We start from the raw sequence: 115,343 nt of genomic DNA on the forward strand, positions 1-115,343 counted from the left end.
AAGCAAGCTTCTTATACCAGTAGCACACGTGGAAGCAGGACTTAGAAGCTTTAATATGGCTATGCCAGAAGAACAAAATAGAATACTTACAGATCATATTTCAAAATATTTGTTTACTCCAACAGAGACTGCCGTTAAAAATTTAAATAATGAGGGTGTAGGTAAAAATGTTTTTAATGTTGGAGATGTAATGTTTGATGCTATTTTACATTTTACCAAGGTAGCTGAGCAAAAAAGCAGCATATTGGAAAAATTGGGGTTAGAGAAAAAAGGATATATTTTGGCTACTATACATAGAGCAGAAAATACTAATGACATAAATAGATTGAAAAATATTGTTGAAGCATTAAATGAAAGTGGAGAGAATATAGTATTGCCGCTTCATCCAAGAACAAAGAAATACATAGAAGAATATAATTTATCTTTCTCAAATAATATTAGGATAATTGAGCCAGTAGGATATTTGGACATGGTAATGTTAGAAGCTAATAGTAAAAAAATAGTATCTGACAGTGGCGGTGTTCAAAAAGAAGCATTTTTCTTAGATGTTCCATGTGTTACTTTAAGAGACGAAACTGAATGGATAGAAACAGTAGAAAATGGTTGGAACATTATTGTAGGTGCGGATAAAGGAAAAATAAAGAAAGCTGTTTTAGAGTTTGAACCTAATAAAACAAAAATAAACAGCTTTGGCGATGGAAAAGCTGCAGAAAAAATAATAGAAATAATTGAGAAATATGCTTAAGCATAAGATAAAGGAGGTATAAAAAGTGGCAAAAGTATGTGTTTTAGCTGATGCAGAGAGTATCCATACAAAAAAATGGGTTGAGTATTTTGTACAGTTAGGTCATGATGTCCATTTAATATCTATGCGAGATACACAGTATATGTATCCCAGTAGTGTACACTTATATATAATAAAACCTCCTTTAAGGTCTAAGTTAAGCTATTTTTTATTAATACCTAAAGTAAGAAATATAATCAAGAAAATACAGCCAGATATATTACACAGCTATTACGCATCCAGTTATGGTATGCTAGGAATGCTATGTAATTTTCATCCATATATTGTTTCAGCATGGGGAAGTGACATATATGAGTTTCCCAAAAGTAGTTTTCTAAATAGAAGTCTGTTAAGCAAGATATTAAATAGTGCTGAAGTGGTATGTTCTACTAGTAAAGACATGGCTTCAGAGATAAAAAAGTATTATGATGGTGAAATCGTATTAACTCCCTTTGGTGTAGATACTAATAAATTCAAATGTATAACTCCTATTTTTAGCAAGGAGTATGTAACTATTGGAATTAATAAAGGACTAGAAAAAATATATGGGATAAATTATCTTATAGAAGCTTTTGCTCAGTTGTACAATGATTGGAAGCAAGACAAACTTAGATTGATGATTGTTGGAGATGGCAGTGAAAGAAAAAACTTGGAATTTCTCTGTAAGGATAAAGGAATAGAATCAAAGGTTACATTTGTTGGTAGAGTTGAAAATGATGAAATACCAAGATATTTAAATAATATGGATATAGTATGTTTTCCATCTTTAAGTGAAAGTTTTGGAGTAGCTGCTGTTGAAGCTGGAGCATGCTGCAGGCCAGTCATAGCATCAAAGGTTGGTGGATTGAAAGAAGTAATAGTTGATGAACATAGTGGTTACTTGGTTGATAAAGAAAACAGTGAAGTTATAAAAGAAAAAATAGAGTTCATACTTGCCAATAAGAATAAAGCTGTTGAAATTGGTGAAAATGCAAGGAATTATATTAATAAAAATTATAGTTGGCAAAGTAATACTGAAATAATGAGAAAACTTTACAGCAGATATATAAAGAGTGATATTTAAACAAAGTTAGGAGTGAAAAAATGAAAATTCTGTTTCTGACGCAGTATTGTCCACCAGAAGTAGGTGCACCACAAAATAGAATTTTTGAATTTGCTAAGCAACTGAAAAAATTTGGGCATGATATAACTATTTTAACTGCAATGCCTAATTACCCTAAAGGGGAAATATTTGATGAATATAAAGGTAAAAAAGTGGTTCAGGAAGAGCTGGATGGAATAAAAATAGTTAGAACAAGTATCTATGCAACAAAGGAAAAAGATTTTGTAAAAAGACTTAGAAACTATTTATCTTTTACTTTTTCTTCTGTGTTTACAGGAGCAAAGTACATAGATAAGCAGGATGTAATAATAACTGAATCACCGCCGTTATTCTTAGGATGGTCTGGTTATGTACTTTCAAAGAAAAAAGGTGCAAAATTTGTATTTAATGTATCAGATCTTTGGCCTGAATCAGCTGTAAAATTAGGGGTTTTGCATAATAAAGCTCTTATTAAGATGTCTACATGGCTTGAAGAATTTTGCTATAGAAAAGCAGCGGCAGTTACTGGACAGACAAAAGGGATAGTAGATGATATTGTAAATAGAGGATTTGACAAATCTAAAGTTCATTTAATAACAAATGGAGTGGATACTGAATTCTTTAAGAGAGAAAACAGAGATGAAGAGTTTAGAAAAGAAATAGGCGTAGAAAATAAATTTGCTATATGCTATGCAGGAATTCATGGCCTTGCTCAGGGATTAGAAACTGTAATAGAAGCTGCTGAAATTTTAAAAGATAATAAGGATATTCAAATTATTTTTATAGGGGATGGCCCTGAAAAATCAAAGCTTATTCAAATGACGGAAGATAAAGGATTAGACAATGTTACATTTTTACCGGTTCAGCAGAAGCCTAAGATGCCTAGAATTATAGCGTCTATGGATGCTACAGTAATTCCGCTTAAGAAATTGGATTTATTTAAGGGAGCACTACCTTCAAAAATGTTTGAGGCATTATCCTCAGAGCTTCCAATAGTGTTAGCTGTTGAAGGTGAAGCTGAAAAACTAATAAATGATGCAAAGGCAGGAATAACTGTAGAGCCGGAAAATCCACAAGATATTGCACAAGCAATTTTAAAGGTGTATAATGATGTGGAATTAAGAAGAACTTTAGGTCAAAACGGAAGAAAATATGTAATAGAAAATTACTCAAGAGAAAGCATTACTAGAAAGTTAGAAAAAATATTATTAGACTTAAAATAATAGAGGTGTTAACTATGTCAAAAACAGAACCAAGAAAAGAGTATTTACCATATGCACTACCGTTGATTGAAGAAGATGAAATAAATGAGATGATAGATACTTTAAAATCAGGTTGGATATCTAAAGGACCTAAAACTGTAGAATTTGAAAAGAAATTTGCTGAATTTGTAGGGGCAAAGCATGCCATAGCAACAAATTCTGCTACAAGTGCTCTTCACCTGGCATTGATTGCTGCTGGAATTGGAGAAGGTGATGAAGTAATTACTACACCTATGACATTTGCTGCAAGTGCAAATACTATAGTTCATGCAGGAGCAACTCCTGTATTTGTAGATATAGATCCAGATACATATTGTATTGATGTTAATAAAATAGAAGAAAAAATTACTTCTAAGACTAAAGCCATTGTACCTGTACATTATAGTGGACAGGCGTGCGATATGGATAAGATAATGGAAATTGCTAAAAAATATAATTTGTTTGTATCAGAAGATGGAGCTCATGCAGTTTATACTGAATATAAAGGGAAAATGATAGGAAGCATAGGTGATACAACTTCATTCAGTTTTTATGCAACAAAGAATTTAGCTACTGGAGAAGGCGGCATGCTTACTACAAATAGTGATGAAATAGCAGAAAAAGTAAGAGTTATGAGTTTACATGGCATGAGCAAAGCTGCATGGAATAGATATGGAAAAGGTGGTTCATGGAGATACGATATCGAGTATCCAGGATATAAATACAATATGACAGATATGCAGGCGGCACTTGGATTACACCAATTAAAAAAATTAGACAGAATGCAGCAAATAAGAAGTGATATAGCAAAAATGTATAATGAAGCGTTTGGTGATATGCCAGAAATAATTATACCTAAAACAGTAGACTATTCAACACATGCATGGCACTTGTATGTGATTCAGGTAAATGATGAACTATTGAATATTGATAGAGATAGATTTATTGAAGAATTAAGTGAAGAGAACATTGGAACAAGTGTACATTTTATACCAGTGCATTTACATCCATATTACAAGAGAACATTTGGATATGAAGAAGGAGATTTTCCTGTATGTGAGAAGATGTTCAGCAGAATACTCTCTTTACCATTATATCCTGTAATGACAAAGGAAGATGCGGAAGATGTAATTTATGCAGTAAAGAGAATAGTTGATAAATATAGAAAATAATAAGTAACATAAAATTAGCACGCTGTAAAATGCGTGCTAATTTTATGAATATAGATTAAAATATAAAGTGAAATTTAATTCAGATAGAACATTAGAATTGTTAGTCATTGGATAAACAAACTAGATGAGAAGGTGATGAAATGAACAAGCAAAATAATTTATTAAGTTATCTAATCTATTTTTATATTATTTTTACTGCAATACTTCCAAGTAAATTTAAAGGAATACCTTTAGGTGATGTTATATTATTTTTAATCGTATTAGTGTATTTGTTTACTATATCAATATATAGGGAGAGCAGAGAAAGATTTATAAAAGGCATACAAGATTTCTTTACAGATTACTTGAGCATATTCATGTTTGTGTTATTTATTGTAATGTGTATATCTGTTAGTTATGCATCTTATAAAACTATGGCATTAAAAGAAAGTTTAAGATTTGTAACGTATCTTATAATTTATTTTATAATTAAGTATGAAATAACTGAAAAATATATTTGGGATAATATAATAAAGGCTTATATCTTTGTTGTAACAGCTATAAGTAGTTTTGGGATAATACAATATTTCACAAAGATAGGCGTGAGTAAAGACTTTTTATATGACAAGAGATATGCTTTTAAGGTTAGAATACCATCTACACTAGAAAATCCAAATAGTTTAGGGGCATTTTTAATTTTAGCAATATTTCCATTAATAATGATAACCTTATATGAGAAAAATAAAAATAAGAAGATATTATATGGGATAATATGCATGGTAGTATTTATCAACATAGTATTAAGTGGGTCACGAAATACTTGGGGTGGATTTTTAATAGGAGCGGTTATTTTTATTATTATATATAATTGGAAAGCTATATTTTTATTTCTACTTGGGGGAGCATCAGCCTTAATGCTGCCAGCAGTAAGAAATAGAATTGGAGATTTTAAGCTGGTATCTACGGATGGTAGAGTTAATTTATGGAAAATAGCTTTAAAAATGATAAAAGACCATCCTATAGTAGGTGTTGGAAATGGAAATTATTACAGTTTGTATGGAGCATATGTAAAAAAATATCCTGAACTTTATTATAATCATCATGCAAATTTTCCAGTACATAATTCATATCTTAAAATTCAAAGTGAGCTTGGAATTGCAGGAAGTGTTTCATTTGTAGGGATTTTGGTAGCTGTATTGGTAAAGATAAAGACTTTTATAAATACTACAAAGAATGAATTTTACAAGGCGTTTTATAAAGGTTTTTTCATTTCAGTGATAGTTTTTTATTTTATGAACGTCAGTGACAACTTACTTTTTGTACCTAAAATAAGTGTATATTTTTGGATTTTAGTAGCTATATCTCAGTCTATGATTTATAATAATAGCAGGGATTTTTCAAAATATGATATAAAATAACTAATAAAATCTAGGAGGAGTTATGGATATAAATAGTATACAAATAAATAAGGAAAGTGACATAAATGGCAAAAAAATTCAATTTGTAATTAAAAGAATACTAGATATATTATTATCTTTAATAGGAATAATTATTCTAATTCCTATATACTTGGTAATAGTAATTTTAATAAAAGCTGATTCAAAAGGAGATGCTATCTTTAAGCAGATAAGAGTAGGTAAAAATGGCGAAGAATTCACAATATATAAATTTAGAACTATGGTAGTTGATGCAGAAAGTAAAAGGGAATTAGCTATTGATACTCAAGATATTGAAAATTTTGTTTTTCAGAGTAAAAGTGATAATAGAATAACTAAAATTGGAGCTTTTTTAAGAAAAACTAGTTTAGATGAACTGCCACAATTGTTTAATGTTTTTATGGGAAATATGAGTTTAGTAGGACCAAGACCGGAAATACCAGCTATAGTAGATGTATATCCAGATAAATATAGAGAAAGATTATTGGTTTTACCAGGAATTACTGGACTTGCTCAGATAAGTGGAAGAGGAGAAATAGAACTTGGAAAAACAGTATATTATGATTTGAAGTATATTAAAAACTTTTCAGTATTATATGATATAGAAATACTGGCAAAGACAGTATTTAGTGTATTCAAAAAAGAAGGGGCTTTTTAATAAAAGTTATTAACCCAAGTTTAAGTTGATTTATGAAATATAAAGAGAAAAGGAGAGATTCCGGGTGTTTAAAAAAGCAAAAATATTTTTTTTAGTATTTAGCTTAGCAGTAATAATATCAGCTTTCATGAGTATTAAAGAAATATATGCTTTGGATAGTAACTCAAGTGTAAAGAGGGTTGAACCTGACAAAGTATGGAGAATAAGATTTAATAGTTTTGTAAAATTTGATGATAATGCTAAAAACAATATTAAGGTTCTAGATGAAACTGGTAAGAGTGCTCCTGTTTTTGTTGAAAAAGAAAATGACAATAGTATTAATTCAAAACCAGGAAAAGTTGTGCTGTTTGACAATTTGAAAATGAGTGTTAACAGTGAAGGAAAAACTGCTAAAGACTTAAAATATGGAGTTAAAAAGTATATAGATGAAAAAGGACAAAAAGGAGAAATACTGTGTGATACAAGATATACTTACGGACAAGTATTGAATATACCCGCTAAGCTCAATGGATGGTTTAAAGTAAGTGCAGGATATGTGGAAGGCAATAATAGCTTTGGAGTAAAAGACTCTGCATCAGGAGAAGGAGATTTAATCTCAGATTATGCAGGAAGTTATAGTGATAAACAGAGAGTAATAAAAGAGAAAATTGTTTTTATATCTAATTTTAATAATTCAACAATTCAAATAGAACCTAATAATGGAATGAAGCTGGCCTACATAAAATTAACAGGGCTTACGGAAAAAGAAATAGCTTTGGCTTCTTCAAAAGATGAACGTAAACCAGTTATCTTAGATATAGATGGGTATTCTAAATTTTTTGAAGGCAGATTAGGATCAGAAGAAAATCTTCTTAATGAGACTGTAAGAGCAGTTAATAGAAACAATATTTCTACATTGAATTGGTGTCTTGGAACTACAGGACTTTTAAATTATAATAGTAAATTTGCAGGAAATCCTACAGATGCTTTTAATAAGCATAAAAATACTATGAGAACTGGAGATTTTAAAGCAAAAGAGCAAATAGAATATTTTATAAAGAAAGGTAAAACTCCATTAAGCATTATTGCAAAAGAAGGTGATGCTATTGGAACAGAGACGTATGCTTCATTAAGAATGGATATTTTTTATGATCCTACCAAATATGGATTTTTAAATGGTACTATTTATGATAAATTGATAAAATATAAGCAACCTACTAATTGGAACTTAGATTATCAATATCCACAGGTAAGAGATTATATTAAAAATATTATAAAAGAGGCTGCTTCTACTGAAGGAGTTGACGGAATAACACTAGATTTTTGCAGGTATCCTGTGATTATTGGAATATATGTACCTCAAAATAAAAAGGTTCAAATAATGAACAGTTTTATGAGAGAAATAAGAAAGTCTATTCCCAAAAATAAAAAAATAAATGTAAGAATTCCATATAATGAATATTTAAAAGATGGATATGATTTGAAAACTTGGATTAAAGAAGGACTTGTTGATGTAATTATTCCTTCAGGGCTAAGATATGAGGAAGAATTTGATATTAAGCCATTTGTGAATATGGTTAAGGGTTCCAATGTTAAAGTATACCAATGTGTTATTGCTAATGTTTCAGGTTCAGACTATACAAAGAAGGATGAATTAACAGGAAATATAGAGCAAAAGACATATTTGGAAATGGAGGATTACCTAAAAATAATTAATAAAGCATATGGCAACGGAGTAGACGGTATTTTCCTTTTTAATACATCGACATATTCGGAAATATTTTCAAGTCCTAAACAGTTAAGGATATATAACGAAATTTATAATCAACACAAGATAATAAGTAAGAAAATAAAATTTCAATAGAACATAATATTTAGTTTAAGTATTAAAAATAAGTAGATGAAAAAACGATAAAAGAATATAATTGAACCTAATAGGGGGATATATGTTTACAAAAATTTTAGATTACAAAGTATTTAGTGGAACTAAAAAGGAGTTGTTGGATTATATACAAGGATTTCAAAAGGTAAATATTATTTCGGGTAATCCAGAAATTCTGTTTGCTGGTATGGAAAATAATTTTCTAAACCAAGTATATAATGATAAGAATTCTGTAATAATTCCTGATGGTATAGGAACAGTAATTGCATCAAAAATTATAAAAAATCCTGTTAAAGAGAAAATTGCTGGTATAGAGGTTATGGAAGGAATTATAAAATCCTGTGAAAAAGAAAATAAAAAAATATATTTAATAGGTGCTAAAGAGGAAGTATTGAATGAATGTATTATTAATTTGTTAGCGGAATTCCCAAAGCTTAAGATTATTGGAGCTCATAATGGGTATTTTGATTTGAAAAATTGTCAGGACATTGTAGATGATATTAAAAACAAAGAACCATATGCCTTGTTTGTGGCAATGGGATGTCCTAGACAAGAAACATTTATTGCCAGATATATGGAGCTGCTTCCGTGCAAAATCTTCATGGGAGTAGGAGGAAGCTTTGACGTTTTTGCAGGAAAAGTAAGTAGAGCTCCACAGTGGATGATAAAGCTAGGAATTGAATGGTTGTATAGAGTAGTAAAAGAACCATGGAGAATTAAGCGATTAATTTCTATACCTAAATTTTTATTAAGAGTAATATTTAATGGAAATAAATATGTAAATAAAAAGATGAGCGGTTAAAGCTCTTCTTTTTTATATTTATCTTAAGCAAGAAAGGATGAGGAGTAGATGAATGTTCTACATATCATAACAGGAAATGATAATGGTGGTGGTGGAGCACATGTATTGAATATTTGCAAGTATTCAAAGGATTTTAATAATATTCTTGGATGTGTGGGAGAGGGATATTTATATAATAAAGCCATAAAAGAAAAAGTTAATGCTGTACTTTTTGAAAATAAAGTTAATAATAAAAAGGTTATTGAATATATAAACAAAAATGACATAGATATTGTCAATTTCCATGGAGCAAAAGCTTTTCTTATGCATAGAGTTATAAAAGGAAAAATCAAAGCTTTCACTTTGGCTAGTGTACATAGCGATTACAGATATGACTTTTTGAACAATAAAATTAAACATATTTTATATACTCCACTTAGTAAATATGGACTTAAATCCTTTGATTATTATATGTGTATATCAAATTATATTAAAGAGGTACTAGAAGAAAATAATCTATCAGGTGAAAAGTGTGTTGTAAACAATGGAATTAATAAAGAGAGTATTAAAATTATCAAAACAAAAGAAGAAATAAGAAGTGAGTATAATATACCTAAGAACAGTTTTGTTTTTACAAGTGTGGCCAGATTGCATCCCGTAAAAAATCATAATGGATTAATTAGTGCATTTAGCAAATTAAGAAATGAATTTAATGATATAAAGCTCATTCTAGTAGGAGATGGAGAGCTTAAAGAAGAGCTTAAGAAAAAAGTGTCAGATTTAAAATTAGAGAAGGATGTAATCTTTACAGGATTTGTTGAAAATCCTATAGATATTGTTAATGCCAGTGATATGAGTATCCTTACTTCTTTCAATGAAGGAGGTTCTCCACCTATGGTTATACTGGAAAGTGGTTTAGTTAGAGTACCTGCAATTTCTTCAAAGGTAGGAGATATTGAAAAAAATTTTACAGATAAAATGGTGTTTATAATCGATAATAATTATGAACAAGAAATTTATGAAAAAATGAAAGAAGCTTATTTAAAAAAAGATATCCTTAAAATAATGGGAAGTGAGCTTTATAAAGAAGTAACAAAAAAATACGTGATGGAAAAATTTTGCAATACGTATTATTCATTTTATAAGAAAATAATTGAAAACAATAGTTTAAATAGTGGAGAGTAAAATATGCAAAATAAAAAGATAATAAAAAGTTCATTTATAATAATTATTTTAATTATTTTAGGTAAAGTTATGGCTTTTATCAGAGAGGCACTGATTGCTTCAAACTTTGGAGCTACTTATATCACCGATATATATATGTTTTCTTTGGGAATTGTGATGCTGCTTACAACTGTAGGATATGGACTTACTACAACCCTTATACCAATTCATACAGAAAATATTGAAAATAAAACTCAACAGGAGAAAAATATTTTTGTAAGTAATCTCTTAAATACTGCAGGCATAATTACCATACTGTTTGTGACAGCAGGAATAATAATTGCTCCATATATTATTTACATATTTGCTCCAGGATTTAGAGAAAATCCAGAGATATTTAATAGTTTAGTATATATTCTAAGGATAATGTTTATATCATTATTTTTCGTGTGTATACAAAGCATAGTTACAGGTGTTCTACAAGCGCATAAGGAGTTTTATGCTCCAGCAGCTATGGCTTTTGTTTCAAATATAATATTTGTCATATATCTAGTTTTCTTAAGTAACAAATTTGGAATGAATGGTTTTGCCATAGCCACTGTTATGGGCTTTGCAGCTCAATTTTTAATAAATGTGCCTAAATTTAAAGCTTTAGGATATAAATATGTTTTTATTGTAAATTTTAAAGATAAAAACATTATTAGATTGGTAAGATTAATGATTCCAGTTATAATAAGCACATCCATAATTCAAATAAATCTATTTATAAGCAGATATTTTGCTACAAATGTTTATGAAGGTGCCGTTTCAGCTTTGGATTTTTCAAATAAGCTGAATATGTTAATATATGAAGTATTTGCAGTTGCAATATCTATGGTGGTTTATCCAACTCTTTCTACCTATGCTGCAAAGAAAAATAGTAAAGAATATAAGAATGCACTGTTAAAAGCAATAAATGTTATACTTTTGATAATGGTGCCAGCAAGTATTGGGGTTTTAGCGTTAAGAGAGCCTATTGTAAGCGTAATTTTTGGAAGAGGAGCTTTTGATGAAAAGGCAGTAAGATTAACAGCAGATGCATTGATGTTTTATACTCCAGCTATGATAGCATATGGAGTTAGAGATATACTTTTTAAAGCTTTTTATTCGCTGCAGGATACAAAGATTCCTATGTTAAGCAGTTTTTTAGGAATATTCATAAATATAATTTTAAGCTTAATACTTGTAAGTAGCATGAAAGTAGCAGGATTAACTTTAGCTTCAGCTGCTTCAGCGTTAGTTACTACTTTAATATTAATTCTTATATTAAATAACAAGCTCAATGGGATAGATTTAAAGTGTCTTACTAAAGTATTTGCAAAAATTACAGTTTCATCTTTAATAATGGGAGGTATTATAATTAAAATTAGAAATATTTGTTTTTCAAAAATAGGTGCCAGTTTTGAAGGAAATATTATAACAATTATATCATCCTTTATTGTTGGAGTATTTATCTATTTTGTGTGCATTCATATTTTAAAAGTGGAAGAATATATGTACATTGTAGAGCTAGTTAAGAAAAGCGTAAGAAAGAATAAAAGTTAATTTATATGAGCATACTATTACGGAAGGAGTGTGATAGTATGCAATTTTACGATGTAATTGAAAATAGAAAAAGCATAAAAAAATTTAAAACTGATGCTTTAGATAAAGATAAGATAAATAGAATGATAAATGCAGCCATGATGTCTCCATCATGGAAAAACCAAACTTCTTACAAATTTATACTTGTAGATGATGATAACATAAAACAAAAAATTTCAGATTCTATAATAAATAAAACAAATGAAGCAGCCCAATCAGTCATGGATGCTCCTATGACAGCTGTTATAGTTGCTGAGCCAAATATGTCAGGTGATGTAGAAGGTAAAGAATATTATCTTGTAGATGGTGCAATTGCAATGGAACACTTTGTCCTAGCTGCTACCGAAGAAGGCTATGGAACTTGCTGGATAGCTTCTTTTAATGAAAGAAAAATAAAAGAGGCACTTTCTATACCTGATCAATTTAGAATAGTAGCATTAACACCAATTGGAATAAGTGCAGCAGAAAAACCGCATAATCCTCCAAAAGACAGTAAAGATTATGTTTTCTTAAACAAATGGGACAGAGCGTTTAGTGAGATGGATACTCAAATTTTAATACGCCACTAAAGAATGTTGTTAGGCAACATTCTTTAGTCCCCAGTCGCCAATCACCAATCCCCAGAGTAAAGAAAAAAGATAAAAGCAATTAAGAACAATTAGATAAAATAATTTAAAATAGACTTAAAGATAGATTATATCTACTTCAAGTCTATTTTGCTTTATTTTAATTTTAGTTTTGCATTAGCAAAACGTCATTGTCTGGGGACTGGAGATTGGCGACTGGTTACTAGAATAAAATTGATTCACAATTTTATTCTAGTGTTCATCAGTAGTAAAATAGAAATTTTTAGTTTAATATATATGTACCTTTGTTTTTGAAAATATGGTAATATAAATTTAAAGTTTACATAAAGAAAGGGGAAAAAACATTGCAAAAGAACTTAATGATAAAAGACTATATAGAAAAACTATCTTCAAAAGAGCCAATACCAGGAGGCGGAAGCGCAGCTGCTTTAGCAGGAGCTGTATCTTCAGCATTAACTGCTATGGTTTTTAATTTAACAATCGGTAAAAAAGTCTATGAAGAATATAATGAGGAAGAAAAGGTATTAATTAATACATCTTTAAAAAAGATTGAAGAGTGTAATATTGAGCTTATGAATTTTATGGATAAGGATGGAGAGGCTTTTTTAAGTCTTATGACAGCTTTTAGATTACCTAAGGAGTCACAGGAAGAAAAAATAAAGAGAAATGAGAAGATACAATTAGGATATGAAAATGCTTTGAACATTCCTTTAAATTTAGCTAAGAAGTGTATTGAAATTTACGAATATGTTTTAGTTGCTGCCGAATATGGAAATAAAAATGTTATTTCAGATGCTGGTGTAGCTGCAATTCTGCTACAAGGAGCAGTAGAAAGTGCTGTATTAAATGTTAAAATAAATTTGAATGGAATTAAAGATGAGGATTATAAGAAAAATATAGAGGTTCAGTGTAACAAAATTACAGAAGAAGCATTGTTGAAGAAAGAAGAAATTATGAAAATGGTAAATTCTAAAATTAGTTAAGGGCTATTGTTGTTTGTTATAGTGAACTATGATATACTTTACTTTATGCCATTATACTAACTTTGGAGAGATAAAAATGCTTAACAATTTTTTAGAAAAGATTGATGAATTATATAATATAATAAATGCACCAATAGATGACATATTTAAAATAATGGCTTTGAAAAAATATAAGAAAATATTTAGTATGGATAAGGAAAAGTTTTCCGATTTATATATAAAGTATTTGGAAAAGGATAAGGGAAAAGTGTCAGGAATAGTATATACCCCTTATGAGATGGCTGATTACATAGCTAAAAATACAATAAAGTCTGAAGACATAATAGAAAATCCTTATATAAAGATTTTAGATCCTTCCTGTGGATGCGGAAATATTTTACTTGCTTGTTTCATGTACTTAAAACAGGTGTATGAGATTAACTTAGAAGATATAAATACTAAAAATAACTTAAAGCTTTCAAAGTCAGAAATAATCAAACATATTATTGATAATAATATATTTGGATTTGATCTAGATAGCAATGCATTGAGAATATTAGCAATAGATTTATATGATAGTGCACATTATTTTAATAGGGATAATTTAATAAATAAAGATTTTCTTATGGACGAAAATGTAATAAAATATGACGTTATTATTGGAAATCCTCCGTACATTGGACATAAAGCTATTAATAAGGAATACAGCAAAGAATTAAAGAAAAAATATAAGAGTATCTATAAAGACAAAGGAGATATTTTTTATTGCTTTTTTCAGAGTGCCTTAAATATCCTAAATAAAAAAGGTAAACTTGCATTTATAACTTCCAGATATTTTATTGAAGCTCCAAGTGGAGAAGAACTTAGAAAAATATTAAAGGAAGTATGTTCATTATATAAGATTGTAGATTTTTATGGAATTAGACCTTTTAAAAAGGTAGGAATAGATCCTGTAATAATATTTTTGATTAATGAACAAGAAGTAAATGATAGTATTGAAATAATAAAGCCTATTCAAAATTTACCAAGAAATAAAGAAAAATTTTATAATTCTCTTTTTCTTTCAAGAGGAAATGATTATAAACAATTTTTTATAAATAAAAATCTGTTAAATAATAAGGGCTGGATATTAAGAGATGAGAAAGAAAGAAATATAATATCTAAAATTGAAAAAAAAAGTTTTACTCATTTATCAAATATTTGTGAAAGCTATCAAGGTATAATTACAGGATGTGATAGAGCTTTTATAGTTGATGATAAGACTATGGAAGAGTATAATTTAGAAAAGGACATAATTAAACCTTGGATAAAAAGCAGTTATATAGATAAAAACTGTATTAAAAAACACAACAAATATTTAATATATTCTGATTGCATAGAAATGGAAGAAGAGTATCCTAATGCAATAAAGCATATTGAAAAACAAAAGGCTAAGCTTTTACAAAGAAGAGAGTGTAAGCGAGGCGTAAGAAAATGGTATGAACTTCAATGGGGACGAAGAAGAGAAATATTCGAAATGGAAAAAATAATTTTTCCATATAAATCAAGCAATAATAGATTTATTTTAGATAAAGGTAAATACTTTAGTGCGGATGTATACTGCCTTGTCTTGAAAGAAAATGTGCCCTTTACTTATACATATTTAATTTCATTATTAAATAGTAAGGTATACCAATATTATTTTCAAACTTTTGCCAAAAAGCTAGGAGACAATATTTATGAGTATTACCCTAATAATTTAATGAGACTTTGTATACCTACAATGGGTAATCAAGAAGAATTTGATGATGACAATCTCAATAGTTTTTTTCAGTTTAATCAAGAAGAAATAGGTATTATAGAAGAATACATTAAGTAAAAATAATATAAGAGTGAGAAAGAAGTTAAAAAAATTGAATAAAAAAGAAGATGAAAGTAAGTCTAAAACATTAGGAATGGGTTAGACTTACTTAATTTTTTATATGTATAAAAAGAATAATTTTGGGGTAAAATAAAATTGTTATAAATAAAACAATTAACAAAAGAAGGAAATTAATCAATATTATAGAATAAATATATTGTTACATACTTTTTAATACATATATGGGAGGGATAAAATGAATATTAGTTTTGAAAATAAAGGTGATAAATTAATAGTTTATATGTTAGGAGAATTAGATCATCATAGTGCAGAAGAAGTGAGAAACAAGGTTGATGATAGATTGGAGAGAGAAAATTACAGTAAACTTATTATGGATTTTTCAGGAGTTACATTTATGGACAGCTCAGGGATAGGAGTAGTAATTGGAAGATATAAAAAAATAGCAGCAAAAAAAGGTAAGATATATGTTACTAAAGTAAATGGAAGTGTTAAACGAGTATTTGAATTATCAGGGATGTTTAAAATTATTCCTTTATACGATAGTATTGAACAAGCACTAGAGAATATGTAATAGGGGGAACATAAAATGTATGATAACAAAATGAAAATAGAGTTTTTGAGTAAATCAGAAAATGAAAGTTTTGCTAGAGTAGCAGTAGCGTCATTTATTTCACAATTAGACCCTACAATTGAGGAAATTGCTGATGTAAAAACTGCTATATCAGAAGCTGTTACTAATTCTATAATTCATGGCTATGAAAATAAAGAGGGAATAGTAACCATAGAGGCTGCAATATGTGAAAATGAAGTTACATTAATAGTAAAAGATGAAGGAATTGGTATTGATAATATAGAGAAGGCTATGCAGCCTTTATATACGTCAAGACCAGATTTGGAAAGATCAGGTATGGGCTTTACGGTTATGGAAACTTTTATGGATATGTTAGAAGTCACATCAGAAGAAAAATATGGAACTAAGGTGGTAATGAAGAAAAAATTTAAATCATTAGGTTAAGATAAACAGGTTTTTTGGAAAGGAGGAAAAACCTTGCAGATGGTTTGTGAATATTATGAATGAAGATAGGGCTAAAAAAAATAATGACAAGTTTCAAAAAAATTCATATTTGATAGAAAAGGCAAAAGAAGGAGATAAATTTGCTTTAGACAAACTTGTTGAACTAAATTTGCCTCTTGTTTCGTCTATAAGTAAAAAATTTATGAATAGAGGTTATGAATACGATGATATTTTCCAAATAGGATGTATAGGTCTAGTGAAGGCTATAAATAATTTCGAAGCAAAATATAATGTGCAATTTTCTACTTATGCAGTTCCTATGATTATGGGAGAAATAAAAAGATTTTTAAGAGATGATGGAATAATAAAAGTAAGTAGAAGTATAAAGTATAATGCTAGAAAATTACATTATGATAAAGAAAAACTTACAAATAAGTTAAATAGAGAACCATCTATTCAAGAATTGGCAGAGTTCTCAGGAATGACTACTGAAGAAATTTTATTGTCTACTGAGGCTGTAAATGATCCTAAATATTTATATGATACAATTCATCAGGATGATGGTTCTCCAATTTATTTAATTGATAAGGTAAGTGGAAATAAAGATGAAAATAAGGATATGATTGATAAATTAGCTTTAAAAGAAGCTTTAAGTAAATTGGATACTAGATCAAGGCAGATAATCGTTCTTAGATATTTTAAAGATGTAACACAGGTGGAGGTTGCAAAAATGCTTGGGATAAGCCAAGTACAGGTATCTAGAATAGAAAAAAAAGTTTTGAAAACCATGAGAGAAAAGTTGAGTGTATAGGATTTAGTCAGATTTATATAAGATTATTGACATATGTGTTTTGTCAATAGTCTTTTTTTGAATAAAAAATACTAAGAATTGCAAATAATAAATATATGACAATTTCATAATAAAATATTTATGATAGAAGGTAGGAAGATGAATAAAAAGGAAAAACAAATTAAACAAAAATTTGAAAATTTGTCTCAACAAGAAGCACCTAAATCAAAGTTAGTTAGAGACTGTATAAGAGCTTTTATAGTTGGAGGCATTATTTGCGATATTGGGCAGGCGTTTAATAATTTTTATATTAATTTAGGCTTTTCTAAACAAGAGGCAGGTACTTATGTAGCTATAACAATGATATTCATAGGAGCACTGTTAACGGGAATAGGAATTTATGATAAAATTGGTGACTTTGCGGGAGCTGGCTCTGTAGTTCCAATAACAGGTTTTGCAAATTCAATAGTATCTCCTGCAATAGAATTTAAAAAAGAAGGATTTGTATTTGGAGTAGGAGTAAAGATGTTTACCATAGCTGGTCCTGTATTGGTGTATGGAATTGGTTCTTCAATCATTGTAGGAATTATATATTATTTTATTACTTTATAGTAAGGGTGATGTTATTATGTCAAAAAGAATAGGTAAGCAAACAATTAAGCTTGATAGTAAGCCGAAAATAATTGCAACTACAAGTATTGTGGGACCAAAGGAAGGAGATGGTCCATTAAAAGAGTATTTTGATATTGTTTTACAGGATGATTTAGATGGAAAAGATAGTTTTGAAAAAGCAGAAAGCAGTATTATGTATAAGGCCATAGAAGAAACTATAAAAAAAGCTAAATTAACAGAACAGGACATAAATTACCTGGTAGCAGGAGATTTATTAAATCAACTTTCAGCATCAAATTTTGCTGCTAGAGATATGGATATACCTTTTTTAGGGCTTTATGGAGCATGCTCTACTATGGCAGAATCGCTAAGTATTGCATCTATCCTTATTGATGGGGGATATGCAAACTATGCAATAGCAGCTACATCATCTCATTTTTCATCAGCAGAAAGGCAATTTAGAGTTCCACTGGAAATGGGCAGCCAAAGAACACCAACATCACAATGGACAGTTACGGGGTCTGGGGCTATGCTTTTAGCTAAAGAAGGAAACTTTCCATATACTACATATGTAACAATAGGAAAAATAAAGGATTATGGAAAGACTGATACAAATGATATGGGATCTGCTATGGCTCCAGCAGCAGTTGATACAATAAAACAGCATCTTAAGGATACAGGAAGAACTCCAAATGACTATGATTTAATTGCAACTGGGGATTTAGGAAGCTTTGGAAAAAAAATAACTGAAGAATTATTAAAAGAGTATGGTTATGACATAGCTAACAAGTATATTGATTGCGGTGATGAAATATTTGATCACAAGAGACAAAAAACCAATTGTGGTGGAAGTGGCTGCGGTTGCTCAGCCGTAGTTGGCTGTGGATATATATATAAAAATATACTGTGTGGAAAGCTAAAAAAAATCTTACTTGTTTCTACAGGAGCATTAATGAGTCCTACCACATCCCTTCAGGGCGAAAGCATACCAGGAATTGCTCATGCTGTATCTATAGAGTTTGGAGGGAATAAGAATGAATGATTATATTATGAGTTTTTTAGTCGGTGGAACCATATGTCTTATTGCTCAAATACTTATGGACAGGACAAAACTTACACCAGGAAGAATTTTAGTACTTTTTGTTACTATTGGAGTAATTCTTGGAGCTTTGAGTATTTATGATCCAATTGTTGAATATGGGAAAGCTGGTGCCACGGTACCTTTAACAGGCTTTGGATTTAATCTAGCCAAAGCGGTTATGAAAGAAGTAGATGAGACCGGATTTTTAGGGGCTTTCACAGGAGGAATAAAAGGTGCTGCAGGAGGAATAAGTGGAGCTATATTTTTTGGATATATTATGGCATTAATATTCAATTCCAAGACAAAATAAAAGGATTAAAGGAATTTGTATTGAATTCCTTTAATCCTTTTCGTATACATTTTCTAATTAGTGGTTTTCTTTTTGGGTGAAGATTGATTTTGATTGTTAGGTGTAATAGTAGTAGTATTGTCAGTATTACTATTATTGGTATCTTCATTTTCATTTTCATTAGGTTCAGAAGTACCTGAATTGTCACTACCATCAGGTGGTACCGGAGTTGTATCACCATCTTCTATATTTTCATTATCCTCTGTAGGATTTTCATCAGGTACAGATGGTACAGGAATAGTAGTATCATCAAGGGCTTTTGGTAATACATATTCTTGATCTTCCAAATCAACATCAGGAGTATAATCTCTTCTCAGAAATACTCTAGATTGAATTAAGTTTGCTGGAGTAGATGCTGTGGCTAATTTCCCATTGTTTATATTAATATTAGTTTGAACATGTATATTATCATAGGTTGTAGGTACAGTACCATCTATAAATAATTCTGTATATACCATACTTCCTCTAGGATCCTTATAAGATAATTCGGTAGGAAGAAGACCAGATACCCTATCTACTGCAGCACTTGTAATTCCAGAAGGTGCAGCAATATCCTTAGAAGGTAAGTTTTTAACAGCTTCATTCATTATTTTCCCAAATATATAAGCTGCATCACTACTGTATATTTTTTGATCGTTTTTATTACCAATCCAAACCGCCCCTGAATAATATGAAGTAAGTCCACAGAACCAAAGGTTTTTAAAATTTGTTGTTGAACCTGTTTTACCAGCTAAGGTAATATCACTCTTATAACTTGAATTTGCTCTATAGGCAGTACCACCTCTCACTGGTTCTTTTAACAAATCATACATAATATATGCTGCTTGTGGAGATAAAACCTTGTTAGTATGAATCTTAGTTTCAAGTATAACTTTTCCAGTTTTATCTTCTACTTTAGTATAGAGTCTAGGGTTAGTATACAGACCATTATTGCCGAATACCCCATAAGCATTTGCCATAGTGTAAGTATTTGTACCATGATTTAATTCACCTAATGCTAAGGCTGCAATACTATTCTTATCTACGTCATTTAAAGTTAAACCAAATTTTTCACCATAAGCTGCACCATTTTCAAGACCAATTTTATCTTCCATTTTTATTGCATAAATATTTACAGAATTTTTTATACCATTTCTCATATTCAAATAACCAGAATATTTATTTGGAGCATTTTTAGGATTCCATGGCCTACCACCGTTATATTTTTTACCCATTTCATATGGTAAAGGAGAATCTTCCAATACTGTAGCAGCTGTAGCAATTTTGGTGTCAATTGCAGGTCCATAGACTGTTAAAGGCTTTATACTGGAACCAGCAGGAACACGTGCATCATATGCTTTATTATAAGACATAGCAGGTTGCTTACCACGGCCACCAACCAAAACTTTTACCTCACCAGTATGATAGTCAACTAATACAGCAGAAGCTTGAGGCTGTATTATGCCTTTTTTATCTTTATTTGAAGATACTCTTAAATTGTTGTCATCATCAATTATGTCTTGAGTAGCTATCTGTAAAGCTTTATCCATGGTGCTGTGGATTTTTAAATGTCCATTAGCTAACAAGTTGTCAATCTCATCATCGCTATAGTGATATTTTTCTTTTAAATCTTTTTTCACTTCACTGACAACTGGTCTGGAAAACCATTCAAAATTGTATCTATCGTTATTTGAGGTAGCTTTACCAAGAACACTTTTACCTAATGTAGCTACTTTCTCATCTTTAGTTATGCTTTCTTTTGGTATACCTATCTCTGATATTGCTGCTTTATATTGAATGGTTGTTATGTACCCATTATCCTTCATTTTGGTAAGTACAGCTTTTGTTCTATTCTTATATTTAGATGGGTCCTTCATTGAAGTTCGTGAATATGGATAATATACTGAAGGACTTTGTGGTAATCCAGCTATAAAAGCACATTGAATCAAGGTTAAATCTTTTGCATTAATATGAAAATATTGCTGTGCGGCAGCTTCAACCCCAATAGCTCTTCCACCTAAATATATGGTGTTTAAATAAGCTTCTAGTACAGCCGGTTTACCTATCAAATTTTCAAGTTTAGGAGCTAGATATATTTCTTGAACTTTTCTTCTGATTTTTCGTTGAAGTATTGATTTTGAATCAAGATTTTTAGTATCTGTATCAAAAATAGTATTTTTAAGTAATTGTTGAGTGATTGTTGACGCACCTTGTAGTTGTTTCTTACCTGTTAAAACATTTTTAACATCAATAAGAAAAACACCTATAATTCTTTTAGGATCTATTCCTTTATGTTCAAAAAATCTTTCATCTTCAATACTGACAAAAGCATTAATTAAGTCTTTTGGCATATCTTTATATTTTATTACAGTTTTTTTCTTATCAGTGAGTATAGTATCTATAGAAGCACCTTTATCATCATATATTACTGAGGCTTGATTTAAAGACTTAATTTGATTTATATCTAATTCTGGAGCAGTCTTAATCATTGCAAGAGCTAAGCCAGCCGCAGCAACTGTAAAGAACAGAAATAGTGTTAATATAGTTATTAATATAATTTTAAGAGCTTTGAACTTTTTTTTCTTCTTTTTATTCTTAGTTCGGTTCTCTTTATTGTCAATCATTTATAATCCTCCTTATCAGTAGTCTTATGCAATTCTAATATTATAGCATATAATGAAATTATACACTATTTTTTTAGTTTTGATAACTATTTAATAGAAAGGGCTAATTTTCTATCATTCCTTAGCTTGATAGTATTGCAATAAAAATACTAAATAGTTAAAAAGATAAAAAAAATTACTATGCCATAGGCATAGTAATTTTCAGAAGTATTATAATGTAAGGCTATTTTTCTTGCCAATTAAATACATAAGGTATATTTCGGTAGAAATCTCCATAATTCAGACCATACCCAACTACAAATACATCAGGAATTTCAAAGCAGCAGTAATCAGGAACTACATCTACTTTTCGTCTTTCAGGCTTATCTAATAGTACGCAGCATTTAACATCTTTTGCACCAAGAGATTTTACATGTTCCATTACAAATTTCATTGTTATACCTGTATCAACTATATCATCTACTACAAGTACATCCAAACCTTCGATATCATCAGGAATATCATTTACTATTTTTACATTACCAGATGAACTTTCATTATGACCGTAACTTGAAGTAGTCATAAATCCGATTTGAGTTGGAACAGTAATATGCCTAACTAAATCAGCGGTATATATAAAGCTTCCTCTAAGCAATGAAAGAACATACAGATTTTTACCTTCATAATCAGATGATAATCTTTCACCTAATTCAGATATTCTTTTTTGTATTTGTTCTTCGGTTATAAGAATATTTCTTTTTTTGTTTTCCATTGTAATCCTCCAAACTATAGATATTTACAATATCGTTTTTATAGTATAAAATTATATGAAAGTTGTCAAGCAAAAGCGTATATAAACTTTGAAATTTGTAAAATTTATAAAGGAAACATAGAAATGAGGTGCCTATATGATATTAGGAAATACTGATGGAATAAGAAAAACAGTTATTAAGAGATTGGAAGAAATTTATAATTGTAAAATAGATAAAGATAACGTTTTTGATGAGGGATTATTAGAAATAATATGTGAAATTACACAGGATATAAATAAGGAAATAAGTGTTGCTATTGATAGAAAAGGCAATATACAAAATATTTCAATAGGTGATAGTACCACAGTTGAAATGCCTGCTATTGATGTAAAGGAAAAGAAATTATCTGGAATTAGAATAGTACATACTCATCCAAATGGAAACTCTATGCTCTCAAACATGGATGTATCGGCCTTAATTAAGATGAAGCTTGATGCTATGATGGCTGTAGGGGTAAAAGATGGAAAATGTACAGATATAACTATTGGATTTTGTGGTATACAGGATGATAAATTAGTTGCTGAAGTATTTGGTCCTTTAAGTGTTGAAGAAACTTCAAAAATAAATATTTTAGAAGTTATTAACAGAGCTGAGGAGAATATAAAACTTAATAATATTGAGGAAGATAATAGAGAAAAAGCAATTTTAGTTGGAATTGAAAATGAGGAGAGTTTAGAAGAATTAGAAGAATTAGCAAGAGCTTGCGAAGTAATTACAGTGGATAAGGTACTTCAAAAAAGAAATAAAATAGATACAGCATTTTTTATAGGTGAAGGAAAAGCTAATGAAATCGGAATGCTAAGGCAGACTTGTAATGCAAACGTAATTATTTTTGATGATGAATTGTCAGCATCACAAATTAGAAATTTAGAAAACTTTATAGGAGCAAAAGTAATAGATAGAACTACCTTAATACTTGAGATATTTGCAAGAAGAGCCAGAAGTAGGGAGGCAAAGATACAGGTAGAGCTTGCACAACTAAAATACAGGCTTCCAAGACTTTCTGGTATGGGTGCAGTGCTATCAAGAACTGGTGGTGGAATAGGAACAAGAGGACCTGGAGAAAAGAAGCTTGAAATGGACAAAAGACATATTAGAGAGAATATATATGATTTAGTTCAGGAATTAAAAAAAATAAAAAAGACAAGAGAGATTCAAAGAGAAAAAAGAAGTAGAGAAAATATACCCAAAGTTTCATTAGTAGGTTATACAAATGCAGGAAAATCAACCTTAAGAAATAAATTGTGTGAAATGGCATCGCCTAAAGAGGTAGGATGTAAGGAAAATGTTTTTGAAGCTGATATGCTTTTTGCAACTCTGGATGTAACTACAAGAGCACTAGTTTTACCAGATAACAGATTAATTACCCTAACAGATACTGTAGGATTTGTTAGAAAACTTCCTCATGATTTGGTGGAAGCTTTCAAATCAACATTAGAGGAAGTTATAAACTCTGAACTGCTATTGCACGTAGTAGATGCTTCTTCTGATACGGCTGATAAGCAAATAGAAGCAGTAAATAATGTTTTAGATGAGTTGGGAGCAGGGGATAAACCGCTGATTTTAGTACTAAATAAAGTAGATAAGGCAGATGAGCTTGGAATAAAGCAATTAAAGGAAAAATATAATAATATGGACAGTATTGAGATTTCTGCAAAAGAAGAAATTAATTTAGACTTGTTCATGGATAAAATATCTAAAAGTCTTCCTAATCAATTAAAAAAAGTAGAATACTTAATACCATATACTGACCAAAGTTCAGTAGCATTGCTTCATAGAGGTGGAAAGGTATTGGAAGAAGAGTATAAGGAAGATGGAACATATGTTGTAGCTATGGTTGATGAGGAAATTTATAACAGGTGCAGACAATATATGTGTAAATAATCAACAATAACGACAGGATATTAGAGATAAGGTTAAAATAAAAAATTTAAAGAGGTAAATGAAATTGTAATTTATATAAACAAAAGTGTATATAAATTACAATTTTTATTATTAAGATTTTTATAACAGATTATGTGTGTATTTTTATTAAGTAAGGATAATAATAATTTTAGAATTTTATTCATTTGAGGTGGTTATTATGAAAATATGTCCTATTTGTAATGAAATACATGATATAAAGTTAAATTGTAGAAGCTGCAGTGGCAGTATGGTGGATAAAGGCAGAGAACAAGAATATTTGGATGATTACAGTGCAGATGACCCTATAAAAGATTATGATGATTATTGTATTCATATATTTAAATGCCAAAGTTGTGGTTCTGTGGAAAAAAGACTTGTAAAAAAGATAATAGTTTGATTAATAAATATTATAAAAGTTGTATTAATATAAGAAAATGCTTATAATAAAATAATAATAAGGGGGAGTTATCGTGGTTAATACTATTCAAAAATATCAAGGGGCATTTAATTCTGTAATAGAAAGATTAAAGCAAAATGATTCAGTTCTTGCTGTGATGGTATTCGGAAGTATCATTACAGGAGATTTATGGGAAGAATCAGATATAGATTTATTTGTGATTACAAGTGATAATATTAATGGTATGAGAAATATCTATACTGAAGAAAAAGAGGTTCCTGTACATATTAAGCTTATGAGTAAAGAACGATTACTGGATCTTCACAAAGAAGACTTAATTGGAGGATTTATCCATAGAGTATTTGTGTCTTCAAGATTAGTTTTTTCTAAAGATGAAGAGGTTACGGCAAAGTATGATATGGGTAGGTATTATCCAGATATTGATAGAGAGAAATGGAATATGGTTTATATTTCTAATCTTTTAAAAAATATAAGTATATGTAAAAAATATTTAAATGGTAGTAATATTCTTATTGCTTATAGCGAGGCTATAAAATGTATTGAGGATTTTTCAAAGTTATATATTAATTCCTCAGGGTACATGATAAGTAAAGATGTAATAACTATGGCAATGAATTTAAATGATAATCTAAAAGAACTTGTGGAACAACTATTTTATGATAAGGATAATATGGAACAAACTATAGAAAATATAATAAATTTTTTACAAGAGAATATTGACCAAAATTTAAAGAAATATACTAATTTATTAATAGATTATATGGAAAAAAAAGATTGTTTTTTAAGTTCACAAGATATTAAGAAAGATGAAGTTTTTAAAAATTTCAAAATTGATTTTGAAATTTTATTAAATAAATTATGGGAAAAGAAAATATTAAAAAGGGAAACTAGAGATTATAAAGATTATTCTAAAAAAACTTTATTCAAAGAAAAGGTATATTTTATTTAAATACATGGCGTACTATTTTACAATATTGGAAATAGTATGCCAAATTTATTGCTAAAAATTTATAGGGTGATGATATGGAGAAATATTATTTAGTTTTTAAAGATGAACTTCCAAAGTACTTGCAGATAGTAAAGCATATTGAAAAGCTTATAAATTCAAAAAAAGTAAAAGAAGGAGAAAGATTGCCTTCTATAAGAGCTCTGTCAAAATTACTGGGAGTAAATACTGTAACGATAGTTACTGCCTATAAGATGCTTCAACAAAAGGGATATGCTGTTCAAAAAATGGGAAGTGGAACTTTTGCAAAAGGAAAAGAAGAAAATAGAAATTTTTTAAAGGAATACTCAAGTATTTATAAAAAAGTAAGTGGAGGATTTTTAAAAGATTATATTGATTTCACTGGTGAAACAACCTGTAGTGAGTTCTTTCCTATTGATACATTTAAGAGTGTATTAAATAAAGTTTTAGATAGAGATGGTGCTGATGCATTTAAGTATCAAAGTGCATTAGGGTACGAAGGATTGCGTGACAGTATAAATACATATTTTTGGGATAAAAGTATAGATAGCGAAAATATAATAATAGTTTCAGGCGCTCAGCAGGGTATAGACATTGTATCAAAAGCACTTATAAATGTTAATGATAACATTGTTGTTGAAAAGCCTACTTATAGTGGAGCATTAAATGTTTTTAAGTGGAGAAGAGCTAACATTTTTGAAGTAGATATGCTTAAGGATGGAGTAGATATTTCTGCGTTCAGAAAAATACTAAAAAAGAATAAAATAAATTGTTTTTATGTTATGAGTTATTTCCAAAATCCAACAGGCAGTACATATAGTATAGAGAAAAAAAGAGAAATTTTGAATTTAGCGGAAGAATATGATTTTTATATTCTTGAAGATGATTATTTATCAGAGTTGATTTTTGATGAAAATATGAAGTATGAAAGCTTTAAAAGTTTGGATATAAACGATAGAGTAATATATGTAAAAAGTTTTTCAAAGATATTTTTACCAGGTATTCGAATGGGATATTTAATTCCACCTCACAAATTTAGTGAGCGGATACAAAATTCAAAAATAAATACTGATAGAACTACTTCAAGTCTTATGCAAAGAGCGTTGGATTTATATATTAAAGAGGGTTATTGGAAAAGTCATATAAAAAATTTAAATGAAGCTTATAGAAATAAATATATTCATATGGAAAAAACTATTAGAGATATCATAGGGGATAAAGTTCAATTTAATAGTCCAAGAGGAGGACTGCATTTTTATATAAAAATAAGTGATGAAATAGATATGAATTGTATAGAACTTTTCAACAAATGCAAAAGAGAGCAAGTTATTATTACCCCTGGGGTACTTTTTTACAAGAATCATGTTGATGGAGAAAGATACTTTAGATTAGGATTTTCTCAAACAAGTATTGAGGAGATACAAAAAGGAATAGAAACTATAGGTAAATTACTAAAATAAAAGGGGAAAGAATATGAAAAAGGGACTTGTTTGCTTTGATTGGAATGACATAGAAAAGTATACTGAAGAAGAAATTACATACTTTTTATTTGTGGAAGGTAAGAGTATAGACAGTATATGCAGAATAAGAAACATTGATAGAATAACAGCTCAAAATCATATTATTGAAGGTAAGATAAAATATAGATTTTTAGCTAAGAGTGAAAATTCTAAAGAGTTTTTTATGTCTATATCGAAAGCAGGAAAGCAGGATAAAATGCTGGTATTAAGTTCTCTTGATGAAGAAAATAAAAGTAAACTGATAAAATTCATAAGAAAAAATTATGCAGATATGTACCCTAAGGATAAAGAAACAGCTGTCTGGATTTTAGGAGAATTGAAGGAAACAGAAGGGATAGATATTTTAATGAAAGCTTCTGTTCATAAATTTGTAAATATAAGAAGAATGGCTGTATCAGCAATGGGAAAAATTGAAGATTCCAAGTGTGAGATTGCTTTAATACGTGCCTTGGATGATGAAAATCCACAAGTAATTATGTATGCAATAAAAGCTTTAGATAAAATTAAAAGTGCTAATGCAAAGAACAAGATAGAGCATATAAAAAATAATGCTGATAAGAAATATTTAAGAGAAGCAGCAGAAAAATTTTTAAATGGAGTGATGTGATGTGAGTTATTTTACTGTAAGAAATGAAGCTAGGGACCAATTTGAAGAGAAAAAATCTTTGTTTATTGGACATGCAAAAAGAGTATATAGTGAAGAAGAAGCTAGAGAATTTATTGATAAGATAAAAAATGAGTATAAAGAAGCAAGACATAATGTGTATGCTTATGCTATTGGAAAAAATATGGGCATTCAGCGTTACAGTGATGACGGAGAACCACAAGGAACTGGGGGAGTTCCAGCTTTAGAAGTGATAAAGAGAAAAGGTATTACGGATGTAGTTGTTGTTATAACAAGATACTTTGGAGGAATACTTCTTGGAACAGGCGGTTTAGCAAGAGCTTATTCAAAAGGGGCATCTATTGCCATAGAAAAAGCTGAAATAGTAGAAAAGGTTGAAGGTGTAGAAATACATATTACTATAGATTATGATTTGTTAGGAAAAGTTCAATATTTGTGTGGGCAAAACCAATGGCATATAGAAGATACGGAGTACACAGATAAAGTTTGCTTAAAGATACTTACACCTGTAGAAAATGCTGAAAAAGTAAAAGCAGAGATAGTAGGAGCAACTTCAGGGAAAAGTGAGTTTAAATTATATGATAAAAAATATTATTTTAAATTGGGAAATAGACTGTTTGAAGAAGAAATATAAGAACGTTGCTGCGCAACATTCTTATAGTCACCAGTTGCCAGTAACCAATCCCCAGTATAAAGAAAAAAGATAAAAGAAATTAAGAAAAGTTAAATAAAATAGATTTAAAAATAGATTATATCTACTTTTAAATCTATTTTTCTTTATTTTAGTTTTGCATTAGCAAAACATCCTTCTCTGGTGACTGGGGATTGGCCACTGGTTACTAGAATAAAATTTGAAATAAAATCGAAATTTATGATATAATATTAAATGATTCATGAAATGAATTATACAATTATGGCAAAGTATTGCATGTATGTAAATAATATATATAACTAGTTAGGGGGAAATTTTTTATGTCAGGACATTCAAAATGGCATAATATACAAGCTAAAAAAGGAAAAAATGATGCTAAAAAAGGAAAAATATTCACCAAAATAGGTAGAGAGATTATGTTAGCCGCTAGAGATGGTGGGTCTAATCCAGATACCAATGCTAAGCTAAGAGATGTTATAGCAAAGGCAAAAGCAGCAAATATGCCTAATGATACCTTAGAAAGAGCAATAAAAAAAGGTGCAGGTGAATTAGAAGGAATAAACTATGAAGAAATAGTTTATGAAGGATACGCACCAGGTGGAGTTGCAGTAATGGTAAAAATCCTTACAGATAATAGAAATAGAAGTGCTGCAAGTACTAGACATATATTTGATAAGTATGGTGGGAATTTAGGAGCAAATGGATGCGTTTCTTATATGTTCCAAAGGAAAGGTCAAATAGTAATAGAAAGAATTGAAGAAATTGATGAAGATGAATTAATGATGATAGCATTAGAAGCTGGAGCAGAAGACTTTAATGCAGAAGAAGAAGTATTTGAAATTATAACTGACCAAGCAGATTTCTCAGCTGTTCGTGAAGAACTTGAAAAGGCTGGGTATGAGTTTGTAGAAGCTGATATTACTATGATACCAGATATGATGACATCAGTAGATATGGAAACTGCACCAAAAACTCAAAAGCTGTTGGATATGCTTGAAGATGATGACGATGTTCAAAATGTTTATCACAATGCTGAGTTCCCTGAGGAATTTGAAGGATAAAAGGCTTAGGTGCTTTTGAAAATAAAAAAGTTCTTGGATGATGACATTTGTTAAATTTCTAAAGTGCAAGATTTAAGATATACGTAATTCAAAAGATATCTCATGTGAATAGATATTATATTCACATGAGATATCTTTTTGTATTGTTTAAAATATTTATTAGAAGAACAATAAGGATATTAGTTTAAATAAAAGAAAAAAGAGTAGATAGTAAAATAAATAAAAGTAACTGTATATGCTTAAAAAATTAACAAAATTTACATCCATTGAACCTTGGTTTTTATTATAAAGATGTATAAGTGAATTACGAAAATAGAATAAGGCTAAAAATTGAAGTAACTGTGGGAGGAAAAATAATGTTTTATTTTGTGCATGATATAGAAGAAAATTTAATAAATGTTAATCGTTTTTATGAAGTTTCATTTTTAGAAGAGGCAATATATAATATGTCTTTAGAAAATTTAAAAAAAGAGTACGAAAATATCAAAAAGTGGTTTATGTTTGGAAAGATGGCTAAGAATTTTCAAAATAAAGGCATTGCAGGAGAAGAATTTGATTTTTTGCTTATGGATGATGATGATGTTCCATATGATGATTTGGATTATACACATGATGTTCTGCAAAGAAGAATTAAGCAAAAAATGGACAAAGAATTTGATGATTTTGAATATAATTTAAAATTGAGATTAAGTAGAGTATGCTCTAAATTGCTCTTTGAAGTTAAGATGAAAAATATTATGCAAGAATTAAATAATTAAATGTAATTCATGTATGTAATAAAATTTGCAATGACATTATATAATTTATTATAGGAAAATATACTCTTATACATTTAGGGTATAAATATAAAAGTAAATGGATGATTGGGAATGGGGAAAAAAAAACATAATAAGAATAATGAGAATGGCACTAGTAGCAAAAATAATGATAAGAATAATGAAAAAAGTAATGACAATAATTATTACGCCAGAGAGACTTTTAATATCGAAAAACTGGCAAAACAGATTTTAGATACTGTTCCTCAAAAATTAAAACCTACGTCTTCTGATGAAAAAATTACTGAACCTGAGGAAATTAAAGAGGATAAGGTTACAGAGGGGCTTAATGAGATAAGAGCAGGGCTTCAAAATGTTAATCTTATCAGAGAGGAATTAGCAAAACTTCAATTTAATCTAGAAGAAAGAGTGTATTATGAACAAGAGGTATTTCCTCTTTTAAATGTACTTAGTATATTAAGTTTTGCTACTGAAAGATATTCTCTTGGTTCTCAAGCTTTATCAACAATACCATTAACTAAATCTAGTGACATATGTGATATTATACAGTTAGCATACCAGTCAGCAGATTTGTCAGAAGAAGTACTAAAGATATTAAGAGTAAAAATAAAAAGGTTGATAGAGATATCTAAAAATTGTAAATGATAATATTAATCATTAGATTACTAAGTGAGTTTTGTAAATAATGATTAATATTATTTTTTGTATAATTTAATGAATAGTATATGAAGACAAGAAACATTTTCTACTTGTTTTTGGAAAATTTATATAGGTTTTATAACATATTTTTAAAAGGCATTAAATTAAATATTGGTGTTAGGAGGGCTTTAGGTGGATATTGATAAATTAAAACAAAAAGAAGATAAAAAGGAAATAGATAATTTGTTAAGAATGAAGCTCAAAACTATAGCCAAAAGTAGATTTTATAACTTTAATGTTATTTGTAATAAAGTTACAAATAACATTAAAATCAAAATTAAAAATAAAAAACAAGATTTTATAAATCAGTTTATTGAATATTTCCGTAATAAAGGTTTTCAGATGGAAATAGATAACAATATTTATATTGCAAAATATAAAGAATTAAGTATAGTATTGATTAATAAAGAAGACGCTGCATTTTATTTTGAAATTCCAAGTGAAAAAATTTCTTGCAAAATAGAAATTAAAGAACAGAGTGCATTCGGCAATATAATATATGGAAAAGACATATTAAGATATAACTCTGAGAAATTGAATGTTACTAACTATGAAAAAATAATTGATAGTATTGATAAAATAGAAGAGTTACAAGGACTAATTAATAAAATAGAAGAAAATATAAATTATCACCAAAAGATATTGGACTATTTTGGTATCATTAATTATAATTATTCAATTGATAAATTACCAGGTATTAAATGTACTACATTTAAAGAATTATTTGAAATTCATATAAATGAAAATAAATAGAATCATATGATAAACAAGAAAGGAATAAATAAATATATTAATTCCATAATAAATAACAATATGCACATATTAAATGGCAAAAGGATGAGTATATTATGCACAGGGTATTCTATACTATATCAAGAACGATTATGGTGTACATATTAATGTTAATATTAACATTAACTGTGGGGAGAATGGTGATTTCTTAGAGTACATTTTTAATTTCACATTAAAAATAATATAAATTAAGGATTTAAATGAATAAACAAGGAAAAATTTGACCATAATATCAACAAAAGGGAGTGATATTATGGAAAAAAAGAAATTAATTACAGTTTTATTCATCTGTTTGTTATCTTTGGCCTTTATTGTAGGGTATAATATAGGAGTGAGTAAGGAAGCAAAAATGAAAAAAGATACTGAAAATAAAAATCAGCAATTAAGTTTAGATGTAAGTGGAGAAAAAATAAGAGATGCTAAAGTGTTACAAAAGGTAGTTTCTCAAAATGCTGAAATAATTTTTGAAATAGAATGTAGTAATGAAAATAAATATATAATAGAGAGAAGAAAAAGTGCAAAAGAAGAGGGCATAGCTGGGAAAAAAGGTGTAGATATAGAAGAAAAATATAAGACAGAAGGATATTTAGTAAAAGAAATAAATGATAAAAAAGTTGAGATGATTAGAGAACCTTTAAAATATGAACCGAATTTTTATGTGCTAATGGCTGAAAATAATGAAATTATAATCGCACATGCGGATAATGAGGGGAGTGTTTTTGACAATAAAGGCAGCATAATAGATAGACAGGGCACAGGGACTAAATTAGAAAGTTTGAGAAATGAAGACATAGCAAACATTATAAAAGGAGATAAATCTATACAATATAAGACCAATATTGAATTAAATGACAGCATCAAGGACTTTGATATAAAATATGAAATGCCGGAATAAGCATTTCATATTTTTTTTCTCTAAAATTCAATTCGATAGCTTTAAATTCTGGGATTTCTTGAAAATTTAAAATTTAAGTGGTAAAGTATTATATGATTATATAATTATGGAGTTTTGGAGGGTATGGATTTGTACGAATACATCAAAGGGACTTATATTGGCATCAGTAAAGATTATATTATAGTTGAGAGTAATAATATAGGGTATAAAATATATACTGCAGGAAGCACCATGGCAAAAATGCCAAATATAAATGAGAAAGTTAAGATTTTTGTTCAACAATTAGTAAGAGAAGATTTTATTGGTTTATATGGTTTTTTAACAGAAGAGGAGAGAGAAATGTTCAATTTACTTTTAACAATTAATGGGGTTGGAAGTAAGGCTGCACTATCATTACTTTCCATAAGTAGTGTAAATAACTTGAAATTTGCCATTTTATCCAGTGATTATGGAACATTAACAAAAGCACCTGGTATTGGAAAAAAGATTGCTCAAAGAATTATTTTAGAGCTTAAAGATAAGCTGGGAAGCATAATAGAACAGAATGAAAATAATGAAAATGACTTGATTAAGATTTCAGAGTCAGTTGAAAAAAATTATGGTGAAGCACTCCAAGCTCTTGTTTCTTTGGGATTTTCAGAAAAAGAAGCACAAGGTGCGCTAAAGTGTGTTGACATAAATAAAAGCTTGGAAGATATAATTAAAAATAGTTTAAAACATCTTATGAATTGAGGGGTATAGTATATGGAGGATAGACTAGTTTCTGCTTCATATAAAAATGAAGATACTGATATTGAATATTCATTGAGGCCTCAAAGTCTAGATGAATACATAGGGCAGGAAAAGGTAAAAGAAAAACTAAGTATATTCATAAAAGCTGCAAAATTAAGAGGAGAAGCATTAGATCATGTGCTTTTATATGGGCCACCGGGTCTTGGAAAAACTACTTTGGCAAATATAATAGCTAAGGAAATGGGCGGTAATTTAAAAATAACTTCAGGACCAGCCATAGAAAGAGCTGGAGATTTGGCAGCTATAATGACAGGACTTAGTGATTTTGATGTATTGTTTATAGATGAGATTCACAGACTAAACAGGGTAGTGGAAGAAATATTATATCCTGCTATGGAAGATAATGCCTTAGATATAGTTATAGGAAAAGGTGCAGCAGCCAAATCCATAAGATTGGATTTACCCAAGTTTACATTAATAGGTGCAACAACACGAGTAGGACTTCTTACATCACCTCTTCGTGACAGGTTTGGGGTATTGAGCTCTATGGAATTTTATAAAGAAGAAGAACTGAAGGAGATAGTTTCAAGATCTTCACAAATTTTAGGGGTAGAGATAAAACAAAATGCTGCATATGAAATTGCTAAAAGATCAAGAGGTACGCCAAGGATTGCAAATAGGATTTTAAAAAGAGTTAGAGATTATTGTGAAGTAAAAGGTAATGGAATAATTGATCTAGTAACTGCAAAAAACGCTCTAGAGCTTTTAGAAATAGATAATGAAGGGTTCGATAGAATAGATAATAAGATATTAGAAGCCATAATTGACAATTTTAAAGGAGGACCTGTAGGTCTGGAAACTTTATCTTATTTTATTGGAGAAGAATTGGATACTATACAAGATGTATATGAACCTTATCTTCTTCAAAAAGGATTTATAGTAAGAATGCCAAGAGGAAGAAAGGCCACCGAGAAAGCTTATAAGCATTTAAATAGACAAATAATAAAATAATAAAGGTTAACTTAAGAGGAGTGGACGCATTGAAAGTAAGTGAATTTGATTTTTATTTGCCAGAAGAATTGATTGCACAACACCCAAAGGAAAAAAGAGATGAATCAAAACTTATGGTAGTAGATAAAAAAACTGGTGAAATAGAGCATAAGATATTTAAGGATATAATCGAGTATATTAATCAAGGAGATTGCTTGGTATTAAATAATACAAGAGTTTTACCAGCTAGATTAATTGGTGAAAAAGAAAATACTGGTGGGAAAATGGAGTTTTTATTATTAAAAAGATTAGAGGATGATTCATGGGAAACTCTAGTTAAACCAGGAAAAAGAGCTAAAGTTGGATCAAGATTTGTATTTGGTGGAGGAGAGCTTAAGGCAGAAGTTAAAGAGATTGGTGAAGATGGAAGTAGAATTGTTAAGTTTGAATACGAAGGTATCTTTGAAGAGGTTTTGGATAGGCTTGGACAAATGCCTCTCCCTCCATATATAACGGAACAACTGGATGACAGGGAAAGATATCAGACGGTATATTCCAAAGAGGTGGGTTCGGCTGCTGCACCAACTGCTGGACTTCATTTTACAGAAGAACTTATGAATAAATTAAAAGAAAAAGGCGTTAATATCTGTTTTGTTACACTGCATGTAGGACTTGGAACCTTCAGACCTGTAAAGGTTGAAGAGATTGAGGAGCATCATATGCATTCAGAATACTACACAATGCCAAAAGAAACTGCTGACATTATAAATAAGACAAAGGAAAGTGGTGGCAGAATAATTGCTGTAGGTACTACATCTTGCAGGACTTTAGAAACTATTGCAGATAATAGTGGAAAAGTAAGTGAAGAATCAGGTTGGACAGACATATTTATGTATCCAGGATATAAGTTCAAAGTAGTAGATACCATAATTACAAATTTTCACCTTCCACAGTCAACATTATTGATGCTGGTAAGTGCTTTTTCAAGCAAAGATATCATTATGAAGGCTTATGATACTGCTGTAAAGGGAAAGTATAGATTTTTTAGTTTTGGAGATGCAATGATTATAAAATGAGCTGAAAGGAGAAAAAATAGTGTTTAAATTACATAAAAAGAACGGTAATGCAAGACGGGGAGAGTTTGCAACTCCTCATGGAGTCATTCAGACTCCAGTATTTATGAATGTAGGAACTTTAGCAGCAATTAAAGGTGCTGTATCAACAATGGATTTAAAAGAAATAGAATGTCAGGTGGAATTGTCCAATACTTATCATTTGCACTTGAGACCTGGAGATAAGGTTATAAGAAAATTAGGAGGATTACATAAGTTTATGAATTGGGATAGACCAATACTTACTGATTCTGGTGGATTCCAAGTTTTTTCATTGTCAGCAATGAGAAAAATAACAGAAGAAGGAGTATATTTCAATTCTCACATTGATGGAAGAAAAATATTTATGGGTCCAGAAGAGAGTATGCAAATTCAAAGCAATTTAGCATCTACTATAGCTATGGCATTTGATGAATGTATACCTAATCCTTCTCCAAGAGAGTATGTAATAAATTCTGTTGACAGAACTACAAGATGGCTTGAAAGATGTAAAACAGAAATGGATAGATTAAATGCTCTTCCAGATACTATAAATAAAAAACAAATGCTATTTGGAATAAACCAAGGAGGCGTTTACGAAGATATTAGAATACAGCATGCTAAAGAAATTTCAAAAATGGATTTGGATGGATATGCAATAGGTGGTCTTGCAGTAGGAGAAACTCATGAAGAAATGTACAGAATGATTGAGGCAGTAGAACCACATCTTCCAACTGATAAGCCTAGATATTTAATGGGTGTAGGAATTCCAAGCAATATCCTGGAAGCAGTAGACCGAGGAGTGGATTTTTTTGACTGTGTATTACCTGCCAGAAATGGAAGACATGGACACGTATTCACTAAATATGGTAAAATAAACTTGATGAATGCAAAATTTGAATTGGATGATAGACCTATAGACGAAGGGTGTAGTTGCCCAGCTTGTCAACATTATACAAGAGCTTATATCAGACATCTTTTTAAAGCAAAAGAAATGCTTGCTATGAGGCTATGTGTACTGCACAATTTATATTTCTATAATAAAATGATGGAAGATATAAGAAATGCAATAGATGGAGATTATTTTAAAGATTTCAAAGCACAGAAACTTGAAGAATGGGGTGGAAGAGCTTAAATCTTACAACAAAAATATATAGTGAATTGAAAGGAGGTATGGTTATGCAGCAGCAGGGAGGTATTATTGCCATGGTATTGCCATTTGTTTTTGTTATGGCGCTATTTTACCTATTTATTATGGTTCCTGAAAAAAAGAGAAAAAAACAATATAACACTATGATAGAGGGATTAAGAATAAATGATGAAGTTATGACAAGAGGTGGAATAATATGCAAGATTGCTAAAATTAAAGAGGAATTTGTTATAGTTGAGTCTGGTCCCGATAAAGTAAAGTTTAAACTTAGTAAAAATGGAATAGCTTCTGTTACAAGTGTTGTGGAAGAGAAAAAATAATGTTTTAGGTAATAAAAGACCTCCAATCTACATAGGTATTATTAGATAGGAGGTGTTTTTATGGAAAATAATAGTGATTTATTACGAATTGGAGAAGGGGTTATTAGGAGCTTTTTTTTTACTTTAGCCTTATTGCTTATATATGCTGTAATAACATCCTTTATAGATACTAATGCTAAATTTGATTCTATATATAAAGTTGTAATAACTGCACTAGGTGTGATGTACGGAGCCATATATGCAGCTAAAAAAATTAACAGAAGAGGATGGTTAATTGGATTAATTATAGGTATATTATATATGATAGTTATTTATCTAGTGTCTGTACTTAATGGAAGAGGACTAGCATTATCTCATTTTTCAATACTTAGAATAATTTTAGCTCTTGTTGTAGGGACCTTATCTGGAATGCTGGGTATAAATATTTAAAATTACTTTATTTAAAGTTGAAGATATGGTATAATTTATGGGACGATTTTATATTGAAAATGGAGGAATTCAAATGAAACATATTAAAACAATAAACAAACCAAATATAAAAAATAGTTTAAATAAACCAGGATGTAAAGAATGTGCTAACTCTTGTCAATCTGCATGTAAAACATCTTGTACAGTTGCAAACTTAGCTTGTGAAAACTAATATTTAAGTATAAGCAGTAACGTTTTGTTACTGCTTTATGTTTGTATAAGGAGGAAATTAAATTGGCATTAATTCATAAATTTATTCAAGATAATGAATATTTTGTATTAGATGTAAACACGGGATCAATTCATATTATTGATGAGTTGGTGTATGACTTGTTAGATGAAGATAAATTAAAAACACAAGAAGAGCTTCTTGAAAAATATAAGGACAAGTATTCAAAAGAAGAAATTGAAGAAGTGTATAGTGAGATAATAGAGCTTGTAAAAGAAGGATACTTGTATTCAAAAGATTTGTATGAGGACATTGCAGTTAAGAGTCAAGAATCTGCTGATTATATAAAAGCTTTATGTTTAAATATAACGCATGACTGTAACTTAAGATGTAAATATTGCTTTGCTGATGAAGGAAAATACCATGGTGCAAGAAAGGTTATGTCACCAGGAGTTGCTAAAAAAGCAATAGATTATGTTATAGAGCATAGTGGTCCAAGAAAAAATATTGAGGTGGATTTATTTGGTGGAGAACCACTTTTAGCTATGAAAGAAATAAAAGAAATAATAGCTTATGCTAGGGAACAAGAAAAGATACATAATAAAGTTATTAGATTTACTATGACTACCAATGCTACATTATTAACGGATGAAATTATGGAATATATGGATAAAGAAATGGGAAATATAGTATTGAGTATAGATGGAAGAAAAGAAGTAAATGATAATGTAAGGATTAGAGTAGATAATAGTGGAACTTATGATTCAATACTACCTAAAATATACAAAATGGTAGAAAAAAGAGATAAGTCCAAGCTATATTATGTTAGAGGAACTTTTACTAGAGAAAATTTAGATTTTTATAAGGATATTAAGCATCTAGCTGACTTAGGATTTAAGGAAATATCAGTTGAACCTGTGGTTTTACCGGATGATCATTCTCTATCAATAAGAGAAGAAGATTTACAAACTATTAATGAAAATTATGATATGTTATATAAGGAAATGCTTAAGAGATATGAAGAAGGTAATGAGTTTAAATTTTACCACTTTAACATAGATCTTCAAGGAGGACCTTGTGTTTATAAGAGGATATCGGGTTGTGGAGCAGGACATGAGTATATCGCAGTAACACCAGATGGAGACATATACCCTTGTCATCAGTTTGTTGGTAATGAAGACTTTAAACTTGGAACAATATATGATAAGGACGAAAAAATAAACTGGGATATAGCAAAAAAATTCAAATGTGCGCATATATATAACAAACCAATCTGTAAGGAATGCTGGGCAAGATTTTATTGCAGTGGCGGATGTCAAGCCAACAATTACAATTTTAATCAGGATATTCATACTCCATATGAGGTAGGATGTGAAATGCAGAAAAAGAGAATAGAATGTGCTATTGCGTTAAAAGCTAAAAAAATGGAAAAATAATTATATAATTACCTTATATTGACTAGTGGAATTTAAAATACTATAATATAGTATAATTATGCTTATAAATATGTGACAAAGGGGGATAAAAATGAGAAACTCGAAGGTGAATAAATCCACAAAAACCAAAAGTACTGTAATATTTATTGCTGTATTCTTGGTAATAGGAATATTGGCTTATGCTGGTTCTTTCGGATTTAAGAATATTGCAGGATATAGAGTTAAACCTTTTACTGAGGTAATAAACAAAGGGCTTGATTTACAAGGTGGAATCTCTGTCTTAGAGGAAATAAAAGGGAAAAAAATAGATAATACAACTCTAGAAAGAACTATAGAGCTATTATCTATGAGAGTAAATCCAAATGGAGCTAAGGAAATCAGTATTTCTAGAGAAGGAAAAAATAGAATCAGACTTGAAATTCCAGGAGAATTTGATGCTAAGAAGGTTTTGGAAAGTATAGGTAAAACAGGGAGCTTGGAGTTTAAAGGACCTGATGATAAAGTGATTTTAACAGGTAAAGATGTAAAAGAAGCTACTGCATACATGGATCAGTATGGCAAACCTACAATTGGTTTAGAGCTTAATACAGATGGAGCTAAAAAGTTTGCAGAAGCAACAACTAAATTCCTTGGACAACAAATTGGAATTTACATGGATGGTGAAGAACTTACTAAACCACAAGTTAACAATGTAATTTCAGATGGTAAAGCAACTATAACAGGAAGTAAAAGTTTAGAAGAAGCAAAACGCCAAGCTAATATCATAACATCAGGAGCCCTTCCTGTTGTACTTGAAGCTGTTGAGTTTAAAACTGTAGGTGCAACTTTAGGGCAAAATGCTCTTCCACTAAGTATGAAAGCTGGTGCTATAGGAATAGGTCTAGTATTATTATTTATGATTATTTACTATAGAGGACCAGGAATTATGGCAGGTATTGCATTAGTTTTCTATGTTGTAATAGTTTTAGCTACTTTTTCTGCTGCTAATGTAACATTAACACTGTCAGGCATAGCTGGTTTCTTACTGACAGTTGGTATGGCGGTTGATGCTAATGTACTTATCTTTGAAAGAATTAAGGAAGAACTAAAGTTAGGAAAAAGTATAAAATCTGCAACAGAAGCTGGATTTAACAGAGCGCTTTCATCTATACTTGATTCAAACATAACTACTGTTATTGCCGCTATAGTGTTATATTCTTTAGGTTCAGGTACAGTAAAGGGATTTGCGCTTACACTTATGATTGGTATAGTATTAAGTATATTTACAGCCCTTACAGTTACAAAATTGCTACTTAAATTAGGAATTGAAATGGGATTGTTAAACACTTCTTCTCATTTTGGCGTTAAAAGGGGGTAAATATAGTGTTTAAAATTATAGAAAAAACAAAGATATGGTTTGCAATATCCTTAACTATAATTATTATAGGAATGGGAGTTTTAAGTGTTAGAGGCTTGAACTATGGTATAGATTTCAAAGGTGGAACAATAGTTACTATAGAGATGGGAAAGGACTTTAACCAAAATAAGAAAGAAGAAGTTGATAAAATTATTAAAAAGTATGATCCTAATGCTGCAACTAATATTGCAAATCAAACACAGTTGGATATAAAGAGTAATACATTGACAAGTGAAACTATAAGCAAAGTTTTTAATGAAATAAAAGAAAAGTATAAATTAAAGGATAAAGCTTTAATATCTCAAAGTAATGTTGGACCATCTATTGGTAAAGAATTAAAGGATAAAGCTGTTAAAGCCTTTATAATTGCAACTATAGCTATGCTCATATACATAGGTATAAGATTTGAATTCAGATTTGGAATTGCTGCAATTGTAGCTTTGGTACATGATATTTTAATTACATTAAGTGTCTATGCTATTTTCCAAGTCCCTGTAAACTCTCCGTTTATTGCGGCAATACTTACTATTTTAGGATATTCAATAAATGATACAATTGTTATCTTTGACAGAATAAGAGAAAATACTAGAAAAATGCGAGGAAGAAGCATCAGCGAGATTACTAATGCAAGTATAACTCAAACTTTAACAAGATCTATAAATACTGTTGTAACTACTTTATTTACAATTGTGGCAGTTTATGCATTTGTTCCATCTGTTAGAGAATTTACTTTCCCTCTTATAGTTGGTATAGTTTCAGGAGCTTACTCATCAATATTCATAGCAAGTCCTGTTTGGGTTATTCTAAAAAATAAATCTAAGAAAAAAGCTGCGGCATAATAGAATAAAATTGTGAAACAATTTTATTCTATTCACCAGTCGCCAATCACCAATTTCCAGCATAAAGAAAAAAGATAAAAGTAATTAAGAATAATTATATAAAATCAAAATAAAATGGGCTTAAAGATAGATTATATCTATTTTTAAGCCTACTTTACTTTATTTTAATGTTAGTTTTGCATAGCAAAATGTTATTATCTGGGGATTGGGGATTGGGGATTGGCCATTGGGGAATAAAAGAATGTTGTGTCGCAACATTCTTTTATTATTATCAAAAAAGTATTTGTAATAATGCTAAATTTAAATTATAATATTATTTGCTTCCTATAAACTTTGGGGGATTATATATGAAAGAATATTGTTGTTATAATAGTTATGATAATTTAAATTTAATAAAGATGCATGATTCATACCTATTGAAAGGAATACATGATGCCCTGGAAAGAATTATAAGATCAGTTAATCAAAGGGAAAAAATAGTTATTTATGGTTCTTATGATGTGGATGGAATAACTAGTGTTTCACTGCTTATGTTGATTTTAAAATATTTAAATGCGGATATAGAATATTACATACCGGATAGGATTGATGAAGATAATATCTTTAATTGTAATACAATAGAAAATCATATTAAATTATTAGGGGCTGGCCTGATTATTACGGTTGGTTGTGGCATGAATTCTTTTGAAGAGGTAGAACTGTGCAAAAAACTCCAAATTGATGTAATTGTTACGGATTACCGTAAGCCTGAAAATTCAACACCTGATACGATTATTGTTAATCCTAAGCAGAAAGGATGTACATATCCGTTTAAAGAGCTGAATGCAGTTGGTGTTGCGTATAAACTGGCTTGTGCAATTGCTGATCATTACCATGTACAGTGTATAGAAAAATACTTAGATTTAGTAGCCATAGGTATTGTTTCAAGTGATATCCCTTTAATTGGTGAAAATAAACTTATGGTACAGAAGGGGATTCACTATTTAACGTATACTAATAATTATGGTATTAAGGCTATTACTCAGATAAATAATATAAGTGAAATTAATTATTCATCTTTAATGAAGCTGGCAAACATAGTAATGCCTAAAATTAATGCAATAGGCAGAATGGATGATGCCCGAATTGTAGTAGAGTTATTTACTACAACAAATAAAGGAAGAGCTGAGCAGATTGCTAAGTATATAAATAAGACAATACAATATGATGCTGAAAAAATAAATTTATAAATGCATAGGGGGAATACACGTGGATTTAAAACAAAATATTAGAATAATTGAAGGGTTTCCAAATGAAGGTATTAGTTTTAAGGATGTTACAACAATCTTAAAAGACAGCATTGCTTTTAAATATTCAGTTGATAAGGTTGCAGAACACTTAAAGGATAAAAATGTAGATATTGTTGTAGGACCAGAAGCTAGAGGCTTCCTATTTGGTGCTCCAGTAGCATATGCTATAGGGGCTGGATTTGTTCCAGTAAGAAAAAAAGGAAAATTGCCATATGATACAATGGCTGTTGAATATGACTTGGAATATGGCACAGATACTCTTGAAATGCATAAAGATGCTATAAAACCAGGACAAAGAGTGGCAGTAGTAGATGATTTGCTTGCAACTGGTGGTACTATTGAATCAGTTGTTAAACTTATAGAACAATTAGGTGGAGAAGTAGTCAGTGTTGATTTTGTTATTGAGTTAACAAAATTAAATGGAAGAAAAAAGCTAGAAAAGTACGATGTAATGTCATTAGTTCAATATGATATATAATATTGAATAAGGCTCCTTGCTGGAATACAGCAAGGAGTTTTATTCAATATGTTTATATTTCTGTAAAACGTACATAATAACGGTAATAAAGGAATTTATATAAAAAAAGGTTTTTATTGCAAATTTCTACATGGTATTATATAATATTTATAAAAAAAATTACGGCTGGTTAGAAAAACCAGCTTTTGGTTTTAGGAGAGAATTAATTATGCTGGGTGATTTATTAGAAAAAATTGATGAAAATTGTCATAATGTTAACAAAAAAATAATTGAAAAAGCTTACCACTATGCAGAAAGTGCACATAAAGAGCAAAGACGTGTATCTGGTGAACCTTATATAATCCATCCAGTGGAAGTTGCTTGTATTCTAGCAGAAATGGGTTTAGATGAAAATACTATTGCAGCAAGCCTGCTTCATGATGTAATAGAAGATACGGAATATACATTTGGTGATATAGAAACTGAATTTAATGGGGAAGTAGCAGTTTTGGTTGAAGGAGTCACTAAACTTGGTAAAATAAAGTACAAAACTAAAGAGGAACAACAGGCTGAAAACGTAAGAAAGATGTTATTTGCAATGACTAAGGACATAAGAGTGATATTGATAAAACTTGCAGATAGATTGCATAATATGAGAACTTTAAAATATATGTCTGTTGAAAAACAAAAGGAAAAGGCAAAAGAAACTCTTGACATATATGCACCTTTAGCCCATAGACTTGGTATTTCTAAGGTTAAATGGGAGCTGGAGGACTTATCTTTAAGATATTTGCATCCAAATGAATATTATGATTTGGTCAGAAAGGTAGCAGAAAAGAGAAATGAAAGAGAAGAATATATAAGCAACATAATAAATGAACTGCTGCAAAAGCTTGAAAGTACGGGTATAGAGGCTGAAATTGCAGGAAGACCAAAGCATTTTTATAGCATCTATAGAAAAATGGTTATAAAGAATAAAACAATAGACCAAATATATGATTTAACTGCTGTTAGAATTCTTGTAAATGATGTACGAGATTGTTATGCTGCTCTAGGTATTGTTCACACCATGTATAAGCCTATTCCAGGAAGATTTAAAGATTATATAGCAATGCCTAAGCCAAATATGTATCAGTCTTTACATTCAACGGTTATAGGTCCACAGGGGAAACCTTTTGAAATACAAATTAGAACTTATGAAATGCATAATACTTCTGAATATGGAATAGCAGCGCACTGGAAATATAAAGAAGGAGAGAATTCAAAGCAAAAAGATGATTTTGAAACTAAGCTTACTTGGCTTAGAGAAGTTTTAGAATGGCAGAGAGAAACTTCTAATCCAGAAGAATTTATGGAAAATTTTAAAATTGATATGTTTTCGGATGAAGTTTTTGTTTTTACGCCAAAAGGAGCTGTAATAAATCTTCCTTACAATTCAACACCCATAGATTTTGCTTATAGAATTCATACAGATGTAGGACACAGATGTGTAGGAGCAAAAGTTAATGGTAAAATAGTTCCATTAGATTACCATTTAAAAACAGGAGAGATAGTAGAAATATTGACTTCGGCATCTTCAAAAGGACCTGGAATGGATTGGCTGAATATTACAAAAAGTAATCAAGCCAAGAGTAAAATTAAGGCTTGGTTTAAAAAAGAAAAAAGACATGATAATATAGAAAAGGGTAAAGAGTTAATTGATAAAGAATGTAAGCGCCAAGGGGTTAATTTTGGGAAAATTGCAAAGGGTGAAATTCTGGAAACACTATTAAAGAAATATAATCTTAATAATTTGGATGATTTATATGTTGCAGTTACCATAGGAGCTATTACATCTTATTCTGTTATTAATAAACTATTAGGATTTGTTAAGAATCAAGAATCTGAAAAAGAAGAGGTAAATATTGAACAATTAAAACAGCAGCTGCAACATACAGCAAAAGTTAAGAAAAAAAGCAATTCACCTGGAGTTAAAGTTAAAGGTATAGATAATGTACTTGTAAGATTTGCAAAATGCTGCAATCCTGTACCAGGTGACTCTATAATTGGATATATAACCAAAGGAAGAGGAGTTTCTGTACACAGAAAAGATTGTGAAAATGTAAATGCCTTGATTCTTAATGATGGCAGTAGAATCATTGAGGTTAAATGGCAAGGAGAAAACTCAAGAAAATCAGAATATATTACTGAAATTGAGGTTAGAGCAGAGAATAGAAATGGATTATTGGCAGAATTAATGGAAGCGATTATAGATACTAAGATTGCGTTATATGCTGTCAATGCTAAAACAGCTAAATCTAATTTAGCAATTATAACTATCAAGTTAAGAATAGCTGATATAGAAAAGCTAAAAGAAGTAATGAGGAAAATGAGAAAACTAAAAGGAGTAATTGCAGTATACAGAACTAGGAATTGATGAGGTGTTTGATATGAGAGCGGTAGTACAAAGGGTTGTATCCTCTACTGTTACAGTAGATGCTAAGATTATTGGAAAGATAGGAAAAGGATTTAATGTTTTGCTAGGAATTTCTAAGGATGATAATATAGAAGATATTAAGTATTTAAAAGACAAGATAATTAATTTAAGAGTATTTGAAGATGAAAATGGGAAATTAAATAAATCATTAAAAGAAGTAAATGGAGAAATGTTAGTAGTTTCTCAATTTACTTTATACGGAGACTGTAGGAAGGGCAGAAGACCTAATTTTATGCAGGCTTTAGGTGGAGAAGAGGCGGAAAAACTTTATTTAGATTTTGTAGCTGCTTGTAGAGAAGAAATTCAGGTCGTGGAAACAGGGGAATTTGGAGCAGAAATGTTAGTAGATATAAAAAATGATGGACCTGTTACTTTAATTATAGAGAGTAAAAAAACTTTTTAAATTTTTAAATATAAAGGAGAATGTGAGAATGGAAATTAAGAGAATTTCATTAGGAGTATATGCCGCAAATTGTTATATATTGATTGATGAAAATACAAAGGAAGCGGCTGTGATAGATCCGGGTGCAAATGGAGAAGTTTTAGTAAAGGAAATAGATAAATTAGGTGTTAGTATAAAATATATTCTTTTAACTCATGGACACATGGATCATGTTGATGCTGTAGATGCAGTAAAAGAAAAATATGATGTACCTGTATATATTAATTCTATGGATAAAAAAATGATGGGTGCAGGAGAAAATGTTTTTGGTGCTATGTGGAAAGAGGATAATAAAGATAATGTAATTAAAGAGGGTGATATATTAACTCTTGGAAATTTACAAATTAAATGCATAGATACTCCGGGTCATACTCCAGGAGGTATGTGTTTTTTAGTTGAAAATGTAGTTTTCACAGGTGATACTCTATTCCAAGGCTCCATAGGAAGAACTGATTTTGCTGGAGGAGATTTTGATTCATTAATTAAAAACATTAAAGAAAAGCTTATTTATCTTTCAGAAGATACTGTTGTTTTGCCAGGACATGGACCTGAAAGTAGTATAAAATATGAAAAACATAACAATCCATTTTTATAAGAAATTTATTTTATGATTATAAAATTCAATTATTTTAATTTGGAAATATGTAACACGAGGGAAATAAAATGATAAAAATCAAATTGAATGATTTTAGTTATAGATATGATGTATATCATATCTTCAAACTTTTTTACAGCTTTATGGATATTCGGTTTGTAGATGAAGAGTTTGATTTCAGTGTAACTGTTTTAGATGATCAAATAGAGATTTGCAATGAAAAAAATGAGGTCTGTAATTTTAAGTTTACAAAAAAAATGAAAAAAAACAATGAAATTAAAGGAGCAATATTTCAATATCTAAAAAACAGAACAGAGAAAGAACTCCCGTGGGGAGTTTTAATTGGTATTAGACCAACAAAAATTGTTTTAGAAATGATGAACGAAGGAAAGAGTGAAGAGGAGATTATAACAATCTTTAAAGAAAACTTTTTCGTAAGAGAAGATAAAGCAAAGCTTTGTGTGCATATAGCAAAGCTTGAAAAAGAAATGGTAAATAAAGACACCAAGACTGTAAGTATATATATTGGAATGCCTTTCTGTCCAACTAGATGTTTGTACTGTTCTTTTACATCAAATCCAATTGGTAGCTGTAAAAAAATTGTAGACCCTTATTTGGAAACTTTAAGTTATGAAATACAAAGAATAAAAAAGTTTATTGATGAGAAAGATTTGAAAGTTGAATGTGTTTATTTTGGGGGCGGAACGCCTACTTCTGTAAGTGAAGAACAATTTGAAATGATTTTGTCTGATATTTACAAAAATTTTGTAAAGGATAGAGAAGTTCACGAATTCAATGTAGAGTGTGGACGTCCAGATAGTATAAGTGAGTATAAATTAAACAGCATGAAAAAATATGGTGTCAACAGAATCAGTATTAATCCTCAATCGATGAATGATGATACCTTAAAGGCAATTGGAAGAAATCATACTGTACAAGATGTAATTGATAAATTCAACTTAGCTAGAAAGCTGGGTTTTGAAAATATAAATATGGATATAATCATTGGACTTCCTAACGAGGATTTACAACATGTAAAAAATACCTGTTCAGAGTTGCTAAGACTTAAACCGGACAGTATAACAGTACATGGTATGGCTGTAAAAAGAGCTTCTAAATTGCATGAACAAATAGTTACTGGTGAATTTAGTATAAGAGAGCAAAATGAACTAAATGAAATGCATGGTGAAACAGTAAAATTAGCCAAAGAATTAGGAATGGAACCTTACTATATGTACAGGCAAAAAAATATGGTGGGCAATATGGAGAATGTAGGTTATGCAAAGGAATCAAGAGAAGGAATTTATAATGTACAAATAATTGAGGAAAAACAGACTATACTTGCATTGGGAGCTGATGCGGTTACAAAAGTTGTTTTTCCACATAATAACAGACTAGAAAGATTTCCTAACATAAAAGATGTAAGAGAATATATAAAGAGAATTGATGAAAAAATAGAAAAGAAGATAGAACTTTTAGAAAAGCTTTATTAATTTGATTTATGAGACAGTAAATCTTGTCTTAAGGTTTACAGTTTTTAATTTACAGTTTATAATCTATAGTTAGTATTAGTATATAGTGCCAATAGTTTGGCACTATAATCAGTTAAGGGAGAGTGAATTTTTATGGCTATTCAAGCGCCGAAGGGCACAAAAGATTTGTTGCCTGTGGATTCATATAAATGGCAGTATATTGAAGAAAAGTTGAGAAATATAGCTGCAGTTTATGCCTGCAGAGAAATAAGAACTCCTATTTTTGAACATACTGAACTTTTTGAAAGAGGAGTGGGAGAAACAACTGATGTGGTTCAAAAGGAAATGTACACTTTTAAGGATAAAGGAGATAGAAGTGTAACATTAAAAGCAGAGGGAACAGCACCAGCTGCAAGGGCTTTTATAGAAAATAGTTTGTTTAATGAAGTACAGCCAACAAAAATGTTTTATTTCACACCTGTGTTTAGATATGAGAATGTTCAAAAAGGCAGATTAAGACAGCACCACCAGTTTGGGGTAGAAGTTTTCGGTTCAAAAGAAGCTTCATTGGATGCTGAATTGATAAGTCTTGCAATGAGGGCGTTTAGAGAGTTTGGCATACACAATTTAGAGTTAAATATAAATAATATTGGATGTCCGGAATGCAGAGGCAAGTACAATGAGGCATTAAAGGAATATTTCAGATCAAGATATGATGATCTTTGTGAAACTTGTAAAAGTAGATTTGAAAGAAATCCAATGAGAATACTGGATTGTAAAAATAAAGAATGCAAAAAAATAGCAGAGGAAGCACCAATTATTTTAGACTACGTATGTGAAGACTGCAGCGATCACTTTGAAAAGCTAAAGATTTATTTAGAGGCTCTTGGAATTAAGTATAAAGTTGATCCTCACATAGTAAGAGGACTGGATTATTATACAAGAACAGTATTTGAAATAATCAATGATAATATAACTGTGTGTGGTGGAGGAAGATATAACGGTTTAATAGAACAAATTGGAGGTAAAGACACTCCAGCTGTTGGATTTGGTATGGGAATCGAGAGATTGCTTCTTACTATGGAGGAAAATAATATTGAAATACCAAAGCCAAATCATGTAGATTTATTCATAGGATCTATGGGTGAAAAGGGTAAGATTGAAAGTTTTAAGTTTGTTAACGAATTAAGAATAAAAGGTATAAAGGCTGACTGTGATCATATGGATAAGTCCGTAAAAGCTCAAATGAAATATGCAAATAAAATAGAAGCGGCGTATACTGTTATTTTAGGAGAAAATGAGATAGAGGAAGGAAAAGCTAGGCTTAAGAGGATGGAAGACGGTGAGCAGTTTGACATAAACTTGAAGGATTTAGATACAATAGTTAAAATAGTAAAAGGAAACTAAAAGAGGAGGATTAGCCATGGGAGAATCATTAAATGGACTTAAGAGAACCATAATGTGCGGTGAGCTTAGAGAAGCTAATGCAGGCGAGAAGCATGTAGTTATGGGATGGGTTCAAAGGAAAAGAAACCTAGGAGGACTAGTTTTTATTGATTTAAGAGATAGAGAAGGAATTCTTCAAGTTGTATTTGGAGAAGAAATAAGTAAGGTAGCTTTCGAAAAAGCTGACTTAGTGAAACCAGAATACTGTATAGCTGTCAGTGGTGAATTAGTAAAAAGACAATCACCTAATGAAACTATGCCAACAGGAATGGTTGAACTTAAAGGGGAGAGTATAAACATATTATCTGAATCAGAAACTCCACCAATCTACATAAAAGAAGATTTAGATACAGATGAAATGGTAAGATTAAAATATAGATATCTAGATCTTAGAAGACCAGATATGCAAAAAATATTTAAGATAAGACATAAAACTGTAAAGGCAGTTAGAGATTTCTTAGATGAAAATGGATTCTTGGAAGTTGAAACACCGATGCTTACTAAAAGTACTCCAGAGGGTGCGAGAGATTATCTTGTTCCAAGTAGAAATTATCCAGGAATGTTCTATGCATTGCCTCAATCTCCGCAATTGTTTAAGCAATTATTAATGGTATCAGGCTTTGATAAGTACTTCCAAATAGCTAAGTGTTTTAGAGATGAAGACTTAAGAGCAAATAGACAGCCAGAGTTTACTCAAATAGATATGGAGCTTTCGTTTGTTGATATGGAAGATGTTATTGAAGTAAATGAAAGATTGATACAAAAGATTTTTAAAGAAGTAGGAAATGTTGATGTAAAGCTTCCAATAGAAAGAATACCATATCAAGAAGCTATGAGCAAGTATGGTACAGATAAGCCTGATTTAAGATTTGGAATGGAAATAAATGATCTTACTGATGTAGTTAAAAATTCAGAATTTAAGGTGTTTAAAGATGCTGTAGAAAATGATGGAAGTGTAAGAGCAATAAAAGTTCCAAATTCTGCAGATATGGGAAGAAAGCAAATTGATAAGCTTGGAGAGTTTGTTAAAACATACAAAGCTAAGGGTCTTGCTTGGATAGCTTATAAAGAAGATGAAATAAAATCACCTATATCAAAGTTCTTGAAAGAAGAAGAACTTAAAGGTATAATTGATAAAATTGGTGCAGAAGTAGGAGATTTAATCTTAATTGTTGCTGATAAGGATAGTGTTGTTTTTCAAGCACTTGGAGCGCTTAGATTAGAAATGGCAAATAAATTAGAACTTTTAAAAGATAATAATGAGTTTAAATTTGTTTGGGTTACAGAATTCCCACTAGTGTCTTATAATGAAGAGGAAGACAGATACCAAGCAGAACATCATCCATTTACGATGCCAATGGAAGAAGATATACCTTACTTGGAATCTGAGCCAGGAAGAGTAAGAGCAGAGGCATATGATATAGTACTAAATGGAGAAGAACTAGGTGGTGGAAGTATAAGAATACATGACACAAGTCTTCAAGAAAAAATGTTTAAAGTGCTTGGCTTTACTAAGGAAAGTGCATGGGAGAGATTTGGTTTCTTATTAGATGCATTTAAATTTGGTCCTCCTCCTCATGGTGGATTAGCATATGGATTGGATAGAATGATTATGTTCTTATCAGGAACAGAAAATATAAAGGATGTTATAGCATTCCCTAAAAATCAAAATGCTTTTTGTCCTATGACAGAGGCACCAAATGTTGCTGATGAAAAACAATTAACAGAGCTAGGTATAGAAAAGAAAAAAATATAAAAATAACATGTCTAAAAGATATAAAAATGTAGTATAATATAAATATAATAAAGAAATATAAACCTGCTGTATTAGTGAAGTAAGTAGATATTGACCCAACACTATTTTAAAAGGGAATTTAGCTCTTTTTGTGGAATGAAACTTTAATAAAAGTATTAAAGAACAAGAAGCAAAAAGGTAATGCCCACCTGTAGATAACAGGATCAACTATTACTTATTTTGCGGTGCAGTGGGACTTTTTATGCAATAGATTGAAGGTAAAACCATTAAATACTGCTAATAATCTTAGCGATTAGCACTATTTAATGGTTTTTTTACTATAGATTTAAGCAATATCAGAAATATAAAAAATAAGTTTATTCACATAAATTAGAATTTTTAATGATTTTTACGAATAAAGTACGTTGAATAAGGGAAAAATCAATGATATAATATTCAATATAGTACCGGGTATAGGTATATACAAGACAATAAATGTTATTAGGAGAAATGCTTATGGAAAAGAAAAAAGACACTAAAAAAGATATACAAGTAAGACTTAGACGTATTGAAGGGCAAGTTAAAGGGATTGAAAAAATGATGGAGAATGAAGCTTGTTGTAAAGATATATTAGTTCAGGTTGCGGCGGTAAGGGCAGCTATCAATAAAGTGGGGGCCCTTATACTTCAAAATTATGCACAAAATTGTATGGTATCAGATGAGGAAGATAAAAACGTAGAAAAAATAGAAGAGCTAGTTTCAACTTTAACAATGTTTATAAAATAATAATAGGCAATGATTCATAACAAATGAATTATTGCCTTCTTTTAAAAGGTTTAAGCTTTTACTTTTTTATTTTTGATGGTAGTAATGACTCTGGTGATTGAAGCTACTAATATAGTGGCAACTGCTATGGACATTGCATTGCTTAGAGTTTCAAGTCCCTGATTTAAGGAATTACTTATACTGCCTTTAACACATTCAAGCATGGTATAGTACATTCCTGATCCAGGTACCAATGGAATAATAGCACAAATTAAAAATATGGTTACAGGAGTTTTGGTTATCCTTGCCATTATTTCTGAGTATATACTTAATGCAATTGAAGCTAAAAACATTGCAAATATTTTAGAAGGAGAATAAGTAAGGGTTAATAAATAAACAAACCAACCTACAGCGCCTCCTATGGAAGCAAAGATTATGTTTTTGCCTTTTATGTTAAATAAGATAGCAAAGCCAAATGTAGAAATTAAAGCGTAAAACGAATTTAATATTATAGTAGTCATCTAAAGGTACCTCCCAAAAGTGTAACCCAGAGTTTTATAACCAGTCCTGAACCAACTGCTATGGCAATAGCAATAAAAAAGGCTTCTATAGCTCTTGACATTCCAGAAACCAAATCTCCAGCAATTGTGTCTCTAATAGCGTTGGTGATAAGAAGTCCTGGAACAAGAAGCATTATGGAACCAATTATTATTTTATCTTCATTGTGACCTAAATTGATATGTACACTAATTAAAGCAATTAAAGAGGCTACTGCACCACCCAGAGAGTTTATGAAAAATTCGTTTACTCGCAAATTATTCAGAAGTATGGATAAGACTTTTATGGTTGATCCTATGATTAAAGAAACAAAGAAATCGTGTACATTTCCACCAAAAAGTAGTGTGAAAAAACCAGCAACGAAGGATGATGCAAGAATCAGTATTTTGGGGTTATATGCAGAAATAGAATTAATTTCTTTAAGTCTTTTTTCTACACAGTCTAACGAAAGATTTTTCGGTATAATAGACCTAGATAAATCATTTACCATAGAAACCTTTTCTAAGTTAACTGTTCGGTTATTTATCCTTCGCACGAGAGAAATTGTTTCGTGATTTTCATCTGTAATTGAAATTATAATACCAGTAGGTGTTACAAAACTGTCAGCGGTTTTAATATTAAAGGCATAGCATATTCTGAGCATAGTTTCTTCTACTCTGTAAGTTTCTCCACCACTTTGAAGTATTATTTTTCCTGCTTCAGCTGCAATATGAATTATTCTATGACTTCTCTGCATATTTAAAATCCTTTCTTTCTGCTTAATAATCCAGTATATTTTACAAAGTTATTATATCATAATTGTTTATTTAGTTGATATTTTAGGAAAAAAAAATTATAATAATATATTAATCAATATATTTATAAAGGAGGGCTTACAATGAATTTCGATAATTTAAGAATTAATGATGGGGATATCTATAATATTATTCAAGAGGAAACAAAAAGACAGAACGATAATATAGAGCTTATAGCTTCAGAAAATTTTACAAGCATAGCCGTAATGGAAGCTATGGGTTCACAACTTACAAATAAATATGCAGAAGGATATCCTAAAAAAAGATACTATGGAGGATGTCATGTTGTAGATAAAGCTGAAGAGTTAGCAATAGACAGATTGAAAAAACTTTTTGGAGCGGAACATGCAAATGTTCAACCACATTCAGGTTCTCAGGCTAATATGGCTGTATATCTTTCAGTTTTAGAGCATGGGGATACAGTTTTAGGAATGGATCTAAGTCATGGAGGACATTTAACTCATGGTAGTCCAGTTAATTTTTCAGGAAAGTTATTTAACTTTGTATCATATGGTGTAAGCAAAGAGACTGGAAGAATAGATTATGATGAAATAAGAAGACTTGCATTAGAACATAAACCAAAGATGATAGTTGCTGGTGCCAGTGCTTATTCAAGAATAATAGACTTTGAAGTCATTAAAGATATTTGTGATGAAGTAGGAGCATATTTTATGGTAGACATGGCTCATATAGCTGGTCTTATAGCGTCAGGAGCACATCCTTCTCCAGTACCTTATGCAGATTTTGTGACAACAACTACCCATAAAACCTTAAGAGGTCCAAGAGGTGGAGCTATTCTTTGCAAAGAACAATTTGCAAAGGCTGTAGATAAAACTATTTTTCCGGGAATACAGGGAGGTCCTTTATTACATATTATAGCTGCAAAAGCAGTTTGTTTTGGGGAAGCTTTAAAGGATGATTACAAGGAGTATATTAAACAAGTTGTGAAAAATGCAAAGGCTCTTGAAGAAGAACTTAAAAAATATGACTTTAGACTTGTTTCAGATGGAACAGATAATCATTTGATTCTTGTAGATTTAACTAATAAAGATATTACTGGAAAAGAAGCTGAGTTCCTTTTAGATAGTGTAGGAATTACAGTAAATAAAAATACCATTCCTTTTGAAACTAGAAGTCCTTTTGTAACAAGTGGAATAAGAATAGGTACTCCAGCTGTTACAACTAGGGGATTTAAAGAAGAGGAAATGAAAGAAATTGCTTATCTGATAAATTATGTAATTGAAAATAGAGATAAAGATTTAAGTGAAGTGAAAGCTAAGGTTAGGGAGGTTTGTGGAAGACACCCACTTTATGAAGAGTAGAAAAATGTTGTCATACAACATTTTTCTAGTAACCAGTAGCTAGATACCAGTAACCAGTGAATGAAGTTTTGCTAAGGCAAAACCTAAATTTAAATAAAAGAAAGAGCAAGAACATAGAGATTTTCTATATTCTTGCTCTTTTTATGTTTATTTTTACTGAATTTAAATTCTTTAATTTTCTTTTCTTTTTTCTTTCTGGCTACTGAAAATTGCTACGCAATTTTCTTGTGTTGTTTGATAATTGATGAAATTCAATGAAAAATGAAGAAAAATAGCGATGGAATTTCAAAAACAAACCCAAAAGTAATGATACTAAATATTGTGACGTTTACGTAATTATGAAAAAAATGCTAAAATAATATTCAAAGGCAATAAGGGGTAATATATCCTATACATTGTAATTATAAATGTTTATTGATCAATTTATTGATTAAAAAGCTTCAATGAAGTTTTAATACAATGAATAGTATTTCTTGCAACTTATATAATTGAAAAAAGTCAAAAATGATTAATATTATAAATTGGATAAGAGTATAACTATTGGTTAAACTAAGATAAGTATCAGAATGTCTAGATACTATTTTAAATTATAAAACAACTTGCTGTACTATAAGATTTAAATAGGTATGGTAGGTAAAATTTATATAGAAAGAGGGTATTACAAATGGCGAAAATGAAAACTATGGATGGGAATACTGCTGCGGCATATGCTTCATATGCATTTACAGATGTAGCTGCTATTTTCCCAATTACACCATCCTCACCAATGGCTGAACACGTGGATGAATGGTCTTCACAAGGAAAGAAAAATATTTTTGGTCAGACGGTAAAAGTTATGGAAATGCAATCTGAAGGTGGAGCTGCAGGAGCTGTTCATGGTTCCCTTCAAAGTGGTGCATTAACTACTACTTATACTGCTTCACAAGGATTGTTATTAATGATTCCAAACATGTATAAAATTTCAGGTGAGCTATTACCAAGTGTATTCCATGTAAGTGCAAGAGCACTTGCTGCACAAGCGCTTTCAATATTTGGTGATCATTCTGATGTAATGTCTGCAAGACAAACTGGATTTGCTTTGCTTGCATCAAGTAGCGTTCAAGAAGTAATGGACTTAGGGTCAGTAGCCCATTTAGCTTCAATAAAAGGTAAAGTTCCATTTATGCATTTCTTCGATGGATTTAGAACGTCACATGAAGTACAAAAAATTGAAGTTTTAGATTATGAAGATTTAGAAAAATTAGTAGATAAAGGAGCTGTTAAGGCGTTTAGAGCAAATGCTTTAAATCCAAATCATCCAGTAACAAGAGGTACGGCTCAAAATCCTGATATTTATTTCCAAGCTAGAGAAGCTGCAAATAAATTCTATGATGCGCTACCTGAAATTGTTGAAACATATATGAATGATATAAATAAATTAACTGGAAGGAATTACAAATTATTTAATTATTACGGAGCTCCAGATGCTGACAAAATAATAATAGCAATGGGTTCTGGTTGTGATACAGTAGAAGAGACAGTGGATTACTTAAATTCAAGAGGAGAAAAGGTAGGATATGTAAATGTACATTTATATAGACCTTTCTCAATAAAACATTTCATGGATGCAATACCAAAGAGTGTTAAGAAAATAGCTGTTTTAGATAGAACAAAAGAACCAGGGTCAGCTGGAGAACCATTATATCAAGATGTAAGAACTGCTTTTTATGATTATGAAATGAAACCAATCATAGTTGGGGGAAGATACGGTTTAGGGTCAAAAGATACTACTCCGGGTCAAATTGCTGCAGTGTTTGAAAATCTTAAAAATGAAAATCCAAAGAATGGTTTTACAATAGGAATAAATGATGATGTTACACATACATCATTACAAGAAATAAAAGGAATAGATGTAATACCAGAAGGAACTACAGCTTGTAAGTTCTGGGGATTAGGTTCAGATGGTACTGTTGGTGCAAATAAGAGTGCAATTAAGATTATTGGAGATTATACAGACATGTATGCTCAAGGATATTTCTCATATGATTCTAAGAAATCAGGTGGTGTTACAATATCACACTTGAGATTTGGTAAAAATCCAATTAAGTCACCTTATCTAATTCATGCTCCACATTTTGTAGCTTGCCACAATCAGTCATATGTAGATAAATATGATGTTCTTGAAGGATTAAGAGATAATGGAACATTCTTATTAAACTGTATTTGGAATAAGGATGAAGTTGAACAAAATCTGCCTGGTAGTGTAAAGAAATACATTGCAGAACATAATATAAATTTCTATATAATTGATGCTGTTAAAATAGCTCAAGAAATCGGGCTTGGTGGAAGAATTAATATGGTTATGCAGGCGGCTTTCTTTAAGTTAGCTAACATAATACCAGTTGAAGATGCTGTAAAATATTTAAAAGACGCTGTTGTTACTTCTTATGGTAAAAAAGGTGAAAAAATTGTTGGCATGAATCAAGCAGCGATAGATCAAGGAATAAATGCTTTAGTTAAAGTTGAAGTTCCTGAAAGTTGGAAAAATGCAGAAATTGAAACTAAAGAAGAAAAAAATGTTCCTGCATTTATAAGAGATGTAGTTGAAGTTATGAATAAACAAAAAGGAGATAATCTTCCAGTAAGCGCTTTTAACGGAATAGAAGATGGAACATTCCCACAAGGAACTGCAGCATATGAAAAGAGAGGAATTGCTGTTAATGTTCCAGAGTGGAAAGAAGATGTTTGTATACAATGTAATCAATGTTCATACGTATGCCCTCATTCTGTAATAAGACCATATTTATTAAATGAAGAAGAATATAATAATAGACCTTCAGGTTTTAGAGCCGTTGAAGCTAAAGGAATTAAAGGAGAAAAAATGTATTTCACAATGGCTATAACTGCACTGGATTGTACTGGTTGTGGAAACTGTGCACAAATTTGTCCGGCACCTGCTAAAGCGTTAATTATGGAACCGGCTCATACTCAATTAAAAGAACAAGCTAATTGGGATTATGCTCAAACATTAAGTGCAAAACCAAATCCAATGAATAAAAATACTGTAAAGGGAAGTCAATTTGAAAAGCCATTGTTTGAATTTAGTGGTGCTTGTGCAGGATGTGGAGAAACTCCATATGCTAAGCTTATAACTCAATTATTTGGTGATAGAATGATGGTAGCCAATGCTACAGGATGTTCATCTATCTGGGGAGGTTCAGCACCTTCAACTCCATATACAGTTAATGAAAAAGGTCAAGGACCTGCGTGGGCTAACTCCTTATTTGAAGATAATGCTGAATTTGGATTAGGTATGTTCTTAGGAGCTACTCAAATTAGAGAAAAGATTGTTCTATTGGTTGACAAAGCTATGAATGAAGATATTAGTGTAGATTTAAAGAATGCTTTATCAGAATGGAAAGGCGTTATAAATGATGGAGAAGCTTCAAAAGTTGTTGCAGAGAAGTTAATACCATTACTTGAAGCAGAAAAAGAAAAGAGTTCTGTAATTTCTGAAATAGCAGAAAATAAAGATTATTTAGCAAAACAATCTCAATGGATATTTGGTGGAGATGGATGGGCTTACGATATTGGATATGGTGGATTAGATCATGTTTTAGCATCAGGAGAAGATGTGAATGTATTTGTATTTGATACAGAAGTTTATTCAAATACAGGTGGTCAATCATCTAAAGCCACTCCAACTTCTGCAATAGCTAAATTTGCAGCAGCAGGCAAAAGAACTAAAAAGAAAGATCTTGGTATGATGGCTATAAGCTATGGATATGTTTATGTAGCACAAATAGCAATGGGTGCTGACAAAAACCAAACTTTAAAAGCTATTAAAGAAGCAGAAGCTTATAAAGGACCATCTTTAATAATTGCTTATGCACCATGTATTAATCATGGAATTAAAATTGGTATGGGATGTAGTCAATTAGAACAGAAAAAAGCAGTTGATTGTGGATATTGGGGACTTTACAGGTACAATCCAGAGCTTAAAGAACAAGGAAAGAATCCATTTGCTTTAGATTCTAAAGAACCAACAGCATCATTCAGAGATTTCTTGTTAGGTGAAGTAAGATATGCTTCATTACAAAAAGTACATCCTGAAGTTGCTGAAGAATTATATAAGAAAACTGAAAAAGATGCTATGGAAAGATTGGAAATTTATAAAAAACTTGCACAATAAATATAAAATTTGCAAAAAAAAGAACTTCTAAATTCATTTTAGAAGTTCTTTTTTGAAAATATCTGGAATAAATATAAAAAATGAATAAATGCATATAATGTATTGCAATTGTTCGATAAATTTGATATTATAAACTCTAAATGTACTTATATTAGTTATAATACTTTTTAAGGAGGCAATCATATGAAGGAAAGAGAAAATTGGGGGAGCAAACTTGGCTTGATTTTAGCTATGGCAGGTAATGCTATTGGGCTTGGCAATTTTTGGAGATTTCCGTACCAGGCTGCAAAAAACGGTGGAGGCGCATTCATGGTGCCTTATGTTATTGCATTGTTTTTATTGGGAATACCTATAATTCTTGTAGAATGGATGCAGGGTAGATATGGTGGAAAATATGGACATGGGACAATAGGATATATGGTATATCTTCAATCCAGAGAAAAGATAAAACCTAGGAGAGCAGCTATATTAGGTGCTATTTGTGGAATGTTTGTAATTGGAGTTACTGTGCTTGTAAATTCATATTATAATCATATTATAGGATGGACCCTAGGATATGGAGTGTTTACAGCTACAGGAAAAGCAATGGATACAAGCATGTCAACAGGAGATTTCTTTGTTAACTATGTTACAAGTCCTGGACCTGTATTTGTATTCTGGATTATCAGTTTAGGATTTTTAGCTTTTGCGGTTACTAGAGGTATACAAAAAGGTATAGAAGCTTGGGCTAAGTTAATGATGCCTATACTTTATGTTTTTGGATTTATATTAATATTTAAATCACTTACAATTGGATCTCCTGTTAAACCAGAATGGTCAGCTTTAAAGGGATTGGATTATCTGTGGTCACCTAGATGGAGCGAGTTAAGCTGGCAAAGTGCATTAGCAGCAAGTGGACAGATTTTCTTTACATTGTCAATAGGAATGGGGATTATACAAAACTACGCTTCTTATATCAGAGAAGATGATGATATTGTCTTATCTGCATTAACAACAGTTGGACTTAATGAATTTGCAGAAGTAATATTAGGTGGAACCATAGTTATTCCTATATGTTATGCATTTTTAGGAGCAGAAGGGTTAAGTCAAAGTATCGGTCTTACATTCATATCACTTCCTAATATATTTAGAGCAGTAAGTGGTGGTAGAGTAATGGGAACTTTATGGTTTTTATTGCTTTTCTGTGCAGGTGTAACTTCAGCAATAGCAATGTACAATTATTTAGTTGCTATTTTAGAAGAAGATATGGGATTCACTAGAAAAAGAGCATCTATCTTAGTTTTTGCTTTGTATATTATAGTTGGACTTCCAGTAGGTCTTGAACAGATAATTACTAAGACAGCTGGTTTTGCATATTTTTCAGAAATAGATAACTGGGTTGGAACTTATTTCTTGGTAGTTATGGGATTCGTAGAAATTGTTGTAACTGGATGGTTAATGAAAGATTCTTTCTTAGATGAAATAAACAGAGGTTCATATTGGAAGGTTCCAAGTTGGGTATATAATGTAGTTATAAAATTTGTTACTCCAATATCAATTCTTTTACTTTTAATCGGATCAACTAGAGATTATATTAAACAAGGATATTTTAAGTTAATACCTGATTTTGTAGCTGGTACACCTGAGTTAATTCCTTGGGTTATTGGAGCTAGAATTGTATTAATTACAGTATTTGCTTTAGGGTTTATAGGAACTTACAGAAGTATCAAAAAGGTATATGGTAATGAACTAGAAAGTAACTCTATCATTATTAAAAGATAAAATGAGACTTTTCGGTTGGAGGTGTGAGTATGTCTTCTAATGGTGCAATTTTTATGGGAGTATTTTGGACAATGATACTAGGATTTTGTGGTATAACTTTAACGTCTTTGTTGAAGCATCAAAATAAAAGATAAAGATATTACAGAGAGGACGATTATGAATAGAGAAAAAGAAATTAGTAAAATAGCTTTACTGATTACATTAGTTTCTGCTTTGTTTTTAACCTTATCTCCGCCATATTTTGGAGCTTTACTTCCTTTGATTTTTATTATACCAATTTATATGGGGATACATGGTGTTAAAGTTGGAAAAAAAAGTGGAATGTACATTTCACTTGGAATTTTACCTTTAGCTCTTTCAGTATCTGTCATATGGATAAAGTATTTTTTCACAGTATTTAAAAATTTATCACAGGAATTTTTAAATATGAGTTCGCAGTATCATGTTTCTCTATTGATGGCTAAGTTTCTAACAATAGGAGCTGTTATTTTAAGTTTTCTTTTAGCTACATTAAGTATAGTAACTTTCATTGTTATAATAAGAAGTAGAAAAAGCTTCAAGTAATGGTATATTCTCACATGGCATCAAATCACTAGTTTAGATTTGTATTATTTACGCAAACTAAAGATAAAGAAAGGAGATGAAGATACCATGATGAGGAGTATGAGAGTCATGAGAAGGATGGGAAAAGGAATTAGAAGAATGATGAAAAATATTAGGAGAACTTTTTAGAATTTATATAGTATTTTAACATGTGGAGTTTTAGGGAAAATTCTGCATGTTTTTTATTTCCTAAAAAAAATACAAAAAATGCTTTTATTATTAGTCATTTAAGGTTAAAATAGAAATATTACTGTTACAGTATGAAGTATTCAAATATTAAAAGAATATCTTAGGAGGTATAAAATGGATAAGGAAAAATTACATGATTGCGGATGCGAAGAAGAAACAGATTGTGGATGTGGATGCGAATGTGGAGAACATGAACACGAAGCGCTTACAGTAGAATTAGAAGATGAAAATGGTAATGTAATTTTATGTGAAGTAGTAGATGGATTTGATTATAAAGAAAATGAATATGCTCTTGTACAAAATCCAGAAGATGGTTCAGTATATTTATTTAAAGTTATTGGTGAGGGTGACGAAGGAGAGCTTGTTGTTCCAGATGAGGAAGAATTCAATGAAGTTACAGCCTATTATGAAAGCTTATTGGAAAGTGAAGAAGAATAGTAATTAAGAATAGTAATTAAGAAAAAGTCGTTGCGTTTGCATCGACTTTTTTAAAATAGAGGTATAATAAAATAGAGGTATAATAAAATAGAGATATAATAAAATAGAGGTGGTTATATGGAGAAGCTTGCTATATTTGATGTGGATTTTACTCTTACTAAAAAAGAAACTTTTATTGAGTTATATTTATTTATGATGATAAAAAATCCAAGACTAATAATGCATATGCCAAGAAGTTTAAAAATTGCATTTTTTTATTTATTTAAGATTTATGATGCAGGAAAGGCAAAAGAAGCTTTTGGAAAGTTTCTGGAAGGTATTCATGAAGAACAAATGCAAAAGCTGGTAAAAGAATTTTATGAAAAAAGATTAAGTAAAATTCTTTACGAGGATGCTATAGATACCATTAAAAAATTAAAAAATGAAGGGTATAAGATATATTTAATATCAGCTTCACCTGAAATATATTTAAATGAGTTATATAGTATAAAAGAAGTTGATAAAATTATTGGAACGAAATTAAGGTGTGAAAATGGCATATTTAGGAGTATAATAGAGGGAGAAAACTGTAAAGGTGAGGAAAAAGTTAGAAGATTAAAAGAAGTTTTGGAAAAAGAAAATATTCATGTGGATTTTAAAGAATCTTACATGTTTTCAGATTCGCTTTCAGATTTGCCTTTGTTTAGATTAGTTGGAAAACCCTACTTGATAAATTATAAGGGAAAGCATAGCAAAAACAAAGATAAAATTGAAATATTAAAATGGAAGTAAAAGGGGGAAGATTATGCCTGAATGTTTTAGAGAAAAATTCATTTTAAATGATGAAGTAAAATCATGTGATGAATTTAAAGAAGAACTTTTGAATAAAGGTAAGTCTTTATATGAGGTTATAAGAATAATTAGAGGAGTGCCTCTTTTTTTAGAAGATCATTTGGAAAGACTTGAAAATTCAGCATCAGTCATAGGGAAAGAACTTTGGATGAATAAGATTGAAATTGAAAATAAAATCCAGAAACTTTGCCGAGAAAACAATGTGTTTGAAGGCAATGTAAAGATTATATTTAATAATAGAGATGAAAAAAAGACTTTTTTAGTATACTTTATTAAACACAATTATCCCACAGAGGGTATGTATAAAAATGGAGTTTCTGTTGCACTGTATAATGCGGAAAGAGAAAACCCAAATGCTAAAGTTATAAATATGAATTTGAGAGAAACTACAAATAAAATAATTAAAGAAAAGGGAGTATACGAGGTAATCTTAGTAGATAAAGACGGCTATATAACAGAAGGCAGCAGATCAAATATTTTTATGATTAAAGGTAATAACGTATATACCTCTCCTCTTGAGCATGTTCTTCCAGGTATAACAAGAAAGTATATTTTATATGTTTGTAAAGGTTTAGGTTTGCAAGTTATAGAGAAAAAAATAAAATATAATGAGATAGATCAATTAGATGCTTTATTTATTAGTGGTACATCTCCAAAAGTCTTACCAATTTGCTTAGTGGAAAATAATAGATATAATCCTGGAAATATTATTGTACAGCAAATAAAAAAAGGTTATGATAAAATTATAGAAAATTACATAAAAGAAGAGTAAGTTGTTGTTCTGCATTGTAGGAGGAAAAGGATTAATGTATGTAATAAAAAAAATATTAAACAATAATGTAGTCATAGCAGAAAATAATAATAAGGAAGTTATCTTAGTTGGAAAAGCTATTGGATATGATTTAAAGAAAGGCATGAGCATACCACAAGATAGAATAAAGAGTGTTTTTGTAAAGCAAAAAGGAGAAAGTGGTCATAATTATGAAAGATTACTTGAAAAAGTAGATAATGAAGTTATTGGTGTTTCGGAAGAAATAATATCTATGTGTGAAAAAGAGTTAAAGGCTAAATTAAATGATGCCATACATATTTCTCTTGCAGATCATATCAATTTTGCATTACAAAGAGTAGCAAATGGAGTGAAAATTGAAAATCCTTTTTTTAATGAATTGAAGGTATTATATCCAAAAGAATTTGAAATTGCTTATAAGGCTTTGGAAATGATAAATAAACGATTTGATAATAAATTACCTGAAGATGAAGTAGGATTTATTTGTTTGCACATCAGGGCTGCCATAATGGAACAGGATGTGAGTAAATCTTTAGTTTATGCTAAAAAAGTAAAAGAAATAATGGATTTAATACAAAAGTTGCTTAAGAAAAAAATTGATAGAAATTCCTTTGAATATATAAGAACTTTAACACATATAAATTTTATGTTAGAGAGAATTAAAGATAAAAAAACTATAAAGAACGAATTGCTTGACAGTATAAAAAAGGAAATGTTTTACGAATATAATGTAGCAATAAAAGTAGCATTGAAAATTGAAGATATTTTTCAGATGAAAGTTCCAGAAGATGAAATTGGATATATTGCTCTTCATTTAAGAAGACTTTCTGAAAAATAGAGTTGTGTTACTGTTTGATCAGGCACGAGCCATAAAGACCACCCGGAATAAGTTGTGTCTTTAAGCTCGTGTTTTCTTATGTTGTATTATAAATGTAGAGAATGAGAGGAAGATAAATATGAATAAATATAATGGTGGAAAGATTTTTGCTGTGCTTCAGAAAATAGGAAAATCTTTAATGCTTCCAGTTTCTGTTTTACCAGCAGCTGGACTTTTATTAAGAATAGGTCAAAATGACTTGCTAGGTAGATATGGAATTGTATTTCAAAATTTAGCAACCGCTGGAGATGCTATATTTGGTAATTTGCCTCTTATTTTTGCAGTTGGAGTTGCAATAGGATTTTCAGGAGGAGAAGCAGTTGCGGCTCTTGCTGCGGTATTAGGACAATTAATATTAGAAGCTGTAATAGAAGCAACTGGTGCTAGAATTAATATAACAATACATATGGGTGTTTTTGGAGGAATAATGATAGGGCTTATAGCAGCAGTACTTTATAACAAATATCATAATATAAAGCTTCCTAAGGTGTTGGGCTTTTTTGGTGGAAAGAGATTTGTACCTATAATAACTTCAGTAGCAGCTCTTGTATTTGCAGTGATAGGAGTAACTGTTTGGCCACCAATTCAAAATGGTATAGATGCCTTTGCACAGAAGGTAAGTGCTTCGGTTTTAGGTCCTGCGTTTTATGCGGCAGGGAAAAGATTACTTATCCCAGTAGGACTTCATCATATGTATTATCCAGCTTTCTTATTTCAATTTGGTGAATTTACAGTTAATGGAGTTAGATATTTTGGAGATTCAGCTAGATATTTTCATGGTGACCCTACAGCAGGAGTGTTTATGGCAGCAGAATATCCAGTGTTAATGTTTGGTCTGCCAGGAGCTGCACTTGCTATAATAGCGGCAGCAAAAGGGGAAAATAGAAAGAAAATTGCAGGTATGATGATATCAGCAGCTTTCGTATCATTCTTAACGGGTATAACAGAACCTATTGAATTCTCATTTATATTTGCAGCACCTATATTATTTGTTTTCCATGTACTAGCAGCTTTTGTGTCAGGTATTATAACCAGTTTGTTAAATATAAGATTGGGATATACTTTTTCAGCATCAGCAATAGATTATGTATTAGGCTTTAAATTTGCAGGACATCCATGGCTTTTGTGGCCAGTAGGTATAGGTTTTTTTGCAGCATATTTTGGTGTTTTTTATTTTGCAATTAAAGCTAAGAATATAATGACACCGGGGAGAGAAAAAATGGGAGAACATAGTGTGATGCCAATTGAAGTGAAGGGGATTTCTAAAGGAGTTAAGGTTTTAGAGGCAATAGGCGGGGAAAATAATATTTTAGGATTAGATGCATGTATAACAAGATTAAGATTAAGTTTAAAAGATATTTCATTAGTAGATAAGCCAACTTTAAAAGCATTAGGTGCAGCAGGATTTTGGGAAGCGGGTAATAATATTCAAGCAATATTTGGAACAGAAGCAGAAAAGATAAGAGACGATATAAAGTTTATACTGGATGATATAAGACTTCATAAAAGAGATGCTGTAGATGAGTTATCGATTGAAAACATAGAGAAAGTAGAGTCAACAGATTCAATTATTAAAGTTCAAAATCCTGTGAATGGTGAAATTATAGCTTTAGAAAATGTTCCCGATGAGGTTTTTGCAGAGAAAATACTGGGAGATGGTTTTGCTGTTGTTCCAATAGATAACAAAGTTTTTGCTCCAATTGATGGTGAAGTTGCAGTATTGTTTCCTACTAAACATGCCGTAGCAATTAAAAGTGAACAAGGAGTGGAAGTGCTTGTTCATATTGGAATTGATACTATAGATTTAAATGGTGAAGGTTTTATAGCTTATGTTGAACAAGGAGATATGGTTAAAAAGGGAGATTTGCTTATTACCTTCGATAATTTTATTGTTGATGAAAAGGCAAAAAGTTTAATAACACCGGTTATAATAACAAATATGGAAAAAGTATCAAAAATAAGAGTGGAATACGGAAATAAAGGATATGGAGAAAAAGCAGCGGAAATTAAAATGAAATAGAAACAGAATGTAATTTTATTTTAACGTGTCTAATAAGAAATTTGTTGAACAATTTTCTTAAAGTATGCAGAGAAAAAGACGATAATTTATTAAAATACTATATCAAGATATGGTATACTTTTCATATAAGTATAATGACTGGGGAGTGAATTAATTGAGTGAACAAATTTTTACAGGTAAAACTTTGGAAGAATGTTTAGACTTAGCAAGTTCCCAATTAAATACTGCAAAAGAAAACATTAAATATAAAATAATTGAAGAAAAGAAAGGATTTTTTAAAAAAAAGATTTCTATTTCAGTACAGTTTGAGAAAGAAGTAAAAGAAAATAAAAACGGAAGTATAAGAGTTGAGAATGGTAAGATAATTGTTAAAAATCCTAAGGAAGGTGGAAGACCAGCTTCTATAAGTTCTAATAATGAAATTATAGTTAGGGTTGACAATACTGAAGTTAAGTATAAAAAAGAGGTATACGAGGACAGCGATATAGAGGTGGTTTTCCATGAAAACACCGCTGAAAGAAGAATGAATATAAGTATAAGTCCAGATAAGATGAAAGCTTTTATAAGTATTGAGTATATTCCACAAAATATATATACACTTAAAGATTCATCAGTGGATTTGGAGTTAAAGCCAGAAAGAGAAATTATAAAGCAAGTATATCCTAAACCATATACATCACAAGAAATTAAAGAAGAACTAACCACAAATGGAATAAATTCTGGTATAATAGAAGAAAACATAGAAAAATGTACTAATATGGAAAATATAGGTGAGCTGTTAATAGCACAAGGAGAAGAAACTATACATGGTACAGATGATATAATTAAGATTACTTTTAAAACTGAAAGTGAAACTAAAGCATTAAAAGAAGACGATCATGGAAAGATAGATTATAAGTGTATAGGATATGTTAAAACAGTTCAAGATGGTGAAGTTCTTGCAGAAAGATATGAAGGTAAACAGGGAAAAGATGGTGTAGATGTCAAAGGTGTTTTGAAAAAATATAAGCCAGGCAAAAAGATTACTATTCAGGCAGGTGAAGGCTGTGAATTTAAAGATCCTAATACTATAGTTGCTACTATTGAAGGAAAGCCATCGGTAAAAGGGCAATTGTTTTGTGTTCATCAAGTACATGAAGTGAAAAGTGATGTAGATATAAAAACAGGAAATATTGAATTTGTAGGGGATATAATTGTCTCTGGAAATGTTAAGGAAGGAATGCAAATTAGTGCAGGTCATGATTTGTTTATTAATAAAAATGTAGAATGTGCTAAAATATCATCAAAGGGAGATTTGGAGATATTAGGAAATATAATTAATTCTACTATAAGCAGTGGAGGAGAAGATGTAAGTAATCTTAGAAAGATTAAGGATTTAGAAAAATTAAATTCAGCTTTAGTAGAACTGATCAAAACAGTAGAGCGTGTAAAAAAACATAAGCTACTTGGAGAAAATATACATGACGGTGAAATAATAAAAGTGCTTATTGAAAATAAATTTAAATATATGATTGAATTTTGTAAGGAATATATTGAAATCGTACAAGCCACTGAAAACAGTGAAGAAAAAAAATTGGCAAGTGTAATTAAGCAAAAACTTATTGGGTGTGCACCACTTAGCATAAAGAATTTTTCTGAGCTGAATATTTTAACAAAATTCATTGATTCTATTATTAAAATGCTTAGAGGGACTTCAATTGCTCCTGTAAATATGAAAATAAGTTATTGTCAAGATTCGTTTTTAACAAGTTCTGGGAATATCGTAATTTCCGGCAAGGGTGAGTATGTTTCAAAAATTATAGCATATGAAAGTGTAGAGTTTATAACTCCAACAAGTGTTGCAAGGGGTGGTGTAATAAAAGCAAAAAATAAAATTAAATGTAAGAAAGTTGGAAGCGAAGGAGGAGTATCTACTAAATTAATTGTTGAACCACAAGGAAATATTTGGGCCGATATTGCTTATCAAAACACTTGCTTTATTGTAGGAAAAAAGGAATATGTTTTAGATACTGCAAGTAAAGATGTTCATGCATATTTAGATTCAGAAGGTGAAATTATAGTAGATAAATTTGTACTATAAGGAGGTAGATTATAATGAGTGAAAAGGAAATAAAGGTTTTAATATTTAACATAAATGATCAATATTATGCCACTGATATTATGGAGGTAGAGAGAATTCTAGGGTATGAAGAGCCAACAAAACTCCCAGATTCTCCACAATTTATCGAGGGAGTAATAAATTATGAAGGACATATACTACCTATAATGAGTTTATGTAAAAAATTTAATATACCACATGATAAGAGTGAAGAAGAAGCAAAAATTATAGTGGCAAAACAAGAAGAAACTAAAATAGGCATAATTGTTGATGTGGTTTCAGAAGTTTGCGATGTAAAAGTTGAAAATATTGAAGAACCACCTGAAATTGTAGCTGGAATATCTAAAAGATATATAAAGGGCTTAATAAAAATAAAAAAACAAATAATAATCTTTTTAAATCTTGCAACTATATTGACACAAGAAGAAAAAGAATTAATTTTAAGATAAAGGTGTTGCTTATGAACAATAATGAAATTAGAGTTGGAATTGCAGATTTAAATACTGCTTCACCACCAAAAAAGCTTATAACAGTTGGATTGGGGTCTTGTATAGGAATAGTACTTTATGATACTAGCAAGAAAATAGGTGGACTTGCACATATTATGCTTCCTGACAGTACTCAATTTAGTAAGGTTAATAATCCCATGAAATTTGCGGATTTGGCAATTCCTTTACTATTAGAAAAAATGAAGAAAGAGGGAGCTGTTAAAAGAAATTTGGTAGCAAAAATAGCAGGTGGGGCTTCTATGTTTAATTTTTCAGACAAGAGTATGATTATGGATATTGGAAATAGAAATAGTGCTTCAGTAAAAAAAGTTCTAAAAGAACTTTTAATTCCTATATTAAGTGAAGAAACAGGGGGCAACAAAGGAAGAACTATGATTTTTGATACTGAAAGAGGAATTGTTCAAATTAAAACAGTAGGTATGGGAATAAAAGAAATATAATGGAGTGATTATAATTTGAATAAAACAAAGGTTATTGTAGTTGATGATTCAGCTTTAATGAGGAAAATCATTTCAGATATCATTAATTCCAATGATGAAATGGAAGTAATTAATACATGTAGAAATGGCGAGGATTTATTAAATAAATTAAATATTCAAAAACCGGATGTAATTACATTAGATGTTGAAATGCCTAAAATGGATGGTATAACAACTCTAGATAAAATGAAAGAAGAAAATTACAATATACCAGTTATAATGCTCAGCAGCATATCAAAACGTGGTACAGCGTTAACAATGGAATGTTTAGAGAAGGGTGCTTTTGATTTTATTGCTAAGCCTTCGGGTTCTATATCTTTAGATATTGAAAAGGTTGGAGAAGAGCTTATAAGTAAAATCAAACTGGCTTATAGTAAAGCTGTTCATAGTGATAGAACTACTGCTTTGAAAAAAGAGTATAAACCTAAACGTCTGCCAGAAAAAAATAAAAAGATAAATGCTGTAGTTATAGGTTCATCAACAGGAGGACCTAAGGCATTATATAAAGTGGTCACTGAACTTCCGGCAGATATAGGGGTTCCAGTGTTCATTGTCCAACATATGCCTGTAGGGTTTACTAAAGCCTTTGCTGAACGGCTTAATTCTAATAGTAGAATTAAAGTGGTTGAGGCAAAAGACGGGGAAAATGTTGAAAAAAATGTTGTATATATAGCACCAGGTGGATTTCATATGGAAGTTGGTATGGATAAAAGAATTCACTTGAATACAGAAACACCAATATGGGGTGTTAGGCCAGCGGTAGACAAATTATTTATATCTGCTGCCAAGGTTTATGGAGAACATGTCTTAGGAATAGTCCTAACTGGTATGGGGAAAGATGGAGCTCAAGGTATAGTAGCAGTCAAAAATAGTGGAGGTATAACTATTTCAGAAGATAAGTCTACTTGTACAATTTATGGTATGCCAAGGGCAGCATATGAAACAGGTAAAGTTGATGAAGTACTTCCTATTGGTGATATTGCATCAGCAATAGTAAAAAATACTAAATAAGCTAGGAGATAAAATATGGATTTAGAGAATTTTGAAAAGTGGGTTTTAAAAGAATTTAAAATAGATTTATCTGCTTATAAATCAAATCAACTTCATAGAAGAATACTAAGCTTAATGTCTAGGGTTGGAGTAAGTACTGTAGATGAGTATGTAAATCTTCTGAAGAAAGATGAAAGTCAGAAACTGAAGTTTTTAGATTTTATAACCATAAATGTAACGGAATTTTTTAGAAATCCTGAGATTTTTGAAGAACTTAGAAATAAAATAGAAAATGAATTACTGCCTAAAGAAAAGAATTTAAAAATATGGAGTGCTGCATGTTCAATAGGTGCTGAACCATATTCAATTGCTATGATTTTAGAAAATTTGAAAGTAAAAGGCAGACATAGTATTTTAGCGACTGATATAGATAATAATATTTTACAAAGAGCTAAAAAAGGTGAATATGTGTCTTCGGAGATAAAAAATGTAAAAGATGAGTATTTGCAAAAATATTTTAAGCAAATAAACGATAAATATATTATTGATCCAAAAATAAAAAGTATGGTAACTTTTAAAAGACACGACCTGATACTTGATAATTATGAAAAAGGATTTGATTTGATAGTTTGCAGGAATGTAGTTATATATTTTAATCAAGATGTGAAAAACCAAATTTATAAAAAATTCAGTGCATCCCTGAAACAAGGGGGACTGCTTTTTGTAGGTGCAACAGAAAGTATATATAATTATAAAGACTATGGTTTTGAGAAAGCTTCCACGTTTATTTATAAGAAACTTTAAGGAGGGAAAAGTGTGGACACATCACAATATTTATCAATGTTTCTTGAAGAATCAATGGATAATCTTCAAGCATTAAATGAATCTTTGCTACAGCTAGAACAAGAACCAGATGATATAGATAAATTAAATGAAATTTTTAGAGTTGCACACACTATTAAGGGTATGGCGGCAACAATGGGTTTTAACGATATGGCTGAGCTTACACACAAAATGGAAGATGTATTATCTCAGTTTAGAGAAGGTAAATTAAAGGTTACACAGAAAGTTGTAACAGTACTTTTTAAATGCCTTGATACTCTTGAACAGATGGTTAATAATATATCAGAGGGAATTGAGGAGAGTATTCCCATAGATGATATCATGGAAAACTTAGGAAGTATAGCTCAAGGAAAAGATAATAACAATGAAGAAAAAAATATTCAATCTGCAAAAGAAGAAGTAGAAAACACAACTGATGAGGAAGTAAAAGAAACTTTTATAGAAATGAATGAATATGATATCAATGTTATCAAACAAGCTATTGACAAAGGATTCTATCCTTATGAAATTAAGGTAATATTAGATGAAAATACTTTATTAAAATCTGCCAGAGCCTTTTTGATTTTTAAAGGTTTAGAAGAATATGGAGAAATAATAAAGTGTATACCTTCAGCAGATGATTTAGAAAATGAAAATTTTGATTTAGATATAAATATGATTTATCTAACTCACAAGAGTAAAGAAGAAATTTATGATGTTTTAATAAATATATCTGAAGTTAATGAGGTTATAGTCGATAATGTAAATGTAAAAGAAAAAACGGTTACTAGCAATGAGCCTCAGATAGAAGTAGTGCAGCAATTAAAAGAAGAATTAAAACCAGAAGTAAAAACAAAACAAACTGCAATTAAACCTAAAAAAATAGAAGGCAAATCCGAAGAGAAAAAACAGCATAGAAAGGTTCATCAATCTGTAAGAGTGGATTTGGAAAGACTTGATAAATTCATGAATATGGTTTCAGAACTGGTTATTCATAGAACTAGATTGGAACAGATAAGCATAAATTATAAATCAGCTGAGTTAAATGAAACTTTGGAACAAGTTGCTAGAGCTACTTCAGATTTGCAAGACCTTGTCATGAAAATTAGAATGCTTCCATTAGAAACAGTATTTAATAGATTTCCAAGAATGGTAAGAGATTTATCAGTAGAGCTTGATAAGGATATTGAATTTATAGTTAAGGGACAAGATACAGAGCTTGATAGAACAGTAATAGATGAAATAGGAGAACCGTTGATTCATCTTATCAGAAATGCTGCAGATCATGGAATTGAAAGTAGAGAAAAAAGAATAGCTGAGGGTAAGAAATCAACAGGAACTATTAGGCTTATAGCATATCAAGAAGGAACAAAAGCCATAATTAAAGTTGAAGATGATGGCGGTGGAATAGATGTGGAAAAAGTTAGAGCTAAGGCTGAAAAAGTAGGGATAAGCACTGAAGGAATGAGTGATTCAGATATTAAAAATCTTATTTTTGCCCAAGGTTTTAGTACTAACGAAGAAGTGACAGACATATCAGGTAGAGGAGTAGGTATGGATGTTGTTAAGACTAAAATAAGCTCTCTTGGGGGTACAGTGGATGTTGTAAGTGAGATTGACAAAGGCACCTCATTTATTATAACATTACCATTGACACTCCAAATTATACAAGCTTTACTTGTTAAAATAGGAAATGAAACTATGGCTATTTCTTTAGGTTATATTGATAGAGTTATAGACTATAAAGAAGAAAAAGTAATGAGAACAGACAATAAAGAGGTTATAGTATATAATGAAAATGTAATTCCACTTATAAGAGTATATGAAAAACTTGGTCTTGAAAAAGTGGATAGCAATAAGAAATATATTGTAATAGTTAAAGTTGGTGAAAAAACTGTTGGGCTTTTAGTTGATGGACTATTAGGACAGCAAGAAACAGTAATAAAAGCTTTAGGAAAGACATTGAAGGATTTAAAAGAATATATTGGAGCAACGATATATGGAGATGGATTAGTTACTTTAATACTTGATGTTGCAGCTTTAATATAAGGGGGAATTATTATGATGTATATTGAAATGACTCCTATGCAGCTGGATGCTTTAAGAGAAGTTGGAAACATTGGAGTAGGAAATGCAGCAACTGCTTTATCACAACTATTGAATAAAAAAATAGATATGACGGTACCATCAGTAAATATAGTACCTTTTGATGAAGTTTTTTCAAACGAAGGAACTGAAAGAGTTGTAATTGGTATTATTGTAAGAGTACTTGGTGATACTCCAGGAAATATATTATTCATTCTTGAGAGAAACACTGCATTTCAAATAATAAAATTATTAACAGGAGAGCAAGAAGAACAGTTAACCGATATGGGTAATTCTGTATTGTGTGAAATAGGAAATATTATAGCAACATCGTATATGAATGCTATAGCTAAATTCACAGGTTTGGGGATAACCCCATCTGTACCTGCTGTTTCATATGATATGTTAGGAGCTATACTGTCTACTAGTTTTATTGAAGCTGGTCAATTTGATGATCAAGTACTTGACATTGAAACTAGATTCTTGCAAAATAACAAGAGTGAGGAAATAAACGGGCATTTTTATTACATTCCAATGCCTGGTTCATTAGAAAAAATATTAAGTACATTAGGAGTAAAATAATGGAGGTTATAAAAACATGGCTAGAGTATTAATTGTTGATGATGCTGCTTTTATGAGAATGATGATAAAGGATATCTTAGAAAAAAATGGATTTGAAATTGTTGGAGAAGCTAGTAATGGACTAAAAGCTGTAGAAATCTATAAAGCTGAAAAACCTGATGTTGTTACTATGGACATTACAATGCCTGATATGGATGGGATTGAGGCTGTTAAGGCAATAAAAGGATTTGATCCAGCTGCCAAAATTATAATGTGCAGCGCTATGGGACAACAAACAATGGTAATGGACGCAATCAGGTCTGGAGCAAGAGATTTTATAGTAAAACCATTCCAAGCAGAAAGAGTGCTTGAAGCTATTAGAAAGGCATTGGGCTAATAGACTAAAGGGAGGAATATAAAATGCAGGTAGTCGTGTTTAGACTAGGAGACGAGCAATTTGCAGTTGAAACTTCAAAAGTTCAAGGCATAAATGATATCATGGAAATAACCAGAGTTCCAAAGGCACCTGATTATATAAAAGGATTGATCAATTTAAGAGGAAATGTTATTTCTCTTTTAGATATAAACCTGCTACTAAATATCAATAAAAAAGAAAGCATTGAACAAAATAATATTATAATTTTAAATATGGAAGATGAACATGTGGGTATTACAGTAGATGATGTTGATGAAGTTCTTGAAATAGAAGAAGAACTGGTAGAAAAGGTTGATGATCAAAGAAAGTTATATATTAAAGGAGTTATCAATTTTAAAGATAGAGTAGTTACTTTAATAGATATAGATAAATTATTTGCAAATTAGTAAAGAAATGAGGGACAAACATGGCAGACGTTTTATCACAAAGCGAAATAGATGCCCTTTTATCTGCCTTAGACTCTGGTGAACTAAATCCGGAGGAGCTTGAAAAGGATGAGGATAAACAAAAAATTAAACCTTATGATTTTAAAAGTCCTCAGAAGTTTTCTAAGGATCATATAAGAACCCTAGAGCTTATTCATGATAATTTCGCCAGAATAATTTCTAATTATTTAACTGCTCAAGTAAGGACAAATGTTAAAGTAAAAATAGAAACTGTTCAGCAGATAACCTATGAAGAGTTTATCCACTCTGTGCCTAATCCTACAATATTGACTATTTTTAAAATGCCTCCTTTAAGCGGATCGATACTTTTTGAAAGTAATCCTCAATTTGTTTACAGGATTATCGATGTGCTTTTAGGGGGAGCTGGTACAGGACAATATAAGTCTCGAGAATTTACTGATATTGATAAAAATATAATAAAGCAGATAAATATAGGGCTTATTGCAAATCTAAAACTTGCGTGGGAAGATGTATTGGAGGTTGAACCAGAAATTGAGGGATTAGAAACTAATCCGGCTCTAAATCAGACTTTAGCACCTACAGAGCCAGTTGCATTAATAACTTTTTCGGTTGAAATGAATGGTAGCAATACATTTATAAATATTTGTATTCCATATCTTAGTATAGAAAAGGTATTAGATAAGCTTGTGGTACAATATTGGTTTAGAGAAAATGATACTGAAATATTGGAAGAATCCAAACAGAAACTGCGCAGTAGATTGAATATTATAGATTTGGTGATGACAGCAGAGTTGGGAACTACTCATATAACTGTAGATGATTTTTTAAAGCTCTCAGTGGGAGATGTAGTGGCTTTGGATACTACAACAAATGAAGCTGTTAAAATGAAGGTTGAGGATGAAGAGTATTTATATGCAAAACCAGGGATTATTGGTAAGAATAAAGGTGTTCAGATACTAGATATTATTGATAAGGATGTGGAAAACTATGAGTAGCGATAACGGATTTCTTTCGCAAGATGAGATAGATGCACTATTAAATGGTGGAAGTAATTCTGGAATAGATGAAGAACCCGCAGAAAATCTACCGATTGAAGATAATGCTGTAGATATATCAGATTCAGAAAGTGATATGATTTCAGATATAGAAGTAGATTTGTTGGGAGAAATAGGTAATATTTCCATGGGCTCTGCTTCAACGGCACTTTCCACTATTATCGGTCATCAGGTAAATATCACCACGCCTCAAGTTAAGGTTACCACACTAAATGAATTAAGACAAACTTTTGAAATTCCTAATATTGCATTAGAAGTAAAGTATACAAGTGGTATTGTAGGTGGAAATCTACTGGTAATGAAAATAACTGATGCAGCGGTAATTGCAAACTTGATGATGGGTGGAGATGGAAGGATAGAGGCTTCATCTTCTCTTTCAGAAATTGAAGAAAGTGCTGTTTCGGAAGCAATGAACCAAATGATTGGTTCAGCAGCCACATCAATGGCAACAATGTTTGCCAGAGAGGTTAATATATCACCACCAGCCTCAAAAATATGGGAAGATACAACAAAACCATTAGCTGAAGGTATGACTGAAGATGAAAAGATAGTTCAAGTTTCATTTAAGTTGACTATAGGAGATTTGATTGACAGTAAAATTATGCAGTTTCTTCCTATAGAAACGGCAAAAAAAATAGTTTCAATAATGATGGGACAGGAGAATGAAGAACAGCAGGAGCCTGCACCGCAGGTGAGTCAGCCTGAACCGCAGGCAGTGCAGCAGTATTCTAGAGAACCTGAAGTACAGCCTAAGCCTGTTGAAACCTATACATACGAGCAGCCTGCAGTTCCAGTACAACCGCAGCCGCAGGTTAATGTACAGCATGCTAATTTTAAACCTCTTGAAGAAGTTGCTGTTAATGCTGCTCCACACAATATTGATTTAATACTTGATGTTCCCCTTGAGATTTCAGTTGTTCTAGGAAGAACGAAAAAGAGTATAAAGGAAGTATTAAATTTAGGGACAGGTTCTCTTATAGAATTAGATAAGTTAGCTGAAGAGCCTGTAGAAATTTTAGTAAATGGCAAAAAAGTTGCTTATGGAGAAGTTGTTGTTGTAGATGAAAATTTTGGAGTTAGAATAATAAATATAGTCAGCAGTGAAGAAAGAGTAAAATCATTAAAGGGATAATAAGTGTGGCTTAATTGGAAAAGATAAAAATTGAAGTTTTACGCAGGTGAAACTTCAATTTTTATCTTTTTTTAGTTATACTTAAAAATAGATGGATATTGTGTGTTTTTGTAGTAGTGGTAAAATACAAATTTTTATATGAATTTTAATACAGTACAAATTCAAATTAAAAATGAAATTTTTCTTGCGTTTCACCTTCTTTTTTCATAAACTAGTATAAACTTTAAATTTTGTACGTCGATAATATTAACAGATAATCAAGGGGAAATTAAGGAGTGGCAAATATGAAAATATCAGGATCAAGTGTAAATAAAATTATAAATATATACGAAAAGAATAGCAGGAAGATAGAAAAAGCTAAAGAAGTAGGAAGAAAAGATTCATTGGAAATTTCAAAGGTAGGTAAAAGTCTAAGTTCTTTTGATGTTAATGATAAAAAATCAGTATCTCAAGAAAAATTAGAAAAGATAAGAAGTGAAATAGCAAATGGAACATACAACGTAGATGCTAAACTAGTGGCACAAAAGATGATAGATATTATGAAGGGAAGAGAAGTCTAAATGAATAATGGACAATGGACAACAGACAACGGACAATTCATAAATCAATTAAAGACAATAATGCTGCAGCAAATAGAAACAGTGAAAGAGCTTCTGAAAGTTTTGGAAGAGCAGCATGAATATGTAGTTAAAAATGACGTGTTCAAAATGGAGAGCTGCGTTGAGAAAATACAAGAATGCAATAAAAAGAATGCCAGTATAGAACTAAAAAGAAGAGAATTAACAAAAGATTTTTTGAAAGATAAAACTTTTAGTAAATTAATTGAAGAACTAAACGATAAAGAAATAGAGAAAAATTTTAGAAATATTAGGAAGGTTTTGGAGGAAGTTAGGTTACAGAAGGATACTAATGATTTACTTATAAAACAAGGACTAGCCTTTACAAATAAGATGCTGGTACTGTTAAATCCTGATAGACAGGCTAAAACTTATAATGCCTATGGAAAAGTAGGAAGATGAATTCAGTAGCCAGTAACAAGTAACCAGTAACTAGTAAGTGATGTTAAAAATATCTTTGGGTTACTGCCTACTGGTAACTGGTTACTAAAAAATGGGAGGTATAAAATGTCAGGTTTATTTGCGACTTTTAATATAGGAAAAAGAGGGTTGTTTGCTCAGCAGAGATGTATAGATGTAACTTCACATAATATTGCAAATGCCAATACGGAAGGTTATTCAAGACAAAGAGCAAATCTTGAAACCACAAGACCATTTGGAATGCCATCTATGAACAATCAAGTAGGACCAGGACAGATAGGTACTGGTGTAGATGTTTCATGTATACAGAGAATTAGAGATGGTTTTATGGATTATCAGGTAAGAAGAGAAAAAAGTACTCTTGGACAATATGAAGCTAGAGACAAATATTTAAGCGAAATAGAGAGCATATTTAATGAACCATCAGATAATGGAATTTCAAATTTAATTGGCAAATTTTTTGATGGCTGGGATCAACTGTCCAAGCAGGCGGAAAGTTCAAATGCAAGAACTGTTGTAGCTCAACAATCAGCAGCTCTAGCGGATGAATTAAATCATACATATAATCAATTAATGAGTGTAAAAAGCAATGCTCAGGAATCAATAAAACAGACTGTTTTTGATATGAACGGAATGCTGAATAGATTGGACAAGTTAAATCAACAGATAATGAGTGTTAAGGTTTCAGGCATGGAGCCAAATGACTTAATGGACCAAAGAGACTTGTTATTAGATCAGCTAAGTGAAAAGTTTAATATTAAGGTAGAGCCAGATAACTTTTACTCTGTAAATGTAAGTCCGGGAGATACAAGTGGACTTAATGCTGATGCAAATCCGCTTTTAATAAGAAAAAACCCAAATGATGCTGTAAGAAGATTTTCTTATGTTTCTGGTATAGAAAAAACTACTACATCTGGTTCTAGAACAGATACATTACAATACAAAGTCACTTACTTAAAAAATGGTGATAAGGATAATGCGGAAACTATTACTATAGAGATGACTGAAGATGAATATAAGCAGCTAGATCAATGTAGGGTATTATGGTCTCAAAATGATAAAAATAATGATCAGGCAAATGGAATAGCTCTTGACAAGAGTGGAGTGGCAATTGCAAAAGGTAGTACAATAGATTTTCGAAATTTAGCTATGTTTAGTCTTCCTAAGGATGAGAATAGAGGGGAACTAAAAGGTTACATGTCTGTTCAAAAGGATGTAGATAACTATATAGACCAATTAAACAAATTGGCTAAGGGCTTGGCTTTTGCAGTTAATGCCGTTCATAGTGGTAAAAATGACTCAACTGATACATTGCCTTTCTTTGTGAAAAAAGGAGACAGTAACGCCACTAATGAAAAAGAGATTACAGCTGGTAATATTTCTGTAAATGAAGAGATAATAAAGGACGTAATGAAAATAAAAGCAGGAACTACTGGTGACCCAGAGGTTGATGGGGAAAATGATGGTAAGAGAGCCCTTGCTATTGCTAAACTGAGAGATACACTAATAAAATTTCAGAATATAAGTAGTAGCACTGAAAGAAATTTTATAAACTTAGAAACAGACTCAAGTTTAGGAGTAGTTACAGTTAAAAGTGATATAAATGGAATGAAAGTAGATAATTATTTTAAAGATACTATAGATAAGCTTGGTATTCAAGGACAAGAAGCTAAAAGAGTAGTTGGAAATCAGGAAGTACTTTTAAGAGGTTTCCAAGAAAGAAGAGATTCTATTTCAGGAGTTTCGCTTGATGAGGAAATGGCAAATTTGGTACAATTCCAGCACGCGTATCAAGCAAATGCAAAAATAATTGCAACAGTAGACGAACTGTTGGATGTTGTAGTTAATGGACTAAAAAGATAGTGACCAGTAGCCAGTAACTAGTAACCAGTAAAGGATGTTTTGTTGACACAAAACTTAAATTATGGTCACTAGGTACTTATGATTAGGAAATTTGTGTTTTATTATTTTTTATGATGGTGCTTAATATTTTTATAATTTCTTTTAAAGGTTGTAATAAAGATGTACCAAGGTTTTTATCTAGAATATTGGAAGCTACAAGAAGTTTTATCCAATATTCAGTTTCGCCAGCTTCCTTTAATGAGATATATAACTTGGAAATTAAATCTTTTTTACTTTGAGAATTGAAACTTTCGCTAATATTAGCACCAATGCTTGTGCCACAGCGTAATAACTGTTTTGACATAATATATTCTTTCTTTTCATTAGTTAGATATTTATAAGTATCAATAATACTCAATGAAAAGCTAAAAGACTTTTTATATACAATACTGTTTTCTTCAAATCGCATAATAGCACCTACTTTTAATTTTGTTTATCAGTATTAACGATAGATATTTTTTTATTCAATTAGATTAAAGTTTTTCTGAAAGAAAAACAACATTTCCTGGTTACTGGTTACTGGTAACTGGAGACTACGAACGAACGGAGTGAGTTTAAAGTGAGAGTAACAAACAAGATGTTAAGCAACAGCTTTTTAGCTGATATGAGAACAAATCTTCAATATATGCAAAAGCTTCAACAACAGATGACATCTGGTAAGGAAATTAGAAGACCTTCAGATGATCCATTTAAGGTTGCAAGAGCAATGCAGCTGCATACGGATATTAATGCCAATAAACAATACAATGAAAACATAAGTGACACTATAAACTGGCTGGATACTACAGATACAGCTTTGGGACAAGTTGGAGATGTTGTTCAAAGGGTTAGAGAACTTTTGATTTCAGCAGGTAACGGAGGATACAGTCAGAATGAAAGAACGGCAATAAAGGACGAGATAAATGAAAAAATAGGTGAAGTTTCACAAATATTAAATACAAGTTTTGATGGTAAGTATATTTTTGGTGGAACAAGGGGAACTACTAAGCCTGTAGATGTTATTGGCGGAAGTAGTTTTGGAAATGCCGCATTAACTAATGAAATAATTATAGATAAAGATCAAAGTGTTACTGGTACGATAATTGATGAAGATGGAAAAATAAAAAATCAATTAGATATAAAAGTTACATTTAAGCCACCTGGCAGTACATCAGAAACAACAAAAACAATATCTATTGCTTCAGGTACTGAAATCAATAGTTTGAGTGATTTGGCAAGTAAAATAAATGAAAAAATAAGCGGAGATGCTGATTTAACAGAGAAGATAAAAGTAGTTCCTAATATTGCGGACAAGAATTTTATGTTTGTTAACATAAATGAGGCTGGAGGAGAAGATACCAGTAAAAATTATTTTAAAGTAGAGGTTACAGGTGGCATAAGTATAAAAGCTGGTAGTGATACTGCTAAATTTAGTACTAACAATACCAGTAATGCTAGACTTCTGTATTATAAAAAGAATGGTGGAGAATTAGTAGATGGGCCTGAGTATACTCAAATACAAGGAAAATTAAAAGTGCAGATTTCTCAAGGTGTTGTTATGGATTATAACGTAACAGCTTCGGAAGTACTAGAGTTTAAAAATTCAAAAGGGGATTCATTAGACCTGAGAGATATATTTAATAAAATAGCTAACCATTTGGATGGTAAGGATGATGATGGTGTGGCTGCAGATGATGATGCTGTAAAAGAGTTAGTTAACGGAGATTTGCAAAAACTTACTGATGCTATGAATAACTTACTAAAAATCCGATCAGAGGTTGGAGCAAAGCAGAATAGAATGGACAGTGCCAAGGATAAAAATGTAGATGCTAATTTTAATATGACAGAAATATTATCTAAAGTTGAAGACATAGACATAACGGAAAAAACAATGGAATATGCAACAATGCAGACTGTGTATGTTGCATCACTTCAAACAAGCGCAAAAGTTATACAGCCGTCACTGTTAGATTACCTTAGATAGAAAGTGTTAAAGTTACAATGTAAAGAGAGGAATAATTATGGAATTAAAAACTAAGTATCATGGAATTCGTGAGTATGAAAAAAAAGATGTAATTAATTTTTCTAAAGGGCTTCCAGGGTTTGAGGATTTAAAAAGATTTATTTTATTTCCTGTTGAAGACAATGAAATGTTTAGTGTACTTCATTCTATAGATAATGCAGAAATTGGATTCGTTGTAGTATCTCCTTTTAATGTTTTGAAGGATTATGAAATTGAACTAGATAATGAAACAATAAATAAAATCAAAATTGAAAAATCAGAAGATGCTTTAGTAGTAAATACAGTTACTATAAGTTCTAATGTGGAAGAAATAACAACTAACTTAAGAGCTCCTATAATTATTAATATTAAAGAGAAATTAGGGGAACAAATAATATTGAATAATGAAAAATATTTGGTTAAGCACCCATTATTTAAGGAGGAACCTTAATGTTAGTTGTTAAAAGGAAAAAGGGAGAAGCACTGCGGATAGGTGATGATATAGAGGTAACTGTAGTAGGCATAGAAAATGGAGCTGTAAAAATTGCTATAGATGCACCAAAAAATATTACTATTTTGAGAAGTGAATTATATAAAGAAGTAGGGGAAGAAAATCAAAAAGCTGTATATGGAGATACGTCTATATTGAAAAAACTTAATAAAAAATAATTGCTGAATTTTAATTTATATTCTTAAATAAGGTTAAGGGGGAAAGAATATGGATATTCAAGCTGTAAATCAGGGGATACAAAATAATTTAGAAACAGTTTCGAAAAATAATACTGCAGAAATTCAATCAGTTAGACAAAATCAAAATATTAGCAAAGAAGTTAAACATGGTGCTGTCAAACAAGATAATCAACAAGAAGAAAATATTAAAAAAGCTGTTGAGAAATTAAATAAATTTCTTGAAGGCGAAAAAACTCATGTTGAATATGAAAGACATGATAAATTTAAAAATGAATTCATAATAAAAATAATAAACGACCAAACAAAAGAGGTTATAAAAGAAATACCTCCAAAAAAAATGTTAGATATGGTTGCAGAGATGTGTAAGCTTGCAGGAATTATGTTTGATGAAAAAGCTTAACTAAGACAATAGCCAGTAACAATTCACCAGTACTGGTTAACAGGGATTTGTACTAGTATTTAGATGTTTGGGGGGGTTTTATGTATCAGTATAGTTTAAATAAAATAGATACCCAAATTTATGAAATGGTCAATGAGGCTACAAAAGAAGGTAAGGTTCACGGAAATAAAGAAACTAATAAAATTAATAAGGATAAAAAAGAAGATAAAAAGAAAGAAAGAGAAGAAAGCTTTCAGAATAAATTATCAAAACATAAAGTTAATCAGAAAATAACAGTTGATGCTGTAAAAGGTAAAAATATTAAGGTTGAAGCATTTAAAGAAGAAACTGGTAAAAACAATATTTCAACAGGAAGATTTTTAAATATAAAAAAATAATTTTTTTGCAGTATATGAAATTATCGTAATAATTTTGTGTACTGTATATTTTTGGGCAATTTTATGTGATGATTATGTGTATTTCATTAGAATGGTGTAACAAATAAAAAAGCAGTATGCCAATATTATGCAGTAAATAGAGTAAAGTTATATCTATTACAAACGATAAAAATATTATAAAATATCATGATATTACCAAGGAATATGGGAGGAATATGAATGTATACAAGTAATGCGTATAATGCTTATAAACAAAATAGTATAAATTATGCTTCAAAAGAACAATTATTATTGATGTTAGTTGATGGTGCAGTAAAATATATAAAGATAGGAAGACAAGCTATATTGGACAAAGATATTTCAAAGGCCCATAACAGTATAATAAGAACTCAAGATATATTTTATGAACTTATGGCAACTTTAGATGTAGACCAAGCTGGAGCATGGGGACAACAGCTTATGAGTATCTATGAATTTATAGTGAGAAGATTGACAGAAGCTAACATAAAAAAAGATGTAAATATTATAGACGAAATCTTACCTTTAATAGAGGATATTCGACATACATGGAATGAAGCTTATAAAATATCAAAAGGTCAGAGATAAACTATAAATTTAGTGAAATGGGGTGTATGAAGTGAACACTATTAATGCAGTTAATAAATTAAGATTAACTGGAATGGCTACTGGTATGGATACAGATGGTGCCATAAAACAAATGATGACCAGATATTATGCCAGGGTAGACAAAGAAAAGCAGAGACAGCAAACATTAGCGTGGAGACAAGAAGGATATAGAGATATGATAGGACAAGTTAATTCTCTTAAAACAAAATATTTTGATGTTTTATCTAAAGACTACTTGTTATCAGAAAATAATTTTTCAACATTTGAAGTAACTCAAACGGGTACAATAAGTAATGCTATTACTGCAAAGGCTTCATCAGGAGCTTTAGAAGGAAGCTACAGCGTAGAAGTAACTTCTGCTAATATAGCAACTAAGGCATCACTTGATCCAACTGCAAATGTAAATATAAAAGAGGCAACGTTAGGACTTGATTTTCCATTAGTAATAAAACATGTAGATGGTACCAATTTCAATGATAGTTTGGTTATTGAAGGTAAAACTATAAATATAACTTCTGGAACATATAAAAATCTTAGTGAATTAGCATCGCAGATTAATAAGGACATGTCATCAGTAGATTTGGGAGGAGGAAAAAATCTTAGCGATAATGTAAAGGCTGTGGTGAAAGATGGTAATATTAAGTTCTTGAAAAAAGTTACCATAGATGACACAAATAATAATTTAACCATAGATGTTGATGGTACAACTCAGAATATAACTATAGATAACGGAAGTTATACTTTAGAAGAATTGGCATCAAAACTAAATGGTAAATTAAGTGGGGGATATACTGCACAGTCAACGGATGGTTTGAATATTACTTTTACAAATGCGGATAAGGCACCTGTAGCAGGAACTGCAAAATTTAGTGATAATAGTGAAATAAAGTTTGACTCCAAGGTAACAGTAAGCAGAACCGGTGCTGATAACGATGAGTTTTCAAATCCTACTATCAATGAAGATACAGTGTCTTATGATAAAAGGATAATTTCAGGAGTAAATGATACGTTAACTTTTAATGTATTTGATGGTACAGGTGGTGCTTCAGTTCCTACAACTATTAATTTAACAGCTGGAACTCATGATATGTCTTCACTTGTTACAGAAATAAACAATAAATTGGGAGCAGGTAGTTCCATAACAGTATCGGAATCGGTTAATGGTAAAATGTTATTTAAGTCAACTACAAGTGACCAAATAACTCTAACAGGTAATGCTGCCAGTACACTGGGAGTCGCAAGTGGATTTAAAATAGATCAAAAAATTAGCGATAAAATGGCTAATCTTATAAATGATGCAGGAAAAGACAGGGTTGAATTTACTATAAATGGGAAAAATTATTGTTATGATTTTACCAGTACAAGTGATACGACTGTTGGTGATAAAACTTATATTGGAGCAAAGGACAAAAGTATATCTGATATATTAAACGATATAGAAAAAGGTTCAAATGTTGATATTTCTTACAGTCAATTAGATAGAAAATTCTATATGACTTCAAAGGATACAGGGTCAAGTCAAAATATTTCTATAACAGATGATTCTACAAACAAATTTGTAGAAAATTTATTTGGAACTACTGTAGCAACGGCAGGTACTGATGTGGTAGTGAAAATAACACAACCAAATGGTTCAAGCAACACGCTTATACAAAGTTCTAATAATTTCACTGTGGATGGGATTAGTTATACTCTAAACAGTAAACCAACGGAAGCTGTTACCTTTGATGTTAAAGGGAATGCAGATGGAACTTTTGACAAAATAAAGTCGTTTATAGATAGCTATAATGAATTGATAGGGAAGATAGGAAGCCAGGTTGAAGAGAAAAAGCAATATACATATCTTCCCCTTACAGATGAACAAAAAGAGGCAATGAGTGAGGATGAAATAAAAAAATGGGAAACAAAAGCGAAACAAGGATTATTTTCAGGAGACAGTACTCTTGAAAACATGTTGATGAAGATGAGAAGTGCATTTTTTGAAGATGTTGAAGGAGTGGGGACAAGTTTATTTCAAATAGGGTTAAATACTTCTTCTGATGTATCAGAAAGAGGGAAAATAATCATAGATGAAGAAAAGTTAAAAGAAGCATTAAAGGATAATCCTGATAAGGTTATGGATTTATTTATTAAAAAGTCAACAAGTCATGAATATTATTCAAGAAGTATGTCAAGTGCAGATAGAAGTGAAAGGTATAATGAAGAGGGAATTTTTCATAGAATAAGTGATATTATTCAGGATAATATATCCACTTTTAGAGACAGTAATGGTAAAAAAGGAACACTTCTTGAAATAGCAGGTATAAAAGGCGATTTTACAGAATTTAAAAATACTTTAACTAATGAAATGAAAGAAAGAGAGTTAAAGATACAAGATATGATGAAAAAGATATATGAAAAAGAAGATAGATATTACAAGCAATTTGCACGTTTAGAAGTTGCTATGAATAAAATGAATTCTCAAACTAATTGGTTATATAGTCAATTGGGAATGAGTCAAGGATAGTAAGATATGGATGCTGGCAATATGAATTTAAAAGATAAGTTAAAAGAATATAGAGATATAACGGTAAAAATAATTACTAGTGTTGAAAATGAAGATTATGATAACTTGGATGAGCTATTATCTGATAGACAAGAGATAATAAATTTAATAAATCAGCTAAAATATTCAAAAAAAGATTTCTTATACTGGTGTAAGGAATTAGATATACTAGTTCTTAATCAAAAGCTAGTAAAATTAATGAACAAGAAAAAAGCTGATTTACGTAATAATATAAACAAACTAACAAATTCACAAAATGCAAATAAAAGCTACAATAAACAATATGCTGCAGATTCTGTATTTTTTAATAAAAAAATTTAAAAAATTTATAAAAAACTATTAAGTGTTAAAAAAAAACATCGATATAATATATGTAAACAAAAATAGTGGGAATGGATTTCCACAAACATAAATTCAAGGAGGAATTAAAAATGATTATTAATCACAATCTTAACGCAATGAATGCACACAGACAAATGAGTGCTAACACAGTAACAGCAGGAAAGTCTATGGAAAAATTAAGCTCAGGTTTAAGAATAAACAGAGCTGGAGATGACGCTGCAGGATTAGCAATCTCTGAAAAAATGAGAGGACAAATCAGAGGTCTTGATCAAGCTTCAAGAAACTCTCAAGATGGTATCTCAATGATCCAAACTGCTGAAGGTGGATTAAATGAAACTCACGCTATTCTTCAAAGAATGAGAGAATTAGCAGTTCAAGCTGCTAATGATACAAACGTATCAACTGATAGAAAAGCTATCCAAGGAGAATTAAATCAATTAACTTCAGAAATAACAAGAATAGGAAACACAACTGAATTCAATACTCAAAAATTATTAAATGGTAATTCAACAGTTGCAGGAGAATCTTTAACAGCAACATTACAAATAGGTGCTAATGAAGGTCAAACATTCCAAATGCAAATAACTGATATGAGATCTCAATCTCTTAAGTTAACAACTTCAACTGCAACTATTGGTACAGCTACAGAGGCGTTAACAGATAAATCAACTTCTACAGCTGAATATGCATTAAATGTTGGAAGTACAGCAGCAGCAGGATCAGCAGTAACAGTAATAAATACTGCAATAAACACTGTTTCAACTGAAAGAGCTAAACTTGGTGCATACCAAAACAGATTAGAACATACAATAGCTAACTTAAATACAGCTTCTGAAAACTTAAGTGCATCAGAATCAAGAGTAAGAGACGTAGATATGGCTAAAGAAATGATGGGATTCTCAAAAACTAATATCTTAAGCCAAGCTGCTCAAGCAATGCTTGCTCAAGCTAACCAACAACCACAAGGAGTTCTTCAATTATTAAGATAAGTGAGGATCTAAATCTTTGATTTAGTAATTCGAACTTACCCAGCGACCAAAGGGAGTCGGGTTTCATTTAAAGATATCATAATAATTTTTAAAAAGATCAGAAAGAAATTTCTGGTCTTTTTCTTTTAAGTAAAGAAAGATAGTATATAAACGATATTTATAGTAGCAAAGAATTAATTCGAGAGTTGGTGCAATTATGAAGCTAAGTGTATGTATTATTACTAAAAATGAAGAAAGACATATAGAAAGATGTTTAAAGAGCATATATCCTTTAGCTGAAAAAGGTTTAGCCGAAATAATCTTAGTAGATACTGGGTCAAAAGATAAGACTGTAGAAATAGCTAAAAAATATACTGATAATATATTTTCCTATGTTTGGAGAGATGATTTTGCGGAAGCTAGAAACTTTAGTATAACTAAAGCTAAAGGAGAGTATCTTTTAATAATAGATGCAGATGAGGAAGTAGAGAAAGATTCATTGAATAAAATAGTAAATTTATTTAATGATGAAGAATATAGAAAATTTAACGCTTTTACCTTTAAGGAAAAGAATTTTACAGATGAAGATTTAAAGAATTTTGGGATATTTACAAGGGCTTTTATATTTAAAAATTCTGAGGATTTTTTCTATACAGGAAGTATACATGAACAACCAAGCATTATGATGCCCTGTAAGCATTTAGATGCATATATACTGCATTATGGTTATATAATGAACGAAAAAGTTAAAGAGGAAAAATTCATAAGAAACTCTAAATTATTAAAAAAGGAATTAATAAAAAATCCTGATAATCTTTATTATAGGTATCAATTAGCAGTAACTTATCAAGTACATGGTGATACCAAAGAAGCAGCGAAAGAAATAGATATTGTTATAAATATTTTAAAAAATAAAGTATATGACAAATTACATTTGCTTTATTATAGTGCTGCTGCTCAAATTTATAAGTCAGAAGGTTTATATGATAAAGTAATAGAAGTGTGCAGTAGAGGATTGGAAAAACAAAAAGACTTTATTGATTTGGTATATAGTATGATGCAAGCTTTTTATATGACAGAAAAATATGAAAAAGCATTAGATTATGCAGAAGGTTATTTTATGCTATTGAGAGATTTTAAAAAACATGATATTTTTCATGATACAAGGTTTTTATTTTATTCATTAAGCTGTAAAGAAGAAGTAGAAAATATAGAATTAGTATGTGCTTATAAGACTAAAAAGATAGAGTTAAAAGAATTTATAGAAAAATGTAAATTTAAAAATGTTGATAAAACATCAGGAGAACATATAATTAAAGATTTAATTTATTTTATAGAATCTTGTAAGATTAATAATGATACACATATTAAGAATTTAAAATATTTAAAAAATGTTATTGATTTTGTATTTGAAAGGACATTAAATTCAAAACAACTAAAAAATTTAACCCAAGAAGAAAATTTATATATAGTAGATAAATATTTAAAATTAGGAAAACTTCTTATTGAAAAAAATAAAGTTCTAACTAGAGAGGAAAAAGAATTTTTTAAAGCTATAAATAAAGCATCTCAGTGTGTAGAAAAAGCAAATGTGATAGATGCTGTAAAATTCATAAAGTATGGAATAGAAAAAAATCCAAACATGGCAAGACCCATGCAGGTTTATATAGAAAAAATTATGAACAGACAAGAGACTATAAGATATAACCATGAAATAAATGAATTATTCAATGAGTTAAAAAATAAAATTGGAGAGCTTATACAAAGTGGTTATATAAAAGAGGCTGAAGAATTAATTAAAGAATGTGAAAAATATAATATGGATGAAGAATTATATTCTATGAAGGCTGTAATGTTAATTATGAATAATAATATTACAGATGCAGAAGAACTTTTAAATAAAGCTGTTAAAAAGTATTCTAAGTCTTTTGATTTATTATATAACTTGGCATATGTATATGAGATAGGTGAGAATCAAGTTTTGGCTTTAGAATATTATAAAAAAAGCTTAGAGTTATGTGAACATAAGGATATGAAGATGGAATTAATAAACAAAATAGAAAATATGGAAAAAGATTGTAAATTTAAAAGATGATATTTCGGAGGAGAATATGGAAAAGTTAAGTATAGTTATAAAGGATGACTTAAAAGAAAATATATATAGTTATATTAAAACTTTAAAACCACTTTTAGAAGATAGACAAAGCCAACTAGTTATAGTAAATAATTTGGAAGAAAAACTTAATATAGAGTACAATCATATAATATATGAATTTAAAGAGGATTATAAAAAGTTTCATGAATTTTGTAATGCTTCATGTTTTAATAATAATATAATGATTATAGAAAGTGGTATGGTTTTAAGTGAAGACTTAGTTAAAAGTATAAAAGAGCTTTTAATTAAGTATAAAAATATAAATATAAAAGCGGATTTAAAAAAATATTATATTGAAGGTAACTATTATAAAAAAGAGAGTTGTCTTATTTATAATACAGAAACTTCTGTTGAAGAAAAATTGAAAATTGAAATTGATGATTTTCATTATTTGAATTATTCAGGAGTTTATATTAATCATAATATAGCTAAGTTTATAGAAGATAATAAATTTAAAGAACTGTATTTATGGTACAAGAATTATATTATGAAAGAGGAAGATATTAAGCTTAAATTTTATGATTATGTAGAAAAGTTAAAAATAAATACAAGTATTAATATTAAAGATGAAATAGAGAAGTATTTTATTTTAGAAAATTTAGATTCTAAATATTGTAAATATATAACTTTAAGTAAGATTATTGAAGAGAATAATTTATCAATAGATAAACTAAGTACCATATTAGAAGAAGCTAGATTTGATGAAAAAGATAGTTATTTTAGATATATGATACTTAAATTATTCAAAGATAAAAAATTTATAACTGAAATGTTTAATGTAATGGATAGAGTATACATAAAAGCTTACATGAAACAGTTATTTGAAGAGTATGAAGAGTTTGATTTGAGTGTTTATCAGTTCTTGATTTCAACAAATGTAGAAGAATTGAGTAAAGAAGAAATTAAAAATATAGTAGTTTATATGTATATAATAGAAATATATTTTGAAAATATATCTTTAAAGTCAGCAGAAAAAAGTAAAAAAGAAAAAATAGTAGAGCTATTCAAAATATACTCTCAGTACGGAATATATTTAATAAATAATAATTTATCAATGGACATTAAAAGAAAAGACTTTTTAATTAAATTAAAGAAAATAGCGAGTTTTATAAGTCTAAATAGATTTAAAGAGGCTATTGATAGTTTAAAGGAAATATGTGAAGTTTATCAAGCTATGATAATACCTATAAGATACTATATACAAAAACTTATATGTGAAAATAAATTATATTCCAATGTACTTAGTATAACTATGATAGTTAAAAATGAAGAGAAAAACTTAGAAAGATGCTTGAAAAGTGTAAAACCACTTATAGATAATGGACTTGCAGAACTTATAATTGTAGATACTGGTTCAGATGATAAAACTGTAGATATAGCTAAGAGATACACTGATAGAGTTTACTTTCACCCATGGCAGGGAAGTTTTTCAGAAGCTAGAAACTGGAGTATTTCATTAGCAGAAGGACAATATATATTTATAATGGATGCGGATTATGAAATTGAAGATAAAATTTATAATTTTATTAAGTTTTTCAAAGGAAAAGATTATAAAAATTATAATACTTTTTCAGTTAAGATAAAAGATTATGATGATAGTGAATATAAAAAGTATACTATTATATCTCAATACTTAATATTTAAAAATGACGGAAGTTTTTATTATTCGGGTAATGTTCATAATCAACCTAATTTTAACAAACCTATTAAGAATTTTGATTTAACAATATTTCATTATGGATATATAATGGATAGCAAAGAAATAAAGGAAGGGAAATTTAAGAGAACTGCAAATTTGTTAAAAAGAGAGCTTCAAAAAGATCCTAATAATATATATTATAGATATCAGTTAACACATAGTTATTCAATGAATGATAATCATATGGAATCTTTGAATCAATCCAAGATATTTATGAAGATATTAAATAAAGAACCCTTAAATTATGAGTATGTAATGTATTATATTACTGCTGCAATGACTAACTTTATAAATAAATTATATGATGAAACAATAAAAATCTGTGATGATATTTTAAGTTTAAATCCAGAGTTTATTGATGCGGTATATTTTAAAGCTCAATCTTTATTTTTTAAAGAGAACTTTCAAGAATGTATACAATGCTATGAAAAATATTTAGAGCTACTTCAAAACATAAATAATAATCCTATAACCTTAGATACAAGGATACAATTATACAGCATGGATGGAAAAGATATAGCAGAAAGTGATATTGAAACTTCTTATTTGAAAATTGAAGATTATTCTGGATTTTTAAACTATATATTTTCTAATAAAAACAAAGGGAATATTTTATTACATATTTCAGGAATAGTAAAAAGCTTTTTAGAACTTGATAAAATGAAAGAAATGGTTTTGTTTTTTGATAAGTATATTCTAAAAGGAATAGAAAAAGAACAGGTTAACTACAGCTATTACATTAAAGATGAAATAGAGAATATGAAAGAAGAGCAGAGAGTTAATTTATTAAAAGAATTCAATAAGTTAACTAAAAATACTCAATACATATACTCAATAAAAAGAGCTTTAGAAAAGAAAGAAGGAAATACATTAAAAGATATTATTAAATTTTTATCATTTAATAATATAGAGGCTTTAAATCTCATTACAATGAAGAGATTGCTAGGAAATACTGCTCTTATTTTAATTGATAATAAAGATTTAAATTTAAGTCTTGAGGAAACTATTCAGCTTAGAAAGATAACTAAGTATATTTTAATACAAGTTCTTAATAAAAAATCCTTTAAGGGCTTAAATAAAGAGCAGATATTAAAGATTATATTTAAATATATGGATTACAGTTTTTCAGTATATGAAAATAGTAAAGAAAGCTTAAGCAATAAAGAGGTATTATTCTTAGAAAATATACTATTGGCTTTTCAACATATTCAGAATAAAGATTTAATTTCTGCTGTAAAATCAATTAAAGATGCTACTTTCGAAGATCAGGATATGGCAAATGCTATGGCGGTATATGTTGAAACTATAACCTGCTTATAAGGGAAGTGTGCAATGTAATTAGAAAGTGGTATGTAAAAATATAGTATACAAGTATATAATTAGCTAACTAATTGGTATAGTCCCAACATAATTATTCTCATTAATGTGGGGACGTGTCTGATTGGAGTTTAAATTAAGTATTTTTTAAAAGTTAAAAAAGAGCATGACAAAAAGACTTCGAAAAACATAATATTGTAAAAGTCTGATAATTAAAATGAAAAATAAAAGCTACTAATGCTTTAGAGGAGAATGAAAACAATGTCTACTAATGAAAACACTATATTAGAAAAAATGGCAAGTATAAAAAAGAGTATACAAAAGCTTGTAGAACAAGGAAATTTAGAGCTAGCTAAGGAATTTATTCAGCAGTATGAAAAAGTTATAAAAGATGATGCAGAGATGTGCTCTATAAAAGCTGTAGTGCTAATGATTGAAAAAAAATATGATGAAGCAAAATTCACATTAAACTATGGATTAACTATTGATTATACTAATTTTGATATAACTTATAATTTAGCGTATTTGCATGAAATACAGGGAAATTATAATCTAGCATTAAATTACTATAAAGCAGCTTATGAAAAAAAAACAAATCCGGAAACCTTTAGTTTTATTAGAGATATTATAAAAGGCATTATAGAAAAGAATAATTTAAATGTTGATGCAAATAAATTTTTAAAAGAAAAAAGCAGAAGCAATAAATTAAAGGTACTAATATTATGTTCTTTTTATTCCATTTACACTAAAGAATATATTGAAAAACTGTATAATTATAACAATAATATTTCCTTTGATATTTTTACCGTAGAAGGTGATGAAGCGGTATATAGAGCAAATTTAATGGAAAATACTTATGAAAACATTTATTCATATAAGGATTATGAAGAATTGTTAAATATATTATGTTTACCTAATTATTATGATATTGTACACATTCATTACCTAACTCCTTTTTACGGACAATTTTCTAAAATAATTAGAAATAAATCTGATAGATTAATAATTAGCATATGGGGAAGTGATTTTTATAGAACCAATGCTCAACAAAAGGAAATGCAAAGGTCGATAATAAATGTAGCTGATATGATAACATTTGATAATAGTGCGACTATGAATAATTTTATAGAGTATTATGGTGTACAAATTTTGGGAAAAACAAGTCTAAATTTATTTGGATTAACGGCTTTAGAACATATTAAGAGGATTGAGTATACGGATGTTGAAAAAATAAAAGATAAATTAAAAATTCCACAAGAGTCTATAGTTGTCACGTGTGGATACAATGCATATTTTGCTCATAACCATCTTGAAATAATAAAGTCTTTGGTGAAATACAAAGACGAATTTCCAGATAGAACCTATTTTATTTTTCCAATGACTTATGGCGGAGATGCACAATATATAGATACTGTTGAAAATGAATTGCAGAGTAGTGGATTAAACTATCGAGTACTTAGAAAATTTATGAATTTCGATGAAATTGCAAAACTAACTAGAAGTACTGATATTTTAGTTCAAGTTCAAATTACCGATACATTAAGTGCTACTATGTTAGAACATATGTTTAATGGAAATATAATTATTACTGGGGAATGGTTACCTTATGAACCTCTTAAAAAAAGGGGGATATTTTATAAGGAAGTTGATAGTGTGAATAATGTAGGAATGATGTTATCGGAAGTAATTGAAAAATTGCCTGAAATAAAAATGAAATGTACTAACAATAAAGACATAATATGGGCAATGTCAGCATGGGAAAATACACTTAAGGGTTGGAATGATGTTTATATAAAGGATTTAAAGGCTCTTTTCAATCATAAATCATATTGGAATAATAGATACAATGTTAAATTTAATAGTGAAACTTCTGGTTCTTTTGGCTTAGGGGAAATTTATAATAATTATTTATACAAGAGTAAATTGGATGTAATAAAATATTTAATTAATAACTTATTTGGAGATTTAAAGTTGAAAAATATCTTAGAGTTAGGACCAGGTACTGGTATGTTTACAGATTATTTTTATAATAATAAAATTAATAGTTATTTAGGAATTGATATATCAGATATAGCAGCTAATAATTTATCAAGAAGGTTTAATAACTTTAATTTTAAAGTAGGGGATATTTCAAATACATTAGATTATCCCAATGATGGAAAATATGATATGATTTTTGCAGCAAATGTTTTATTACATCTAACAGATAAAGATAAGTTTGAAAAAACTATTCATAACATTAGTAATAGTTTAGATAAAGATGGTTATTTTATTAATATTGAGCCTATTACATTAACAAATGAAAAAACAAATTCTTTATACCACAGTATTATTAATATAAAAGATATGAAAGAAAATTTGAAAAATGAAAATCTAGAGATTATAGAGATGCTGAGTCCTACCTTTTTTATGAATTATCCTTTTGATTATAAAATCTTAGATAATAATGAAAAAGATATATTGGATATCTTTAATAATATTAGTAAATATTTTTCTACTACAAGTGATTCTATAGAATATAAGGAAACTATATGTGAAATATTATATTATTTAGATAAGTTATGCTTGTTAAAATATAATAAATGCACTTGTGAGAAAATATTAATTATAAGAAAAAAAGGTAATTTTAGTAGTAAGCATAATAATTTCAAAGTTGATGATATATGGAATGCAGATTTAATTAAAGAAAAGATTAGAAGTATGCAAAGTTTTATTACAAACAATATTAAAAATTATAATTTAGAATATGCTTTAGATATGATATATGAGAAATTCTTATAGGAGTTAATTATGAGTAAAACTTTAAGAAAAATAACTATTATTGAAACAAAAGAAATGGTACCTACTTTGAAAATAAATAATAAATTCATTCATAGTAAGTACTATCCACAGAAAGATGCTAAAACTTTTATAGACAACAATACAGTTGTTTATAAACAAAAACAGCATGTATTGTTATATGGTATTGGAATGGGATATCATGTAAAAGAACTTTTAACAAGAATAGATAAAGAGTGCAAAGTATATATTTTTGATGCAGATGAAGAAGTATTTAATATAGTGGATAAGTTAAATTTACTTACCGATATAAAAAAGGACAGCAGAGTAGAACTATTTATCGGATATTCAAAAGAGTTTATGGACAAATTTCATGAAAAATTGCAATTAGTTGATGACATACTAGTGTACAATCCTTCTATTGAAGCTTTGTCTGAAAGTATGGAAAGGTTTAAGCTAGCTTTAAAAAATTTTTCTGTTAGTAGAATGGGAATGAGTAGTTTTAAAGAATTAGCTGATAAAAACTATGAAAATAATATTAAGGAAAAACATGAACCAATTGAAAAATTCTTTGAAATAAAAAATTTAAAAAGTAAGCCTGTAATAATAGTGTCTTCTGGTCCATCTTTAGATTATAGTGTTAAATATTTAAGTGATTTCAAAGAAGATGTACAAATCTTTGCAGCAGGAAGTGCACTTAAAACTCTAATGAATAATGGAATAACACCAGACATGATATGTATTATAGATGCTGACAGGATTATTGCAAATCAAGTGAAGGGTTATGAGAATTTAAATGTACCTTTGTGTTTTTTGAGTACGGCTTCACATGAAGCGGTAGATAGTTATAAAGGTCCTAAATATATATTTTATAATGAACCATGTGAAGATAGAATTGTTATAGACACAGGAAAATCTGTTGCAACGGCAATATTGGATATAGCAATAAAGGGAGAGGCAAATCCTATAATATTCATAGGGCAAGATCTAGCTTTTGTTGATAACAAAACCCATGCTGAAGCTTATTCAGAAGTTCACCATTTGAATATAGCAGTACCAATAAAAAAGCAATACCAAAAGGTAATTGGAGTAAATGGAGAATTATTAAATACTAATAATAGTTTGTTATATTTTAAAAATTGGATAGAAAATAAGATAAATGAATATCCAAATATAACCTTTATAAATTGCAGTAAGGGTGCTAAAATAAAAGGAACAGTAGACATGGAATTAAAAGATGTATATAAATTAATAACAAGTAACTTGAAGGATAAAAAATAATTAACTTTGGAGGTTGTAAAATGGAACAAGAATTTAATGTAGAAGAATATTTAAATCAACAATTTGAAACTATTAAAACAGCCAGTGAATATATAGAAAAACTTGAAGCTGGTATAATAGAAGCAGTAAGATTATTTAAAAGTGGTGAAGAAGGACAAGCAAATAAAATGATTCATTATATAATAGATGGTATACAGTGGATTACTGATGCTATGAGGCTGACTAGTGGAGTGCATGAACAAAAAATAGATTATGATGAAGTGAATAGTAAGCTTTTAGAGATTGTTGAAGCCTTTAATAATGAGGATTATATTTTGGTGGGAGATTTGTTGGAATACGAAATATTACCTGAAATAGGTAAGTGGAAAGCCATTATAAGAAATTCTATAGCAAATTAATAGAAAAATCCTGTATACATTTTAGTATATAGGATTTTTTCATGGTAAGATAAATATAATATTTTTATGAAAAAAATGTATGAATTTATCCTTTAAAAGGAATAAATGTGATATAAAGCAGAATTTATTTTAAAGGTTATATCATTTTATACGATAATTTAATATAATTTATAATTGGAACGACTAAAAACTTGGAGGAAATAACTAATGAGTTATTTTACAGATAAAAGTATCTTAATAATAGGTGGTACTGGTACCATAGGTAACGGGTTAGTTAAAGAGCTTATTAAGCACAATCCTAAGGTAATTAGGATATTTAGTAGAGATGAATACAAACAGTTTTTAATGCAGCAGGAATATCCAAATTCCGGGATGTTTCGATTTTTAATAGGAGATGTAAGGGATTATGATAGAGTAGAAAGAGCTATGAATAATATAGATATAGTATTTAACTTAGCTGCTATGAAACATGTGCCAGCTTGTGAATACAATCCAACAGAAGCTATAAAAACTAATGTTGTAGGAATGGAAAATGTTATAAAAGCAGCTCAATATCATAATGTAGAGTGTGTATTATTTACCAGTTCGGATAAGGCCATAAATCCTACAAATTCTTACGGAGCAACTAAGCTTTTGGCGGAAAAGTTAGTGCAAGCTGCCAGTTACAGCAAAGGAAAAACAAGAACAAAATTTGTTGCTGTTAGATTTGGTAATGTTATGGGATCAAGAGGATCTGTTATACCGTTATTTAAAAAGCAAATAATAGAGAATAGAAAAATTACAGTGACTGATCCGAGTATGACTAGATTTATGATGACTTTAGATCAGGCGGTAAATCTTATTATGCATGCAGTAGAAAATTCTGTAGGTGGAGAGCTATTCATTTTAAAAATGCCAGTAGTAAAACTAAAAGATTTAGCTGAAGTTATAATAAAGAATACAGCCAATAATTTTAATATATCTTCAAAAGATATAAAAATTGAAAACATAGGTTTAAGAGCTGGAGAGAGAATGTATGAAGAATTAATGACAGAAGAGGAATCTATAAATGCATATGATTTAGGAGATATGTATGCTGTACTTCCAACAGCTTTTTATACAGGAGTCCACGATTATTATAAAAACAAGAAAAAGGCAAAACAGGGAAGTTATAATTCTATGCATATTAAACAAGTATTTAAAGAGGAAATAGAAAGAATGCTAATTGCACAGAATTTAATATAAAGTTTGCAAAATGATTAGTTAATTAAGTTACATAAGCATTTTTGGATATATAAATTAACAGATGAGAGACAAGGTGATTTTATGAATGAGATAACTAAAAGGACAATTGAGTTAATAAATAATATAGAATCAAAAGAAACTTGTTATATAGAAACTAGTAGAGATAACAAGCTTATAATTAGAATAGAGAGGGAAGATAAGTTACGATATATAGGTAGCAAGTATTCGGTAGAAAGAGATGTAGAAACATTCTATAAAGACATAGCAGAACAAGCTAATTCTGAAACAATTTTTTTGGTTTTTGGATTGGGGGCAGGAGAACATATTAGATATTTATATGACAGAATTATAGATTCAAATAAAATACTAATAATAGAGCCAAGTGTAGCTGTCATAAAAGAAATATTAAAAATAAATCATATTAGTGATATATTACAGGATGATAGAATAGCACTTTGTTATTTGGATGATGGAATAAGAAATAACTTAAATGATTTTATAGAAGAAAGTATGATGGATAATACAAAAATTGCAGCATTTTCAAATTACAATGTAATATTTGAAGAAGAGTATAGAACTATGCTAAATGAATTAGAAAATATTAAAGAGATAAAGAGGATGGGGAATAATACCTTCAATGCTTTTGCTCATATATTCTTCAACAATTTTATTGAAAATATATTTGCTTTAGATGAATTTTACACTGTTAACTATTTAAAAGATATGTATAAAGATAAACCAGCAGTAATAGTATCGGCTGGACCATCTTTAACTAAAAATATACATTTACTAAAGGATGTTCAGGACAAGTTTATAATAATATGTGGACCTAGAACAATAGGTACATTAATAAAAAATGACATAAGACCAGATTTCATATGTTCAGTAGACCCACAGGATGAAACATATGCGCTTATGAAAGACTACATAAATTCACAAGTACCTCTTGTCTTTATGGATTCTACAAGTAACAAAATAGTTAAAGAATATAAAGGCTTAAAAATAATTGCTGCAAATCAAGGAATGGAAAATTATTTAGAAGAGATGCTTGGGATAAAGGTAGATTCTCTAATGCAGGGAGGGTCGGTAGCTCATTTTTGCATGGGTTTAGCTGTTTATATAGGATGTAGCAATGTAATATTTATAGGGCAAGATCTTGCATATACTAATGAAAAATTTCAAGCAGATGGAACTTATGCTGGTAAAATAGATGAATTGAAGTATCGTTATGAAAAAAACAAAGAAAAATGGAACAAAGATAAAAATTATAGTTTATATGTACCTGGTATATATGGACAAATGGTTAGAACAAGTAATGTATTAAATTCATATAGACAAGAATTTGAAGAACTTATATATAGCTGTAGTGGAATAAAATTTATAAACAGTAGTGAAGGTGGAGCTAATATTAAAGGTACTGAAGCAATGGATTTAAAAGATTCAATTAGAATGTATGCAAAAGATAGTATAAACAAAAATATAAAAGAATTGTTAGGCGATAAGATTATCTTAGATGAGGATATTTTTATTAAAAATATGTTCAAAATAATAGATAAGCTAGAAATAATAAAAAAAGCTTGTGAAGAAGGTCTAGCGTATTCGGACAAAATGCTATACTTTTACAAAGACAATAAGTATTGTGATGTTAATAAAGTGTTCAATGAGTTGGATAAGATAGATGGTATTATAAATAATAAAGAAAATTTAAGGTTTATTGCCTACAAAGTAGTTTCATTAATAAACAATGTTATGGAAAATGATTATTATAGACCAAAAGAAAATGAAAGTGAAAAAGAATTGGGGATAAGATTAGCTAAAAAAAGTTTTGATGTTTATTTAGTAGTATTACAGACAGTAGAAGATACAATTTTTAGGATAAAGGATAAATTTAGTTTTATAAATCTTGTTGATAGTGATATTATGAAAAAAGTATTTTTGAAAAGAAATTTAGATAAAAAGATAGCAGAGCTAAAAACAAAGTACCCTAATCTTAAGGAATTTGATTATGAAGAAGATATAGATTGGGAAGGGATGAAAAGGCAAGGAATTAGGTGCATAATTAATGAAGATAAAAGAATTGATGCACTGTATAAGATAAAAGAAAAAATTGATATAAATAATCTAGAAATTCTATATGGTAATAAAGAAACTAATGATGAAAAAGTTTCAATTTTGTCAAGAGAGCTTAAAACACTATTAGGATACACAACAAATCATAGTTCAGTTATAATTACAAGAAATTTTAATTTAAAAGAAGAGAGTATTTTATATTTAAAGATAAATGCAAATATTAAAGAAAATTATATTTATTTTAGATTCTTTGATAAGCAAGATTTTTATTTTTATGAAAAAAACTATAAGGAAATTCTGTTACTTAATACTCATACTTACTTAGACATTTATATAGGAAATAATATACTCGGCTATGCATTAAAAAAGGGAAATGAAATTTTATTTGATTATAAACTTGGTAATATTGATTATGAAAGTATTGATGTAATTTTAGATTTAAATAATAGTAATATTATAATAAATAATAAAAGATTTTATATTAGCAAGCATGTAACAAATAAGTATATAAAAAATAATGTTTTTGTTATGATGTCAAACTCGTCTAATAAATATAAATATGAGTTGTATAATATTGAATATGGTATAAAAAATATTAATATTATGGACATACTAATGAGAAAGCCTAATAAAACGATAATGTCTATGTATAGTTAATGCACGTATGTATTTAGTGGAGAAATTTTTTAGCTAGTTTTGTAAACAAATACAAAATTATAATATATGGAGGATGAAGTTATGTGTAATGTTATTGCATATATACAAGTAGACGTTAGATATAATCCATATTTATTGAAAGAAATAAATGGGAAAAAATTAATAGAACATACCTTAAGTAACTTATTAAAAAATGTAAATCTCGATAAAGTTATAATGAACTTATACGATTGTAAAGACAATCGAGAATTACTATATTTAAAAAATATATCAAACAAAATATATGTAAAATTATCTTCAATAAAAAATGTAACAGAAAGAATGATAGAAGCGGTAAAAAAAGAAAAATGTAAATTAATATTAAGAATATCTGGTGATCAATTTAATATTAATTATAAATTTATAAATCAAGTATTAAAAGAAATGATAGAACAAAAATATGATTTTTTTATGCCGCGTTTTCAAGATGGAACTTCTAGTGACATAGTAAGTAAACAAGTTTTTATGGATAATATACCGTCAATATTAAAGTATGATAGATATTATAAGTATTTTCTTGAAAAATCTATGAATTTTAAGGTTTTAGATAAGAAACATGATTTTATTCCATGGAAGTTTTTTGTTAATGATGATTTTCAACTTTATATAGCAGATAGATTAATAAGTGGTAAAATTGAAAATTCAGATTTGAATAAATTAGTATATAGAATATTTGATAGAGATAGTGAGTTGTACAAAAATGGATGGATAAGGAGTTTGATTGAAGGTAATACAGTAGATTATAAAGGCAATGTATTACCTTGGTTACCATATTCAGCTATAAATTTCATAGAAGAACGAATTAGAAAGGAAATGATTGTATTTGAATACGGTTCAGGGAATAGTACTTTATGGTTAGCTAAAAATGTTTTAAAGGTGTATTCAGTTGAACATGATTTAAAATGGTTTAATAAAGTACGTAATATGATTAGTGATAATGTGAATTATAAATATATACCATTAGAATATGGTGGAGAATATTGTAAAGAGATATTAAACTATAATAATAAATTTGATATAGTGATTATTGATGGTAGAGATAGAGTTAATTGTTGTAAGAACTGTATTAATGCATTGAAAGATGATGGAATAATAATTTGGGATGATACATTAAGAGAGGAATATAATGAAGGATATAATTATTTAAAGAAAAATGGATTTAAGGAATTAAAATTAAAGGATATTGGTCCAAATAGAATAATATCAAATCAAACAAGTATTTTTTATAGAAATAAAAACTGTTTTAGAATATAAGTTGGGGTAATTTTGAATTTGGAGAGTGATGATCAATTTGGAAAAGTATATAATTTTTGGAGCTAATAAATCAGGAGTTGTTGCATACCATTTACTTAAAAGTAGAAATAAAAACGTAATAGGTTTTATAGATAAAACCCAAGGAATAGTGGATCCAACTTTAAGTGATGAACCAATATATAAGAGTGCAGAATATATTCCTAAAGATACAAATGTTATATTAATAGCAGTAGGAAATAGTAAATTGGCTAATGAATTAAAATTTGATATAAGTAGCCAATTTCAGCATATAGAAATACAAAGTATATATGATGAAAAATATTATAAAGATTTTATGAAGTTATATAAAGGAATAGATGAAGATATAAATAAAAGAGTAAATAAGTTTTTTAGAACTTTTTTAATGGCTAAATATAATAATAGTTTAAATAGAATAGAAACTGTTAATGAAAGGCCTATAGAGTACAGTTTTGCTATGAAGTGGCTTTCAAAAATATATCCTAAATCAATATTAGACATTGGCTCAGGAAAAACAGCATGGCCAAGCATAATGTCAGATTGTGGTTTTTATGTGACGGCTATAGATCAAGTTGAAAACTATTGGAAAAAATCAACCATTAATTATCATTATCATATAATTAAAGATGATATAACGGATGTAAAGCTAAAGAGAAAATTCGATTTTATTACTTGTATTAGTGTTTTAGAACACATTGAAGAAAGCGATGAAGCAATAAATAATTGTGCTAAATTGCTATATGATAAAGGATATCTTCTTTTAACATTTCCTTATAATGAATATAAGTATGTACATAATGCATATGAATTACAGAATTCAAATGTAAAAGATATACCCAATTATATATGTAAGATTTATTCAAAAAGTAATATTGAGAAATGGCTAAATAATGGATTTAAAATAATTGAGCAGGAACATTATAAAGTTTTTGAAGGTAAATATTGGGAACAAGGAGAAAAACTTTTTCCTCAAATTAAAACAGATAAAAATCAGTCACATCATTTAACGTGCTTATTACTACAAAAATGTTAATAAATTGAGGGATGTAATTATGAATAAAATTGCTATAATTGGACAAGGTTTTGTTGGGCTTCCATTGGCATTAAGTTTTTCATTAAAAGGTTGTAAAGTAATTGGTGTTGATATAGATAAAGAGTTAGTAAAACAATTAAATTCTGGTATAACATATCATGCGGAAGAATATAAAGGTGAAAATATAAAAGAAATTTTAAAAAATCAACTTAAAATAGGAAAGTATATTGCTACAACTTCTATTAGTGATGCTATGAAAGAAAGTAATGTAATAATTTTAACTGTAGGTATTCCAATTTCAAATGGTGAAGCTGTAATAGATGGAATAACTAAAGCATGTATAGAAATAGGAGAGAATTTAAAGAAAAATGATTTGATTATGGTGAAAAGTACAGTAATACCTGGAACTACTGAAGAGACTATTTTACCAATTTTAGAAGAAAAATCAGGATTGAAGGCAGGCGCTGATTTTTATTTAGCGTATTCTTCTGAAAGAATAGCAGAAGGAAAAGCTTTTGATGAGTTTCAAAATATGCCTACAGTTGTAGCAGGAATAAATGCTGAGAGTTTAGAAAGGGCAAAAGAAATTTTGAAAAAAGTTTGCAAAGCTGATATAGTAGAAGCTTCAAATATAAAAGTAGTTGAAACATCAAAGGTATTTGAAAATGTACAAAGGGATGTTAATATTGCTATGGTCCAAGAATTTGCAAGATTTACAGAAAAGCTAGGAATTGATATTTTTGAAGTGATTAATGTTGCAAATACTCATAAAAGAGTAAATTTGCTTACTCCAGGACCAGGAGTTGGAGGATATTGTATACCTAATGCTTATCACTATTTAAAACCAAAAGCATGGGAAATGGACTTGCCTTTAGATATTTTAAAGTTATGTAGAAAAAAAAATTTATTGATACCTAAATATATCGTAGGCAAAGTAGAAGAATTATTAATAAATCTAAATAAAGACATATCTAATTGTAAAATAGCAGCGTTAGGTATAGCTATGAAAGACTATTCTAATGATGATAGGTTAAGTCCAGCTGTAAACATAATAAACTTACTAATACAAAAGGGAGCAGAAGTTCAAGCTTATGATCCAGTTGTGAATAATTTACATAATTTTAAAAATGATAATTTAGAAGAAGTAATAGAAAAAGCTGATATTTTAATGGTGTTAGCTAAACAGGAAAAAATGGATTATACCAAATTTGAATATTTTAAAAGTAAAATGAATAGTAACCCAATTTACATAGATTTAAAAAATGTTGCGAATGAAGGTGAAGTGGAAAATAAAGGTTTTATATATTGGAAGATATAAATTAAAGTTATAGAAAAGAAAAAAAATACCTATTTAAGCTATAAGTAGAATAGTAAGTGAAAGGACTAAATTATGAAGGTTTGTATGATATCTACAAATCATGAATTATTTGATGATAGAATATATTGGAAAGAAACTCTTTCATTAAAAAAACATGGTTATGAGGTATTTTGTATAGCCATTTCTGATAAGGATGAAAGTGGAATTACTGATGAAGGAATTAAATATTATAAAATTAAACCAAGGAGAAAAAAATATAAGAATGTTTTTATAAGAAGTATTTTTTATGATGAAGCTTTTGGTTATGAAACTTATGAAGAAATATTTAATATTGCTAAAAAATTAGAATGTAATGTATATCATTTTCATGATTTGTATTTAAATTTGATAGGTAAAAAATTAAAAAAGCTGTCTTTTAAGCCTAAGGTTATATATGATGTACATGAGTGTTATCCAGAACAGATAAGAGAATATAGAAAATTTTCAGGATTTAAAAAAATTATTAACAATATATATTCCTATTTCATAAGATTCTGGGAAGTAAATTGTTCAAAATACTATGACTACGTCATAACAACTGAAAGTTCTGTTAATAAAAAATTTAGTGATTATATAGGTGAAAATAAAGTAGACATTATATATAATTATGCTAACTTTGACGTTGAAAAAATTTCAAGCTTTGATGAAAAAGAATTTGATGCTATTTATTGTGGAGGTATAAATAGAATTAGATCTGCAATGGAGTTATTAGAAGTAGCTAATATAGCAAAAAAACAAATGCCTAATTTTAAATTACTATTTCTTGGACCTATCAGTGGTAAGGATTTAGAAAAGGATATGAAAAATTTTATAGAAAAAAACAAATTACAGAATAATGTAATTTTAAAAGGGAAAGTTCCTTATCCAGAAGTTGAAAAATATTATTTGAAAAGTAAAATAGGATTAGCTATTTTCAAACCATCTTTGACTTTTAGAAAAACAGTTCAAATTAAGACTTTTGAGTATATGGCCTTTGGATTGCCCATGGTAGGGAGTAACTTTGGCAATATACAAAAATATATAAATGAAGCAGATACAGGCATAACTGTAGATCCATTAAATCCTAGTAAAATTTGGAATGCTATATATATAATTTTGAATGATAGAAATTTATATAATAAATATAGTTATAATGGAGTAAGAGCTGTAAAAGAAGAATATAATTGGTCATGCATGGAAGTTAAATTACTGACCATATACAATGAAATCACAAATAATGATAGAATTTAAGAAGGAATTTACAAATGGGAGATATTTTTAAAAATAGAGTATTTAATAAGTTAGAAAATACTATTAAAAATTATAAAGATAAATCAATAGCTATTTATGGAACAGGAGGACATACAGAATTTCTACTAAATTATTTAGATAATGATATAAAAGAAAAGATTATAGGTTTAATAGATAAAGATAAAAAAAAAAATGGGCATGAATTTTATGGATATAAAGTTTATTCTTTAGAAGAAATAAAGGATAAAGTGGAGGCAATAATTATATCTTCTGATGTTTATCAAGAAACTATATATGATAGAATTGCTTATTTGAAAGAAGAAAGCATAGATATAATAAAAATATACGATGAAGAATACTTTTTGCCTACAGCATCCAATATTGTATATGAAGAGATTAAAAGCAAATATGAAGTTATAAAATTACATAAAAAAGATTATGAAAAATGGAATAGTTTTGTGGATGAATCTCCTCAAGGGGCAATTTTTAATAAAAGTTGGTATTTAGAAGCCGTACAAGCTCCATTTGATATATATGTTTGCATAGATAAAAGTGGAAATTTTTTAGGGGGGATGGTTTTACCACATTTAAAAAATGAGTGTATGACAATGCCAATGCTTACTCAAACTTTAGGAATATTATTAAAGGATCTTAGTAATTTGAAATATGTAAATAAGATTTCAAAAGAAAAGGAGATAATAGAGAGCCTAGTTAATTCCATAACCGATTTTCAATATTACTCGATTAATTTTAATTACAATTTCACTAATTGGCTTCCTTTTATGTGGAATGGATATAGCCAATATTGTAAATATACTTATGTTATAGAGGATTTAAGTAATTTAGATTATATAAAAAACAGCTTTAGATATAATATAAAGTATGATATTAATAAAGCTATTAAGAGTGGTATAAAAGTATATGAAGATTTGCCAGTAGAAGAATTGTATAAGATAAGTGAGAAAACTTTTAAGAGACAACAAGTAGATGTTCCTTATAGCTTAGACTTTTTAAAGAAGTTGGATAAGGTTTTAGAAAAAAAACAAGCAAGGAAGAGTTTTTTTGCTGTTGATAGTAATGGTAATATTCATGCTGTAAATTATATTGTTTATGACAAAAAATCTGCCTATTATTTAATCGGTGGAGGAGATTCTATGTTAAGATCAAGTGGAGCAACATCTTTAGTTTTATGGGAAGCCATTAAATTTTCATCTAAGGTAACTAAAAAATTTGATTTTGAAGGTTCATGTATAAGAAATATAGAAGAATTTTTTAGAGGCTTTGGAGGTACTCAAAAGATGTATTTTAATATTTTAAAAAATAAAGTTTAATAAAAAACATAATCAATATATAAGGAAGGTGAAATAGGTGGAAAAAGCTATATTATTTGGTGCATCTGGATTAGGTGTAAAAGCTTTAAATCAATTGAAAGATAGGTATGAAGTTGTTTATTTTTGTGATAATGATATCAATAAAATTAATCAAAGAGTTTGCGGTATTGAAGTTATTGATCCAGTAAGATTAAAGAATATAGAATATAAATATAAAATAATAATAACAAGTATATATTATAAAGAAATTTGCATACAATTAAATAATTATGGTATTAAAAATTATGACATATTTATTAGAACTCCTATGGTAAACATACAGAAAAAAATAGAAGAAAAAGGTGTTAAATTTAATAAATTGAAAGTATTAGAAGTGTTTGGAGGAAACGGAAAGGGACATACTTTAGAATATTATAATAAAGTAAACAACTTAGAAGTTTGGGAAATAAATCCAGAATACGAAAAGGATTTAAAAGAAAATTTACCCAAAGCAGATATAAAAATAACAGATACTTTTGAAGAAGTAAAAATAACTGAGAAAAAATACGATATGGTAGTAATTGATAATTCGCCTGGTATGTTTGGAAATCATTGTGAGCATTTAGATTTAATTAAGTTTGTTCCAAGGATAATTAATGACGAAGCAATTATCATATTAAATATAGTTCCAGAAAGAACTGAGAAAACAGATAATTATAAATATGCAGAATGTTTTAATGAAAAACACAATAATTTTAGAAAGCTGTTTTATGAAACCTTAAATCCAGAAAAAATAGATATAAATTATATGGTTAAAATTTATGAGAAATTCTTTTTATCAAAAAACTTTAAATTAGAATGGTATTTGTATGAAAAAAGAAGTTTTGTTTATTATTTAGTATTAAAATTAAAAAAATAATAGATGAAAATTTTCACGAAAGGAAATTATAAATGATATATGTCTTTTTAGACCATTTAAATTTTGATAATCAAATAAGGTATATTTTATTGCAGTTATTTAAAATAATGGGGATAAATATGAAATTTGTTAATTCATTAGAAAAAAATTTAAATAAAAATAATTTAATTATTAATTATAGCAATGAAATTATAAATAAAAACAATGTTATAAATATAATTCCTTCATATCTTTTTTCAGATAAGTACTTAAAACTTGAAAGTATGCCTAAAACTCCATTAAAGAGCTATAATGATATGCCTATAATTTATACTAGTGGTGATGAAAAGCCATATGTAAAAAAGATGGACAAGTGTATTGTTACAAACATAGATATAATACAATCTTCTTTTTTTATGTTAACTCGTTATGAAGAAGTTTTGCTTTGGGATAAGATAGATAAAGATTTATATGGAAGGTTTCCAGCTAAAGAGAGTTTGGCGTATAAAGAAGGATTTTTAGATTTTCCTATAGTCAATGAATATATAGAGTGGTTATGGGAATGGATAGATTATTTTAATTTAGGATATAAGAGAAAGAATGTATGGGGGAAGCATAATTTTGCAGCTTGCTTAACTCATGATGTAGATAATCCTTTTAAGTATATTTATTCTTTAAAAAGTGATATGAAAAGTTTAAAAAATAAGAAAACTATCTTAGCATATAGAGATATATTTTTACATACATTAAGCAATATAAACTATAAAAAAGATCCTTTTTATACTTTTGATTATATAAGAAGAATAGAAAAAAAATATAATTTTACATCATCGTTCTATTTTATGGCTGGAGGTAAAACTGACTATGAAAATTTTTATAAGATAGATGATGTTAAAATAGCTAAATTAATAGATAGATTAAATCAGGATAAGTGCGAAGTAGGATATCATTATAGTTTTAATTCCTTTATAAATTTCAATGAAAGAAAAATAGAAAAAGAATTATTGGATAAATATATAATTAATAAGGTATATGGGGGAAGAAATCACTATTTAAGATTTAAGGCACCAGAGAGTTGGAAAATTAGTGAAGAAGTTGGACTATTATATGATACTACATTAAGTTATGCAGAAAGGATAGGATTTAGGTGTGGTATATGTACCCCCTATAAAGTATTTGATGTTATCCAAAATAAAGAGCTGAATCTGTGGGAAATACCTTTAATTGTAATGGAAGGAAGTCTAAAAGATAAAAGATATATGAATTTAAATTGTGATAAAGCATTAGATGAAATTAAGGAAAAAATAGATATAGTAAAAAAATATAGAGGAGTTTTTACTTTGCTTTGGCACAATTCATCCTTTGATAAAGAAGGATGGAAAGGATGGAAAAAGGTGTTTGAAAACACCATGAGATATCTACATAAAAGCAATGCATTAGGAGTAAGTGGTAGAGAAATAATTAATATATTAAATGGTAAAGGTGATTAGATGAAAAATATATTAATAATAAGGTCTGCTAATATGGCAGCTATGGACAAGCTTATAAATTATATAAAAAAACATAATGAAGATTACAATATTTATTGTTTAATACAAAAAGGTTCTATAAAAAATTTTAAAGAGAAGTATCCATGTATAAATTACATAGAAAAAGAGGATGGTTTTTTTAAATATAAAGATTTTAAAAAAAACTTAGATTTGAAAAACAAATTAAAAGATATAAATCTTGATTCAATATATATTCCATCTTCTTATGTGGATTTTCCAGATTTCCAAGATACGTTTATGATAGCTTCAAAGATAGCTAGCAGAAAATATATTCTATTTAATATAGAGGAAGAAATACAAGAACAAAATTTAAATTTTATGCTTCTTTGGATAGATAAATACTTAGGAGAAATAATCTATTTTATTAAAGTTTTATTTGCCTTAATAGGAATTTTTATAATATATGTATTAGGCTATCCATACTATTTTTTAAAAAATAAAGTAATGAGAGATATGTGAGCATCCATTTATTGGATGCTTATAAGTTTTAAAGATTTACTTAAAGATAACGATAAAGAATTAGAATAAATGATTAGAGGTTGAAAAATGGAACAATTATTTGGTAATAAGGGAATTTTACAGTTGTATGTAAGTACATTAGATGAAATAGACTCTATGAATTATAGAAATAAAGTTTACTATAATATACTGTATTTATGGTTTAAAAACAAATTAAATAATAAGAACATAGATAGTTATTTTAGTGAGAATGAAATAAAAACTATTGCTATTTATGGAGTTGGAAACTTAGGAGAACTTTTATATGATGAATTAAAAGAGAGTAATAAAATAGATGTTAAATATTTGATAGATCAAAGTAATGAGGATAAAAACCTATATAAAGTTCCGATAGTGAAACCAGAACAAGTCAAGAGTATGGAAAAGGTAGATTGTGTTGTTGTAACGCCTATCTATGCTTTTGATGTAATAAAGAAAGGTTTGGATAAACTTGAATTTAAAAACATAATATGTATTGACGATATTATAATAAAAATACATAATGAATAAGTTTATAAAAAAGGAATTGATTTTATGAAATTATTAATATTATCTAATATAAATACTGCAAATGAAAATAGCTTAGGGATTCTTAATAAAGTATTTGGACAAGCAAAAGGATTTATTAGTCATGGAGTTAATGTACATTTGATATATAATAAATTACATTTTACAATTTTAGATAAGATTTGTGATAATGATAAGATAAAGATTAGACCGAGTAGTACAAAAGATTATTATAATAGAATGTTAAAATTAATTGAAACTAATAAATATGATTGTATATATATAAGATATCCATTAAGTGATTACTATTTTTTAAATTTCTTAGAAAGTATAAAAAAAATTAATCCTAAGATAAATATTATATTAGATTTTCCAACATATCCATATAAAGCTGAAATAAGTGATAAAAATATATTAATTAAAGATGAGTTTTTTAATAGATACTTGCGAGAATATGTAGATTTAGGAGTTTGCTATAATAAATTAAATTATATTTATGATATACCTGTATATTGTAGTGGAAATGGTATAAATTTAAAAAGTATTAATGTTAAAAATAGAAGTATAAAAAAAACTAATAGAATTGACTTAATTGCTGTTGCTAATGTAGACTTTTGGCAAGGATATGATAGAGTAATACAAGGTTTAAAAATATATTATGATAGTAATTACTTAGATTACCTAGTTTATTTTAATATAGTGGGATTAGGCAATGATATAACAAAATTAACTACTTTAGTAAATAAGCATGGATTGGAGGAGTATGTTATTTTTCAGGGTTATAAATCAGGTAAGGATTTAGATGAACTATTTGATAAGTGTGATATAGGTATGGGTACTTTTGGAATGTATAGAAAAAGTATGAGAGATGGTGCAACTTTAAAAGCAAGAGAATATTGTGCGAGAGGAATCCCATTTGTGCTTGGGTATGAAGATTTAGATTTTTCATCAGATTTTAAATATGCTCTTAAAGTAAGTAATGATGATACTCCTATAAATATAAATACTATAATTGAATTTTACAATAAGGTGTATGAAGACAAAGATTTAGTAGGTAATATGCGAAAATATGCAGAAGAAAATTTAACATGGGAAGCAAAATTAAAACCCATAATTAATAAATTAGTAAAGTAAAAACTAACTTATATGGAGGAATAACTTTGAAAGTTTTGGTGACAGGGGGAGCGGGATTTATAGGTTCTCATATAGTTGATTTATTAATAGAAGAAGGTTATGAAGTAGTAGTTTTGGATAATTTATCTCATGGTAAGGTAGAAAATATTAATGCAAAAGCTGTGTTTTATAAAGTAGATATAAGAGAAAAGTATATAAAAGATATATTTAGTAAAGAAAAACCAGACTATGTTATACATGAAGCTGCACAAATAAATGTGATAAATTCAATAAAAAATCCTATATTAGACGCAGAGATAAATATATTAGGAGCTATAAATATATTAGAAGCTTGTAAAGAAAGTCGAGTTAAAAAAATAGTATATCCTGCTTCAGCAGCCATATTTGGAGAACCAGAATACTTACCTATAGATGAAAAACATCCTTTAAATATGCTTTCACCTTATGGGATAAGTAAACACACAGTGGAACATTATTTAGAGGTATATAATAAAATTTATGGAATTGAATATGTTTCATTAAGATGTTCTAATGTATATGGACCAAGACAAGATAGTTCAGGAGAAGGTGGAGTAATATCAATATTTTGTAATAAGATGATTAATGGAGAGAGGCCTATAATTTTTGGAGATGGTGAGCAAATAAGAGATTTTATTTATGTGACAGATGTTGCAAGGGCTACGTTAATGACAATGGAGAGTAATAGTAATGAAATTTTTAATGTATGTTCTAGTACTAAAACTACTATTAATAATTTAGTTAGGTTTATAAACAAAGCTTTAAATAAAGATATTAAGCCCATTTATAAAGACGAACGTAAAGGTGATATTAAATTTAGCTTTATGAGTAACAGAAAAATAAATAGTATATTAAAGTGGGAACAAAAGATAAGTATAGAAGAGGGAATTAGTAAGATGGTATATTGATTCCATATGGAAAATATTTGTAAATGCAAATGAGGTGTATATTGTGATAAAGAATAAAAAAAATATAATCATTTTTGGGGCATCTAATGCTGGTCAAAAAATGTTTAATATTTTGAGAGAATTTAATTATAGAGTCGAATTTTTTGTGGATAATGATGAAGATAAATGGGGTGCAATGGTTTATGGAAAAAGTATAAGATCACCACAAACATTAAAGAATATAGATTTAGATAGATATTATGTAATTATAGGTAGTATGTATGTAAAGGAAATATCTAAGGAATTGCAGACATTGGGCTTATTATATAAAGTTAATTTCGATAATATGTATAACTATACGAAGAGACTTATAGAGAGTAATTTTGATTATTTTACAAATAAAATCAAAAAAGAAGAACCTACATACTACACTAATAAAAGTATATTCATGGCATTACCTTGTGGGATTTCTTTAGGTGGTGTAGAAACATTGTCTTCAATAATAAGTAATGCATTAAATGAGAAGTATGATAATACTTATTTATTAAATTTAAAGCCAAAGGAAGATGATAACCTGGAAATAATAGGAGCTAAGTTTGAAGAAAAAGTAATAGATTTTTATATAGATGATAGAAATTACTTACAGTCATTAGTTCAAGGATGTTTAAATTTGCAAAAATATTTACCTATTACTATTATTCCTAATCATTCTGAAGAGATTTTTTTGATAGCTAATATTCTAAAAAAAATATACCCTGATTTCGTAAAAGTAATATCTATACTTCATTCTGTTTCTGATGATACATATGAAAAAAATATTAATTACTCTAAAATTATTAATAAATTTATATGTGTTAGTGATGAGATTTTTAATAAATTTATAAATTTATTGCCTGAAAGAAAAGAAGATATTATTGCAAAAATATCTCCAGTGGTAATAGAAGGAAAAAGAAAGAGGTATTCTGATAAAGAAGAATCTTTAAAAATCGGGTTTGGAGGTAGATTAGTAAAAGAAGCAAAAAGATGTGACTTATTAATTAATCTTATAGATAATTTAGAAAGTAAAAGTATAAACTATGAATTTCATATTGCGGGGCAAGGCGATTATTATAATATAATAAATAATTTTATCAAAGATAAAAAACTTAATAATAAAATATTCTTATATGGACAAATACCGAATAATAAAATGCATGAATTTTGGAGAAAAATGGATATTTATGTTAATACATCAGATTTTGAAGGTACAAGCATTGCTATGTTAGAAGCTTTAGGAAATGGTTGTGTACCTGTTGTTACTAACGTAAGTGGTGTAAAAAAATTTATATCAAATGCACTGAATGGTTTTATTGTGGATATAGGAGACGTTGTTGGAATAGCAGATAATATTGAATTTTTGCATTTTAATAGAGAAAAACTATATGAATTTGGCGATAAGTGTATCAATAGAGTAAAAGAAATATGTTCTATAGAAGAGTATATTAAGTATCTTTATAGTATACTTTAATTAATGGAGTTTATTTATGGTTAGTATAATAATACCTACGTTGAATTCGAAACAATATATATCACAAGCCATACAAAGCATTTTAAATCAATCTTATAAAGATTATGAAATAATTATCGTAGATGATGGATCTGCAGATAACACTTATGAAGAATTAAAGAAATATGAAGATAAAATTAAATATTACTATAAGAAAAATGGTGGAGTGGCATCAGCTAGAAACTATGGTATGTTAAAAGCAAACGGAGAATATATATGTTTTTTAGATGCAGATGACATGTATAAAGAAGAAAAATTAAAAGAACAAGTTGAGTTTTTAGAGAACAATCCTGAAATAGATGTAGTTTATAACAATGTTGATGTAGTAGATGAAGAATTAAATTTTATAAATATATTAAAAAGTGAAGGTGTGTATGAAAATAGAAAAGATTTTTTGACTATGCTGTTAGTTAGACAGATAATACCAGGGCCTGCTTCCATAATGATTAGAAGAAAATGTGTAGAGAGCGGAATAAAATATAACGAAGAATATAGGCATGCAGAGGATTATGATTTTACATTAAAGTTAGCTAAAAAATTTAATGTTGGCTATATACCTAAATCTTTATATATTTATAGAAGGCATCAAAGTAATTTAACTAATGAACACAAAAAACAATTTAATAATGAAATAGAGATAATAAAGAAAATAGGAATTGAAAACATAAAAAGCGTAGTT

General features: G+C 29.1%; 105 protein-coding genes, 1 other RNA gene and 2 pseudogenes (2 of these 108 cut by a window edge). 103 read left to right on the forward strand and 5 right to left on the reverse strand.

The features are described from left to right. From wecB to spoVAE, 19 genes are all read left to right on the forward strand, one after another. Window positions 1–745 carry the 3' portion of a non-hydrolyzing UDP-N-acetylglucosamine 2-epimerase gene (gene wecB, locus OIO11_RS01420; protein WP_268069549.1) on the forward strand. Its footprint begins 314 nt before the window's first position, so only the last 745 of its 1,059 coding nucleotides appear in the window; its start codon lies beyond the left edge, outside the window; its stop codon occupies window positions 743–745. 25 nt (window positions 746–770) lie between these two features. Further along, entirely contained in the window at window positions 771–1,847 is a 1,077-nt protein-coding gene (locus OIO11_RS01425; protein ID WP_268069550.1) for a glycosyltransferase, read from the forward strand. A gap of 20 nt (window positions 1,848–1,867) precedes the next feature. After that, the gene (locus OIO11_RS01430; RefSeq protein ID WP_268069551.1) at window positions 1,868–3,088 is read left to right on the forward strand and encodes a glycosyltransferase family 4 protein; all 1,221 of its coding nucleotides are present in this window, start codon (window positions 1,868–1,870) and stop codon (window positions 3,086–3,088) included. 14 nt (window positions 3,089–3,102) lie between these two features. Then, window positions 3,103–4,278 (forward strand): DegT/DnrJ/EryC1/StrS family aminotransferase, encoded by a 1,176-nt coding sequence (locus OIO11_RS01435; protein WP_268069552.1) that lies wholly within the window; start codon window positions 3,103–3,105, stop codon window positions 4,276–4,278. 140 nt (window positions 4,279–4,418) lie between these two features. After that, entirely contained in the window at window positions 4,419–5,675 is a 1,257-nt protein-coding gene (locus OIO11_RS01440) for an O-antigen ligase family protein (protein WP_268069553.1), read from the forward strand. A gap of 22 nt (window positions 5,676–5,697) precedes the next feature. Further along, complete coding sequence (locus tag OIO11_RS01445; protein WP_268069554.1) at window positions 5,698–6,351, forward strand: sugar transferase; 654 nt, start codon at window positions 5,698–5,700, stop codon at window positions 6,349–6,351. Window positions 6,352–6,415: 64 nt separating this feature from the next. Continuing rightward, on the forward strand, window positions 6,416–8,194 hold the full coding sequence (locus OIO11_RS01450) for a hypothetical protein (RefSeq protein WP_268069555.1): 1,779 nt from the start codon (window positions 6,416–6,418) through the stop codon (window positions 8,192–8,194). Window positions 8,195–8,276: 82 nt separating this feature from the next. Then, window positions 8,277–9,014, forward strand: coding sequence for a WecB/TagA/CpsF family glycosyltransferase (locus tag OIO11_RS01455; protein WP_268069556.1), 738 nt, complete (start codon window positions 8,277–8,279; stop codon window positions 9,012–9,014). Window positions 9,015–9,062: 48 nt separating this feature from the next. Continuing rightward, window positions 9,063–10,178, forward strand: a complete 1,116-nt coding sequence (locus OIO11_RS01460; protein ID WP_268069557.1) for a glycosyltransferase — start codon at window positions 9,063–9,065, stop codon at window positions 10,176–10,178. A gap of 3 nt (window positions 10,179–10,181) precedes the next feature. Continuing rightward, window positions 10,182–11,741, forward strand: coding sequence for a murein biosynthesis integral membrane protein MurJ (murJ, locus tag OIO11_RS01465; protein WP_268069558.1), 1,560 nt, complete (start codon window positions 10,182–10,184; stop codon window positions 11,739–11,741). A gap of 38 nt (window positions 11,742–11,779) precedes the next feature. Beyond that, the gene (locus OIO11_RS01470; RefSeq protein WP_268069559.1) at window positions 11,780–12,349 is read left to right on the forward strand and encodes a nitroreductase family protein; all 570 of its coding nucleotides are present in this window, start codon (window positions 11,780–11,782) and stop codon (window positions 12,347–12,349) included. 362 nt (window positions 12,350–12,711) lie between these two features. Continuing rightward, on the forward strand, window positions 12,712–13,350 hold the full coding sequence (locus tag OIO11_RS01475) for a cyclodeaminase/cyclohydrolase family protein (protein ID WP_268069560.1): 639 nt from the start codon (window positions 12,712–12,714) through the stop codon (window positions 13,348–13,350). 76 nt (window positions 13,351–13,426) lie between these two features. Then, complete coding sequence (locus tag OIO11_RS01480; RefSeq protein WP_268069561.1) at window positions 13,427–15,187, forward strand: Eco57I restriction-modification methylase domain-containing protein; 1,761 nt, start codon at window positions 13,427–13,429, stop codon at window positions 15,185–15,187. 238 nt (window positions 15,188–15,425) lie between these two features. Continuing rightward, a complete protein-coding gene (spoIIAA, locus tag OIO11_RS01485) occupies window positions 15,426–15,761 on the forward strand; it encodes an anti-sigma F factor antagonist (RefSeq protein WP_268069562.1) in 336 nt (111 codons plus the stop codon). Between the two features lie 15 nt (window positions 15,762–15,776). Further along, a complete protein-coding gene (spoIIAB, locus tag OIO11_RS01490) occupies window positions 15,777–16,205 on the forward strand; it encodes an anti-sigma F factor (RefSeq protein WP_268069563.1) in 429 nt (142 codons plus the stop codon). A gap of 55 nt (window positions 16,206–16,260) precedes the next feature. Then, on the forward strand, window positions 16,261–17,016 hold the full coding sequence (sigF, locus tag OIO11_RS01495) for an RNA polymerase sporulation sigma factor SigF (RefSeq protein WP_268069564.1): 756 nt from the start codon (window positions 16,261–16,263) through the stop codon (window positions 17,014–17,016). A 138-nt stretch (window positions 17,017–17,154) separates the two neighbouring features. Further along, complete coding sequence (spoVAC, locus tag OIO11_RS01500; RefSeq protein ID WP_268069565.1) at window positions 17,155–17,607, forward strand: stage V sporulation protein AC; 453 nt, start codon at window positions 17,155–17,157, stop codon at window positions 17,605–17,607. Between the two features lie 16 nt (window positions 17,608–17,623). Continuing rightward, on the forward strand, window positions 17,624–18,649 hold the full coding sequence (gene spoVAD, locus OIO11_RS01505) for a stage V sporulation protein AD (RefSeq protein WP_268069566.1): 1,026 nt from the start codon (window positions 17,624–17,626) through the stop codon (window positions 18,647–18,649). Beyond that, a complete protein-coding gene (gene spoVAE, locus OIO11_RS01510; protein ID WP_268069567.1) occupies window positions 18,642–18,998 on the forward strand; it encodes a stage V sporulation protein AE in 357 nt (118 codons plus the stop codon). Before spoVAD ends, spoVAE begins: the two co-directional genes overlap by 8 nt. A gap of 53 nt (window positions 18,999–19,051) precedes the next feature. Here spoVAE and OIO11_RS01515 read toward each other — a convergent pair whose 3' ends face one another. Continuing rightward, window positions 19,052–21,640 carry a transglycosylase domain-containing protein gene (locus OIO11_RS01515; protein WP_268069569.1) on the reverse strand — a complete coding sequence of 863 codons (2,589 nt, stop codon included), beginning with the start codon at window positions 21,638–21,640 and terminating at the stop codon, window positions 19,052–19,054. Window positions 21,641–21,863: 223 nt separating this feature from the next. After that, window positions 21,864–22,391: a hypoxanthine phosphoribosyltransferase gene (gene hpt / locus OIO11_RS01520; protein WP_268069570.1), complete on the reverse strand. Its 528-nt coding sequence runs from the start codon at window positions 22,389–22,391 to the stop codon at window positions 21,864–21,866. 136 nt (window positions 22,392–22,527) lie between these two features. Here hpt and hflX point away from each other — a divergent pair, with 136 nt between their 5' ends. From hflX to OIO11_RS01675, 31 genes are all read left to right on the forward strand, one after another. After that, window positions 22,528–24,315 carry a GTPase HflX gene (gene hflX, locus OIO11_RS01525; RefSeq protein ID WP_268069571.1) on the forward strand — a complete coding sequence of 596 codons (1,788 nt, stop codon included), beginning with the start codon at window positions 22,528–22,530 and terminating at the stop codon, window positions 24,313–24,315. Between the two features lie 199 nt (window positions 24,316–24,514). Further along, the gene (locus OIO11_RS01530; protein ID WP_268069572.1) at window positions 24,515–24,733 is read left to right on the forward strand and encodes a hypothetical protein; all 219 of its coding nucleotides are present in this window, start codon (window positions 24,515–24,517) and stop codon (window positions 24,731–24,733) included. Between the two features lie 73 nt (window positions 24,734–24,806). Next, a complete protein-coding gene (locus OIO11_RS01535) occupies window positions 24,807–25,703 on the forward strand; it encodes a nucleotidyltransferase domain-containing protein (protein ID WP_268069573.1) in 897 nt (298 codons plus the stop codon). 74 nt (window positions 25,704–25,777) lie between these two features. Next, window positions 25,778–27,181: a MocR-like pyridoxine biosynthesis transcription factor PdxR gene (gene pdxR, locus OIO11_RS01540; protein ID WP_268069574.1), complete on the forward strand. Its 1,404-nt coding sequence runs from the start codon at window positions 25,778–25,780 to the stop codon at window positions 27,179–27,181. 13 nt (window positions 27,182–27,194) lie between these two features. Beyond that, the gene (locus tag OIO11_RS01545; RefSeq protein ID WP_268069575.1) at window positions 27,195–27,848 is read left to right on the forward strand and encodes a HEAT repeat domain-containing protein; all 654 of its coding nucleotides are present in this window, start codon (window positions 27,195–27,197) and stop codon (window positions 27,846–27,848) included. 1 nt (window position 27,849) lies between these two features. Further along, complete coding sequence (locus tag OIO11_RS01550) at window positions 27,850–28,500, forward strand: YigZ family protein (RefSeq protein WP_268069576.1); 651 nt, start codon at window positions 27,850–27,852, stop codon at window positions 28,498–28,500. Window positions 28,501–28,838: 338 nt separating this feature from the next. Then, on the forward strand, window positions 28,839–29,579 hold the full coding sequence (locus OIO11_RS01555) for a YebC/PmpR family DNA-binding transcriptional regulator (RefSeq protein WP_268069577.1): 741 nt from the start codon (window positions 28,839–28,841) through the stop codon (window positions 29,577–29,579). A 356-nt stretch (window positions 29,580–29,935) separates the two neighbouring features. Next, window positions 29,936–30,337 (forward strand): hypothetical protein, encoded by a 402-nt coding sequence (locus OIO11_RS01560; RefSeq protein WP_268069578.1) that lies wholly within the window; start codon window positions 29,936–29,938, stop codon window positions 30,335–30,337. A 111-nt stretch (window positions 30,338–30,448) separates the two neighbouring features. Then, entirely contained in the window at window positions 30,449–31,000 is a 552-nt protein-coding gene (locus tag OIO11_RS01565; protein ID WP_268069579.1) for a hypothetical protein, read from the forward strand. A gap of 186 nt (window positions 31,001–31,186) precedes the next feature. After that, window positions 31,187–31,807 carry a hypothetical protein gene (locus OIO11_RS01570; RefSeq protein ID WP_268069580.1) on the forward strand — a complete coding sequence of 207 codons (621 nt, stop codon included), beginning with the start codon at window positions 31,187–31,189 and terminating at the stop codon, window positions 31,805–31,807. A 292-nt stretch (window positions 31,808–32,099) separates the two neighbouring features. After that, the gene (locus OIO11_RS01575) at window positions 32,100–32,741 is read left to right on the forward strand and encodes a hypothetical protein (RefSeq protein WP_268069581.1); all 642 of its coding nucleotides are present in this window, start codon (window positions 32,100–32,102) and stop codon (window positions 32,739–32,741) included. A gap of 129 nt (window positions 32,742–32,870) precedes the next feature. Beyond that, a complete protein-coding gene (ruvA, locus tag OIO11_RS01580; protein WP_268069767.1) occupies window positions 32,871–33,473 on the forward strand; it encodes a Holliday junction branch migration protein RuvA in 603 nt (200 codons plus the stop codon). A gap of 12 nt (window positions 33,474–33,485) precedes the next feature. Then, window positions 33,486–34,484 carry a Holliday junction branch migration DNA helicase RuvB gene (gene ruvB / locus OIO11_RS01585; protein WP_268069582.1) on the forward strand — a complete coding sequence of 333 codons (999 nt, stop codon included), beginning with the start codon at window positions 33,486–33,488 and terminating at the stop codon, window positions 34,482–34,484. 29 nt (window positions 34,485–34,513) lie between these two features. Further along, entirely contained in the window at window positions 34,514–35,539 is a 1,026-nt protein-coding gene (gene queA / locus OIO11_RS01590; RefSeq protein WP_268069583.1) for a tRNA preQ1(34) S-adenosylmethionine ribosyltransferase-isomerase QueA, read from the forward strand. Window positions 35,540–35,558: 19 nt separating this feature from the next. Further along, window positions 35,559–36,689 carry a tRNA guanosine(34) transglycosylase Tgt gene (gene tgt / locus OIO11_RS01595; RefSeq protein WP_268069584.1) on the forward strand — a complete coding sequence of 377 codons (1,131 nt, stop codon included), beginning with the start codon at window positions 35,559–35,561 and terminating at the stop codon, window positions 36,687–36,689. A 44-nt stretch (window positions 36,690–36,733) separates the two neighbouring features. Next, window positions 36,734–37,024 carry a preprotein translocase subunit YajC gene (gene yajC / locus OIO11_RS01600; RefSeq protein ID WP_268069585.1) on the forward strand — a complete coding sequence of 97 codons (291 nt, stop codon included), beginning with the start codon at window positions 36,734–36,736 and terminating at the stop codon, window positions 37,022–37,024. Between the two features lie 60 nt (window positions 37,025–37,084). After that, window positions 37,085–37,453 carry a TIGR04086 family membrane protein gene (locus OIO11_RS01605; protein ID WP_268069587.1) on the forward strand — a complete coding sequence of 123 codons (369 nt, stop codon included), beginning with the start codon at window positions 37,085–37,087 and terminating at the stop codon, window positions 37,451–37,453. A 73-nt stretch (window positions 37,454–37,526) separates the two neighbouring features. Next, window positions 37,527–37,664 carry a six-cysteine ranthipeptide SCIFF gene (gene scfA / locus OIO11_RS01610; RefSeq protein ID WP_268049200.1) on the forward strand — a complete coding sequence of 46 codons (138 nt, stop codon included), beginning with the start codon at window positions 37,527–37,529 and terminating at the stop codon, window positions 37,662–37,664. 62 nt (window positions 37,665–37,726) lie between these two features. Then, window positions 37,727–39,097 (forward strand): thioether cross-link-forming SCIFF peptide maturase, encoded by a 1,371-nt coding sequence (scfB, locus tag OIO11_RS01615; RefSeq protein ID WP_268069588.1) that lies wholly within the window; start codon window positions 37,727–37,729, stop codon window positions 39,095–39,097. Between the two features lie 91 nt (window positions 39,098–39,188). Next, entirely contained in the window at window positions 39,189–40,454 is a 1,266-nt protein-coding gene (gene secD / locus OIO11_RS01620; protein WP_268069589.1) for a protein translocase subunit SecD, read from the forward strand. 5 nt (window positions 40,455–40,459) lie between these two features. Then, a complete protein-coding gene (secF, locus tag OIO11_RS01625) occupies window positions 40,460–41,332 on the forward strand; it encodes a protein translocase subunit SecF (protein WP_268069590.1) in 873 nt (290 codons plus the stop codon). A gap of 347 nt (window positions 41,333–41,679) precedes the next feature. After that, a complete protein-coding gene (locus OIO11_RS01630) occupies window positions 41,680–42,561 on the forward strand; it encodes a DHH family phosphoesterase (RefSeq protein ID WP_268069591.1) in 882 nt (293 codons plus the stop codon). Window positions 42,562–42,580: 19 nt separating this feature from the next. Continuing rightward, on the forward strand, window positions 42,581–43,099 hold the full coding sequence (locus OIO11_RS01635; protein WP_268069592.1) for an adenine phosphoribosyltransferase: 519 nt from the start codon (window positions 42,581–42,583) through the stop codon (window positions 43,097–43,099). A 208-nt stretch (window positions 43,100–43,307) separates the two neighbouring features. After that, window positions 43,308–45,494: a RelA/SpoT family protein gene (locus OIO11_RS01640; RefSeq protein WP_268069593.1), complete on the forward strand. Its 2,187-nt coding sequence runs from the start codon at window positions 43,308–43,310 to the stop codon at window positions 45,492–45,494. Between the two features lie 13 nt (window positions 45,495–45,507). After that, window positions 45,508–45,957: a D-aminoacyl-tRNA deacylase gene (dtd, locus tag OIO11_RS01645; RefSeq protein WP_268069768.1), complete on the forward strand. Its 450-nt coding sequence runs from the start codon at window positions 45,508–45,510 to the stop codon at window positions 45,955–45,957. Between the two features lie 28 nt (window positions 45,958–45,985). Beyond that, the gene (locus OIO11_RS01650) at window positions 45,986–46,591 is read left to right on the forward strand and encodes an MBL fold metallo-hydrolase (protein ID WP_268069594.1); all 606 of its coding nucleotides are present in this window, start codon (window positions 45,986–45,988) and stop codon (window positions 46,589–46,591) included. Between the two features lie 68 nt (window positions 46,592–46,659). Next, a complete protein-coding gene (locus tag OIO11_RS01655) occupies window positions 46,660–48,084 on the forward strand; it encodes a coproporphyrinogen III oxidase (protein WP_268069595.1) in 1,425 nt (474 codons plus the stop codon). Window positions 48,085–48,216: 132 nt separating this feature from the next. After that, a complete protein-coding gene (gene hisS, locus OIO11_RS01660; RefSeq protein ID WP_268069597.1) occupies window positions 48,217–49,470 on the forward strand; it encodes a histidine--tRNA ligase in 1,254 nt (417 codons plus the stop codon). A gap of 16 nt (window positions 49,471–49,486) precedes the next feature. Further along, the gene (gene aspS / locus OIO11_RS01665) at window positions 49,487–51,265 is read left to right on the forward strand and encodes an aspartate--tRNA ligase (protein WP_268069598.1); all 1,779 of its coding nucleotides are present in this window, start codon (window positions 49,487–49,489) and stop codon (window positions 51,263–51,265) included. Between the two features lie 57 nt (window positions 51,266–51,322). Further along, a non-coding RNA gene (gene ssrS / locus OIO11_RS01670) (6S RNA) lies at window positions 51,323–51,505 on the forward strand. Between the two features lie 255 nt (window positions 51,506–51,760). Further along, on the forward strand, window positions 51,761–52,030 hold the full coding sequence (locus OIO11_RS01675) for a metal-sensitive transcriptional regulator (RefSeq protein WP_268069599.1): 270 nt from the start codon (window positions 51,761–51,763) through the stop codon (window positions 52,028–52,030). 50 nt (window positions 52,031–52,080) lie between these two features. On the opposite strand, the gene OIO11_RS01680 is transcribed toward OIO11_RS01675, so the two are convergent. Together OIO11_RS01680 and OIO11_RS01685 are read right to left on the reverse strand one after the other, a co-directional pair. Further along, on the reverse strand, window positions 52,081–52,521 hold the full coding sequence (locus OIO11_RS01680) for a threonine/serine exporter family protein (protein WP_268069769.1): 441 nt from the start codon (window positions 52,519–52,521) through the stop codon (window positions 52,081–52,083). Between the two features lie 5 nt (window positions 52,522–52,526). After that, a complete protein-coding gene (locus OIO11_RS01685; RefSeq protein ID WP_268069600.1) occupies window positions 52,527–53,303 on the reverse strand; it encodes a threonine/serine exporter family protein in 777 nt (258 codons plus the stop codon). Window positions 53,304–53,444: 141 nt separating this feature from the next. Here OIO11_RS01685 and glyA point away from each other — a divergent pair, with 141 nt between their 5' ends. The 24 genes and pseudogenes from glyA to flgK all read left to right on the forward strand — a co-directional run bounded on the left by glyA (window position 53,445) and on the right by flgK (window position 79,837). Then, a complete protein-coding gene (gene glyA / locus OIO11_RS01690) occupies window positions 53,445–54,683 on the forward strand; it encodes a serine hydroxymethyltransferase (RefSeq protein ID WP_268069601.1) in 1,239 nt (412 codons plus the stop codon). Window positions 54,684–55,347: 664 nt separating this feature from the next. Further along, on the forward strand, window positions 55,348–58,854 hold the full coding sequence (gene nifJ, locus OIO11_RS01695) for a pyruvate:ferredoxin (flavodoxin) oxidoreductase (protein WP_268069602.1): 3,507 nt from the start codon (window positions 55,348–55,350) through the stop codon (window positions 58,852–58,854). A 183-nt stretch (window positions 58,855–59,037) separates the two neighbouring features. Beyond that, window positions 59,038–60,615, forward strand: coding sequence for a sodium-dependent transporter (locus tag OIO11_RS01700; protein ID WP_268069603.1), 1,578 nt, complete (start codon window positions 59,038–59,040; stop codon window positions 60,613–60,615). Window positions 60,616–60,771: 156 nt separating this feature from the next. Continuing rightward, window positions 60,772–61,179 carry a hypothetical protein gene (locus OIO11_RS01705; RefSeq protein ID WP_268069604.1) on the forward strand — a complete coding sequence of 136 codons (408 nt, stop codon included), beginning with the start codon at window positions 60,772–60,774 and terminating at the stop codon, window positions 61,177–61,179. 342 nt (window positions 61,180–61,521) lie between these two features. Continuing rightward, complete coding sequence (locus OIO11_RS01710; protein WP_268069605.1) at window positions 61,522–61,845, forward strand: DUF1292 domain-containing protein; 324 nt, start codon at window positions 61,522–61,524, stop codon at window positions 61,843–61,845. Window positions 61,846–61,962: 117 nt separating this feature from the next. Further along, on the forward strand, window positions 61,963–62,616 hold the full coding sequence (locus OIO11_RS01715; protein WP_268069606.1) for an HAD family hydrolase: 654 nt from the start codon (window positions 61,963–61,965) through the stop codon (window positions 62,614–62,616). Between the two features lie 13 nt (window positions 62,617–62,629). Then, complete coding sequence (locus OIO11_RS01720) at window positions 62,630–63,448, forward strand: aminotransferase class IV (RefSeq protein ID WP_268069607.1); 819 nt, start codon at window positions 62,630–62,632, stop codon at window positions 63,446–63,448. A 34-nt stretch (window positions 63,449–63,482) separates the two neighbouring features. Further along, window positions 63,483–64,304, forward strand: a complete 822-nt coding sequence (locus OIO11_RS01725; protein ID WP_268069608.1) for a PRD domain-containing protein — start codon at window positions 63,483–63,485, stop codon at window positions 64,302–64,304. Between the two features lie 118 nt (window positions 64,305–64,422). Next, window positions 64,423–66,363, forward strand: a complete 1,941-nt coding sequence (locus tag OIO11_RS01730; RefSeq protein ID WP_268069609.1) for a glucose PTS transporter subunit IIA — start codon at window positions 64,423–64,425, stop codon at window positions 66,361–66,363. Window positions 66,364–66,517: 154 nt separating this feature from the next. Next, on the forward strand, window positions 66,518–68,443 hold the full coding sequence (locus tag OIO11_RS01735) for a DUF342 domain-containing protein (RefSeq protein ID WP_268069610.1): 1,926 nt from the start codon (window positions 66,518–66,520) through the stop codon (window positions 68,441–68,443). A 14-nt stretch (window positions 68,444–68,457) separates the two neighbouring features. Continuing rightward, window positions 68,458–68,910 (forward strand): chemotaxis protein CheW, encoded by a 453-nt coding sequence (locus OIO11_RS01740; protein ID WP_268069611.1) that lies wholly within the window; start codon window positions 68,458–68,460, stop codon window positions 68,908–68,910. 11 nt (window positions 68,911–68,921) lie between these two features. Then, the gene (locus tag OIO11_RS01745) at window positions 68,922–69,410 is read left to right on the forward strand and encodes a chemotaxis protein CheD (RefSeq protein ID WP_268069612.1); all 489 of its coding nucleotides are present in this window, start codon (window positions 68,922–68,924) and stop codon (window positions 69,408–69,410) included. A gap of 15 nt (window positions 69,411–69,425) precedes the next feature. Further along, a complete protein-coding gene (locus OIO11_RS01750; RefSeq protein ID WP_268069613.1) occupies window positions 69,426–70,460 on the forward strand; it encodes a protein-glutamate methylesterase/protein-glutamine glutaminase in 1,035 nt (344 codons plus the stop codon). A 15-nt stretch (window positions 70,461–70,475) separates the two neighbouring features. Then, window positions 70,476–71,243: a CheR family methyltransferase gene (locus OIO11_RS01755; protein ID WP_268069614.1), complete on the forward strand. Its 768-nt coding sequence runs from the start codon at window positions 70,476–70,478 to the stop codon at window positions 71,241–71,243. Window positions 71,244–71,255: 12 nt separating this feature from the next. After that, window positions 71,256–72,003 (forward strand): annotated as a pseudogene (locus OIO11_RS17185) (Hpt domain-containing protein); the annotation flags it as partial. Between the two features lie 170 nt (window positions 72,004–72,173). Then, a pseudogene (locus OIO11_RS17190) lies at window positions 72,174–73,310 on the forward strand (chemotaxis protein CheA); the annotation flags it as partial. A gap of 12 nt (window positions 73,311–73,322) precedes the next feature. Continuing rightward, window positions 73,323–73,928 (forward strand): chemotaxis protein CheC, encoded by a 606-nt coding sequence (locus OIO11_RS01765; protein ID WP_268069616.1) that lies wholly within the window; start codon window positions 73,323–73,325, stop codon window positions 73,926–73,928. A 16-nt stretch (window positions 73,929–73,944) separates the two neighbouring features. Further along, on the forward strand, window positions 73,945–74,304 hold the full coding sequence (locus OIO11_RS01770; RefSeq protein WP_268069617.1) for a response regulator: 360 nt from the start codon (window positions 73,945–73,947) through the stop codon (window positions 74,302–74,304). 23 nt (window positions 74,305–74,327) lie between these two features. Next, window positions 74,328–74,729: a chemotaxis protein CheW gene (locus OIO11_RS01775; protein WP_268069618.1), complete on the forward strand. Its 402-nt coding sequence runs from the start codon at window positions 74,328–74,330 to the stop codon at window positions 74,727–74,729. A 20-nt stretch (window positions 74,730–74,749) separates the two neighbouring features. Beyond that, complete coding sequence (gene fliM / locus OIO11_RS01780; RefSeq protein ID WP_268069619.1) at window positions 74,750–75,745, forward strand: flagellar motor switch protein FliM; 996 nt, start codon at window positions 74,750–74,752, stop codon at window positions 75,743–75,745. Then, window positions 75,738–76,937 carry a flagellar motor switch phosphatase FliY gene (gene fliY, locus OIO11_RS01785; RefSeq protein WP_268069620.1) on the forward strand — a complete coding sequence of 400 codons (1,200 nt, stop codon included), beginning with the start codon at window positions 75,738–75,740 and terminating at the stop codon, window positions 76,935–76,937. Before fliM ends, fliY begins: the two co-directional genes overlap by 8 nt. A gap of 284 nt (window positions 76,938–77,221) precedes the next feature. Continuing rightward, the gene (flgM, locus tag OIO11_RS01790) at window positions 77,222–77,497 is read left to right on the forward strand and encodes a flagellar biosynthesis anti-sigma factor FlgM (RefSeq protein ID WP_268069621.1); all 276 of its coding nucleotides are present in this window, start codon (window positions 77,222–77,224) and stop codon (window positions 77,495–77,497) included. Continuing rightward, complete coding sequence (locus OIO11_RS01795; RefSeq protein ID WP_268069622.1) at window positions 77,498–77,956, forward strand: flagellar protein FlgN; 459 nt, start codon at window positions 77,498–77,500, stop codon at window positions 77,954–77,956. A gap of 105 nt (window positions 77,957–78,061) precedes the next feature. Next, the gene (gene flgK, locus OIO11_RS01800; RefSeq protein WP_268069623.1) at window positions 78,062–79,837 is read left to right on the forward strand and encodes a flagellar hook-associated protein FlgK; all 1,776 of its coding nucleotides are present in this window, start codon (window positions 78,062–78,064) and stop codon (window positions 79,835–79,837) included. 82 nt (window positions 79,838–79,919) lie between these two features. Here flgK and OIO11_RS01805 read toward each other — a convergent pair whose 3' ends face one another. Beyond that, the gene (locus OIO11_RS01805; RefSeq protein WP_268069624.1) at window positions 79,920–80,285 is read right to left on the reverse strand and encodes a four helix bundle protein; all 366 of its coding nucleotides are present in this window, start codon (window positions 80,283–80,285) and stop codon (window positions 79,920–79,922) included. A gap of 150 nt (window positions 80,286–80,435) precedes the next feature. Between OIO11_RS01805 and flgL the strand changes: the two genes are divergently transcribed. From flgL to OIO11_RS01950, 29 genes are all read left to right on the forward strand, one after another. Further along, window positions 80,436–81,839 carry a flagellar hook-associated protein FlgL gene (gene flgL, locus OIO11_RS01810; RefSeq protein WP_268069625.1) on the forward strand — a complete coding sequence of 468 codons (1,404 nt, stop codon included), beginning with the start codon at window positions 80,436–80,438 and terminating at the stop codon, window positions 81,837–81,839. Window positions 81,840–81,876: 37 nt separating this feature from the next. Continuing rightward, the gene (gene fliW, locus OIO11_RS01815; RefSeq protein ID WP_268069626.1) at window positions 81,877–82,308 is read left to right on the forward strand and encodes a flagellar assembly protein FliW; all 432 of its coding nucleotides are present in this window, start codon (window positions 81,877–81,879) and stop codon (window positions 82,306–82,308) included. Then, the gene (gene csrA, locus OIO11_RS01820; protein ID WP_268069627.1) at window positions 82,308–82,526 is read left to right on the forward strand and encodes a carbon storage regulator CsrA; all 219 of its coding nucleotides are present in this window, start codon (window positions 82,308–82,310) and stop codon (window positions 82,524–82,526) included. The genes fliW and csrA overlap by 1 nt, the downstream gene beginning before the upstream one ends. Before the next feature lie 49 nt (window positions 82,527–82,575). Next, complete coding sequence (locus tag OIO11_RS01825) at window positions 82,576–82,947, forward strand: flagellar protein FlaG (RefSeq protein ID WP_268069628.1); 372 nt, start codon at window positions 82,576–82,578, stop codon at window positions 82,945–82,947. A gap of 80 nt (window positions 82,948–83,027) precedes the next feature. Continuing rightward, entirely contained in the window at window positions 83,028–83,324 is a 297-nt protein-coding gene (locus OIO11_RS01830) for a hypothetical protein (protein WP_268069629.1), read from the forward strand. Between the two features lie 219 nt (window positions 83,325–83,543). Next, complete coding sequence (fliS, locus tag OIO11_RS01835) at window positions 83,544–83,930, forward strand: flagellar export chaperone FliS (protein WP_268069630.1); 387 nt, start codon at window positions 83,544–83,546, stop codon at window positions 83,928–83,930. 31 nt (window positions 83,931–83,961) lie between these two features. Then, the gene (gene fliD, locus OIO11_RS01840; protein WP_268069631.1) at window positions 83,962–86,457 is read left to right on the forward strand and encodes a flagellar filament capping protein FliD; all 2,496 of its coding nucleotides are present in this window, start codon (window positions 83,962–83,964) and stop codon (window positions 86,455–86,457) included. 6 nt (window positions 86,458–86,463) lie between these two features. Then, window positions 86,464–86,817 (forward strand): flagellar protein FliT, encoded by a 354-nt coding sequence (locus OIO11_RS01845; RefSeq protein WP_268069632.1) that lies wholly within the window; start codon window positions 86,464–86,466, stop codon window positions 86,815–86,817. 110 nt (window positions 86,818–86,927) lie between these two features. Then, the gene (hag, locus tag OIO11_RS01850; RefSeq protein ID WP_268069633.1) at window positions 86,928–87,827 is read left to right on the forward strand and encodes a flagellin Hag; all 900 of its coding nucleotides are present in this window, start codon (window positions 86,928–86,930) and stop codon (window positions 87,825–87,827) included. Between the two features lie 196 nt (window positions 87,828–88,023). Continuing rightward, window positions 88,024–89,901, forward strand: coding sequence for a TPR domain-containing glycosyltransferase (locus OIO11_RS01855; protein WP_268069634.1), 1,878 nt, complete (start codon window positions 88,024–88,026; stop codon window positions 89,899–89,901). A 16-nt stretch (window positions 89,902–89,917) separates the two neighbouring features. Beyond that, window positions 89,918–92,980, forward strand: a complete 3,063-nt coding sequence (locus OIO11_RS01860; RefSeq protein ID WP_268069636.1) for a TPR domain-containing glycosyltransferase — start codon at window positions 89,918–89,920, stop codon at window positions 92,978–92,980. Window positions 92,981–93,238: 258 nt separating this feature from the next. Continuing rightward, window positions 93,239–95,758, forward strand: a complete 2,520-nt coding sequence (locus tag OIO11_RS01865; RefSeq protein WP_268069637.1) for a methyltransferase domain-containing protein — start codon at window positions 93,239–93,241, stop codon at window positions 95,756–95,758. A 9-nt stretch (window positions 95,759–95,767) separates the two neighbouring features. Then, window positions 95,768–97,036, forward strand: coding sequence for a motility associated factor glycosyltransferase family protein (locus OIO11_RS01870; protein ID WP_268069638.1), 1,269 nt, complete (start codon window positions 95,768–95,770; stop codon window positions 97,034–97,036). Window positions 97,037–97,056: 20 nt separating this feature from the next. Next, on the forward strand, window positions 97,057–97,434 hold the full coding sequence (locus OIO11_RS01875; protein WP_268069639.1) for a hypothetical protein: 378 nt from the start codon (window positions 97,057–97,059) through the stop codon (window positions 97,432–97,434). A gap of 207 nt (window positions 97,435–97,641) precedes the next feature. Continuing rightward, complete coding sequence (locus tag OIO11_RS01880; RefSeq protein WP_268069640.1) at window positions 97,642–98,658, forward strand: UDP-N-acetylglucosamine 4,6-dehydratase family protein; 1,017 nt, start codon at window positions 97,642–97,644, stop codon at window positions 98,656–98,658. Between the two features lie 81 nt (window positions 98,659–98,739). After that, window positions 98,740–101,385: a motility associated factor glycosyltransferase family protein gene (locus OIO11_RS01885; protein WP_268069641.1), complete on the forward strand. Its 2,646-nt coding sequence runs from the start codon at window positions 98,740–98,742 to the stop codon at window positions 101,383–101,385. 81 nt (window positions 101,386–101,466) lie between these two features. Next, complete coding sequence (locus OIO11_RS01890) at window positions 101,467–102,678, forward strand: cytidylyltransferase domain-containing protein (RefSeq protein ID WP_268069642.1); 1,212 nt, start codon at window positions 101,467–101,469, stop codon at window positions 102,676–102,678. Between the two features lie 37 nt (window positions 102,679–102,715). After that, the gene (locus tag OIO11_RS01895; protein ID WP_268069643.1) at window positions 102,716–103,729 is read left to right on the forward strand and encodes a methyltransferase domain-containing protein; all 1,014 of its coding nucleotides are present in this window, start codon (window positions 102,716–102,718) and stop codon (window positions 103,727–103,729) included. A gap of 19 nt (window positions 103,730–103,748) precedes the next feature. Next, the gene (locus OIO11_RS01900; RefSeq protein ID WP_268069644.1) at window positions 103,749–105,047 is read left to right on the forward strand and encodes a nucleotide sugar dehydrogenase; all 1,299 of its coding nucleotides are present in this window, start codon (window positions 103,749–103,751) and stop codon (window positions 105,045–105,047) included. An 84-nt stretch (window positions 105,048–105,131) separates the two neighbouring features. Next, the gene (locus tag OIO11_RS01905) at window positions 105,132–106,316 is read left to right on the forward strand and encodes a glycosyltransferase family 4 protein (protein ID WP_268069645.1); all 1,185 of its coding nucleotides are present in this window, start codon (window positions 105,132–105,134) and stop codon (window positions 106,314–106,316) included. A gap of 14 nt (window positions 106,317–106,330) precedes the next feature. Beyond that, a complete protein-coding gene (locus OIO11_RS01910; protein WP_268069646.1) occupies window positions 106,331–107,647 on the forward strand; it encodes a GNAT family N-acetyltransferase in 1,317 nt (438 codons plus the stop codon). A gap of 37 nt (window positions 107,648–107,684) precedes the next feature. Further along, on the forward strand, window positions 107,685–108,545 hold the full coding sequence (locus OIO11_RS01915; protein ID WP_268069647.1) for a nucleoside-diphosphate sugar epimerase/dehydratase: 861 nt from the start codon (window positions 107,685–107,687) through the stop codon (window positions 108,543–108,545). Window positions 108,546–108,664: 119 nt separating this feature from the next. Next, window positions 108,665–110,014, forward strand: coding sequence for a polysaccharide deacetylase family protein (locus OIO11_RS01920; protein WP_268069648.1), 1,350 nt, complete (start codon window positions 108,665–108,667; stop codon window positions 110,012–110,014). Then, window positions 110,015–110,533: a hypothetical protein gene (locus tag OIO11_RS01925; RefSeq protein WP_268069649.1), complete on the forward strand. Its 519-nt coding sequence runs from the start codon at window positions 110,015–110,017 to the stop codon at window positions 110,531–110,533. Between the two features lie 87 nt (window positions 110,534–110,620). Further along, window positions 110,621–111,082 (forward strand): hypothetical protein, encoded by a 462-nt coding sequence (locus OIO11_RS01930; RefSeq protein WP_268069650.1) that lies wholly within the window; start codon window positions 110,621–110,623, stop codon window positions 111,080–111,082. Window positions 111,083–111,106: 24 nt separating this feature from the next. Next, window positions 111,107–112,213 carry a glycosyltransferase gene (locus OIO11_RS01935; RefSeq protein ID WP_268069651.1) on the forward strand — a complete coding sequence of 369 codons (1,107 nt, stop codon included), beginning with the start codon at window positions 111,107–111,109 and terminating at the stop codon, window positions 112,211–112,213. Between the two features lie 26 nt (window positions 112,214–112,239). Next, entirely contained in the window at window positions 112,240–113,139 is a 900-nt protein-coding gene (locus OIO11_RS01940) for an NAD-dependent epimerase/dehydratase family protein (protein WP_268069652.1), read from the forward strand. 43 nt (window positions 113,140–113,182) lie between these two features. Then, a complete protein-coding gene (locus OIO11_RS01945; protein WP_268069653.1) occupies window positions 113,183–114,625 on the forward strand; it encodes a glycosyltransferase in 1,443 nt (480 codons plus the stop codon). A gap of 16 nt (window positions 114,626–114,641) precedes the next feature. Next, a protein-coding gene (locus OIO11_RS01950; RefSeq protein ID WP_268069654.1) for a glycosyltransferase crosses the window boundary here: on the forward strand, window positions 114,642–115,343 show its 5' portion. 423 nt of this gene lie beyond the right edge of the window; only the first 702 of its 1,125 coding nucleotides appear in the window; the start codon lies at window positions 114,642–114,644; its stop codon lies beyond the right edge, outside the window.

It is taken from the genome of Clostridium sp. ZS2-4 (assembly GCF_026719745.1).
GTDB lineage: Bacteria > Bacillota > Clostridia > Clostridiales > Clostridiaceae > Clostridium_H.

Bases quoted from the DNA above. Each gene is read 5' to 3' on its own strand.
- OIO11_RS01930 (WP_268069650.1), top strand. From the start codon at position 110,621: ATGGAACAATTATTTGGTAATAAGGGAATTTTACAGTTGTATGTAAGT.
- hag (WP_268069633.1), top strand. From the start codon at position 86,928: ATGATTATTAATCACAATCTTAACGCAATGAATGCACACAGACAAATG.
- OIO11_RS01935 (WP_268069651.1), top strand. From the start codon at position 111,107: ATGAAATTATTAATATTATCTAATATAAATACTGCAAATGAAAATAGC.
- OIO11_RS01710 (WP_268069605.1), top strand. From the start codon at position 61,522: ATGGATAAGGAAAAATTACATGATTGCGGATGCGAAGAAGAAACAGAT.
- csrA (WP_268069627.1), top strand. From the start codon at position 82,308: ATGTTAGTTGTTAAAAGGAAAAAGGGAGAAGCACTGCGGATAGGTGAT.
- OIO11_RS01890 (WP_268069642.1), top strand. From the start codon at position 101,467: ATGTGTAATGTTATTGCATATATACAAGTAGACGTTAGATATAATCCA.
- OIO11_RS01655 (WP_268069595.1), top strand. From the start codon at position 46,660: ATGATAAAAATCAAATTGAATGATTTTAGTTATAGATATGATGTATAT.
- OIO11_RS01925 (WP_268069649.1), top strand. From the start codon at position 110,015: ATGAAAAATATATTAATAATAAGGTCTGCTAATATGGCAGCTATGGAC.
- OIO11_RS01650 (WP_268069594.1), top strand. From the start codon at position 45,986: ATGGAAATTAAGAGAATTTCATTAGGAGTATATGCCGCAAATTGTTAT.
- OIO11_RS01575 (WP_268069581.1), top strand. From the start codon at position 32,100: ATGGAAAAAAAGAAATTAATTACAGTTTTATTCATCTGTTTGTTATCT.
- OIO11_RS01555 (WP_268069577.1), top strand. From the start codon at position 28,839: ATGTCAGGACATTCAAAATGGCATAATATACAAGCTAAAAAAGGAAAA.
- OIO11_RS01565 (WP_268069579.1), top strand. From the start codon at position 30,449: ATGGGGAAAAAAAAACATAATAAGAATAATGAGAATGGCACTAGTAGC.
- spoIIAA (WP_268069562.1), top strand. From the start codon at position 15,426: ATGAATATTAGTTTTGAAAATAAAGGTGATAAATTAATAGTTTATATG.
- hflX (WP_268069571.1), top strand. From the start codon at position 22,528: ATGATATTAGGAAATACTGATGGAATAAGAAAAACAGTTATTAAGAGA.
- aspS (WP_268069598.1), top strand. From the start codon at position 49,487: ATGGGAGAATCATTAAATGGACTTAAGAGAACCATAATGTGCGGTGAG.
- OIO11_RS01685 (WP_268069600.1), bottom strand. From the start codon at position 53,303: ATGCAGAGAAGTCATAGAATAATTCATATTGCAGCTGAAGCAGGAAAA.
- OIO11_RS01730 (WP_268069609.1), top strand. From the start codon at position 64,423: ATGAATAAATATAATGGTGGAAAGATTTTTGCTGTGCTTCAGAAAATA.
- OIO11_RS01700 (WP_268069603.1), top strand. From the start codon at position 59,038: ATGAAGGAAAGAGAAAATTGGGGGAGCAAACTTGGCTTGATTTTAGCT.
- OIO11_RS01905 (WP_268069645.1), top strand. From the start codon at position 105,132: ATGATATCTACAAATCATGAATTATTTGATGATAGAATATATTGGAAA.
- OIO11_RS01880 (WP_268069640.1), top strand. From the start codon at position 97,642: ATGAGTTATTTTACAGATAAAAGTATCTTAATAATAGGTGGTACTGGT.
- OIO11_RS01865 (WP_268069637.1), top strand. From the start codon at position 93,239: ATGTCTACTAATGAAAACACTATATTAGAAAAAATGGCAAGTATAAAA.
- OIO11_RS01460 (WP_268069557.1), top strand. From the start codon at position 9,063: ATGAATGTTCTACATATCATAACAGGAAATGATAATGGTGGTGGTGGA.
- glyA (WP_268069601.1), top strand. From the start codon at position 53,445: ATGAATTTCGATAATTTAAGAATTAATGATGGGGATATCTATAATATT.
- hpt (WP_268069570.1), bottom strand. From the start codon at position 22,391: ATGGAAAACAAAAAAAGAAATATTCTTATAACCGAAGAACAAATACAA.
- hisS (WP_268069597.1), top strand. From the start codon at position 48,217: ATGGCTATTCAAGCGCCGAAGGGCACAAAAGATTTGTTGCCTGTGGAT.
- OIO11_RS01430 (WP_268069551.1), top strand. From the start codon at position 1,868: ATGAAAATTCTGTTTCTGACGCAGTATTGTCCACCAGAAGTAGGTGCA.
- OIO11_RS01445 (WP_268069554.1), top strand. From the start codon at position 5,698: ATGGATATAAATAGTATACAAATAAATAAGGAAAGTGACATAAATGGC.
- OIO11_RS01860 (WP_268069636.1), top strand. From the start codon at position 89,918: ATGGAAAAGTTAAGTATAGTTATAAAGGATGACTTAAAAGAAAATATA.
- OIO11_RS01870 (WP_268069638.1), top strand. From the start codon at position 95,768: ATGAGTAAAACTTTAAGAAAAATAACTATTATTGAAACAAAAGAAATG.
- pdxR (WP_268069574.1), top strand. From the start codon at position 25,778: ATGGAGAAATATTATTTAGTTTTTAAAGATGAACTTCCAAAGTACTTG.
- OIO11_RS01455 (WP_268069556.1), top strand. From the start codon at position 8,277: ATGTTTACAAAAATTTTAGATTACAAAGTATTTAGTGGAACTAAAAAG.
- OIO11_RS01440 (WP_268069553.1), top strand. From the start codon at position 4,419: ATGAACAAGCAAAATAATTTATTAAGTTATCTAATCTATTTTTATATT.
- OIO11_RS01675 (WP_268069599.1), top strand. From the start codon at position 51,761: ATGGAAAAGAAAAAAGACACTAAAAAAGATATACAAGTAAGACTTAGA.
- OIO11_RS01755 (WP_268069614.1), top strand. From the start codon at position 70,476: ATGGATTTAGAGAATTTTGAAAAGTGGGTTTTAAAAGAATTTAAAATA.
- secD (WP_268069589.1), top strand. From the start codon at position 39,189: ATGAGAAACTCGAAGGTGAATAAATCCACAAAAACCAAAAGTACTGTA.
- scfA (WP_268049200.1), top strand. From the start codon at position 37,527: ATGAAACATATTAAAACAATAAACAAACCAAATATAAAAAATAGTTTA.
- OIO11_RS01885 (WP_268069641.1), top strand. From the start codon at position 98,740: ATGAATGAGATAACTAAAAGGACAATTGAGTTAATAAATAATATAGAA.
- OIO11_RS01640 (WP_268069593.1), top strand. From the start codon at position 43,308: ATGCTGGGTGATTTATTAGAAAAAATTGATGAAAATTGTCATAATGTT.
- fliW (WP_268069626.1), top strand. From the start codon at position 81,877: ATGGAATTAAAAACTAAGTATCATGGAATTCGTGAGTATGAAAAAAAA.
- OIO11_RS01720 (WP_268069607.1), top strand. From the start codon at position 62,630: ATGCCTGAATGTTTTAGAGAAAAATTCATTTTAAATGATGAAGTAAAA.
- OIO11_RS01480 (WP_268069561.1), top strand. From the start codon at position 13,427: ATGCTTAACAATTTTTTAGAAAAGATTGATGAATTATATAATATAATA.
- OIO11_RS01770 (WP_268069617.1), top strand. From the start codon at position 73,945: ATGGCTAGAGTATTAATTGTTGATGATGCTGCTTTTATGAGAATGATG.
- OIO11_RS01920 (WP_268069648.1), top strand. From the start codon at position 108,665: ATGAAATTTGTTAATTCATTAGAAAAAAATTTAAATAAAAATAATTTA.
- nifJ (WP_268069602.1), top strand. From the start codon at position 55,348: ATGGCGAAAATGAAAACTATGGATGGGAATACTGCTGCGGCATATGCT.
- OIO11_RS01740 (WP_268069611.1), top strand. From the start codon at position 68,458: ATGAGTGAAAAGGAAATAAAGGTTTTAATATTTAACATAAATGATCAA.
- OIO11_RS01845 (WP_268069632.1), top strand. From the start codon at position 86,464: ATGGATGCTGGCAATATGAATTTAAAAGATAAGTTAAAAGAATATAGA.
- sigF (WP_268069564.1), top strand. From the start codon at position 16,261: ATGAATGAAGATAGGGCTAAAAAAAATAATGACAAGTTTCAAAAAAAT.
- OIO11_RS01855 (WP_268069634.1), top strand. From the start codon at position 88,024: ATGAAGCTAAGTGTATGTATTATTACTAAAAATGAAGAAAGACATATA.
- OIO11_RS01545 (WP_268069575.1), top strand. From the start codon at position 27,195: ATGAAAAAGGGACTTGTTTGCTTTGATTGGAATGACATAGAAAAGTAT.
- spoVAE (WP_268069567.1), top strand. From the start codon at position 18,642: ATGAATGATTATATTATGAGTTTTTTAGTCGGTGGAACCATATGTCTT.
- OIO11_RS01435 (WP_268069552.1), top strand. From the start codon at position 3,103: ATGTCAAAAACAGAACCAAGAAAAGAGTATTTACCATATGCACTACCG.
- OIO11_RS01805 (WP_268069624.1), bottom strand. From the start codon at position 80,285: ATGCGATTTGAAGAAAACAGTATTGTATATAAAAAGTCTTTTAGCTTT.
- OIO11_RS01630 (WP_268069591.1), top strand. From the start codon at position 41,680: ATGAAAGAATATTGTTGTTATAATAGTTATGATAATTTAAATTTAATA.
- spoIIAB (WP_268069563.1), top strand. From the start codon at position 15,777: ATGTATGATAACAAAATGAAAATAGAGTTTTTGAGTAAATCAGAAAAT.
- OIO11_RS01875 (WP_268069639.1), top strand. From the start codon at position 97,057: ATGGAACAAGAATTTAATGTAGAAGAATATTTAAATCAACAATTTGAA.
- fliY (WP_268069620.1), top strand. From the start codon at position 75,738: ATGAGTAGCGATAACGGATTTCTTTCGCAAGATGAGATAGATGCACTA.
- OIO11_RS01530 (WP_268069572.1), top strand. From the start codon at position 24,515: ATGAAAATATGTCCTATTTGTAATGAAATACATGATATAAAGTTAAAT.
- OIO11_RS01725 (WP_268069608.1), top strand. From the start codon at position 63,483: ATGTATGTAATAAAAAAAATATTAAACAATAATGTAGTCATAGCAGAA.
- OIO11_RS01715 (WP_268069606.1), top strand. From the start codon at position 61,963: ATGGAGAAGCTTGCTATATTTGATGTGGATTTTACTCTTACTAAAAAA.
- OIO11_RS01705 (WP_268069604.1), top strand. From the start codon at position 60,772: ATGAATAGAGAAAAAGAAATTAGTAAAATAGCTTTACTGATTACATTA.
- OIO11_RS01910 (WP_268069646.1), top strand. From the start codon at position 106,331: ATGGGAGATATTTTTAAAAATAGAGTATTTAATAAGTTAGAAAATACT.
- OIO11_RS01830 (WP_268069629.1), top strand. From the start codon at position 83,028: ATGTATCAGTATAGTTTAAATAAAATAGATACCCAAATTTATGAAATG.
- spoVAC (WP_268069565.1), top strand. From the start codon at position 17,155: ATGAATAAAAAGGAAAAACAAATTAAACAAAAATTTGAAAATTTGTCT.
- spoVAD (WP_268069566.1), top strand. From the start codon at position 17,624: ATGTCAAAAAGAATAGGTAAGCAAACAATTAAGCTTGATAGTAAGCCG.
- OIO11_RS01775 (WP_268069618.1), top strand. From the start codon at position 74,328: ATGCAGGTAGTCGTGTTTAGACTAGGAGACGAGCAATTTGCAGTTGAA.
- OIO11_RS01765 (WP_268069616.1), top strand. From the start codon at position 73,323: ATGATGTATATTGAAATGACTCCTATGCAGCTGGATGCTTTAAGAGAA.
- fliM (WP_268069619.1), top strand. From the start codon at position 74,750: ATGGCAGACGTTTTATCACAAAGCGAAATAGATGCCCTTTTATCTGCC.
- flgK (WP_268069623.1), top strand. From the start codon at position 78,062: ATGTCAGGTTTATTTGCGACTTTTAATATAGGAAAAAGAGGGTTGTTT.
- ruvB (WP_268069582.1), top strand. From the start codon at position 33,486: ATGGAGGATAGACTAGTTTCTGCTTCATATAAAAATGAAGATACTGAT.
- yajC (WP_268069585.1), top strand. From the start codon at position 36,734: ATGCAGCAGCAGGGAGGTATTATTGCCATGGTATTGCCATTTGTTTTT.
- OIO11_RS01515 (WP_268069569.1), bottom strand. From the start codon at position 21,640: ATGATTGACAATAAAGAGAACCGAACTAAGAATAAAAAGAAGAAAAAA.
- OIO11_RS01795 (WP_268069622.1), top strand. From the start codon at position 77,498: ATGAATAATGGACAATGGACAACAGACAACGGACAATTCATAAATCAA.
- OIO11_RS01745 (WP_268069612.1), top strand. From the start codon at position 68,922: ATGAACAATAATGAAATTAGAGTTGGAATTGCAGATTTAAATACTGCT.
- fliS (WP_268069630.1), top strand. From the start codon at position 83,544: ATGTATACAAGTAATGCGTATAATGCTTATAAACAAAATAGTATAAAT.
- OIO11_RS01900 (WP_268069644.1), top strand. From the start codon at position 103,749: ATGAATAAAATTGCTATAATTGGACAAGGTTTTGTTGGGCTTCCATTG.
- flgM (WP_268069621.1), top strand. From the start codon at position 77,222: ATGAAAATATCAGGATCAAGTGTAAATAAAATTATAAATATATACGAA.
- OIO11_RS01825 (WP_268069628.1), top strand. From the start codon at position 82,576: ATGGATATTCAAGCTGTAAATCAGGGGATACAAAATAATTTAGAAACA.
- OIO11_RS01470 (WP_268069559.1), top strand. From the start codon at position 11,780: ATGCAATTTTACGATGTAATTGAAAATAGAAAAAGCATAAAAAAATTT.
- dtd (WP_268069768.1), top strand. From the start codon at position 45,508: ATGAGAGCGGTAGTACAAAGGGTTGTATCCTCTACTGTTACAGTAGAT.
- murJ (WP_268069558.1), top strand. From the start codon at position 10,182: ATGCAAAATAAAAAGATAATAAAAAGTTCATTTATAATAATTATTTTA.
- OIO11_RS01560 (WP_268069578.1), top strand. From the start codon at position 29,936: ATGTTTTATTTTGTGCATGATATAGAAGAAAATTTAATAAATGTTAAT.
- OIO11_RS01605 (WP_268069587.1), top strand. From the start codon at position 37,085: ATGGAAAATAATAGTGATTTATTACGAATTGGAGAAGGGGTTATTAGG.